The following is a 111571-nucleotide window of genomic DNA, read 5'->3' as shown; positions in this document are numbered from 1 at the left end:
GAGCACGAGCGTCTCGAGGATCACCCCGTCGGCGAACGGCGCCTCGACGGTCAGGATGGGCGAGCCGGGGAAGTACACTTCGCCCTCGCGGTAGCCCGTGATCGTGCCCGTGAAGCGGTAGTCGGCGAGCCAGTCGAGGGTTGCGGGGGAGACGACGTGCTCGGCTTGCAGCCACTCGAGCTCGGCGTCGCCGAAGCGGAAGCGCGAGATCAGCTCGAGCAGGCGGCCCGTGCCGGCCACGACCCCGTAGCGCCGGCCGAGGGGCAGCCGACGGCCGAACACCTCGAACACGGATTCCCGGGCGTAGGTCCCGTCAGCCAGCGATGCGTCGAGCATCGTCAATTCGTAACGGTCGGTCAGCAATGCCGTCGACGAGGTCATAGCTGACACGTTATCTAGACTCTTCCCTATGAGCGATGCGCCGATCGGGATCTTCGACTCGGGTGTCGGCGGGCTCACGGTGGCGCGGGCGGTGCGCGACCAGCTGCCGAACGAGAGCATCCTCTACATCGGCGACACTGCTCACTCGCCGTACGGCCCGAAGCCCATCGCCGAGGTGCGCCGCTACGCGCTCGAGGTGCTCGACTTCATGGTCGACCAGGGCGTCAAGATGCTCGTGATCGCCTGCAACACGGCCAGCTCGGCCATGCTGCGCGACGCGCGCGAGCGCTACGACGTGCCCGTCGTCGAGGTGATCCAGCCCGCAGTGCGGCGTGCCGTCGCCGCCACCCGCAACCGCCGGGTCGGCGTCATCGGCACGCTCGGCACGATCAATTCCAGGGCATACGAGGATGCCTTCGCCGCCGCCCCCGAGCTCAAGCTGTTCACCGCCGCCTGCCCGCGCTTCGTCGAGTTCGTCGAGGCGGGCGTCACCAGCGGGCCGGAGCTGCTCGCGCTGGCATCCGATTATCTGCGCCCCTTGAAAGACGCCGGGGTCGACACCCTCGTGCTGGGGTGCACGCACTATCCGTTCCTGAAAGGCGCGATCTCCTACGTGATGGGTGAGAGCGTCTCACTCGTGTCGAGCGACGTCGAGACCGCGAACGACGTCTACCGCGTACTGGTCGGGCAGGGGCTCGAGCGGCAGGCATCCGTCGCTCCTCTCATCCACTACGAGGCGACGGGCGCCGACACGCTCGCCTTCCAGAACCTGGCGAACCGGATGCTGGGGCTCGACGTGACCCGCGTCGATCTCGTGCAGACCGGTGTGATCGAACTTCCTTCCGTCTAGAGAGGCACGCAATGTCCGAAGAACTCCGCGCCGACGGGCGCACGCCCGCGCAGCTGCGCCCCGTGACCATCGAGCGCGGCTGGAGCAAGCAGGCCGAGGGCAGCGCGCTGATCAGCTTCGGCGACACGCGAGTGCTGTGCATCGCCTCGTTCACGAACGGCGTGCCGCGCTGGATGACCGGCAAGGGCCAGGGCTGGGTCACGGCGGAGTACTCGATGCTGCCGCGCGCCACCAACGACCGCAGCGACCGCGAGGCGGTGAAGGGCCGCATCGGCGGCCGCACTCACGAGATCAGCCGCCTGATCGGCCGATCTCTGCGCGCCGTCGTCGACTTCAAGGCGCTCGGCGAGAACACGATCGTCCTCGACTGCGACGTGCTGCAGGCCGACGGCGGCACCCGCACCGCGTCGATCACGGGCGCGTACGTCGCGCTTGCCGACGCGCTCGCCTGGGGCAAGGAGCGCGGATTCATCGGGAAGAAGGCGCAGCCGCTGAAGGACTCCGTGTCGGCGATCTCGGTGGGCATCGTCGCGGGGGAGCCCATGCTCGATCTGGCATATGTCGAGGACTCGCGTGCAGAGACCGACATGAATGTCGTCGTCACCGGCTCGGGGAAGTTCATCGAGGTGCAGGGCACGGCCGAGGGGGAGCCCTTCGATCGCGATGAGCTGAACGCGCTGCTCGATCTGGCGCTGCTCGGGAACCTCGAGCTCGCTGACATCCAGCGGGCCGTGCTGACCGCAGGGGCCGAGGCCTGATGCGCGTCGTCCTCGCGACGCACAACGCGCACAAAGCGCGGGAGTTCCAGACGATCCTGGCGCGGGGAGTGAGCGAGCTCGAGATCGTCACCTACGACGGGCCCGAGCCCGTCGAGGACGGCGCGACCTTCGCCGAGAACGCGCTCATCAAAGCGCGCTTCGCGGCGGCGCACACCGGGCTGCCGGCGCTCGCGGACGACTCGGGCATCTGCGTCGACATCATGGGCGGGGCGCCCGGCGTCTTTTCGGCTCGTTGGTCGGGTCGCCATGGAGACGACCAGGCCAATCTGCAGCTGCTGCTCGACCAGCTCGCCGACGTGCCCGATGCCCACCGGGGCGCGCACTTCTCGTGCACGATCGCGCTCGTCGCGGGCGGCGCCGAGGAAACCGTCGAGGGCGTGTGGTCAGGTCGGCTTGCGCGCGCGGCGCGCGGGGCGAACGGATTCGGCTACGATCCGATCTTCCTGCCCGATGGCGAGGGCGGGGCATCCGCCGCCGAGATCTCGCCTGAGCGGAAGAGCGCGGTCAGCCACCGCGCGCGTGCCTTCGCGGCGCTCACGCCTCTGCTGGCGGCTCTGCCCCGGTAGTCGCGCTCTGCGCTTCGGCTGCGGCGAGGCGCTGCGCCTTGCGCCGCGCGTTCAGCAGGTGCAGGCCCGTCGGGACGATCGCGACGACGACCGCGGCGATGAGGATGATGTCGATGTAGTCCTCGACGAAGTGCTGCACCGGCGGGATGAAGTGCAGCAGATAGCCGAGATAGACGATGCCGCCAGCCCACAGCACGGCACCGACTGCGTTGTAGAGGCTGTAGCGGCGGTACGGCATCTTGCCGACGCCGGCCGCGATGGGCGCGAAGGTGCGCACGACGGGAACGAAGCGGGCGACGATCACGGCGGCGGGGCCGAAGCGGGTGAAGAACTCGTTCGTGCGCTCGACGTTCTCGCGTGAGAACAGCCCGGATTCCCTGCGTTCGAAGATCGGCGGCCCGGCTTTCCGACCGATGTAGTAGCCGAGCTCGCCGCCGAGGAATGCGGCGACGGCGATGAAGAGCGCGACCCAGTAGACGTGCCAGTGGAACGCGAGGATCGTCGGCGCTGAGAGCACGCCGCTGATGAGCAGCAGGGTGTCGCCGGGAAGGACGAACCCGACCAGCAGGCCCGTTTCGGCGAAGATGATCGCGCACACGACGAGCAGAGCCCATGGGCCGGCGCTGTGAATGATCGTCTGCGGGTCTAGCCACGGGACGAGAGAGGCGTGAACCACGGTTCTCCTGCTGTGCTGTGTGCTGAAGTGAATACGAGATGTGTGCGAGAGAAGGGAATCGAACCCTCACGCCTTGCGGCACAGGAACCTAAATCCTGCGTGTCTGCCAGTTCCACCACTCTCGCGGGAGGCTGTCTGAAGTCTATCCGGGGGCTCATGGCGAGTCTTCCGGGTCAACCCTGAGAAACGACTCAGGGATGCGGGTGTGGATAACTTGCGCGGGCCGTGCCCGGTTCCCGGCATCCTGCTCTCCATGACCGATGCCGTGCGCCAGATCACCGATCGCGTGCGCGAGCGCGTGCGGCAGGACGGATTCATCCCGGGTGCCGCCTCCCGAGCGTCTCTGAGCGAGCTCGCGAAGGACGAGGTGCGGCGCTACTCCGAGCTCGCGCTCGGCGGCACGGTCCCGCTGCTCGCCGACGAGCGTGCGGCGGAGGCAGAGGTCGTCGCGGCCGTCTCGGGGCTCGGGCCGCTGCAGCAGTATCTCGATGACCCCTCCGTCGAGGAGATCTGGATCAACACCCCGACGCGGGTGTTCGTCGCGCGTGAGGGGAAGTCGGAGCTCACTCCGCTCGTGCTGACGGAGGGCGAGGTGCGCGACCTCGTCGAGCGGATGCTTGCGGATTCCGGTCGCCGCGTCGATCTCAGCCAGCCGTTCGTCGACGCCTCGCTCGCCGATGGCTCGCGACTGCACGTCGTGATCCCCGACGTCAGCAGGGCGTGGTCGGTGAATATCCGCAAGTTCTCCTCGCGCATCCGCGAGCTGCAGCAGCTCGTCGCGCTCGGCTCGCTCAGCCGCCAGGCGGCCGAGTTTCTGCGCATGTCGGTGCTCGCGGGCTGCAATGTGCTCGTCGCGGGCGCGACGCAGAGCGGGAAGACCACGATGCTCGGCGCGCTGATGTCTGCCGCCCGCCGCACCGATCGCGTCATCACCGTCGAGGAGACCTTCGAGCTCGACCTCGCCGTGCGCGACGTCGTCGCGATGCAGTGCCGCCAGCCCTCGCTCGAGGGCTCGGGGGAGATCACCCTGCGCAGGCTCATCAAAGAGGCGCTGCGCATGCGGCCCGATCGCATCGTCGTCGGCGAGGTGCGCGAGGCCGAGGCGCTCGATCTGCTGCTCGCGCTCAACGCGGGCGTTCCCGGGGCATGTTCGATCCACGCGAACTCGGCGCGAGACGCCTTGAGCAAATTGAGCACGCTTCCGCTGCTCGCCGGGCGCAACATCGACGCGGGGTTCATCGTGCCCACGGTGGCGAACTGCATCGATCTCGTCGTGTTCTGCGAGCTCGACCGCAGCGGGGCGCGCTATGTGAGCGAGATCCTGGCGCTCTCGGGCGGCGTGAACGCGGGCGTCATCGAGGCGAGCGCGCTGTTCGAGCGTTCGGGCGGCGAGCTCACGGCGACCGGCGGGCACCCCGCGAAGCTCGAGAAGTACCGCGCGGCCGGCTTCGATCCGGCGATCGTGCTGGGTCGGTCGGAGCAGTGGTGAGGCGCACATGCTGACGGATGCCTGGCTCGGCGCACTTCTCGGCGGCGTTCTCGCCGCCGGGGTGCTGCTGATCGTCTCCGCCGCCCGCCGGTCGGGGCAGGCGGCGGAGACCCGGGCGCGCACGCGGCCGCGCGACCGGGTGCGGCTGTGGCTGCTGCGCGCGGGTGTGCAGGGGCTCGCCCCGTCCGGCTTCGTCGTGCCCACGGTGATCACCGGCGTCATCGCGGCGGCTCTCGCCGAGGCTCTGCTCTCTGTGCCGGGTTTCGCGCTCGCCGTCGGCTGTGCGGGGGCGGCACTGCCGTGGGCGCTCGTCAACTGGCGGGTGAGCGCACGACGCAACGCCACCCGCGCCGCGTGGCCAGATGTCGTCGACCACCTGGTCGCCGCCGTGCGCAGCGGGGTCGCCCTGCCTGAGGCGGTGGCAGCGCTCGCGACGCTCGGCCCGGAGGCGACCCGCGACCAGTTCGCACGGTTCGGCCGCGACTACCACGCGACCGGCGCCTTCGCCCGCTGTGCGGACGCGCTCAAGGAGCAGCTGGGCGACCCCGTCGCCGACCGCATCATCGAGACGCTCAAGATGGCGCGCGAGGTTGGCGGCACCGAGCTCGTGGCGGTGCTGCGCGCCCTCGCCGCGTCGCTGCGCGAAGACGCCGCGACGCGGAACGAGCTGCAGGCGCGGCAGACCTGGGTGGTGAACGCCGCGCGCCTCGGCGTCGCCGCGCCGTGGCTCGTGCTCGCGCTGCTCGCCACCCGGCCGGAGGGGCGCGAGGCCTACGGCACAGCAGAGGGCACCGCGGTCATCGTGGTCGCGGCCGTTGTCAGCGTCGTCGCCTACCGGGTGATGGTGGCGATCGGCAGGCTGCCGGAGGAGCGGCGGTGGTTCCGATGAGCCTCATCGCATGGGGCGTGCTCGATGGGGTGCTCCTCGGCCTCGGGCTGTGGGTGATGCTCGCGGCCCTGCCCGCCCTGCGCCGGCCGCGACTCGAGGCCCGGCTCGCTCCCTACCTGCTCGATGTCTCCGCGGCAGCTCGTGACGAGGTCGAGCGCTCCGCGCGCGGCGGTGCCTCCACCGTCGGGGCGCTGTTCGGGCCTGCGGCCGCCACAGCGCGCGCCTCTCTGCTGCGTTGGATCGGCGGCGAGGCATCCGTCGCTCTCCGCCTCAGACAGGCGGGGTCGGCGCGCACCGTCGAGGGATTCCGGGCGCTCCAGTTCTCTGTCACCGGCGTCGGTGCGGCCGTGGGCCTCGCCGTCGCCGCTGCATTGACCGCGGTTCGCCCTGTGGCGCCGCTCGCATGGGTCGCGCTCGCGTTCGTCGTCGGCCTCGTGGGCTTCTCCGCCTGCGATCTGCTGCTCAGCCGTGCCGCGCGGCGACGGCTGGCCCGCATCACCGAGGAGTTCCCGACAGTGGCCGAGCTGCTGGCACTCAGCCTCTCCGCCGGTGAGGGCAGCTACGACGCGATCCGGCGCGTCGCGCGGGCGAGCAGCGGCGAGCTCGGCCATGAGTTGCGCGGCGTGGCCGCCGACGTGAGCGTCGGTGTGCCGCTCGCGGATGCGCTGCAGCGCATGGCGAAGGCGCTGCAGATTCCCCGACTGACGCTCTTCGTCGACGCCGTCATCGGCGCGATCGAGCGCGGCGCCCCGCTCGCCGAGGTGCTGCGCGCCCAGGCCGGCGACGCGCGCAGCGAGCGCAAGCGCGAACTGCTGGAAGTCGCGGGGCGCAAAGAGGTGCTGATGCTGGTGCCGCTGATCTTCGGGCTTTTGCCGCTGACCGTTCTGATCGCGGTCTTCCCCGGCGTGTTCATTCTGCGAGCGGGACTGTGACCGCACGCAGAGAAGGAGGAGGAAATGAAGAAGCTGATGTCGCGTCTGCGCGACGAGGAACGCGGCGACGTTCCCGGTTGGGTGCTGATCACCGCAATGACGGCAGGCCTGGTGATCGCGATCTGGGCTCTGGCCGGGAACGCGCTGACGCAGGTCTTCACCAACGCGGTGAACTCGGTGATGACCGGCCCGTGACCCTGCTCGGCGACGAGCGGGGCTCGGCGCCGGCCGAGTTCGCGATGGTGGGCGGCCTGCTCGTCATCCTGCTGCTCGCCGTCGTGCAGTTCACGCTCGTGCTGCTCGTGCGCAACACCGTGCAGGACGCTGCGGCGCAAGGCGCCCGCGTCGCGGCCTTCGCCGACGGCACGCTCGGCGACGGCGAGGCGCGCACCCGCCAGCTGCTCAGCGTCTCGCTCGGTGATCGTTACGCGGGTCACGTCAGCGCGGCGTATGCGCTCGACGACGGCATTCGAGTCGTCGAGGTGCGCGTCGACAGCCCGCTGCCGGTCGTCGGACTGATCGGCTTCAGCCGGTCGTTGGAGGTGACGGGGCATGCCGCTGTTGACGCGGGTTAGGCGGCTGCTGCGGCGCGATGACGGCAACGCCGCCCTCGAGTTCCTCGTCGCGGGAGTCGTGCTGCTCATCCCGCTCATCTATCTCGGACTGGCGCTTTCCGCGATCCAGGGCGGCTCGCTTGCGGTCGAGGGCGCGGCGCGTGAGGCGGCGCGGATCTACGTCTCGGCAACGACGGATGCCGCGGGCCGGGTCTCCGCGGATCGGGCGGTCACCGTCGCCCTCGCCGACCGCCGTCTGCCGCGGCGCAGCGGCGACCTCGAGCTGCGCTGCGACGTCTCCGCCGATGACTGCCTCGCGACGGGCGCGCGCATGACGACGACGGTGCACGCCGAGGTCGATCTGCCGTTCGTACCGCCGATCTTCGGGCTGGACAGGATTGCCCGGGTGCCGATCGAGGCGACCGCGACCGCGCCGATCTTCCGCCTCGGAGCGGCGCCGTGAATCGGCTGAAAGGGGATGACGGCAGCATCCTGCCGCTGGTGTTCGGTTTCTTCGCGATCGCCCTCGCGCTCGTCCTCGTCGTGACCGCGGCGACCTCTCTCTACCTCGAGCGCTCGCGGCTCTACACGCTGGCCGACGGCGCGGCGCTCGCCGGCGCCGACTCCTTCGCGCTCGACAACGCGGCCCTCGACGGGGACGGCGGGCTGCAACCGCACCTCGACGGTGCGAAGGTCGAGCAGGCGGCATCCGATTATCTGTCCGCTGCGACGCAGGGCAGGCGCGGGCGAGTCGTACTCGTCAGCGCGGGCTCGCCAGACGGTCGCAGCGCCCGGGTCCGCCTCGCCGAGGACTGGCGTCCTCCGCTCTTCTCGGTGTTCGTGCCGCACGGCGTGCACCTCGAGGTCGAGGGGAGCGCGCGGCCGCTGCTCTGGTAAACGCTGCGTGGCGCGCCGGTAGGCTGGGCGGGTAATGATCGAACTCGATTTGAGCGCCCAGATCGCCGAGGTGCGCTCGACCTTCTCAGACATCCGTGCTGTCGTCGACGTCGACAGGCTGAACGCGACCATCGCCGAGCTCAGCGAGCAGGCGGGCGCCCCTGACCTCTGGGACGACCCCGAGAAGGCGCAGAAGGTCACCAGCGCCCTGAGCCGTGCCCAAGCCGAGCTGAACAAGGTCACGGGCATCGAGCAGCGCCTCGACGACCTCGAGGTGCTCGTCGAGCTCGCCAACGACGAGGGCGATGACGAGGTCGCCGAAGAGGCGAAGAACGAGCTCGAAGAGCTGCAGAAGACGGTCGCCGACCTCGAGGTGCAGACCCTGCTCGACGGCGAGTACGACGCGCTGCCCGCCGTCGTGACGATCCGCTCGGGCGCCGGCGGGGTCGACGCCGCCGACTTCGCCGAGATGCTGCTGCGCATGTACCTGCGCTACTGCGAGCGGCAGGGCTGGCCGACGAAGGTGCTCGACACGTCCTATGCGGAAGAGGCCGGCATCAAGTCCGTGACCTTCCAGGTCGACGCGCCGTACGCCTTCGGCATCCTGAGCGTCGAAGCCGGCACCCACCGCCTCGCGCGCATCAGCCCGTTCGGCGGCGCCGACAAGCGCCAGACCAGCTTCGCCGCGGTCGAGGTCATCCCGCTGCTCGAAGAGACCGGGGAGATCGAGATCCCCGAGACCGACATCCGCGTCGACGTGTTCCGCTCGTCGGGCCCCGGTGGCCAGAGCGTCAACACGACCGACTCGGCCGTGCGCATCACCCATTTCCCGACAGGAATCGTCATCTCCATGCAGGACGAGAAGTCGCAGATCCAGAACCGCGCCGCCGCCATGGCGCTGCTCAAGAACCGCCTGCTGCTGCTCAAGCGCGAGGAGGAGGCCGCGAAGAAGAAGGAGCTCGCCGGCAACATCACGGCGAGCTGGGGCGACCAGATCCGCTCCTACTTCCTCTACGGTCAGCAGCTCGTCAAGGACCTGCGCACGGGCTTCGAGGTCGGGAACCCGCAGTCGGTGTTCGACGGCAATCTTGACGGGCTCATCGCCGCAGGCATCCGGTGGCGAAAGCAGCCCGCGGAAGACTAAACGCCCGTACCGCGAGTCGCTAGCGGCAAACACGGATGCCTCTGCCTAACCTGGCCGGGTCATGATCCGGTTTGATCACATCTCAAAGCAGTACCGCGGCACGAATCGCCCCGCATTGGGCGATGTGTCCTTCGAAGCGCAACGCGGCGAGTTCGTGTTCCTCGTCGGCGCCTCCGGGTCGGGCAAGTCGAGCTGCCTGCGCCTGATCCTCAAGGAGGAGAAGCCGACCAAGGGCAAGATCCACGTGCTCGGCCAGGACCTCGGGACGATCTCGACCCGCAAGGTCCCGTACTTCCGCCGCAACCTCGGCGTCGTCTTCCAGGATTTCCGCCTGCTGCCGAACAAGACGGTCTATCAGAACGTGGCGTTCACGCTGCAGGTGATCGGCAAGTCGCGCGGCTTCATTCAGGAGGCGGTGCCCGACGTTCTCAAGATGGTCGGGCTCGACGGCAAGGCGCAGCGGATGCCTCACGAGCTCTCCGGCGGCGAGCAGCAGCGCGTCGCCATCGCCCGGGCCGTGGTGAACAAGCCGCAGATCCTGCTGGCTGACGAGCCGACCGGAAACCTCGACCCCGCGACGAGTGCCGGCATCATGAGCGTGCTCGAGCGCATCAACGCGAGCGGCACGACCGTCATCATGGCCACGCACGAGGCGATGTTCGTCGATCAGATGAAGAAGCGCGTCATCGAGCTCTCGCAGGGCCAGATCGTGCGCGACGAGCGCCACGGCGGCTACGGCGTGACCGCCGCGATTCCGCTGACCAAGCCTGAGCCCGCCCCGGCGCAGCCGCAGACCGTGCAGCTCGCCACCGGCGTCGTCGTGCCCGTCGCGGCGCCGGCGGCCGAGCCCGACGAGGACGCGCAGCCTGCGGCATCCGTCGACAACGTGCGCCCGATCACCAGCGCGACGCCTGTTCAGCGCCCCGCTCAGCCTGCGCAGGCCGAGATCTCGCTCGCCGAGCGCCTCGGGCTGCGCGCCAACGGAACGGACGGCCAGGAGTACGACCAGAACGTGGGACCGGTGAAGTAATGCGATTCGCTCTCGTCTGGACGGAGGCCGCCAGCGGCCTTCGCCGCAATCTCTCGATGGTCGTCTCGGTCATCCTCGTCACGTTCATCTCGCTGACCTTCGTCGGCGCCGCGATCCTCATGCAGATGCAGATCGGGCAGATGAAGGGCTACTGGTACGACCGCGCGCAGGTCGCGGTCTACATGTGCACGGCGACGGATTCCTCGAAGACCTGCACCGGACAGGACGCGACGGCCGAGCAGATCAACGCGGTCAAGGCCGAGCTCGCCTCGCCCGCGCTCTCGAAGTTCATCAAGAAGTCGACCTTCGAGAACCACGACAAGGTCTACGCGGAGTTCAAGAAGCAGTTCAAGAACAACCCGGTCGCCGACTATGTGACGCCCGATCTGCTGAACCAGACCTTCTGGATCAACCTGAAAGACCCGAACCAGTCCGCGGTCATCGTCGAAAGCGTCTCGAGCCTGCCCGGCGTGCAATCGGTAACGGATCAGCGGCAGTACCTCGACCAGATCTTCTCGATGCTCAACGTCGCGAGCTTCACGGCGATCGCGATCGCGGTCGTCATGCTGGTCGCGGCGGCGCTGCTGATCGCCACGACCATCAGGCTCTCGGCCTTCTCGCGAAGGCGCGAGCTCGCCATCATGCGGCTCGTGGGTGCCTCGAACCGCTTCATCCAGACGCCGTTCGTGCTCGAGGGCGTCTTCGCCGCGGTCATCGGATCGGTGCTCGCCGGCGTCGCGACCTGGGGCATCGTCAAGTTCTTCGTGCAGGGGTACCTGCAGGCATCCGTGCCGTTCACGAACTTCGTCGGCACGGGCGACGCCCTCACGGTCGCGCCGATCCTGGTGGTCGCCGGCATCGTGGTCGCCGCGATCGCGAGCAACATCGCGATCAGCAGGTACCTGCGCGTTTAGGGCTCGACCCTGCTCGATAGGATGTCCTAATGCCACGCGAACGTGGTCAGAAGGTCGTCGCGACCAATCGCAAGGCGCGGCACGACTATCTGATCGAAGACACCTATGAGGCGGGCCTTGTGCTGACCGGCACCGAGGTCAAGAGCCTGCGCGAGGGACGGGCGTCCCTCGTCGACGGCTACGCCTTCGTCGACGGCGGCGAGGCGTGGCTCGACGCGGTGTACATCCCCGAGTACCTCGACGGCACCTGGAACAACCACGCCCCGCGACGCAAGCGGAAGCTGCTGCTGCACAAGCAGCAGATCCTCAAGCTGTCGAACAAGGTCAAAGAGGGCGGGTACACGATCATCCCGCTGCAGCTGTACTTCAGCGACGGCCGCGCGAAGGTCGAGATCGCGGTCGCGAAGGGCAAGCGCGACTACGACAAGCGCCAGGCGCTGCGCGAGCGGCAGGACAAGCGCGAGGCGGACCGCGCGATGCGGCAGCGCAACAACTTGGGGGAGTAGGGCTACAGGGCCCTGATCAGGCGCTCCTGCAGCTCGCCGAGCCACCAGTAGGCGGCCTTCGCCGGGGCGAGCTCGGGGTCGTCGGAGCCCTCGTCGTCGTCCGTCTCGATGCCGAGCCGGGTCGCGAGCGCGAGCCGCAGGTCGGTGATGCCGCGCAGCCAGGGCAGCACCTCGGCCTCGTCGAGGATCACGGCACCGGATGCCGCGGCCGCGCGCGCCAGCGCGAGGGCGTTCCCCGTCTTGAGAGCGACCAGGTCGTCCTCGGTGAAGCGGCGGAACTCGGCGGCGGATTCCGCGTCGTCGCGGTACGCGTCGGGCAGCAGCCGCTCGAGAGCCGGGTCGCGGGGGAGGCTCGGGTCGGCCGCGGCATCGGGTCCGGCATCCGCCTGCGTCAGGAGATCGATGAGCTCGTTCGTGAGCTGTGCGAGCATGTCGCGCTCGACGGTGTCGAACTCGGCACTCACCCTGCCGTCGCGCGTCGTCTTGATGCGTGCCACTAGAGCTCTGCCCGATCGAGCGTCGCCCACAGGCCGTACTCGTGCATCGCCTGCACGTGCCGCTCCATCTCCTCGCGGGTGCCCTGAGCGACGATCGCCTTGCCCTCGTGGTGCACGGCGAGCATGAGGCGGTTCGCCGTGTCCTCCTCGAAGCCGAAGTAGCTGCGGAAGACGTAGACCACGTAGGACATGAGGTTCACGGGGTCATTCCAGACGATGGTGCGCCAGGGCGTACCCAGCCGGTGCTGGTTCTGCAGAAGCTGCTCCAGCTCCTGATCGACGTCCGGCGAGCTGATCTGCGCCATGACTCCATGCTAGGGAATCTGCGCGCGGGGAATCCGTTATATTTAGTAGCCCGCCGTTCACGCGGCGGATGCATCTAGAAAACTCGACAGCGTGTGACAGCGCCCGCACGACCGGCTCCCACATGGGGATGATCGGTTTCGACATCGCCTGAGCGAGTCTGAGAAGCGGGCCGAGGATGCGGGGTTATCTCGTTAACGCCCCTCGCAAAATATAAGTGCCAATTCCAACAGCACTGTCGTCGCCAAGCGCGCTGACGTCGCTCTCGCGGCGTAAGTTCCCTTAGCGAACTAAAACGACCGTCAGCCCGGTTACTAGCCTTCCACCCGGGTCTGGCGTCAGCTAGAAGGCTTGCTCGACCGTTGCGCCTCAGGGCGGTCGGGGACTCTCACTGAGACTGGGCTCGTCGAGGTGGTGGCCGCAACCTAGCCTCGGAGCCGAGCAGAACGCCAAGAGCGGCTGCGCCCGGAGAATGCGGACGACCACAGCGATGGACGGGGGTTCAATTCCCCCCATCTCCACCACTTGGCGGGTTCGCGCGTGGCGCTGTCACACGCTACGAGTTCCGCGCGAGTCCTACGCGGCGCCGGTCGTGCCGAGCAGGGCGCCGATGCCGAAGGTGACCGCCAGCGCGATGGCGCCGCCGATGACGATGCGCAGGGTGCCGAGGCGCTTCGAGCTGCCGCCGATGCGGGCGCTGATCGTCCCGGTCAGGACGAGGGCGGCGAGCACGGCCACGAAAGTGACCGGGATCTTCCATGGTGCCGGCACGAGCAGGACGAAGAGGAACGGCAGGATTCCGCCGGTGAGGAACGCGACCATCGAGGCGAACGCGGCATGCCACGGGCTGACCACATCGTCAGGGTCGATGCCGAGTTCGACGGCGAGGTGTGCGCGCAGCGCGTCCTTCTGCGTCAGCTCGACAGCCACCTGGCGGGCGGTGGCATGCGAGATGCCCTGCGCTTCGTAGAGGGCGGTGAGCTCATCGAGCTCCTCGTCGGGCATCGTCGCGAGCTCCTCGCGCTCTTTCGCGATCAGCGCCTTCTCGCTGTCGCTCTGACTGCTGACGGAGACGTACTCGCCGACCGCCATCGACAACCCGCCGCCGACGAGCGCCGCGACCCCGGAGGCCAGCAGCGGGCCGGTGCCCGCGCCGGTGCCCGCGACGCCCACGACGACGGCCGCGACGGAGATGATGCCGTCGTTCGCGCCGAGCACTCCTGCGCGCAGCCAGTTGAGGCGCTGTGCAAGACCGCCGCGATGCGGCTCGTCAGGGTGCTGGGGCGTCGTCATGTCAGTCACGGCAAGAAGCGAAGCAGACCAAGAGGCCTCGAGTCCAGAGCCTGGTGCGCTCGAGCGCGGCGAACTCAGTGCCTCACGGCCGCCGTAGCCGCGCTCGTTTACCGACCGCGCTGATCACCATGGGCAGCACGGAGATGACGACGATGAGCACGGCGAGCAGGTCGATGTTCTTGGTGATGAACGGGATGCCGCCGAGCAGCACCCCGAGCACGACCATCACTGCCGCCCAGAGCGTGCCGCCGAGCGCGTTCCAGGCGAGGAACCGGCGGTAGGGCATGGCGACGATGCCGGCCGCCAACGGGACATAGGTGCGGATGACGGGCACGAACCGCCCGAGGACGAGGGATGCCCCGCCGTAGCGGGCGAAGAACCGCTCGGCGCGGTGCAGGTGATCGGTCTTGAGCACGCGTGCTTCCGGCGTGAACAGCCCACGGCCGAAGCGGCGCCCGATTCCGTAGCCGGCCTGGTCGCCGAGAAACGCGGCGACCGCGGCGGTTGCGATGATCGACCATGCGTGGATTCCGAGCGAGGGCGCGAGGATCGCGGCGGTGATCAGAAGCGAGTCGCCGGGCAGGAACGGGAAGAGCACGCCGGACTCGATGAACACGATGATGCCGATGCCGAGCAGTACCCACGGGCCGAAGGCGCTCAGCAGTCCGGACGGGTCCAAGAGGGGGATCGAGCTCAGGTGGGTCATGTCCCGAGCGTCGCCCACTCGTCACGAGGAATCCCTAAGAATCCCGCTGTGGCGTTTCTTAGCTCACGGCTCCGATGCTTCAGCTCTCGACGTGTCGGAGGTTACGGGTGAAGCGGTTTCGGCGACTGTTGCGGAAGGTGCATCGCGCTGTCCATTACGAGTTCGTGGCGTCGGCGCGGCGGGCGCCTGTGCGTCCGCGCACCGTTTTGTACGAGGCCTTCGCCGGCAGCGGGATGCTGGACAACCCCGAGGCGATCTTCCGTCAGCTGCGCCGAGACTCTGAGTTCTCCGACCTCGTGCACTGCTGGGTCATCGCCGACCCGGCGTTGCGCCGCCGGCTGGAGGCGGAGTGGCGCAGTGAGGCATCCGTTTGCTTCGTCGGGTATCGGGACTGGTCGTATTGGCGCGCCCTGGCGACGAGCGGTTATCTCGTCAACAACGCGACGTTTCCGAGTGAGTTCTCCAAGCGCGTCGGCCAGATCTATCTGAACACCTGGCACGGCACACCGCTGAAGACCATGGGCTATGACATGCCCGACGGGCCGCGCGAGTCGGCGAACACGCTCCGCAACTTCCTCGCCGCCGACTGGCTGCTGTCCCAGAACGCGGACATGACCGAGGTCATGTATCGCAAGGCGTACCGCCTGGACGGCCTCTTCGACGGCGGTGTCATCGAAGAGGGCTACCCGCGCACCGACGCGCAGCAGCTGGATGCGTCAGAGTCTGCGGCCGTCCGCGAACTGCTGACGGAGCGGGGCGTGGCGCTCGACGGCCGACCGATCCTGCTGTACGCGCCGACCTGGAAGGGCACACGGTTCAGCGAGGTCGCCGACGACGTCGCCGAGCTGGTCGCGACGGTCGCCCAGCTTCAGGCCCGCGTCGGCGAGAGCTACACGGTGCTGCTGAAGACGCACCAGAGCGTGTTCCGGTTCGCGCGGCGCGACCCGCTGCTGCGCGGGATGCTCGTGCCGAATGACATCCCCACGAACACGGTGCTCGCGGTCACCGAGCTGCTCGTCACCGACTACTCCTCGATCCAGTTCGACTATCTCGCCACGGGGCGCCCGATGGTGTACTACGTGCCGGACATGGACGCGTACCGCGGCGGCCGCGGTCTGTATCTGCACCCGAGTACCTGGCCGGGACCGCTCGCGCGCAACGCGGACGAGTTGGGCGACGCCGTCGCGGAGATCGCCCACGGGCGCGATGCGTGGCAGAGCGCGCGCAGGGAGTGGTCGGCGCGGTTCGCGCCGTACGACGACGGCGCGGCATCGAAGCGCGTGATCGACGTGGTCTTCCGGGGGCAGGGTGCCGGCCGGCGGGTCCGGGCGCTCGAGGACACGCGACGACCACGGGTGCTCATGTACATCGGCGGAATGCGGTCCAATGGGATCACGACATCCGGAGTCACCCTCGCGAACGCGCTCGCGCGAGACGGCCGGCTCGATGTCTCCGTGGTGTACGGGCGGTCCGAGTCAGCCTCGCGCATCCAGAACGCGCAGCGCCTCGATGCCGAGGTGCGTCAGTTTCTGCGCGTCGGCGCCATGAACGCGGGCCGTCTGGACCACCGCCGTCGCGGCCAAGGGCCCAGTGTCGAGCTGTGGAAGGACGAGTGGCGGCGGTGCTTCGGCGACGCGCGCTTCGACCACATCATCGACTTCAGCGGGTACAGCACGTTCTGGGCGCAGCTCCTGCTCGCGGGTGAGGGCAAGCACACCATCTGGCTGCACAACGACCTCGGGCGGGACGCGAACCGGACCGTGAATGGGCGCGCCCACCTGCGCGACGAGCTGCACGGCGTCTTCGAGCTGTATCCGCGATTCGAGACCCTGGTCTCGGTGTCCCGCGAGCTGAGTCGGATCAACAGCGCCGCGCTGACCGCGCACGCCGCGCGGGAGAAGTTCACGTGGGTGCCCAATCTGATCGATGCGGACGCCGTTCGGGCCAGTGCCGCAACGCCCCTCCGCAGCGTCGTCGAGCGCGCGATCGCGGACGGATCGGCCGACCTCGCCGCCGCAGCGACGCGGCTGGCCGCGGAACCGGACGCGATTTGGTTCGTCAGCATCGGACGGCTCTCGCCGGAGAAGAACCAACGCAGGTTGATCCACGCGTTCGCCGAGGTGGCGGCATCGCACCCCGAGCTGCGGCTGCTGATCGTCGGCGACGGGCCGCTTCGGGCGGCCCTCGAGCACGAGGCCGCCGGGAGGGGCGTCGGCGGCCAGGTCGTGTTCTCGGGCAATTCGCCGCAGCCGGAGGCACTGCTCGGAGCAGCGGATTGCTTCGTGCTCTCCAGCGATTACGAGGGCATGCCGATGGTCCTGCTGGAGGCCGCCGTCTTGGGCCTTGCCATCATCACGACCCGCTTCGGCTCCGTGAACGACGCGGTGCCCGGCGCGAAGCTGACGGTGGTCGAACAGAGCGAGGCGGCGTTGGCGGAGGGAATGCGCGCCTTCCTCAAGGGGGAAGTGGCGCGTGCCCGATTCGACTCTGACGCGCATAACCGCGCTGCGCTGGACCGATTCGTTCAGGTGCTCGGCGCACTGCCGGCTCGCGACTAGCGGAGCCTCGATGCCGAGGTCAGTCGTGCACCCAGACCTCGGTGCCCACCTGCGCGAACTTGTAGAGCGCCAGCGCGTCCGGAATCCGCATGTTCACGCAGCCGTGGCTCTTGCGCGCGCCGGGGCCGAAGTCGTTGTGCCAGTAGGTGCCGTGGAAGCCCTGGTCGCCGTCGAAGTACGAGATCCACGGCACGTTCTTCGTGCAGTAGTCATACTGGGGTGCCGTGCCGTCGCAGTTGCCCATGTTCTGGATGGGTAACTGCGCGTAGATCGTGAAGTGGCCATCGCGCGTCTCGTGGACCCCGCCCGTGCCGATCGCGATCGGGTAGGTGGCGACGAGCTTCTCCTGCCCGGACTTCGGACCCTCATAGAGGTAGGTCGCGCCGGCGCTCTTGTCGACCTCGATGCGGCGGAACGAGGTGGTCGTCGTGTACTTGACGACCTGGCCCTGCAGCGCGATCTTGAGGTCGCCGCCCTTGATCGACGAGGCGATCTGGGTGGCGACGCCATCGGTCGAGGCGAGTCCGAAGCCGTCCTGGCCCTTCTGGACCACGCGCAGCACCTTGCCCGCCGAGTTGATGACATCGGTCTCGTTCTGCGCCTGCTTGTTGATCTTGGCCGGCAGACCCGCGACCACGGAGTCGATCGCCGACTGGTTCGGGGTGACGGTGAAGTCACCCGTCGTCGGGTCGGCCTTCACGGTCATCCACGAGGCGACGGTCGCGAGCGGCACCGCTTCGGCGAGCTGGTCCTGCAGGTAGAAGCCCGCGCTGTCGGCCTGCTGGTTGAGCTTGTCGGCGAACGCCTGGGCCTTCGCGGTGGTCGCGGCCGCGTCGACGGTCGTCTGCTTCGGCTCGACCGTGATCGAGACGCCGCTCGAAGCGGCGACGCCCTGGCCGCCTGCAAGCGCGCTGGCGGTGGACGAGTCGGAGGCGAGCGCCGCGCTGATGCTCTTCGCGAGTGCGTTGACGTCGACGCCGCGGCCGGGCTTCGAGGGCGTGGTGGTGAACTTGCCCGAGGCCGCGTCGAAGACGACGCCGGCCTGGGTGGCCGGGGTGAACAGCTCAGGTGCCGCACGGCGCAGGGCGGGGAGGGCGACATCGGGATCGATCGTGACCGTGCCTTCGACGGCCTTCGGGTTCCACGCCGTGACCTTCCACAGCGGGTGGTCGCCGAACGCCTGGGAGGCGAGCTTCTTCGCGTCGATCGTCGCGCCGAGCTGCTTGGCGGTGAGGGTTGCGCTGCCGACGTGGATCTGCGCCGAGTCGAGGCGGTCCGTGATCGCCTGCTGTGCGTTGCCGGCGGTGATGAAGCCCACGGGAGCGCCCGAGACCGTGACGCCGGGGGCGATCAGCACGAGCGAGGCGACGACCGCGGCGGCCACGACGACGGCGCCGGGGATGCCCAGCCAGAGGCCGAGGTGCTTCTTGCGCGGCTCGCGCTCGGTCTCGACCCAGGTCGGCTGGGGCGCGCCGCCGGGCGCGGGATCGAGGACCGCAGTCGGCGCAGGGCCGTCGTCGAGCACAAGCCCGGCCGTGGTCGCTTTGTCGGTCATTCGTCTTCCCCCTGCCCGTGCCCGCATCACGATCGTCGACACGGGCTCAACAAATGCTACGACGCGCGTCTATATATCAGGTGCACCTTCGGACACGAAGCGGCAACGAATCGTCAGATGTGCTGTCCCTGATACGGTCCTTCGGCGATCTCCTCGATGAGCTTGGCCGCGAACGCCGGGATGTCGTCGGGCTTGCGGCTCGTCACGAACCCCTTGTCGACGTGCACTTCCTCGTCGACCCAGTTCGCTCCGGCGTTGCGCAGATCGGTCTGCAGGCTGGGCCACGAGGTCAGGGTGCGGCCGTCGACCACGCCCGCCTCGATCAGCGTCCACGGGGCGTGGCAGATCGCCCCGACCGGCTTGTGGGCGGCGAAGAACCCGCGCGCGAACTCGACGGCCGCGGCATCCGTTCGCAGCGCGTCGGCGTTCACGACGCCGCCGGGCAGCACCAGGGCGTCGAAATCGTCGACGGATGCCTGGCCGATCGGCAACTCGACCGAGAACTCGTCGCCCTTGTCGACGTGGTTGAAGCCCTGCACGACATCCGTCTTCGGCGAGACCAGCACGGCCGTCGCCCCGGCCTCTTCGACCGCCTGGCGCGGGCCGGTGTACTCTACCTGCTCGACGCCGTCGGTCATCAGGGGGCGATCTTCTTTCCGTTCAAATCCGTCATGGCGGGCACGTACCCGTCGTGGCGGGCCGCTAACCGCCCCGGCCTCAGAACCAGGTGCTGAGCCGCGGCGGGACCGCCGTGCGGAACAGCCGATCCAGACCGGCGACGTCGCCGCGGATGCGGCCCGCGAGCCCCAGGGAACGCGCGAGGTCGTGGCCGAGATAGACGCTGCCGAGAGCGGTGACGGGCAGGGTCACGTCGGCTCCGTCCTGCGTGGGGATGACGGTGGCGGCACCGCCCTCGACGTCGATGCGGAATCGCCCGGCCGCGAAGCCGAGCGCGTCTTCCACCTCGAGCACCAGCGAGCCGTCGGTCTCGTAGCGCCGCGCGGCGAGCGCCGCGGGCACGTCGAGGATGCGCACCCAGAGGTGATCCTCGACGCCGGTCACCCGCGCACCGCGTATGTCGGAGACGAGCGCGTGGAGCGGCTCATCGACGCCGCGCACGGAGACGCGTACCTCGGCGACCAGGTCGAGCTCGATGAGATAGCGCCACAGTGCCGTGAGCGCTTCGTCGGTCGCGGCGGCGAGGTAGGAGACCTCGACAAGGTGCTTCGTGAAGTCGCCCTGCTCCTTCACGGTGTAGCTGACGAAGCCCTCAGGCTCGCCGGCGGGGGAGTCGTAGCGCACCAGCCGGTACTCGTCTTTGTCGGGAGTGCCGGCGAGCGGCCCGATCAGCCGGTCGGCGAGTCGCGGCTCGAGGCCCACCTCGCCGGCCCGGCTCGCCATGACGCGTGCGATGACGGCGCGACCCGTTTCGCGGTAGTCCTCGGGCTCGGTGAACGAGAGCCGGCCGGCGGTCTCGGGGCCGGTCCAGCGCACGCGCTTGGTGTCGACGCTCCACGCGGTGGCGAAAGTCGCGGGACCGAAGCCCCAGCGGCCGTAGATCACCGACTCAGAGACGGTCAGGACCGCCAGCGAGTACCCGAGCGCATGGGCCGTGCGCAGCTCGCCGCCGAGCAGCGCGGTGGCCACGCCCTTGCGTCGATGGGTGGGCGCGACCGTGACCGAACTGATGAGCCATGCGGGAATCTCGGCAGGGCCAGGCACCGTCAACGGGGCCGGCCACGAGCTCACCGTGCCGACAGGGGAGCCCGACGGCAGGGAATCGTCGTAGACCCCCGTCGTACGGCGCGTGGTCAGGTAGCCGCGCTCTTCGGCGAGCGCTTCTCTCGACATGCGCGCCGTGAGGAACCCGCGCGCATCGGCCTGCAGCCACCCGTCGAAGGCTGCCGCATCGCTCGTGTCGACGAGGGCGAGCCGCAGGCCCGCGTCAGCCAGGGCACGCCGGGAGGTCTCGTCGATCGGGTGGGTCAGATGCTCAGTGCTCACCCGTTCACCGTATCGGCGCGCTCTGACACGCACTGTTTTCTTGACTGATTCAAGAATGAACGGAAAGCTGGGGGCGTGACGATCGCGGCGGACATCGAGCGGATGCTGCGCGACGCGGGTCTTCGTGTGACCCGCCCGCGGCTGGCCGTCTTCGGCGCCGTGCACCGCCACCCGCACTCCGACACCGACACGCTGATCGCCGCCGCTCGTTCCGAGCTGCCCGAGGTTTCGCACCAGGCGGTCTACGACACGCTGCACGCCCTGACCGACGCCGGCCTCGTGCGGCGCATCCAGCCGCAGGGCTCGCTCGCGCGCTACGAGGCGCGCGTCGGCGACAACCACCACCACGCGGTCTGCCGCTCCTGCGGCGCCGTCGAAGACGTCGAGTGCGCCGTCGGCGAGGCCCCGTGCCTCGAGCCCTCCGACGCGCACGGCTTCCAGATCGAGACGGCCGAGGTCGTCTACTGGGGGCTGTGCGCGGCGTGCGCGACCGCGGCGCAGGCATCCTGAACTCCCATCAATCCACTCCCGGAAGGAATCCCATGTCCGACCCTGAAGAGCACGGCGTCTTCACCACCGATGACGCCGAGCAGCCCACCGGGCCCGCGGCCGAGGCCGCCCAGGCTCTCGAGGCAGAGTGCCCGGTCCCGCACGGGCAGCGCGCGCCGCACCCGACCAGCGGATCGGCCAACCACGGCTGGTGGCCCGATCGGCTGAACCTCAAGCTGCTGGCGAAGAACCAGCCGGTCCTCAACCCCTATGGAGAGGAGTTCGACTACGCCGCGGCGTTCGCGACGCTCGACCTCTCCGCAGTGAAGGCCGACATCGCCGAAGCGCTCACCACCTCCCAGCCGTGGTGGCCCGCCGATTTCGGCAACTACGGCCCCCTCATCATCCGCATGGCGTGGCACAGCGCCGGCACCTACCGCGTGCAGGACGGCCGCGGCGGCGCCGGAACCGGCCAGCAGCGCTTCGCACCGCTCAACTCCTGGCCCGACAACGTCAGCCTCGACAAGGCGCGCCGCCTGCTCTGGCCCGTCAAGAAGAAGTACGGCAAGAGCCTCTCGTGGGCCGACCTGATGATCCTCGCGGGCAACGTCGCGCTCGAGACCATGGGCTTCACGACCTTCGGCTTCGCCGGGGGGCGCGTGGATGCCTGGGAGCCCGACGACGACGTGTACTGGGGCCCCGAGACGACGTGGCTCGACGACCAGCGCTACCACGGCGACCGCGAGCTCGAGGACCCGCTGGCCGCGGTGCAGATGGGCCTCATCTACGTGAACCCGGAGGGCCCGAACGGGAACCCCGACCCCGTGGCATCCGCTCGCGACATTCGCGAGACCTTCAAGCGGATGGCGATGAACGACGAGGAGACCGTCGCACTCATCGCCGGCGGCCACACCTTCGGCAAGACGCACGGCAACGCACCGGCCGACGCCCCCGGCCCGAACCCCGAGGCCGCGCCCTTCGAGCAGCAGGGCCTCGGCTGGAAGAGCGACTACAAGTCGGGCGTCGGCATCGACGCGATCACCTCGGGCCTTGAGGTGACGTGGACCTACCACCCGACGCGCTGGGACAACGAGTTCTTCCACATCCTGTTCGGCTACGAGTGGGAGCTCATGGAGTCGCCGGCCGGCGCGCACCAGTGGCGCCCCGTGCAGGGCGGCGGTGCAGGCCTCGTGCCCGAGTCGTTCGGCGACGGGCGCCGCGAGCCCCGCATGCTGACCTCCGACCTGGCGCTGCGCTTCGACCCCATCTACGAGCCGATCGCCCGCCGCTTCAAGGACGACCAGGATGCCTTCGCCGACGCCTTCGCTCGCGCGTGGTTCAAGCTGACCCACCGCGACATGGGGCCGATCGCCCGCTACCTCGGCCCCGAGGTGCCCGGCGAGGAGCTCATCTGGCAGGACCGCGTGCCTGCGGCGCCCGGCGTGCTGACGGACGCCGACATCGCGGCGCTCAAGGCCGCGATCGCGGAATCCGGGCTGTCGGTGTCACAGCTGGTGACGACGGCGTGGGCATCCGCCTCGACGTTCCGCGGCTCGGACAAGCGCGGCGGCGCCAACGGCGCCCGCATCGCGCTCGAGCCGCAGAAGTCGTGGAAGGTGAACAACCCCGAGCAGCTGGCGATCGTGCTGGCGAAGCTGCGCGAGATCAAGAACGCGTCGAGCGCTCCGGTCTCGCTCGCCGACCTGATCGTGCTCGCGGGCAATGTGGGCGTCGAGCAGGCTGCAGCGGCAGCCGGATTCCCGATCGAGGTGGGCTTCACGCAGGGCCGCGGCGACGCGACCCAGGAGCAGACCGACGTCGACTCGTTCCGCTATCTCGAGCCCAAGCAGGACGGCTTCCGGAACTACTTCGGCGTGCAGTCCGTGCTGCCCGAGGAGCACGTGTTCGTCGACAAGGCGAACCTGCTGACGCTCTCGGCGCCCGAGGCGACCGTGCTCGTCGGCGGCCTGCGCGCGCTCGGTGCCAACTGGGACGGATCTTCCACCGGCGTGTTCACCGACCGGCCGGGCGTGCTGACGAACGACTTCTTCGTCACGCTGCTCGACCTCGGCACCTCGTGGACGCCCCTGGACGAGGGCGGCCACGCCTACCGCGGCACCACCGCCGACGGGAAGACGATCATCGGCTCACGCATCGACCTGCTGTTCGGGGCGAACAGCGAGTTGCGCGCGGTCGCCGAGGCCTACGCGACGGATGACGCGGCCGAGCTCTTCGTGAAGGACTTCGCCGCCGCGTGGCAGAAGGTCATGGAGCTCGACCGCTACGACGTGAAGAAGTAGCGGGAGCAACTCGTTCCCGTTCCGGACACATGCGCCCGCGGCCGCGGGTGCGGACGTCCGGAACGGGAACGTGTTTCCAGTGCTACACGTACGGGTCGTCGCGGTGGTCGGTGGTGCTGCGCTGCACCCTCTCACCGGTGGCGGGGTCCGTGAAGCTGCGGCTCTCCGATACCGAGCGGGTCCGACGGGTGGCGATCAGGATGATCCCGAGGATGATCCCGACGGCGCCCGCGACCATCAGGATGTAGCCGACGACCTGGAGATTCACCCAGGCGACTTGCACGTGAACCGCGAACGCGAGGATCGCGCCGATCACGAAGAGGACGATTCCGGTTCCGAGACTCATGGGGGTGGGGTTCCCCGGCACGCCGGGAAGCATGCACCGCTTTCGAAGATGAGCAGTTCGTTACGAGTCCTGACGGATGTCGCACGCCGGGGTTAGCCTGCCGCAATGACGGACGCACCGACCATCGCGACCCTGGGCGAGCTGCGCGTGAGCGGCCACCGGCAGAAGCCTTTGCGCGCCGAGCTGCGCGACAATCTGATCGCGAAGCTGCAGGCCCACGAGAACCCGTGGCCGGGGCTGCACGGCTTCGAGACGACCGTGATCCCGCAGCTCGAGCGGGCGCTGATCGCCGGCCACGACATCGTGCTGCTCGGCGAGCGCGGCCAGGGCAAGACCCGCCTGCTGCGCACGATCGGCGGCCTGCTCGACGAGTGGACGCCCGTCATCGCGGGCTCCGAGCTCGGCGAGCATCCGTATGACCCCATCACCCACGAGTCGCGCCGACGCGCCGCCGAGCTCGGCGACAGCCTGCCGGTCGCGTGGCGGCACCGCGCCGAGCGCTACGTCGAGAAGCTGGCCACGCCAGACACGAGCGTGGCCGACCTGATCGGCGACGTCGACCCGATGAAGGTGGCAGAAGGGCGCTCCCTCGGCGATCCGGAGACGATCCACTTCGGGCTGATCCCGCGCAGCCACCGCGGCATCGTCGCGATCAACGAGCTGCCCGACCTCGCCGAGCGCATTCAGGTGTCGATGCTCAACGTGATGGAGGAGCGCGACATCCAGATCCGCGGCTACGTGCTGCGGCTGCCGCTCGATGTGCTCGTCGTGGCGTCGGCGAACCCCGAGGACTACACGAACCGCGGCCGCATCATCACACCGCTGAAGGACCGCTTCGGCGCCGAGATCCGCACACACTACCCGCAGCGGCTCGAGGCCGAGATGGCCGTCATCCGGCAGGAGGCCGAGCTCGTGGCATCCGTGCCCGATCATCTGATCGAGATCCTCGCGCGGTTCACCCGCGCCCTGCGCGAGTCGACGTCGGTCGACCAGCGCAGCGGCGTGAGCGCGCGGTTCGCGATCGCGGGCGCCGAGACGATCGCGGCTTCCGCACTGCATCGCGCGGCCGCGCAGGGAGAGACGGATGCCGGTTCGGAGCCGACGGCGCGCGTGGTCGACCTGCAGACCGCGGTCGACGTGCTCGGCGGCAAGATCGAGTTCGAGACGGGGGAGGAGGGCCGCGAGGCCGACGTGCTGACGCACCTGCTGCGCACAGCGACCGCCGACACCGTGCGCGAGCACTTCCGCGGCCTCGACTTCGGGGCACTCGTCGAGGCGATCGAGTCGGGGGCGATGGTTGTCACGGGCGAGGCCGTGACGGCGCGCGACTTCCTGGCGGGGCTGCCGCGGCTCGGGGAATCCGAGCTGTACGACGAGACGGCGGCGCGGCTCGGCGCGGTGAGCGAGGGAGAGCGGGCGGCCGCCATCGAGCTGGCGCTCGAGGGGCTGTACCTCGCGCGGAAGATCGGCAAGGACACCGACGGCAGCGAGACGGTCTATGGCTGAGGCATCCGATCACCGCGCCTTCGAAGCACATCACGCGCGCTTCCAGCGCTACTCGGGCGGCGACCCCCTCGCCCCGCCCGTCGACATCGCCGAGGCACTCGACAAGATCGGCGAGCAGGTCATGGCCGGGTACTCGGCCGAGCGGGCGATGCGCGAGTACCTGCGCCGGGGCGGCGAGGGCCGCGTCGGCCTCGACGACCTCGGCAGGCGGGTGTCGGAGCGGCGCCGCGAGCTGCTGCAGCGGCACAAGCTCGACGGCACCATGCAGGAGATCAAGGAACTGCTCGACCGCGCCGTGCTCGAAGAGCGCAAGCAGCTCGTGCGCGACGTCGACATGGACGAGCTGGACCGGTCGTTCGCCGAGACGCGCCTCGAGAACCTGCCCGCCTCGACGTCGGCGGCGGTCAACGAGCTCTCGGACTATCAGTGGCGCTCGAGCCAGGCGCGCTCCGACTACGAGAAGATCAAGGACCTGCTCGGCCGCGAGCTGCTCGACCAGCGCTTCGGCGGCATGAAGCAGGCGCTCGAGAACGTCACGGATGTCGACCGCGAGGCCGTCGCCGAGATGCTGCGCGACCTCAATGACCTGCTCGAGAAGCACGCGCGCGGCGAGGACACGCCCGAGGACTTCGACGACTTCATGGCGAAGCACGGCGGATTCTTCCCCGAAGGGCCGCAGAATGTCGACGAGCTCATCGACACGCTCGCGAAGCGATCGGCGGCCGCGCAGCGCATGCTCAACTCGATGACCGAGGAGCAGCGGCAGGAGCTCTTCGAGCTGTCGGCGCAGGCGTTCGGCTCGCCCGAGCTCATGCAGCAGCTCGGCCGGCTCGACCAGAGCCTGCAGGCGCTGCGGCCGGGGGAGGACTGGTCGGGCTCCGAGAGCTTCGACGGCGACCAGCCGCTCGGCCTCGGCGAGGGCGCCGGCGTGCTGCAGGACCTCGCCGATCTCGACGAGCTCGCGGAGCAGCTGTCGCAGTCGTACGACGGCGCCCGTATGGACGACGTCGACCTCGACAAGCTCGCGAAGCAGCTGGGCGAGCAGGCCGCCGTCGACGCCCACACGCTGCGCGAGCTTGAGAAGGCTCTGCGCCGCGACGGCACGCTGCGCCGTGACTCGACCGGGCGGCTGCAGCTGACTCCGAAGGCCATGCGTCAGCTCGGCACGACACTGCTCAAGGACATCGCGAAGCGCATGTCGGCCAGGCAGGGCCAGCGCGAGCTGCGGCAGGCGGGGGCAGCCGGTGACCTGTCGGGCGCCACGCGCGCGTGGGAGTTCGGGGACACGGAGCCGTGGGACATCCCGAAGACCGTGCTCAACGGCATCCGCCGCCGCGCAGGCTCGCCCGCGCAGCCGGGTGCGCGCCTCATCGGCATCGACGACATCGAGGTCTCCGAGACCGAGGCGCGCACGCAGGCCGCTGTCGCGCTGCTTGCCGACACCTCGTTCTCGATGGAGATCGACGGCCGCTGGGTGCCCATGAAGCGCACGGCGCTCGCGCTGCACACCCTCATCAAGAGTCGTTTCCGCGGTGATGATCTGCAGCTCATCGGCTTCGGTCGGCACGCCGAGGTGATGGACATCGAGGAGCTCACCGCCCTCGAGGCGAGTTGGGCGAAGGGCACCAATCTGCACCACGCGCTGCTGCTCGCGAACCGGCACTTCCGCAAGCATCCCAACGCGCAGCCTGTGCTGCTGATCGTCACCGACGGTGAGCCGACCTCGCACCTCGAGGCCGACGGCGAGGTGCGGTTCTCGTACCCACCGCACCCCGTGACGATCGCGTACACAGTGCGCGAGCTCGAGAACTCGATGCGGCTCGGCGCGCAGATCACCTTCTTCCGGCTCGGCGACGACCCGAGCCTCGCGCGCTTCGTCGACAACATGGCGAAGCGGGTCGAGGGCAAGGTCGTCGCACCCGAGAACGACGACCTGGGGGCGGCGGTCGTCGGTTCGTACCTCGGCTCGCGGTCGTGGCCGAGCGGCGGCGGGGACGACTGGTCGGGTTGGGGCGGCCGGGGGTTCTGGGCCGACTAGCCTGTAAGGAGTGATCCGACCGCAGCGCACCGCCCTGTTCGGCGCCGTGCTGCTGGCGCTGGGCGCGATCGCGCTGCTCACGGGCATGCTTCCGGTGACGGATGCCGCAGCGCTCGGCATCCGCGTCTGGCCGATCCTGCTCTTCGTGGTGGCCATCACGGTCGTCGCCGAGCTGGCCACGGCGGCCGGCCTGTTCGACTGGATCGCCGCGCTGGCCGCCCGCTGGGGGCGGCGCAGCGGCTGGCTGCTGTGGCTGCTCATCGCGCTGATCGCTGTGCTCAGCACGGTGTTCCTGTCGCTCGACACGACCGCCGTGCTGCTCACCCCGATCGTCGTCGTGCTCGCGCGCCGGGTCGGGCTCAACCCGCTGCCGTTCGCCCTGACGACCGTGTGGCTCGCCAACACGGCCTCGCTGCTGCTGCCCGTGTCGAACCTCACCAACCTGCTCGCTGAGCAGCACCTGGGGGGCATCGGGCCGGGAGCGTTCGCGGCCGCGGCGTGGCCGGCGCAGCTCGTCGGGGTGCTCGTGCCGCTCGCCCTCGTCGCCCTGGTGTTCCGGCGCGAGCTGGGGCGCAGCTACGACGATCCGGGGCCGGTGCGCCTCGCCGACGCCCGGTTGACGGTGATCTCGGCCGTCGTGCTCGTGCTGCTCGTGATCGGGCTCGTCTCGGGCGTCGCCGTGTGGATCCCCGCGTGCGCGGCTGCGGTCGTGCTGATCGCGGCCTTCCTGCTGCTGCGGCCGCGCGAGCTCAGCGTGCAGCTGCTGCCGTGGCCGACCGTCGTGCTCGTGTGCGGCCTGTTCCTCGTGGTCGCCACCCTCGACGCGGCGGGCCTGCGGGAGCTGCTGGAGCGGCTCGTGCCCAGCGGCTCTGGCCTGGGCGCGCTGCTCGGCGTGGCGGCGATCGGCGGCACCGCGGCGAACGTCATCAACAACCTGCCAGCCTATCTCGCCGTCGAGCCGGCGGTGCACGGCCTGCTGCCCGGGCTCGCGCTGCTCGTCGGCGTGAATGCGGGGCCGCTCATCACGCCGTGGGCGTCGCTCGCCACGCTGCTGTGGCACGAGCGGCTGCAGCGCCTCGGCGTCGGCATCCGCTGGTCGCGCTATGTGCTGTACGGATGCCTGCTGGCGCCGGTCACCGTCGTGCTGGGGGTTGTCGCGCTCTGGGCCGTGTGAACTGAAGCCGTCTCCTGCCGCCGAGGCGTGGTCGCAAATGGCCTGCTTCGGTGCGAAGAGCGGGCCGATTGCGACCACGGAGAGGGCCGATCGTGACCAGGGCGCGTGGTGGGCCGGTGAGGAGGTCCGCCTTCCGCGATGTCGGTGGCTGCTGCCACCATGTCGGCATGAAGATCTTGAAGCAGATCACCGTCTTCGACACCGCCGATCTCGACGCCGAGAGCGCGTTCTGGGCCGGCCTGCTCGGCGGCGAGGTGGCCGCGGAGTCCGACTGGCACACCGTCATGGTCGATGGCGAGCCGCGCGTTGCCTTCCAGCTCGCGCCGAACCACATCCAGCCCAACTGGCCCGATGGGCAGCCGCAGCAGCTGCACCTCGACGTCTACGTCGACGAGCCGCGCGAGGCGGCCGCACACGCCGAGTCGCTCGGCGCCCGCCTGCTGAAGGCGGCGCCCGATCTCGATGCGGAGGAGGGCTTCCAGGTCTACGCCGACCCGTCGGGGCATCCGTTCTGCATCTGCTGGGGCTGAGCGCAATGACCATCGAGGTGCTGCCGGCGACCGGGCGCTGGGAGGGCTTCGCCGAGTTCATGGTGCCGCGTGAGGGCGCGGGCGGCTGCGTCTGCATGTCGTATCGCGACACGCGGCTCGACATGGCCGGGCGCATCGATCACATGCGCAACGAGTGCTCGCGTGAGCCGGGTCCGGGTGTCCTGGTCTACGTCGACGGTCAGGCGGCCGGCTGGTGCTCGGTCGCGCCGAAGTCGACGTACCGGCGGCTGCTGAACTCGCGCACCATCCCGCACCTCGACGAAGAGCGCGACCCGTGGGCGATCGTGTGCTTCGTCGTGCGCGGCGGCTATCGCAGGCGCGGGCTCATGCACGAGCTGTTGGACGGGGCTGTGGAGCACGCGGCCGTGCACGGCGCGACCCTGGTCGAGGGGTATCCCGCCGAGGTCCAGGCCGGGCGCATCGACTCGACGAGCGGGTACGTCGGCACCACCACGCTGTTCGAGGCGCACGGCTTCGAACGGGTTCAGGCGACCAGCGCCCATTCCGGCGGCGCCCTGCGCTGGCTGATGCGCCGCGAGCTGGGCGGCTGAGCGCCAGGGCGCCCATCACCAGGCGCCGCGGTGCTCCGGCACGAGGAACACGGCGGGGATCACGGCGATCAGGGTCGCGGCGAGCACGAGGAACGACACTCCGAGGGAGAATCCCGGCGTGCTCGACTGGGCGATCACGGCGGTCACCACCGAGACCGCGATGATCGAGCCGGCCTGGCGGAACATGCCGCGCAACCCGGAGACCCCGGCGATCTGGCCCTTGGCGAACTGCAGCGTCGCGTTGTTGGCCGCCGGCACGGCGAGCCCCATGCCGAGGCCGGTCACGGCGGCGGCGATCGACAGCCACAGGTAGGCGCTCGTGCCCGACGGTGGAAGGAACATCATCACGAGCCCGGCGCTCACCAGCAGGAATCCCACGATCATGGGGAAGCGGTAGCCCGTGCGACGCAGCGCGGCCACCGCGAGCCCTGCGACGCAGATCATGCCGATCGCACGGGCGGTGAGCAGCGTGCCGCTCTCGAGCGCGGGGATGCCGAAGCGCTCCTGCGCGTACAGCGGAACGAGGGCGCCGAAGCCGATCGCGGCGGCTCCGTAGAGGAAGTTGATGACGTTCATTACGCCGAAGCCGCGGCCGATGAGCAGGTGAAGGGAGATGAACGGATGTGGCGCGCGGCGGGTGTGCCGCACGAACAGCCATCCGAAGGCGACGGCCAGCAGCTCGGGTACCAGCACGCCGGGGGAGTACCATGCCGAGCCGTCGCCGAGCACCGCGATGCCGATCATCGCCGAGAGGATCGTCGCCGCCATGGTGGCGCTGCCCACGAGGTCGAGCCGGCCGCCGCGATGGCCGACCGCGGCCGGGAAGAAGATCGCGCCCAGGATCAGCAGGGCCATGCCGATCGGCACGTTGACGAGGAAGATGCCGCGCCACGACCAGTACGTGACGAACACCCCGCCGAGGATCGGCCCGACGACGCCCCCGATCGGGAAGATGCTCGTGAACATGCCGAGGGCGCGGTCGCGGTTGCGCCCGAAGTGGTCGGAGACGATGCCGCTCGCGGCCGGCATGATCGAGCCGCCGCCAAGGGCCTGCACCGCTCGCAATGCCACGAGCATCTGGATGTTCTGCGCGAGCCCGCACAGCAGCGAGGTCAGCGTGAACAGCACGATGGCCGCGAGGAACACGCGCTTGCGCCCGTACATGTCGCTGATGCGCCCGGCGAGCGGCATCACCAGCACCTGGCCCAGGGAGTAGATGGTGATCGTCCAGGCGCCCCACTGCACGCCGGCGTGCAATTCGCGCTGCAGCGAGGTGAGTGCCGTGGCCACCACTGTGCCGTCGACCGACACCATGAACAGCCCCATCGACACGATGGCGAAGATCAGCCCGCGCCGCGGCAGCGGCTCGTCGTCGGCCGAGTCGGCAGAGACCTGGGCGGATGCCGCGGTCCTCGCTGCCTGGGTCACCTGCCCAGGCTACCATTTAGTTGCCTCGTGCTAACTAACTTGCGACGCTGACCTCGACGGTGTGCCAGCCGGTGGCGCCGTCGGGCAGCACATCCGAGACGCCCGAGGTCTGCTGCTCGCCCTGGGCGTTCGTGGCGCGCACGCGCAGCTGGTGGTCGCCCGGCGTGGCATCCCACGACCAGCGCCACTGCACCCACGTGTCGACGCTCAGCTCGCGGGCGAGCTCAGCCTCGTGCCACGCGCCGTTGTCGACCTGCACCTCGACCTTCGAGATGCCGACGTGCTGCTGCCAGGCGACGCCGGCGACCCACTGCTGACCGGCCTTCAGCGTGCGGCCCGGCCGTGGCACGTCGATGCGCGAGGACTGCTTCACGGGCGCCTTCTCCGCCCAGCCCTGCGTCACCCAGTAGCCCTTGTAGTCGGCGAAGCGGGTCACCCTGAGATCGACGACCCACTTGGTCGCGGAGACGTAGCCGTACAGGCCGGGCACAACGAGCCGCGCCGGGAAGCCGCGCGCGAAGGGCAGCGGCTCATCGTCCATGCCGATCGCGAGCAGGGACGCGCGGTTCGGGTCGGTCATCGCCGACAGCGGCGTCGCCGCCGTATAGCCGTCGAAGCTCTCGGAGTAGACCATGTCGGCGTCGCCCGTGACGCCCGCCCGCTCGAGCAGCAGTCGCACGGGGTAGCCGAGCCACTTCGCCGTGCTGATGAGCGGGCCGCCGACCTCGTTCGAGACGCAGGCGAGCGTGATGTAGTGCTCCTCCATCGGCAGCTCGTTCAGCTCTTTCCAGCTCAGCGTGAACGGATGCTTCACCATGCCGTGCACGCGCAGCGACCACTGCTCGGGGTCGAGCTGGGGCACCACGAGCTCGACATCGGTGCGGTAGAACTGCGGCAGCGGCGTGATGAGCGGCGTGATGCCCGGCACATCGAGCGACGCAGCGGCGGGCACGGCAGGGGCGGATGCCGCGGGCCGCGGCAGCTGGAACACGGAGCGCGCGTTCGCGGCTGCGCTCGCCGTGCGCGTGACCAGCTGGCCGCCGATCGTCGCGAGCACCCCGACGGCGGCGGCCCCGCCCGCCCACCACAGGAAGGTGCGCCGCGAGGGCGAGGTCTGCGCGCGGGCCGGCACCGCCGCAGGCATCCGTCTCATCAAGAAGGCGAGCGCCCATGCGCCCACGATGCCCGTGATGGCGGAGGGCACCGCCGCGACCACCGTGGCGTCGGCACGGCTCAGCGACGCCGCCACTCCGACGGCGGCCCCCGCGAGGATGATCACGCGGCCGAGCCAGGGGCGCCGCGCTTCGAGGACTCCCGCGGCTGCGGCAAGCACGGCGACGACGACCGCGAGGATGATGAACAGGAACGCCTTGTCGCCGTGGCCGAAGACCCTGATGACGGCTTCCTTCATCGGCCCCGGGGTCAGATCGATCACTGCGGACCCGACGACGACGAACGGGCTGAACGCGCGCGCAACGATCGCGGCGGCGATGCCGCCCGCTCCGAGCCCGAGCAGCGCCGCGGCGAGACCGGCCGCGGCGGGTCGCCACCACGTCATACTGCCCACAGGCACACGCTACGTCCGAAGGCTTTCGATGCGCTGATATGATGACTTCATCAATTCATCAAGGTGAAGGCATTCGATGCAGCATCGCCCGTCACTCAGCGACGTCAAGTCCGACTTGTTCAAAGGGCTGGCGCACCCGCTGCGCATCCGAGTCCTCGAGCTGCTGAGCGAAGCCGACGACGGCCCGCTCGGCGAGGTCGCCGTCGCAGAGCTGCTCGCGCAGACCGGCCTCGAGGCGAGTCATCTCTCGCAGCACCTCTCCGTACTGCGGAAGTACGGGCTGGTCGAGAGCGAGCGGCGCGGCAGTCAGGTCTACTACCGGCTCGCGTTCGCCTCCGTCGCGGGCCTGCTCGATGCCGCGCGCGCCCTGCTGGGGGAGCTGCTCGAAGCGCGTGGGGACGAGCTCGCCCAGCAGCTCGACGCCCATCACGCGGGGGCACGATGACCACCGCCACGCAGCTGCGCTCACTGCTGCCCGGCCGGATCGACTACGCGCAGCTGCGGCACAGCTGGCGAGCCGACCTGCTCTCCGGGCTGACCGTCGGAATCGTCGCCCTGCCGCTCGCGCTGGGCTTCGGGGTGAGCTCCGGTGCCGGCGCAGAGGCAGGCCTAGTCACCGCGATCATCGCGGGCGTCGTCGCGGCGGTGTTCGGCGGCTCGAACGTGCAGGTCTCCGGCCCGACCGGCGCGATGGTGGTCGTGCTCGCGCCGATCGTGAAGGAGTACGGCACCGGGGCCCTCGGTGCGGTGTGCGTACTGGCGGGCATCCTCGTCGTCCTCGCCGGTGCGCTGCGCCTGGGCCGCGCCGTCGGCCTCATCCCGTGGCCGGTGATCGAGGGCTTCACCCTCGGCATCGCCGCAACGATCTTCCTGCAGCAGGTGCCGCAGGCGGTGGGCACCTCGAGTGCGGGCCTGTCGAGCAACGCCGCCGTCGCGGCGGCGCAGGCGATCGGCCGGGCACACCTCCCGACGGTGCTCTGGGCGCTCGCCGTCGTCGCCGCGACCGCCGCGATCATGCTGCTGGCGCCGAAGGTGATCCCCGCAGTGCCCGGGTCCATCGTCGCGATCGTCGTCGTGTCTCTGCTGGCGGTGCTGCTGCATCTTCCGGTGGTCGAGCTGGGTGCGCTGCCTGCCGGGCTTCCCGCCCCGCGCCTGCCCGCCTTCGACCTCGCGACGGTGTCGCATCTCACGCTGCCCGCCGTCACGGTCGCAGCGCTCGCGGCCATCGAGTCGCTGCTGTCGGCTCGCGTCGCCGCATCCATCTCGGACACGGGGCCCTACAACTCCGATCGCGAGCTCGTCGGCCAGGGGCTCGCGTCGATCGTCGCCGGCTTCTTCGGCGGTATGCCCGCCACCGGGGCGATCGCCAGGACCGCCGTGAACGTGCGCAGCGGCGCGCGCACCCGGGTCGCCGCGATCGTCCACGCCGTCGTGCTCCTCATCATTGTGCTCGTCGCCTCCCGGATCGTCGCGTCGATCCCGCTCGCGGCGCTGGGTGGCGTCCTCATGGTCACGGCGGTGCGCATGGTCTCGCTGCGCACGGTGCGCTCAGTGATCGGCTCGTCCCGCGCCGACGCCGTGGTCTTCTGCATCACCGCCGTCATCACCGTGAGCGTCGACCTGATCTACGCCGTCGGCGCGGGTATCGTCATCGCGGGTGTCGTCGCGCTGCGGCAGCTCGCCAGGTCGGCCGACGCGCATCGCGAGGGGCTTCCCGGTTCGGCGGTCGCCGGCGACGAGCGCATCGCCCTGTTCCGCATCGACGGGGCGCTCTTCTTCGGCGCGGCCGAGCGGGTGCTCGATGAGATCTCGGCGATCAGCGACGTCGACGTCGTGATCCTGCGACTGTCGCAGATCCGCTACCTCGACGCGACCGGTGCGCAGTTCCTGACCGAGCTCGTTCAGCGGCTCGAGCGGCGCGGCGTCACGGTGCTCGTCAAGGGCATCCAGGCGCAGCACCTCGGGCTCGCTGAGCGCGTTGGGGTGATCGGCGCGCTGCGCCATCACCGGCATCTGTTCGACGAACTCTTGCCGGCCGTGGAGCACGCGCGCAGCCACGTCGCGCGCGCGATCGCGGCACCCTAGGGCGAGGTCTTCGTCGCGGCCCCTGCGGGCGCCTCCGCGGCTTCGTCGAGCTGCTTGTAGACGACCCGCTCGTGATACGTGTAGCGCAGCAGGAAGCCGATCACGAGCAGCACGGCCTGGGTCACCACCGTGTGGTTGTGCAGGTGCAGCAGCTCGACGGCGCCGAACAGCACGAAGGTGCGCACCGCGGACTCGACCGCGTTGAACCCGGCGGAATGCCCGAAACGCGACCACAGCCGCCGGGCGCCGGCGCGCAGGTCGTGGTACAGGAAGTGCTCCTGCGCGATGAAGTTGCCGATGATCGTGATGACGGCCGCGGCGATGGCGGCCTCGATGTAGGTCCAGCCGACCTGCTGCAGGGCCCCCATGATGACGAGGTTGGCGATGCCGCCGATGAATCCGATGAGCGCGAAGCCGGGCATCCGCCCGATCCGCAGCTCGACGATCTGCCGCGTGAGGCGCCCGACCTGCTTGATGTCGGCCTTCGACTCGCCGCCGCCGCGCGGCGCGAGGGTCGCGGGCACCTCGGCGACGTTCATCTGCTTGCGGCAGAGGATCTCGAGCAGGATCTTGAAGCCGCGCGGCTTGAGCACGTCGAGGTCGATCGCGTCGAGGCGCACCGCGAAAAAACCCGACATGGGGTCGGTCGACTTCGCGAGCTTGCGCGGGAAGAGCAGCTTGGCGATGCCGTTGCCGAAGTGCGAGAAGAACACGCGCACCCCGTCGGAGAGCCCCTCGGCCGATCCGCCCTCGACAAAACGCGAGCCCGCCACCAGGTTCACGCTGCCGTCCGCCTCGCCGGCGAGCGCCGTGTCGATCAGCCGGGGCAGCATCTCGGGCGGGTGCTGCAGGTCGCCGTCCATCACGACCGCCCAGCGGCCGTTCGCCACCCGGAAGCCCTCGAGCACGGCGCCGCCCAGTCCGTCGACGGGCACCTCGCGGTGGATCAGCCGCACCGGGATCGCGTGCCGGGCGGCGACCTCGCGGATCACCTCCGGAGTGTCGTCGGTCGAGTCGTCGACGAAGACGATCTCGACGGAGCGCTGCCCGACGGCGGCCTGCGTACGAGTGACAAGTTCATCGACGTTCAACGATTCGTTGAAGGTCGGCACGATGATGGTGACGTCCATGATTGCTGAATAGACGTTATCCCGCACTGCACTGAGAATGCGCACAGGGGAGGCTGCAGATGACCAATGACCCAGAGGCGCTCACCCTGCCCGACGGCCGCGAGCTGCGCTATTTCGACACGGGCCCCACCGCCGAGCGGGTGCTGGTGTGGCACTCCGGCACGCCGCACACCGGGCGCATCATCGCCCCCGTGCAGGCCGCGGCGCCCGGCGCGCGCATCATCTCGGTCGCGCGGCCCGGCTTCGGCGGCTCGACGCGGCTGGTCGGGCGGAGCGTGGCGGATGCCGCGCGCGATGTGCTCGCCGTGCTCGACCGGCTCGGCGTCGGCGAGTTCGCGACCGTCGGCTCATCGGGCGGCGGCCCCCACGCGCTCGCCCTCGCGGCGCTCGCCGGCCCGCGCGCCCTCGGCGTGGCGACCTTCGCCTCGGTCGCGCCGTACTACGCCGACGACGCGGGCTGGTTCGACGGCATGGCCGATCCGCGGGCGCTGCGCGCCGCCACCAATGGACTCTCGGCGCGTGCCGCCTATCAGGAGACCGCCGAGTTCGATCCCGCCGTGTTCGGCGCGGCCGACTGGGCGGCGCTCGACGGCGACTGGGCAGAGCTCGGGCAGGACGCCGGCGCCGCGGCCGAGCAGGCCGACGGCGGTGAGATCGACGACGACTGCGCGTTCGTCACGGGCTGGGGCGTCGATCTCGCGGGCATCCGCTCGCCCGTCCTGATCGTGCAGGGCGAGCAGGATCGCATGGTGCCGGCCGGGCACGCGACCCGTCTGCTGCGCGCCCTGCCGGATGCCACGTCATGGTGGCTCGCGGAGGATGGCCACGTCTCGGCGCTGCGTGCGCTGCCGCGCGCGATCGAGTGGCTGCGCGAGCACGGCCTGTAGCCTGGCGGGGTGGGGTATCTGGTTTACGGAGCAGACGCGGAGTACGAGATCGACGACCGTGCGCTCGCGCATCTCAAGATCGCGATCGTCGCGAAGCTGCGGCTGCAGGAGTCGTTCCTGCTGAACTGGACCATCCCCGCGGGGCAGGGTTCCGGGCGCGTCAGCCTCTGGGTCTCGCCCGCCGTTCCCCTGCAGTTCCGCTTCTCGGGCAGCAAGCCGCCCGAGCTCAACCGAGTCTGGATCGACGCGATGTCGCGCTCGTCGCACGGCGTGCGCGGCATGGTGCTCATGGGCGAGCAGGAGGCGGGCGAGTACCTCAAGGCCGCCGGCTCGCCCAGCGCTATCTAGGCCTGCTCTGACCGGCGTCAGACGCGCCGTGGCAGGGTGAGCGCGATCGCGCCGGCCAGGACCGCGAGCCCGCCGATCAGCAGCGCGGCGGCCGGCCACCCGCCGCCCACGAAGGCGAAGCCGCCGAGCCAGCCGAACAGGCTCGACCCCGCGTAGTACGCGAGGTTGTACAGCGCCGCCGCCTGGCCGCGGCCGAATGCGGCGTCGTGGCCCGTCCAGCCCGAGGCGATCGCGTGTGCGCCGAAGAAGCCGGCCGTGGCGACGACGAGTCCGACGAGCACCACCCAGAGCACGTCGACGAGCGTGATCGCGACCCCCGCCGCCATCACCGCGACGGACCCCAGCAGAACGGCCCTGCGGCCGAGCCGGGTCGCCAGGGCGCCCGCCTGCGCGGAGGACCAGGTGCCCGCGAGATAGGCGAGGAAGACGAGCGCGATGAGCGAGGCGGGGAGGGAGAACGGATGCCGCTCCAGCCGGAATCCGAGGTAGTTGTACATCGCGACGAAGCCGCCCATCAGCAGGAACGCCTGCGCGTAGAGCGCGAGCTGCCGGGGTGAGCGCAGGTGCACCGCGAGAGTGCGGCCCAGGCCGGCATCCGTCGCCCCCGTCCGCATCAGCCGAGGCGCGTGTGTCGGGCGCGGCGCCAGTGCGATGAACCCCGCCGTCGCGCACGCGCAGATGGCGATGACGACGAGCACGCCGGTGCGCCACCCGGCGAGGTCGGCGAGCGGCCCCGCGACGATGCGCCCGAGCAGGCCGCCGATCGTGGTGCCGGCGACGTAGGTTCCGGCGGCGCGGGCGCTGTGCGCGGCCGAGATCTCCTCGCTGAGGTACGCGATCGCGAGCGCGGGGACCCCGCCGAGGAAGAGCCCCTCGAGGACGCGGCCGGCGAGGAAGAGCGGGAAGGCCGGCGTGAGCGGGGCCAGCACGCCGAGCACGGTCGCCGCGACCAGGGCAATGGACATGGCGCGGGCGCGGCCGATGCGGTCGCCCGCGAGAGACCACGGGATCACCCCGATCGCGAGGCCGACCGTCGCCGCAGAGATGGACAGCGCCGACGCCGTGGCGTCGACGCGGAACGACCGAGCGATGAGTGGCAGCACCGCCTGCGGGGCGTACAGCTGGGCGAAGGTGGCGATGCCGGCGAGGAACAGCGCGCCCAGCATCCGTCGATATCCGCGGCTGCCGCGCTCGAAACCCGCCATCGGATTCCAGCGTAATCAGCCCGCGGCGGGGGAGTGTCCGCTCTGCCCATCGTGCGGCGCATGCGCCTCCAAGAACTCGTACACCGCCACGCGGTCGACACCCGTGAAGGTGCCGGTCGGCATCGCGGCGAGCAGCGAGGAGTTGAGGCGCGCGCTCGGCCAGGCGTTGTCGCTCCAGCGGGCGGCGAGCGCCGCGTCCGGCGTGCGGCAGCAGGCGGGGTCGGGGCAGGTCGAGGTGAGCCGCACGGTCGTGTCGCGGCCGCGGAACCACTTCGAGTCGGCGAACCGGGTGCCGACCGACACCGAGAAGTCGCCGTTCGCCGCCGATTCGATCTTCGAGGTGCACCAGTACGAGCCGACCGGCTTGTCGGTGTACTGGTGGTACGGCGAGAGCCGGTCGTCGCGCTCGAACACCTGGCGCGCGCTCCAGTAGCGGCACACCTGCTGGCCCTCGACGGAGCCCAGGGCATCCGTCGGGAAGAGCACGTCGTCGTTCTCGTACGCCTTCGAGATCGCACCGGAGGAGTGCACCTTGATGAAGTGCACCGGGATGCCGAGGTGCTCGGTGGCGAGGTTCGTGAAGCGGTGGGCGGCCGTCTCGTACGAGACCGCGAAGGCGTCGCGCAGGTCCTCGACCGAGAGCTCGCGCGCCTTCTTCGCGCTCTGGAGGAACTCGACGGCGCTGTCCTCCGGCACGAGCAGCGCCCCCGCCAGGTAGTTCGTCTCGACGCGCTGCCGCAGCAGCTCGCCGTAGTCCTTCGGCTCGGGGCGGCCGAGCACGTGGGCGGCGAGCGCCTGCAGCAGCGCCGTGCGCGGGTCGGTGCCCGACTGCTTGATCGGCAGGTAGATGCGGCCGTGCTCGCGGTCCGTGACACTGCGCGTCGACGCGGGCAGGTCGTGCACGTAGTGCAGCGAGAAACCGAGGTGCGTCGCGAGCTCGCCCGCCGCGCGCTGCGAGAGCGGGCCGCCGCGGTGGCCGATCGCGGTGAGCAGCTCGCGGGCCGCCTGCTCGAGCACCGGGTAGTAGTTGTTCCTGGCCCGCTGCTCGCGCCTCAGCTCCGTGTTCGCGCGCCGCGCCTCCTCGGGGGTCGCCGCCCGCTCGGTGTGCAGCCGCTCCAGCTCGCCGTGCAGCGCGAGGATCGTCTCGATCGCCTCGTCGGACAGGCTCTTCCGCAGCGGCAGCGGGGCGAGCCCGAGCGAGGCGAACAGCGGCCCGCGCTGCGCCCGTTCGAGCGCGATCTCGAGGCCGGCGCGCTTCGACGGCGGCTCGCTCGACAGCAGCGCGTCGACCTCGACGCCGAGCGCCTCGGCGAGCCGGTTCACCTCGCTGAGCTTGAGCTCGCGGCGGCCGTTCTCGATGACGGAGAGCTGACTCGGCGCGCGGTCGATCGCCGAGGCGAGCGACTCGAGGGTGAGGCCGCGCTCGCCGCGGAGCTGGCGGATGCGGCGGCCGATCGTAAGCGAGTCCATGTCATTCATCATGAGCGCCGCTGCGGCATCCGTCAGCCTTCTGATCGGTAGAAAAAACGCAGAATTTCTGCAAATGGATTCCTTCACGGGCGGTTTTCCGCGGGTGATGGTGGTTCCAGGCATCAAAACCGAGTCGAAGGAGACGACATGTTCAATGGCATCCGACCTGGCGACCAGACCCAGACCGCGATCGACCTCGAGGCGGAGTGGGCCACAGATCCGCGCTGGTCCAACACCACCCGCGACTACACCGCGGAGGACGTCATCGCGCTGCGCGGCCCCGTCCGCGAGGACGCGACGCTCGCCCGCCGCGGCGCCGAGCGCCTCTGGGAGCTCATCCAGAAGAGCGGCGAGGACCCGTCGTACTGGGTCGCCGCCCTCGGCGCCCTCACGGGCAATCAGGCCGTGCAGCAGGTCAAGGCCGGCCTCGACGCCATCTACCTCTCGGGCTGGCAGGTCGCGGCCGACGCGAACCTCGCGGGCCAGACCTACCCCGATCAGAGCCTCTACCCCGCGAACTCGGTGCCCGCCGTCGTGCGCCGTATCAACAACGCGCTGCTGCGCTCGGCGCAGATCGAGTTCAGCGAGACAGGGCAGGCGAGCCGCGAGTGGACCGTGCCGATCGTCGCGGATGCCGAGGCCGGCTTCGGCGGGCCGCTGAACGCCTACGAGCTGATGCAGGCGATGATCCAGGCGGGTGCAGGGGGAGTGCACTGGGAGGACCAGCTCGCGAGCGAGAAGAAGTGCGGCCACATGGGCGGCAAGGTGCTCGTGCCGACGTCGCAGCACATCCGCACCCTGAACGCGGCGCGGCTCGCGGCGGACGTCGCGGGAGTGCCGTCGGTCATCATCGCGCGCACGGATGCCCTGGCGGCGACGCTGCTCACGAGCGACGTCGACGAGCGGGATCGCGAGTTCCTCACGGGCGAGCGCACCGCGGAGGGCTTCTACGAGGTCGAGAACGGCATCCGCCCCGTCATCGGCCGCGGCCTCGCCTACGCGCCCTACGCCGACCTGCTCTGGGTCGAGTCGAGCAAGCCCGACCTCGAGCTCGCGCGCACCTTCGCCGAGGCGATCCACGACATCTACCCCGAGCAGCAGCTCGCCTACAACTGCTCGCCGAGCTTCAACTGGCGCGCGCACCTCGACGACGACCAGATCGCGTCGTTCCAGCGCGAGCTGTCGGCGATGGGCTACGCGTTCCAGTTCATCACCCTCGCCGGCTTCCACGCCCTGAACCACTCGATGTTCGACCTCGCGCACGGCTACAAGGACCGCCAGATGTCGGCCTACGTCGAGCTGCAGGAGGCGGAGTTCGCCTCAGAGGCGCGCGGCTACACCGCCACCAAGCACCAGGCCGAAGTGGGCACCGGCTACTTCGACCGCATCGCGACGGCGCTCAACCCGACCGCCTCGACCCTCGCTCTCGTCGGCTCCACCGAGTCAGAGCAGTTCCACTGAACCGCCCCGAATGAACAGGGAGCACATCATGACCAAGCACATGGAATTCGCCGGTGAGCCCGCCCCGCGGCAGGAGGAGATCCTGACGCCGGAGGCGCTCGCCTTCCTCGCCCAGCTGCACAGCGTGTTCGCGGGGCGCCGCTCCGAGCGGATCCGCGAGCGCCGCATCCGCGTCGACGACATCGGCCGCGGCATCGACCCCGAGTTCCCGCCGGAGACACGGCGGATTCGCGAGGACACGAGCTGGCGCGTCGCCGGCGCAGGCCCCGGGCTGGAGGACCGCCGGGTCGAGATCACCGGACCAGCATCCGATCGCAAGATGACCGTCAACGCGCTCAATTCGGGCGCCAAGGTGTGGCTCGCCGACGCCGAGGACGCGTCGTCGCCCACCTGGGCCAACGTGATCGCCGTGCAGACGAACCTGTTCGACGCGATCCGCCGGCAGGTCGACTTCACGAGCCCGGAGGGGAAGGAGTATCGGCTCGGCGAGACGACGCCGACGATCGTGTTCCGGCCGCGCGGCTGGCACCTCAAGGAGAACCACCTGAAGTACGTCGACGGTCCGGGCACCGCCGCCCCGGCATCCGCCTCGCTCGTCGACTTCGGGCTCTACATGTTCCACAACGCGCACGAGCTGATCGCACGCGGCACCGGGCCGTACCTGTACCTGCCGAAGATCGAGAACCGCTTCGAGGCCAGGCTGTGGGACGACGTGTTCACCTTCACCGAGAACGCGCTGGGGCTCGAGCACGGCACCATTCGCGCGACCGTGCTGATCGAGACGATCACGGCGGCGTTCGAGCTCGACGAGATCCTGTACGAGCTGCGCGAGCACTGCTCCGGCCTCAACGCCGGCCGCTGGGACTACATCTTCAGCGTCATCAAGAACTTCCGCGACCGCGGCCCCGCCTTCGTGCTGCCCGACCGCGCGCAGGTCACGATGACGGTGCCGTTCATGCGGGCGTACACCGAGCTGCTCGTCGCCACCTGCCACAAGCGGGGTGCATATGCCATCGGCGGCATGAGCGCCTTCATCCCCAACCGGCGGGACCCGGAGGCGAACGCGCGGGCGTTCGAGCAGGTCTCGAACGACAAAGGCCGGGAGGCCGACGACGGCTTCGACGGCTCCTGGGTCGCGCACCCCGACCTCGTGCCGGTGGCGCGCGCCCAGTTCGACCGGGTGCTCGGCGACAGGCCGAACCAGCTCGACCGGTTGCGCGAGGACGTGCACGTCGAGGCATCCCAGCTCATCGACCTGCGGATTCCTGGTAGCACGGTCACCGACGCAGGAGTGCGCACCAACGTGTCCGTCGGGCTGCGCTACATCGAGAGCTGGCTGCGCGGCAACGGCGCCGCCGCGATCGACAACCTCATGGAGGACGCGGCGACGGCCGAGATCAGCCGTTCGCAGCTGTGGCAGTGGATCCGCCAGGGCGTCGTGACCGCCGAGGGGACGCCCGTGACGGCGGAGCTCGTCGAGAGCGTGCTCGACGACGTGCTCGCCGAGCTGCCGGCCTTCGAGGGCGACCGCTACCTCGACGCGGCGCGCGTGTTCGCCGACGTGACACTCGGCTCCGAGTTCCCGCTGTTCCTCACGACGGGGGCATACGCGGACTACCTGTCGGAGGACCTCCGCTCGGCATCCGTCAAGGTCGCCGCGTGAGCACGGCCGCTACGCCGTCTTCATCACGTTGCCGGTGAAGCTCCTGACCCGCTGCAGCAGATCGGCCCCACGACGGGCGATCAGCTGCGGCGGGTTCAGGTGCGGCGGCTGCCGGCGGATCAGCAGCGAGCACGCCAGGTCCTCGCAGATGTAGGTCCCGAGGGTGTCGCCGTTGCGGCCGGCCTCGCCGGCGCGCGGCGTCGAGAACAGGCGCACCTGCGTCGCGGGCTGCGGCGAGTGGCAGAACGAGCACATCGCGGCGATGCCGGCGCGCATCGAGCCGCTCGCGGCGCGCACCACGATGCCGACAGGGCGCTCCTCGCTCTGGTCCCAGTGCACGAGGTAGCCGAGCTGCGCCGCCTGCCCGTCGCGCCAGCCGAGGAACTCGCGGTCATTCCAGATGGTCTCGTGCAGTCCCGGCATGGGCAGGCGCTCGAGTTGATCTTCTGTCGCGTTCACGAACGCGCTGCGGATGTCTTCCTCGGTCAGAGGCCTCATGATGTGCCAGCCTAACCACATGGCTGACATTGCAGAGGGCACCAGGGATGCCGCACCCGCGCGCCTCAACGTCGAACTCAACGCCCTCAACCCCATTCCGGAGTCGGAGCGCAGGGGGCGCCCCGCGAGCCTGTTCTGGCCCTGGTTCGGCGCGAACGTCTCGGTGCTCGGGCTGAGCTACGGCGCCTTCCTGCTCGGCTTCGGCGTCTCGTTCTGGCAGGCGACGATCGTCGGCATCCTCGGCATCGTCGTCTCCTTCTTGTTCTGCGGCTTCATCTCGCTGGCGGGCAAGCGCGGCTCGGCGCCGACGATGGTGCTCTCGCGCGCGGCCTTCGGCATCGACGGCAACCGTCTCTCGGCCGTGCTGTCGTGGGTGCTCACCGTGGGGTGGGAGACGATCCTCGTCGCGACGGCGGTGTTCTCGACGAGCGAGGTGTTCAAGCTGCTCGGCTGGGGTGGCGGCACGGCTACCGAGGTCGTGGCACTGGTCGTCGTCGTGCTGCTCGTCATCGCCGCCGGCGTCTACGGCTTCGACTTGATCATGCGCCTGCAGGTGTGGATCACGGTCATCACCGGCGTGCTCACGATCGTCTACTTCGTGCTCGTGCTGCCGCACATCGACCTGCGTGCCGTCGCAGCGCTTCCCTCGGGCAGCGCCGCTGCCGTCATCGGCGGTTTCGTGTTCATGATGACGGGCTTCGGCCTCGGCTGGGTGAATGCGGCGGCGGACTACTCGCGGTACCTGCCGCGGAGGGCATCCGGCCCCGGCATCGTGTTCTGGACCACCTTCGGCGGCGCGCTCGCCCCCGTCGTGCTGCTGGTGTTCGGCGTGCTGCTGGCCGGCTCGTCGCCCAAGCTCAACGAGGCCGTCGGCGCATACTCGGTCGGCGGGCTCGCGACCATCGCGCCGACCTGGTTCTTGATCCCGTTCCTCATCGTCGCCGCGCTCGGTCTGATCGGCGGTGCGGCGCTCGACATCTATTCGTCGGGGCTCGCGCTGCTCGCGGTCGGCGTGCGCATCCCCCGCTACGCCGCCGCCCTCGTCGACGGCGTCATCATGACGCTCGGCGCGATCTACATCGTCTTCTTCGCGCAGGACTTCAGCGGCCCGTTCCAGAACTTCCTGATCACCCTCGGCGTGCCGATCGCCGCGTGGGCGGGGGTGATGCTCGCCGACATCCTGCTGCGTCGCCGTGACTACGCGCAGAACGAGCTCTACCTTCCTCGCGGCCGCTACGGCCGCGTGAACTGGGTCGCGATCGGACTCGTCGTCGTCGGCACGGCGGTCGGCTGGGGCCTCGTCGTCACCTTCCCCTGGATGGGCTACCTGCTCGGCGGCGCCAAGGGCACGTGGGGCGGCGCCAACCTCGGCGTGCTCGCTGCCCTGGTGATCGGATTCGTGGGCACCATTGCGAACCCGCGCCGGGTCGCGAAGCAAGAGGCACGCTGATGCGAACGGATGCCTGGCTCGTCGTCGTCGACATGCAGAACGTCTTCGCGCAGGGCTCGCCGTGGGCGTCACCCGACTACGCGACCGCGAGTGCGGGCATCCGCCGCCTCCTGCCCGCCTTCGGCCACCGCGTCGTGTTCACGCGCTACGTCGCACCGGCCGAGCCGCGCGGTGCCTGGGTGCCGTATTTCGAGCAGTGGCCCTTCGCGCTCGTGCCTCCGACCGACGCGCTCTATGCCTTCACGCCCGAGATCGAGGGGCTCGCGGTGGGGCGCCCGGTCGTCACGCGCGAAACCTTCGGCAAGTGGGGCCTCGAGCTGAAGGCGGCCCTGAACGGCGCCGACGAGATCGTGCTCACCGGCGTCTCGACGGACTGCTGCGTGATCTCGACCGCGCTGCCCGCGGCCGACGACGGGGTGCACGTGATTGTGCCGACGGATGCCTGCGCCGGGGCATCCGCCGCCGATCACCAGCGGGCGCTCGACGCGATGGCGCTCTATGCGCCGCTGATCGAGCTGACCGACGTCGACGCCCTTCTCGGCTGAGCCATCAGCCACGGCTTCAGCCAGCCGGTGACGAGCGGCAGCACGAACGGCACCATGATCGGGCAGAGCACGGCCGTCGAGATGAGGCAGCGCAGCCAGATCGGCAGCAGCCCGAAGCTCGGCCACAGCCACGAGATCACGTAGGTGAACGCGGTGTTCACGGGGAAGAAGCCGCACCAGATCGCGATCGTCTGCTTCCACGGCGGGGGAGCGGCGGGAGCGGTGAGCGCGAGCGCGCCGGTCCCGTCCTGCGGCGCGTCGAACCAGCCCTCGATGCCGGTGCGGCGCTCCGTGCGCTGGTGGGTGACGAGTTCGCGGCCCCGCTCGAGCCACTCGGCGCGCTCGGCCGAGTTCTCCCATGCGTCGAGCCGCGCGCGGTCGGCGAAGCGGTAGAGCATGTGCCAGTCCTCGCCGTCGGCGGTGCCGCGCACCCAGCCGGAGCCGAGGAATCCGTCATAGCGGTTGGCGAGGTTGACGCCGGCCTGGACCCAGCGCGTCGCCTCGGGGATCTTCTCGGGCTTGACGAGCCGGGTGATGCTGACGGTGATGGGCAGGGAATCGGCATGGAGCTCTTTTGGAGACATGGATTGAGCCTAGGCTCGGCTCGTGGACTTCCGGATCTTCATCGAGCCCCAGCAGGGCGCTACTTATGAGACTCAGCTCGCCGTCGCGCAGAAGGGGGAGGCGCTCGGCTACGACGCGCTGTTCCGCAGCGACCACTTCCTCGCGATGGCCGGCGACGGGCTGCCCGGCCCGACCGACTCGTGGGTGACGCTCGGCGCCATCGCGCGCGAGACCTCCCGCATCCGCCTCGGCACGCTGGTCACCTCTGCGACCTTCCGCCACCCCGGCCTGCTCGCCGTGCAGGTCGCGCAGGTCGACGACATGTCCGGCGGCCGCGTCGAGCTGGGCCTCGGCGCCGGCTGGTTCCAGCGCGAGCACGAGGCCTACGGCGTGCCGTTCCCCGCCAAGAAGTTCGGCCCGTTCGAGGAGCAGCTGGCGGTCATCACCGGCCTGTGGGGCACGCCGGTCGGTGAGCGGTTCTCGTTCTCGGGGGAGCACTACACGATCGTCGACTCGCCCGCCCTGCCGAAGCCCGTGCAGAGCCCCGTGCCGATCATCATCGGCGGCAGCGGGGCTGCGAAGACCCCGGCGCTCGCGGTGAAGTACGCCGCCGAGTACAACACCAACTTCACGGCGGATGCCGCGCTGAAGACCAACGTCGAGCGCGTGCGCGCCACCGCTGAAGCCGCGGGGCGCGACCCCGAGTCGCTGGTCTACTCGGTCGCGCGCACACTCGCCGTGGGGACGACCGAGGCCGAGGCATCCGCTCTCGCACAGCGCGTCGGCCGCGACCCGAAGGAGCTCGCGGAGTCCGGCTGGTACGGCAGCCCGCAGCAGCTCGTCGACCAGATCGGCCGCCTCACGGAGTTCGGCATCAGCCGCGTCTACCTCCAGCTCTGGGACATCAGGGAGCTCGAGCAGCTCGACCTCGTCGCGAGCGAGGTCATGCCGCACTTCGCGTGATCAGAGACCGACGTCGCACACGGGCGAAGATTCCTGACGACACGCCGCCTTCATCGCGATAAGACGGTCTACGAGCCAAGGATCTCCGCCTGTGTGCGCGGCAGGCGTCACATCGAAACCGAGGATTGGCCCATGGGCGTTGCTGACACACTCTCTGACCTTCTGCGGAAGGTTCGCGCCGAGCCAAGTGTCCTCGGAGTTTTGCTCACAGGGTCGCAAGCCCGAGATGGGATGGCGACGGCGCATTCCGACGTGGACGTTCTGGTGGTCACGGAGGACCCGGGCCGGGTTTCCCTCCTGCGAACAGGCGGCGTCGATATCGGCGTGTACACCAAGGAGCAGGTTGCGGCCCCGGCCCTGCCGTGGACGGATTTCGAGAGCTGGTACAACCGCTATGCGTTCGCGCACGCGCAGATCCTCTTTGATCGCAGCCAGGGAGAGCTTGAGGAGTGGGTGCACGGTCAGGCCACGTTGAGCCCAGACGAAGCGATAAGGGTCGCCGAGGATCAGCTTGACGGGTACCTGAACCTCGCGGTTCGCGCGGCGAAAAGCGACCGCGATCGACGCCCGTGGGCGGCATTGATGGATGCCAGCGAGAGCCTCGCATTCGGGCTGACTGCGGCCTTTGCATTGGAGGCCCGCATCCGGCCGTTCAACAAGTGCCTCGCCTGGGAACTCGAGAGGTTTCCGCTCATCGCCGGCACCAGCGAGTATCCGTTGAACCTGTTCGAGGCGGTTGCACGCGGCGACCTCTCCGCCAGCGCGGAACTCGGCCGTCGACTTGTCGGTCATGCGCGCTCACGCGGGCACGACCATGTGGTCAGCTCCTGGGGTGAAGATCTCCGCATCCTGGTTCCGAGTACGCGCGGCTAGGGCACGGAACGCACGATCTGGCACATCTGGTTGGCGCTGAGGGGTGACCAATCGTGCGTCGGGTGACAAATCGTGCGGCGCGCGGAGGCGCCTCACTCGGCGACGAGCTCTGCCGTCTGCAGGCGGGTGGCGTCCTCGGAGGGCGGCGCGCCGAACATGCGCTTGTACTCCCGGCTGAACTGCGAGAGGGACTGGTAGCCGACGGCGTGGCCGACGCGCGCGACGTCGCCGGGCACCGCGAGCAGCGAGAGGCGGGCCTGCTGCAGGCGCAGCGTCTTCTGATACTGCAGGGGACTCATCGAGGTGACCGCGCGGAAGTAGCGGTTGAGTGACGAGACGCTCAGCCCGACGAGGGCGGCGAGCTCGTCGGCGCGCAGCGGCGCGTCGAGGTTCGCGCGCAGCCAGGCAACCGCCTTGCCGACGAGGCTGAGCCGGGAATCCGGCAGCCCGAACTGGCGCACGAGCGCGCCCTGCGGGCCGGTGAGAAGCCGCCAATGGATCTCCCGCTTGATGCCCGCCGCGAGAACCCGGTAGTCGAGCGGTCGGTCCGCGAGCCGCAACAGCCGCTCGATCGCGCCGAGCAGCTCGTCGTCGGCGTCGCTCACGGCGAGGCCGGGCAGTTCGGCCTCCGCTCGCACGCGCGGGTCGGTGCCCTGCGCCTCGAGCAGCAGCGAGGAAATGAGCTCCGGCTGCAGCGGCATGCCGAGGGCGACGAACGGATGCCCGACCGAGGCCTCCACGATCTGGGAGGACAGCGGCAGATCCACCGTGACGATCAGGAACTGGCCAGCACGGTAGTCGTAGACCCGCTCGCCCAGCGAGGAGCGCTTCGCCCCGCCCAGCACGAGGGCGAGGTTCGCGCGGCTGATGCCGCCGAGCGGTTGGGTCGGCGTGGTGGTGCGGAACAGCGACATGCCGTCGACCCACGTCGGCGTCGCGGGCTGCGCGGCGCGAGCGGCGACGAGTTCGCGCAGGCTCTCGAGTGCCGTCATGGTTCGAGTGAAGCACGCGGATGCCTGCTTTGGGCGCTCTTGAGCGGATCAGGCAAGAGGCTGCGCCGATCGGTCTAGGGTGGCGAGGCGGCTCGGCGGAGGCTGAACGCATGACCGAATTGACTGACGCCGCGTTGACGAACTACACCACCCTGGGCCGTTCCGGCCTGCACCTCAGCCCGGCGACGCTGGGCACGATGACCTTCGGCGAGGACAACGGCTGGGGCGCCTCGGTCGAGGCATCCCTCGCGATGCTCGACCGCTACGTCGACGCCGGCGGGAACTCCATCGACACGGCGAACATCTACACGAACGGGCACAGTGAGGCGATCGTCGGCCAGTGGCTCGACGCGCACCGCGCCCACCGCGACCGGCTCGTCGTCGGCACCAAGTTCTTCGCCAATCTGCACACCGGTGACCCGAACGGCGGCGGTGCGAGCCGGAAGGCGATCATGCACCAGCTCGAGGACTCGCTGCGCCGTCTGCGCACGGACTACGTCGACCTCTACTGGCTGCACAATTTCGACACGACGACCCCGCGCGAGGAGACGCTGCGCGCTCTCGACGACCTCGTGACGGCGGGGAAGGTCAGGTACCTAGGATTCTCCGATGTGCCGGCCTGGTCGACGGCGGCCGCCGCGATCACGGCGCAGTTCCGCGGCTGGGCACCGATCGTCGGGCTGCAGCTCGAGTACTCCCTGCTCGAGCGCACGCCCGAGGCCGAGCTGCTTCCGATGGCTCGCGACCTCGGCATGGGCGCGCTCGCCTGGGGGCCGCTCAAGAGCGGGTGGCTGAGCGGCAAGTTCTCGTCGGCGACCGCCGGACAGCGGGTCGACACGGCCCGCGGCGATCTCGTCGGGGCGCCGCGTGCCGGGGACTACGTGGTGATCGACGCGCTGAACGAGGTCGCGGCCGACTTGGGACGCAGCGCCGCCGAGGTCGCGCTGGCCTGGGTGCGCGACAGCGCGGGCATCACCTCGACGCTGCTCGGCGCCCGCACGATGCACCAGCTCGAGGCGAACCTCGCCTCGTTCTCGTTCGAGCTGCCGGCCGATGCGCGGCGCGCTCTGGATGAGGCATCCGCACCCCACCTCCCGTTCCCGATCGAGAACAACCGCCACCTCGCGCCGGTGCTGCAGTACAACGGCGCGACGGTCGACGGCGTCGCGCACCCGCGCTTCCCGATGCTGGAGCAGAGCGCGACCCGCTACTGAGCCTCTGGGTAGGGGCGGCGCGCCGCCCGCGTCAGCTGTCGAAGCCGAGGCCGACCGCGTCGAGCGTGCGCAGCAGCAGGTTGCGGCGCCCCTCGTGGTGGTCGGCGCGGTCCATCGCCCACTTCGTGGCCGCGATGCCGGCCGCGGCGAACGGCTCAGGCGGGAACGGCAGCGGCTTGCGGCGCACCATCTCGAGCTCGGTGCGCTCGGTGGTGAGGCCCGCGAGCCGGTCGAGCAGCACCTCCGCGGCGAAGTGCGTCGCGCCGACGCCGAGGCCGGTGAACCCGGCGGCGCTCACGACCCGACCGCCGAGATCGAGGCCGAAGAACGCGCAGAACTGGCTCGAGGTATCGATCGCCCCCGCCCAGCGATGCGTGAACCGCAGCCCCTCGAGCTGCGGGAACGTCGTGAAGAAGTGCGAGGCGAGGGTGCGGAAGGTCTCGGTGCGGTCCTCGTACGAGGCGCGCACCTCGCGGCCGAAGTGGTAGACGGCGTCGTAGCCGCCGAACAGCACCCGGTTGTCGGCGGTGAGCCGGTAGTAGTGGAACTGGTTCGCGAGGTCCGCCATGCCCTCGCGCCCCTGCCAGCCGATCGAAGCGAGCTGCGCTGCAGACAGCGGCTCGGTCATGAGCACATAGTCGTACACCGGCACGGTGTAGAGCCGGTAGCGCTTCAGCAGCGACGGGAACGCATTCGTCGCGAGCACCACGTGCGCGGCGCGCACCCCGGCCCGCGCCGTCGTGAGCGTGACCGCCCCGTTTTCCTCGGAGAGGCCGTTGACCTGCGAGTTCTCGAACACCTCGACACCGAGTTCGGCCGCAGCCCGGGCGAGCTCCTTCGCGAGCCGGGCGGGGTGCACGAGCGCCGTGTCGTGGTGGTAGCGCCCGCCGAGATAGGTGGGGGAGCCGACCTTCCCCTGCACGGCGGCCCGATCGAGGAATCCGTCTTTGTCCGGCTCGAGCCACTCGAGCTGGTGCTCCTCCAGCGCGACGTCGATCGATCCGTTGTGCTCCCACTGGCAGTCGAGGCCGAGCTCGGCGACCTGCCGCTCCATCGTGGCGAGGTTCTCGAGGCCGAGGCGGGTGAGCGTCTCCATCTCGGCGGGCCAGCGGCTCTCGCCGTTGCCCTCGCCGTGGGTCAGGCTCGCCTCGACGAATCCGCCGTTGCGCCCCGAGGCCGCCCAGCCGATGGTCTGGCCCTCGAGCAGCACGACGCGCGCGTCGGGGTTGCGCTGCTTCGCCATGATGGCCGACCACAGGCCGAGATAACCGCCGCCGACGACGGCGAGGTCGACGTCGAGCCACGCGGACAGCGCCGGGTAAGCGGCGGCGTCGCCCGCATCATCGAGCCAGAACACCCGGTGTTCGGTGCGCTCGAGGGCGTGCGCAATCACGGCCGGTTCGGGGGCCTGACGCTCGAAGACGATGTCGTTTCCGCGCCCGAACAATGGATTCCGCATGCCTCACGACACTATTTGTCACGATTCCGTTGTCAAGTTCGGCTTCCCGTATTGGAACCGAAACAATCGCATGATTAGGATGCCGTCACCATGACGACAACCGACGCAGCTGCCGCCCCCGCCGCGGCGCAGTCCGCCATCACGCTCGACGGTGTCAGCCGGCGCTTCGGCGATGCCGTCGCGGTCGAGCGCATCGATCTGGAACTCGCGGCGGGCGAGTTCTTCGCCCTGCTGGGGCCATCCGGCTGCGGCAAGACCACGACCCTGCGCATGATCGGCGGCTTCGAGCTGCCGACGACAGGCCGCATCCGCCTCGAGGGCAAAGACGTCACCCTGCTGCCGCCGCACCGACGCGACGTCAACACGGTGTTCCAGAGCTACGCGCTGTTCCCGCACCTGACCGTGCTCGACAACGTCACCTTCGGCCTGCGCCGCAAGGGCGTGGCGAAGGCCGACGCCGAGAAACGGGCACTCGAGTACCTCGACCTCGTCGGCCTCTCCGGTTTCGGCACGCGCCGCCCGCTGCAGCTCTCCGGCGGCCAGCAGCAGCGCGTCGCCCTCGCCCGCGCGCTCGTCAACCACCCCAAGGTGCTGCTGCTCGACGAGCCGATGGGCGCGCTCGACGCGAAGATCCGCAAGAGCATGCAGCTCGAGCTGAAACGCATCCAGCGCGAGGTCGGCATCACCTTCCTCTACGTCACGCACGACCAGGGCGAGGCCATGTCGATGGCCGACCGCCTGGCCGTCATGAACAAGGGACTGATCGAGGACATGGGCGCGCCGCACCGTGTCTACGACCGGCCGGCGACCCAGTTCGTGGCCGAATTCCTCGGCACGTGCAACGTGCTTCCGGTGACGACGGATGCCTCAGGCGCCCGCCTCCCCGACGGCAACGCCGTCTCGGTCGCGGGGGCGAGCACTCCGACGGGGGCCGGCTGGAAGGTCGGCATCCGCCCCGAGAAGCTCGAGCTCACGCCCCTGCCCGCCGGTGCCGCCACCGCGGGCGGCCCGAACCGCACGACCGCCACCGTCACCGACGTGACCTTCCTCGGCGCGAGCACCGAGGCGACCCTTCAGGCACCGTGGGGAACCGTGCTGCACGCGTTCAAGCAGAACATCGGCACCGAGACCACGATCCGCCCGGGCGACACGGTCGAGGTGTCGTGGGATGCCACGCAGAGCTTCTTCCTTCCCCCGTCAGACCCCGCAAACCCGAATCCGGCCCCAGACGCCGAGCCCGAAGCACAGGAGGTGGCCGCATGACCGGCAGCCCGATCGACCCCTCGAAGAGCCCCGCGCTGATGCGCGGCCTCACCCAATCGCGCATGAGCCGCCGAGCGCTGCTGCGCGGCGCGGGCATGGGCGCCGGAGCCATCGCGCTGAGCTCGCTGCTCGCGGCATGCGGCATCCAGGGCACGCAGAAAGCCGGCGGGTCGACGGGCGGCGCCGTCACCGACTGGACCAAGTACTGGGCCGACCACAAGAAGACCGGCACGCTGAACTTCGCCAACTGGCCGCTCTACATCGACCAGGACGACAGCGGCAAGAGCGCCTCGCTCGCGGCCTTCACCAAGAAGACCGGCATCAAGGTCAACTACAAAGAGGTCATCCAGGACAACCCGTCCTTCTACGCCAAGATCTCGCCGCTGCTCAAGGGCGACCAGTCGATCGGCTACGACCTCATGGTCATCACGAACGGGTGGGAGTTCACCGAACTGCTGAACAACGGCTGGCTCGTGCAGCTCGACCAGACGAAGATCCCGAACTTCAAGGCCAACGCCGATCGCACCGTGCTGTCGCCCGCCTATGACCCGGGTGCGGCGCACTCCATGGTGTGGCAGACGGGCTTCACGGGCCTCGCATACAACGAGAAGCTCACCGGCGGGCCGATCACGAGCTTCGCCGATCTCGCCGACCCGAAGTTCAAGGGCAAGATCGGCATGTTCTCCGACACGAGCGAGCTCGGCAACGCCGCCCTGCTCGCGGTCGGCGTCGAGCCGACGAACGCCACGCAGGCGGACTTCCAGAAGGCGCGGGACTGGCTCGAGAAGGTCAAGCCGAACATCGCCAAGTTCTACGACCAGGGATACACGGATGCCCTGCAGAACGGCGACATCTGGATCAGCCAGGCCTGGTCGGGCGACATCTACCAGGTGCAGGCCGGCGGCCACGAGGAGATCAAGTACGTGACGCCGAAGGAGGGGCAGATGATGTGGCACGACAACATGTGCATCCCCATCACGGCCGAGCACCCCGTCGACGCCCTCACCTGGATGGACTACTACTACCAGCCCGACGTCGCGGGGGTCATCGAGGACTACGTCAACTACGTCTGCCCCGTTCCCGCCGCGAAGGACTACATCCTGAACACGATCAAGGACCCCGACGTGGCGAACAGCCCGCTGGTGTTCCCGTCGACGGAGGAGCTCGGCCAGTCGCACGAGTTCTACGTCTACAAGGGCCGCTCGGACTACGACAAGTGGCAGGACGTGTTCAACCCGATCGTCCAGTCGTGACCGCCCGATGACCGCCGTCGACACCTCCGCGATGACGCTGCCGCCCGCCCCGGTGCGCGGCCGCCGCTTCGCGCGCTATGCGACGCCGTACCTGCTCGGCGGGGTCGGTTCGCTGTGGCTGATCGTGCTGTTCCTCATCCCGCTGATCAGCCAGCTGCTCGTCTCGCTCATGACGGGGAACATCGACCAGGGCTACCAGCTCACCTGGAACTGGAGTGTCTACCGCGACATCTTCGTCGGCGCCGACGTCAACTATCTGCTGTTCCTCGGGCGGTCTCTGCTGTTCGGCGCCACGGCGACGATCATCACGATCGTCGTCGCGTACCCCGTCGCGTATTTCCTCGCGTTCCGGGCGAGCGCGCGGTGGAAGAACGGCCTGCTGCTGCTCATCATGCTGTCGTTCTTCGTCTCGTTCATCATCCGCACGAACATGTGGGTGTTCCTGCTCGGCGGGCAGGGCCCCGTGCTCTCGTTCCTGCGGAACCTGCACCTCGTCGGCGCAGACGCGCATGTGCTCGGCACGGCGGGCGCAGTGATCGGCGGCATGGCCTACAACGATCTCGCCTTCATGGTGCTGCCGATCTACGTCGCGCTCGAGCGCATCGACCCGCGGCTGTTCGAGGCTGCGCAGGACCTCTATGGCAACCAGCGGGCCGTGTTCTTCCGGACGACGCTGCCCCTGTCGCGCTCGGGCATCTTCGCGGGCATCCTGCTCGTCTTCATCGACACCGTCGGCGACCCGGTCAACCCGTCCCTGCTCGGCGGGCAGTCGACCTACACGCTCGGCCAGGCGATCCAGAACGTCTACCTGACCCAGCAGGAGTACAACGTGGCGGCGGCGCTGTCGACGATCATGATGATCGCGCTCGGCATCATCCTGTTCGCGTATGCCCGGGTGTTCGGCACCGACAACATCGAGGACCTCGTATGACCGCCGCGAACCAGCTCGTGAGCGAGCTGCCCCTGAACCCGCGAGCGCGCCGCCGCCCGCTGCTGCCGATCATCTACTGGGTGGTCGTCGCGATCACGCTCGTGCCGATCGCGGTCATGGTGGTCTACAGCTTCAATACGGCGCCGAACCACCGCATCACCTACGTGTGGCACGGCTTCACGCTGAACTACTACGCGCACCTCGCCGACCTGTCGGGGCTGTGGCAGGCGTTCGTGCTGTCGATCGTCATCGCGATCGCCTCCGGCCTCATCTCGGTCATCGTCGGCACTCCGCTGGCGCTCGCGCTCGAGCGGCACCGGTTCTGGGGCAAGCGGCTGCTCACCGGCATCCTGTTCGTCGACATCGCCGCCCCCTCGATCGTGGTGGGCGCCGCCGCGCTGTCGTTCTTCCTGTCGATCGGGCTGCACACGGGTGTCACGACGATCCTGCTCGTGCACGTCACCTTCAACATCGCCTACGTCGTCGTGACGCTGCGCGCCCGGCTCTCCGGCGTCGGCACGGCGCTCGAGCAGGCCGCCGCCGACCTCGGCGCGTCGCCCGTGAACGCGTTCTTCCGCATCACGCTGCCGATCATGATGCCCGGCATCGTGGCATCCTTCATGCTCGCGCTCGCCATGTCGATCGACGACTACGTCATCACGTCATTCGTCGCGGGGTCCGCGACCACGTTCCCGCTGTTCGTCTACGGCGTGAAGACGGGCCTGCCGCCGCAGGTGCTGTGCATGGGCACGATCATCTTCGCGGTCGGGCTGCTGCTCGCGCTGCTGAACGGCGCGCTCAACCGGCGGCGCCCCGTCGGCTGAGCTGCCCATTGCGCAGCTCCTCGACGAGCTCGGGCTGCGAGCGCAGGTAGCGCACGCCTGACTGCGTTCCCCAGAAGTACAGGGCCGCGGACAGCGCGGCGACGACGACCGAGTCCCACGGCTCGGCGATCAGCTTCAGACCGCCGTAGTCGCCGATGAACGACATGCCGTACATCACCGCGAGGTAGGCGACGAGCCACACGCCGCCCTTCACCTCGCCCCAGCCGTGCCGCTGCGTGGCATAGGTGACGGCGTACCAGATGAGGCCGACCGCCACGATCGGCATGGTGAGCAGCAGCTCGGACCACGGCACCCAGTAGATGACCAGCCCGCTCACGATGAACGCGAACGGTGCGATGACGATCATGCCGGGAATCCGATCGGCCGCGTCCGCGATCCTGGCGCGCCGGAACGCGACGAGCGAGACCGAGCCGATCGAGAAGGTGAAGGCGATCAGCGTTCCCGTGACGCCGATGATCTGATGCCAGCTCGGCAGCGGCAGCAGAAACAGGATGCCGACCACGAAGTTCACGAGCAGTGCGCGCCGCGGCACGCCGGAGCCCTGGTGCACCTTCGACAGCCAGCCGGGGAAGAAGCGGTTCTTCGACAGCCCGAAGACGTTGCGGGCGTTGGAGGCGGTGAACACGATCCCCGAGCCGGAAGGGGAGATCATCGAGTCGGCGATCAGGATCCAGTACAGCCACGTCATGCCGAGCAGCATCGCGAGCTGCGCGAACGGCGAGTCGAAGTTCACGCCGCTCCAGCCGTGGCCGAGCAGATGCTGCGGCACACCGAAGATGAACGCGATCTGCAGCAGCAGATACAGCACGATCGCGGCGAGGATCGTCGTGACGAGGGAGGCCGGGATGTTGCGGCGCGGGTTCTTCACCTCGCCCGACAGCTCGACGATGTTGCGGAATCCCGTGTACGCGAACACCATGCCGGCCGTCGCGATCGTGCCGAGCGCGGCGCCGATGCCGTACGGCGCGAAGCCGCCGCCCGCGGCGAAGTTGTGCGGGCCGCCGGCGTGGCCGTTGCCGGTGAAGCCGCTCGCGATGAGCATCACGATCGTGAGCACCGGGATGAAGATCTTCACCGAGGTGACGATGTTGTTGCTGCGCGCGAAGAACTGCACGCCGAAGTAGTTGACGACGACGAACACGGCCATCAGGCCGACGGCGATGAGGATGCCGAGGAAAGTCAGCTGGCTGTGCCGGAACAGGCCGGGGATGTACGAGCTCGCGTACTGCACCACGCCGGCCGCCTCGGTCGGCGGGTTCGCGACGTAGGTCACCCACATGCTCCAGCCGACGATGCTCGCCGCGAACCGGCCGTTCGAATACAGGGGGTAGCGCACCAGGCCGCCGGACTCCGGGTGCACCATGCCCAGCTCGGCGAAGACGAGGGCGACCGCGAGCATCACGGCGCCGCCGATCACCCAGGCGATCAGCGCAGAGGGGCCGGCGGTCTGCGCCGCGTACATCGCCGAGAACAGCCACCCCGAGCCGATGACGCTGCCGATGCCGGTCGCCACGAGCGACCAGTAGCCGAGTCGCTGCTTGAGATGGCTGTCTTCCGTCTGGACGGATTCCCGTACCGCACTCGCCGTTTCCATGCCGAGGCGGTACCCGCCCCGCTAGCGCCGGATTCGCTCGAGCACTTCGTCGTGCAGCACGCCGTTGCTGGCGAGCGCCGAGCCGTGCCACGGTCCGGGCTCGCCGTTCGCGCTCGTGAACCGCCCACCCGCCTCTTCGACGAGGAGGGCGAGCGGGGCCACGTCGTAGGCCTTCACGCCGAACTCGCCGACCATGTCGATGAGCCCTTCGGCGAGCAGTGTGTAGGACCACAGATCGCCGTAGGCGCGGTCGCGCCAGACGTCGTTCAATAGGGCGAGCAGCTGGTCGAGGTAGCCCGCGTCACGCCATTGGTGGATCGATTGAAAGCTGACGGATGCCTCGTCGAGGCGGCTCGTCGCCGAGACGTGCAGCCGCTCGGGTTCGCTGCCCCGGCCGCTGCGCTTCCAGGCGCCCTCGCCCTTCGCCGCCCACCAGCGCTGGCCTCCCAGGGCCGGCATGCTTGCGACCCCGGCGACGACCTCGCCGTCGACCGCGAGGGCGATGAGGGTGCCCCACAGTGGCACCCCGCGCAGATAGTTGGCGGTGCCGTCGATCGGGTCGATGATCCACTGCCGGTTCGAGTCGCCCTCGACGCCGTACTCCTCGCCGAAGATCGCATCACCCGGCCGCTCGGCCGCGATGAGCTCGCGGATCGCGCGCTCGACCGCCTGATCGGCATCCGTCACGTGCGTGCGATCCGCCTTGGTCGCGATGCGCAGGTCGTTGGCGCGGAATCGTGCGGAGGAGATGGCGTCGGCCGCGTCGGCCAATCGGTGGGCGAAGTCGAGGTCGGCGGTCACCCTGCCAGGGTATCGGCCATCAGCTCGGCCAGCGCGAGGGCGTCGTACGGCGCGCGACCGTCGGCGTCGTTGTCGAAATAGACGTAGGCGTCGCGGGCGGTCGCGCGGCCGCCGCGGGTCGCGAGATCGCGGATGACGGATGCCCACTGCGCGAGCTCCTTGGCGGAGTAGCCGCCGTGGTAGAGCTCGTGCGGACCGTGCAGCCGGACGTAGACCAGGCCGGCTGTGGCATCCGTTGCCGCGTCCATGAAAAGCGTCGGCCATTCGCCCGCTCCGTCGGAAGCGGCCAGTGCGATGCGGTGCCTGTTCATGATCTGCGCACACCGTGGGTCGGCGAAGCTGTCGTGCCGCGGCTCGATGGCGTGCTGCAGCCGTTTGCCGTCCCGGCTGCGGGGGAGCGCGGCGCAGAACGTCTCGAGATGGTCGGGGTCGAAGCGGCGTCGGGCCGGGAACTGCCACAGGATCGGTCCGAGGCGGTCGCCGAGGCGCGTCACTCCGGACGCGAAGAAGCGCTCGAGCGCGGCCTGCAGCTTGTCGGGACCGACCATGTGCGTGATGTACCGGCCGCCCTTGACCGCGAAGCGGAAGCCGGGCGGGGTCTGCTCGCGCCAGTTGTCGTAGGACTCGGGGCGCTGCAGCGAATAGAAGGATCCATTGAGCTCGAGCGAGTTGACCTGGCGCGAGAGATATTCGAGCTCGCGGCGCTGGACGAGCCCTTTCGGATAGAAATCACCGCGCCAGGACGCGTAGCGCCAGCCCGAGGTGCCGATGAACAGCCGTCCGCCGGTGGTGCTGTCGCGCAGGGGAGTCTCGATTTTGGCCCGCCTTTCCGGTTTGCTAAGGTTGATGTTCGTGCGGTTCCCCGGTTCGGGGGAATTCACAGTGTTGAAAAACACACTGCGCCTCTAGCTCAATCGGCAGAGCAACTGACTCTTAATCAGTGGGTTCAGGGTTCAAGTCCCTGGGGGCGCACTCAACACCGGCGCTGATCCATTCGAGATCGGCGCCGGTTTCGTTTACCCACCGCACGACCTGCGAGAACGACGGTTCGGTATGCCCGTTCTCCCAGCTGCTTATCGTGGCGATTCGCACGTTCAGCAGCTGCGCCATGTGTGTCTGATCGAGGCCGGCCAGGGTGCGTGCCGCCTTGAGTCGCGCCGGCAGCGACTTCGTGACGTTGTCGAGGAGTGTCATGGCTCCAAAGTATCGCCATTCACTTACGGATTTCCAGACACGCCGTGCGGAATGTCGGAACTTTGGGGAATTTGCGGATGAAGTGAAGCCGCTTACGCAAAAGCGTATGTGAGTTTCGAGTGAAGGTCACCGTGAGCCTCAACGCATTCATCTGGGCAGCCAGCCTGCCAATGGACGTAGCTCCATCCTCCGCCTACCGCGTGCTGATCAAGCTCGCCGACCACGCCGACCAATGGGGAAAGAGTGCGTGGCGCGACAATGCACAGCTCGCCGTCGAGCTCGGCACGAGCAAGCGCACCATCGAACGCGCGATCCGCGATCTCAAAGTGCTTGGCCTGATCAAGCCCGGCGATCAGCGTCTCGTTGACCATATCCGTCCTGATCGGCGCCCGACGGTCTACGACCTCAACCTGCAGTTCGCACGCGTCGAGACGGTTGCGCAGCAGCTTCCGGTCCCTGTGGATAAGTCCGCGAGCGGGCCGACAGATTTGTCGCTGAGCGGGCCGACAGATTTGTCGCTGAGCGGGCCGACAGATTTGTCGCGGGCCGACGAAACCAGGTCGAGCGGGCCGACAACTGTTGTCGCTCATAGAACCGTACAAGAACCAGTTAACTCACCTTCCAGAGGTAACCACACGACGCGCGATCGCGAGGCTGTGGACAGCTGGCCCTACGTCGAGCACATCGGCGACATGAGCAACCGCGTCTGCCGCGACCTGCCCGACCCCGTCAACCCGCACTACTGCACCCTCGGCCACCTGCTCAAAGGCCACGCGCTCAGCAAGGAGCCCATCGAGTACACCGTGCGCCTCGAGGCGTGGGAGCACCGACGCGACGACGAGAACAACGCCGAGCGCGCAGCACGACGAGCGGCCCGCGCATGAGCCCCGACGAGATCACCACGCCCGCCGGCGCGCTCGTCGCCCTCGGCATCGCCGCCGCGCTGTGGCTCACGTGGGTCGTCATTATCTACCGCGAGCAGAGGAAGCGGCGGTGAGTGCCGTGTTCGCTGCCGCCGTCCAGCGCTGGAAGCAGCTGCGCATGCAGTTCGAGGACCTCCGCATCGCGGCCTACGTGCGAGCCCTCGAGGAGTGCAACGGCCAGCTGCTCAACGCTCGCGGCGTCAAGGCCGGCGTCGACGCCTTCGACCTGTTCATCGGCAACGACGCACGCGCCTACGCCTACGCCAGCCCCGAGCTCATCAACCACTGGCTCGTCTACCCGCGCCCAAAGTTCAGCGACTTCGAGCGCCAGATGCTCGAGGTGCACGAGTGAACCGCGGGCCGGGCGCGGTCGAGCTCGTGACGCCGGCGCCGCGATGGGGTGGGCGCAAGGCACAGGAGTACGTGCAGCTCACGCTGCAGACGTACGGCACCGTGTGCTGGCTGTGCGGTCTGCCGGGAGCGACGAGCGCGGACCACGTCATCCCTCGATCGAAGGGCGGCGCGGTCTACAACCTCGACAACCTCGGCCCGGCGCACGAGCGATGCAACGAGAGCCGAGGCAACCGGCCGGCCGACACATATCAGCTGATCGAGGACGGGCTCGCATGGTTCTCCGTCGCATGAGCGTTCGACTCTCGACGTCGCCCGGTTTTTTGAGGCTCGGATGCCGGACACCCGCGCGCAGCCTTGTCCATTTTTTTACAGCCCAGCCAGGAAAAAAGAAGTTCGAACGGAATGGAGATGAACGATGACGAGTGCATCCGAAAACGCCACGTTCGACTTCGAGCTTGAGCCGCCGCCTGTGCAGCCGGCCATCCCCGGCGGACTCGCCGACGCGCTCGAGCGGACCATCACGGCGCTCGAGGAGCGCGGCTATCTCGGCGCCTCGACGGCCGCTCTCGTCGAGAACGCCCGGGCGCTCGCGCAGCGCCTCGACCACATCGGCGGCGGACCCAAGCAGGCTTACGCGGCGGCATCGCTGCACAGCGAGTACCTCAAGGCGCTCGACGCGCTGCCGAAGCCTGCAGGCGACAACGTCGCCGGCGGCACCGACCCGCTCGCCGCGCTGCTGCGCCACGGCGTCGACGGGGAGGCGCTGTGAGCCGCTGGACGCACGCGCCGGCCCCGCGCTTCGCCACCCGCCGCGACCCCGACTTCCAGAGTGAAGGCGCCGCGATCGCGCGCGTCGCCGCGATGCTCGGCAAGCCGCTCATGCCCTGGCAGCGCCTCGTGGTCGACGTCGCGACCGAGCGCGACGACGCCGGCCGCTACCGGTACCCGAAGGTGCTCGTAACCGTGCCGAGGCAGTCGGGCAAGACGACGCTCATGCTGCCGCTGAACCTCCACCGCATCATCGACCGGCCCGGCATCCTCGCTCTGTTCAGCGCGCAGACCGGCAAGGAGGCCGCCGATCGCATGCTCGAGATGCAGCTGCTGCTGCGCAACTCTCCGCTCATGCGCGCCTACCGCGACCGTTTCGAGCTCAAGCGCGGCGCCGGCAAAGTGTCGATCACGTACCACGGCCGCGACGCCGACGGGAACGAGCTGCCCGAGTCGCGCATGCAGATGTTCTCGACGCCCGACAACGTCCACGGCACGCACCCGCACCTTGTGTCCCTAGACGAGATCTGGAAGCACAGCGAGCTCGCCGGCATCGAGCTCGCCGGCGCGATCACGCCCGCGCAGGCCACCCTCGACGGCGACTCGCAGTGGTGGAACGTCTCGACGATGGGCACCGCGAACAGCGCCTACATGAATGGCCTGATCGAGGACGGCCGCGCCGGCGCGCCCGGCCTCGCGTACTTCGAGTGGTCGCTGCCTGACGGGCTCGACGCCTACGACCCGGCGAGCTGGGACTTCCATCCGGCCCTCGGCAACACGATCACGATCGACTTCCTCGAGCACGAGGCATCCGCCGGCCTCGGCCTCAAGCAGCCCGGCGAGTGGATGCGCGCGTTCATGAACCGGCTGACGATCGCCGAAGACCCCGTGATCGACCCGGCTGACGTCGAGGCGACCGAAGCCGAGCCCGCCGAGGTGCCCAGCCGCCGCAAGCTCACCGTCGTCTACGAGGTTGCGCCCGGCTCGGAATCGGCTTGGGTCGGCGCGGTCTGGCGCGACTCGACCGGCAAGGCGTGCGTGCGCACACTGCACGCCGCGCCCGGCATCGCATGGCTGCAGCCGCTGCTCACCTCGATCAGCTCGCAGTGGATGCCGGCGCAGATCGCCTGCGACGACGGCGGCGAGAACCGGCACGTTACCGCCGATCTCGAGCGCGCCGGCGTCGAGGTGACGACGGTCGGCTACCGCGACTACTCGACGAGCTGCGCCGGCCTGCTCTCGCTCTTCCGCAGCCACGAGCTCGCGCACGACGGCAGCCGCTCGATCGTCGACGCAGCTGCCCGCCTCGTGCTCGACACCGCCGGCACCGACGGCATCAAGTTCAGCCGCAAGCGCTCGCCCGGATCGGTCGCCGGCCTCATCGGCACGGCCGTCGGCATCTGGGCGCACGACCACCAAGACAAGCCCATCGGCGCCCCCGTTATCAGGTTCTAGGAGACCCCATGATCAAGCTCGACTCGACCCAGATCAGCACCGTCGTGCTGTGCACGGAGTGCCCGTGGTGGCACGGATTCGCGGACACGAAAGACGAAGGCTGGAAGGTCGGCGCACGCCACGAGCAGGCCATCCACGGCCGCATGGGCAACACCGGCAGCACCACGCGAGTGCAGCGATTCCGCCAGCGACGCGCCGAGAAGCGCAACTGATTTTCGGGTGTAACGGTCGCTCCGCATGGTTGAAAACGTGGGAGCAGTCACCAGCATCGCCGATCGACTCGGCTACGGCCTCGCCGCTCGCGCCGTGGCGCTCGGCGATGCTGGCCCCGCCATTCAGGACGCCGCCGACCTCGCATCGCCGTGGTCGCCCGACCCGCTCGGCGAGCTCACCTTCGAGAACCTCTTCCACTCCATCGCCCCGTTCGTGCACGTCAGCCGGCAGCGGGCGCTCAAGATCTCGACCGTCGCGAAGGCGCAGCAGTATATCGCCATGATCGGCCGGATGCCGCTGCGCGCCCGCATGGTCGCCGATGGCACGCTCGCCCCGCTGCAGCCGAGCCTCCTGCGCCAGCCCGAGCGCGGCCGGCCGCGCTCGCTCACCCTCACCTGGACCGCCGACGCGCTGCTCTTCCACCCGGCCACCTGGTGGATCGTCCGCGAGCGGGACTTCTACCAGTGGCCCACCTTCGTCGAGTGGGTGCCGCAGCACGAGGCACAGCTCGACTCCGACGGCCGCCTCGTCCGGGCGTTCGGCCAGCGGGTCGACGCACGCGACATCATCGAGTTCACGGCCCCCGACGGCGGGCTGCTGTCGCACGCCAACGAGTCCCTCAAGCGGATGATCATCCTGCAGCGCGCCGTCGCCCGCGCCGAGGCCAACCCGGTTCCCTCGATCGACCTCCACAACGACGGCGACGCGCTCGACGACGACCAGATCGACAAGCTCATCGATCGGTGGACGCAGGCCCGCGCCGAAGGCAAGGGCGTCGGCTACACCTCCAAGGCCATCACCGCCAAGGTGCTCGGCCAGGCCGCAGAGCAGCTGCTCATCGACGGCCGCAAGCAACTCGACCTCGAGATCACCCGGCACACCGGATTCCCCGCATGGGCGCTCGACGTCGAGGTGAACGCCGGCGGCAGCCTCACCTACAGCAACCCGGCAAGTCGCTGGCGCGACCTGCTCAACGTCGGCATGGACCCGATCATGACCGCGATCGCCGACCGCCTCGGCATGCCCGACGTCACACCCGGCACGCAGTACGTCGAGTTCGACACCGACCGCTTCACCCGCGACGACATGAAGACCCGCTTCGAGGCGTACAAGGTCGGCATCGACGGCGGATTCATCACCACGGACCAGATCAAGCAATGGGAGGGCTGGGCATGAACCGGCACCAGATCGAGAGGCTGCACCGCCTCGGCCTCATCGGCGACGTCCAGTACACCGCCGCGCTCGCGCAGATCGGCGGCAACGGCGAAGCACCCCGCCCGCGCCTGAACGTGCGCAGCGCCTTCGCCGGCCGTCTCGCCGTCGATGACAGCTCGCGCACCATCAGCGGAACCGCGAGCGTCTACGGCGAGCTCATCCCGAGCCACTACATGGTTCTCGAGCCCGGCAGCCTGCAGACCCGGCAGCCGCTCACCCGCAACAAGATGCTCGTCGACCACGACCAGCGCCAGCCCGTCGGCTACGCCGCCTCCATCGACGAGGGAACGCTCGAGGTCACCTACGCGATCCCCGAGGGCGAGGACGGCGACAAGGCCCTCGCATCCGCGCAGGCCGGCCTCCGCGACGGGCTCTCCGTCGGATTCACCGCCACCGACTACTTCATCGACGAGGACTACAACATCCACGTCACCGCCGCCGACTGGTACGAGACCAGCCTCGTGGCCATCCCCGCCGTCGCCGATGCAGGCGTCACAAGCGTTGCGGCATCCGTCGCAGCCGCCACCAACACACAGGAGGAAACCCCCGTGAACCGCGCACAGCTGGCGGCAGCACTCGCCGCCGGCACCATCACCCAGGAACAGCACGACGCCGCCCTCGCGGCGCTCACGGCCATCGGCCCGGCCCCCGAGCCCGCCGCGCCGGCCACCCCAGAGCAGGCGCTCGCCGCCGGCCCCGACCAGCAGCCCGCCCCGCGCGGCAACCTGCACACCCGCAGCCGTGGCCACAACTTCCAGTCCGTCGTCATGGCCATCACGGACGCGGCACGGAACATGCGCCTGCGCAGCGTCGAGGACTTCAACCTCGCCATCGGCGAGTTCACCGGCGACTCCGACGCGGCCGACGCGTTCGGCCAGCCCGAGTGGCAGGGCGAGGTCATGCAGCTCGCGAACGTCGACCAGCCCTACGTCACCGCGATCGGCGCGCCCGGCACCATGAACGCGCTCAAGTCTAAGGGCTGGTCATGGGACGAGGAGCCCGACGTCGTCGACGCCGACCTCAGCTCGCTCGCCGAGATCGACAGCAACGACCCGACCACCAAGGCCTTCGAGTCCACCGGCTGGGCCGTCGCCGCCGTGCACCGCGTGGCGCGCTCGTTCGTCGACTTCGCGGACCCCGAGTTCACAAGCTCGTTCCTGCAGGCCCGCGCCCGGCAGTACGCCATCAAGTACAACGCCAAGGCGCGCGCCGCCGTGCAGGCAGCCGCCACGACCGTGCCCGCGTTCGCGGCCGGCTCCGACATTGTCTCCGTGCTCAAGGGCATCATCAAGCAGCCGCGCAGCATCGGCGGGAAGATCAACCGCATCTTCCTCGACGACACGCTCTGGGCCGAGCTCGAGGACCTGCCCGCCGGCCCGTCTGCCGAGCTGCCGCTGTGGCTGCAGAACGCCAACATCGTTCTCAACATCGCCGACGCGTCCGCCGAGTCGCAGGGCGGCCTCACGATCACGAACGAGTCGACCCTCGCCGCCGGCACCTACAACGCGTTCGACAACCGCGTGCTGACCCTCAAGGAGAAGCAGCTGCCCGGCATCCAGGCCGTCGCGGTCAGCGTCGGAGGCATCGACCTCGGATTCTACGGCTACGGACGCCTCGACCCGTTCGACCCGCGCGCCATCCTCAAGGGCTCGCGCGCCGCGTAACAGACCGGGCGCCGCCGTCGAGGGGTCGCGGCGGCGCCCACCACACCACAAGGAGAACCATGGCCACCTGGTACACGCAGCGCGGCGAGCTCGTCCCCGTGTGGCCCGACGCGCCCACCGGCGAGGACCTGACCGAAGTGCTGACCGCCGCTAAGGAGCAGTGCCTCGACTACCTCGGCGACCTCGCCCTCGACGAGGACGGCGAGCCGATCTCCGACATCTCCTACCGGTGGCGGCGGGCGCAGCTCCTGCAGGCCCGCTCGCTCGTCAACTTCCAGAGCGCCGGCGACGGCGACGTGCTCGGCGGCGGCACCCAGACCGTGCGCGTCTACCCGATGGACGCCACGATCCGCAACCTGCTCGTGCCCCGCCGCCTCACCCCCGGAGTCGGATGATGCCAGACCCGATCACGCAACTCGTCACCGCCCTGCGAGGCGTCCTGCCGCAGCCGACCGACGACCCACAGACGCCCGACGAGCTCGGCGGCTACGAGGTCCGCGGCTACGTCAACGCACTGCCCGGCCCGATCCGCCCCGACCTCGACGCGCTGCTCATGGTCGACGCGCCGACCTACACCCCGGCCGTCGTCGGCGGCGCCGGCTACATGCTCAGCTTCCCCGTCCACATCCTCGTCCCCGAGACGAACCCGGCCGACGTCGCCCAGGCCTTCGCCGACGCGCTCGACATCATCCTCGACGCGCTCGCCCCGATCCCCGGCCTGACTTGGACGCAGATCGCGCCCGACCAGTTCGACGACGCCCACCCGTCCAACGTCCTCACCATCGTCGCCGTTGGCGGCATCGACACCACGATCAACTAGGAGAGCCACCATGGCGAACACCGTCGCGCCGCTGCAGATGAAGGCGCAGAAGAACCTCATCGTCCGCATCCCCGTCGACCCGGCCGCGCCCGCCGGCGACACCAAGGACTACCAGAAGCACGTCTCGTCGATGTCGATCACCGACAACGACCCGACCACCATCAGCTGGAAGGGCGGCACAGACGACGCGCGCGTGACCGACAACGTACCGCCAGACGTGCCTGCCCAGTGCGTCATGAACGTCGCGCAGGACACCGACAACCCCGATTCACTCTGGCGCTTCATGCGCGCGCACAAGGGCGAGCAGGTCACCGTCATCTACAAGCCCAACGCCGCCGGCACGTTCGGCACCAAGGCGACGATCATCCTCAAGGCCCCTGCCCTCGGCGGCCCGACCAACCAGTACAACGAGGCGACCGTCACGATGGACTGCCTCGAGTACGAGGACTTCGACGACGCCGACGGCGACGGCAACCCCGACGACGAGCCCGAGGCGTAGCACGTGCTGAGCGTCCGCGGATCACGCGAGCTGCAGGCTGTGCTGCTCGCGCTCCGCGGCGCCCAGCGCGAGGTCCGCAACGACATCAACAAGACCGCCCGCCAGAAGGCCCGCCCCATGTGGACCGAGGCGCTCGCAGCGCACATCGAGAACGTGCACGACGAGCCGATGATCGTCCGCGGCGCATCCGTCGCCGTCGGCGTACGGCAGGTGCGACTCAAGGCGGCGCAATCCCGCAAGCCGCTGCGCGGCGGCCTCGACCCCGCCACCAACTGGGCCGCCGACGAGTTCGGCACGCGCAACCGCCAGAAGACCTACACCCGCACCAGCACACGAGGAAGGAGATACGAGGTGACCGCATGGGTTGGCCGCTCCCTCCCCGGCCGGCAGAAGCACGGCCGCGTCGCCATGGCCGCCGCCTCAATCGTCGGAACCAAAATCGTCGGCCTGTGGGTGCGCGTCGTCGTCGACACCTTCCGCGCTGCGGCGCAGGACGACAGGAGCTGAGATGGCACGCGGCATCCAGATCGACTTCCTCGCCGAGGTCAACGCCTTCCTCAAGGGCGCCGACCGTGTCGGCACCACGCTCGACGACGTCGGCGACAGCCTCGACGACGTCGTGCACGACAGTCAGCGCGCCGCGCAGAAACAGGGCGACGCCTTCCAAGACTCAGCCAAGGAGATCAAGGCGAGCAACGACCGGCTCGAGCAGTCGTTCGCCGACCTCGCCCGCGCCAGCGAGGACACCTCGAAACGCGGCAGCAACTCAAGCCGCAGCTGGTCGAACGACACCGACGAGGCGACCAGGAAGGCCGGCCAGTCGACCGAGGAATTCGCCAGCGAGGCGCGGCAGAACATCGGGGAGACGTTCAGCTCGTTCCGCGGCGACGTCACCGACTTCGCGCAGATCGCGCAGGACACCCTCGGCGGACTCGCGTCGAGCTTCGAGGGGCTGCCGGCCATCGCTGCCACGGCAGCCGGCGCCGCCGGTATCGGCCTCGTCATCAACGCCATCACGATCGCGCAGCAGAAAGCGCAGGCAACCCAGCAGGCAATCGGCCAGATGGCCGGCCAGCTGATCGAGCAGGGCTCGAGCCTGCAGAATGCGCAGATCGCTCAGACGCTGCAGGACATCTACTCGGGTCAATTCCAGCTCGCCGACGGCACGGCGAAGAACCTCAAGCAGATCAAGACCGAGGCGAAGGAGGCCGGCGTCTCCACCAAGACGCTCGCGCAGGCCTACGCCGGCATCCCCGACGCCGTCGAGAAGGTCCGCAGGTCCGTCGCTCAACAGTCCAAAGAACAAGCCAAGGCCAGCACCGACCAGAGCGACTTCCTCACCTCGCAGATCGGCTCCTACAACGCCATCGCCGGTGCAGCCGACCTCGCCGGGCAGAAAGTCCTCAAGAGCCTCAACGCGCAGCAGAGCGCCATCCAGGGTGCCAAGGACGCCTACGCCGACTACGCCGACACCAGCGCCAACGCGATCGCCGCGCAGCAGGCCGCCGTCGACGGCTACCAGTCCGCGCTTCAGGACGCCGCCAGCGACACGGACGACTTCTACAACCAGAGCACGAAAGCCTTCGACACCGCCGGCTACATCAAGCAGTGGACCGACCTCGCCAACGAGATCAAGAACGCCGCCGCCGACATCACCACCAGCGACCTCTCCGACTCGGCCAAGCAGTTCCTGCAGAACCAGGCACCCGAGGCGCAGGCCGAATTCATCAATGCCTACAAGAAGGCCAACCCCGTGCAGAAGGCCAGCCTGAACCAGATTTGGTCCGACATGGCCACCGGAAACGCCGCCACCTACGCGGCGCAGCTACAGAGCTCGATCCCGTCGACGATCGACGGCCCTTCCGTCCAGCTCGACACCACCGCCGCACAACGACAGCTCGCGGACCTCAGGGCGCAGGCCTCAAAGAAAGTGCAGCTCGACGTGATCGTCAACTCGCGCCGGGGGAGGGAAATCCAGTAATGACCACGATCACCGATGGCAGCACCACCGTCACCCCCGACCTCGTGCTGCAGGTCACGAGTTCACAGGACGGCGGCTCGATCGTGCACGACATCATCGGCGGCGGCACCGTGATGACGCAGCGCCCCGCCCTGGCCCGCACGGGCACACTCACCCTGTTTTTTCTCACCGAAGAGCAGGCGGAAGCGTGCCGCGCCCTGCACGCGACTGGCGCGCAGCTGCAGTACGACGAGCCCGAGCACCCCTCGCGCGCACTCAGCTACACAGCGACGAGCATCGGACCGGCGCTCGACGACGCGACCCGCAAGCGCTGGACTGTCGACGTCGGATTCCGCGAGGTGACCGGATGACGCCAGCACGAATCCGCACCGACGAGCAGATCACCGCGCAGCTCGTCGCGGGCGAGGGTACCTATCCGCTCAAGCTCAAGGGCGGAACCGCGAAGCTCGACAGCAGCTGGTCGCCATACGGTCAAGCCGACCTCACGATCGCCATGCCCGACGCCGAGACCTGGGCCGCGCTCGATCCTCGCACCGACGTTGCGCCTCGCCTGCAGCTGCACCATCAGGTTGACGGGGCGCAGCGTGACTACGACCTCGCCCTGCGTGTCCGACAGCTTGACTACCTCGGGGACGTTCAGATCAGCGCCGACACGGATGAGTGCTTGTTGCAGGACCTGACGAATGTGACGGCGGTTGTGGATGTTGGGGCGCGTGCTCATCAGGGGAGTCTTCGGGGTCTGGTCGGTGAGTGGTTGCTGCCGAAGATCGGCGCAACGCTGGAGCCGGGCTCGGCCGACGCGGATGTGACGACGACGACTGAGGTCACGAATCTTCTGATCAATGGCGGCGTCGAGGGTACGGACTTGTCGACGTTCGTGGCGTCTGCGTGCACGATCAGCCGTGTCTCTGGCATCCACACGGGTCCGTACAGTGCGTTCGCGCTGGGGATGCAGGCGCCGACGTCGACCTCGTCGCAGTTGCGTTTCACGGGTGATGCCGCATCGGGCACGTTCCAGTTCGGGATGCAGGCCGGCAGCACCTACACGTTCAGGGCGGACCTGCTGCCGCAGTCCCCGAGCGGCAGCGCGAGTTCTTCTGACAACCTACAGGTCGCGATCTATTACATGAACGCGGCCGGCAGCTATGTGACCGTGCGTGGCAACCGTGTCTCAGCTTCCGGCTCGTGGCAGGAGTCCCGTGTCACTGCGGCTATCCCGGTTGATGCCAGAGCGGCGTTCGTGCGCGTCCTGTTCGGGTATAGCGGCGGGACGCTCGGGGTGGACAACATGATGCTCGTCGAGGGTGACGGGCTGGAGACCAGCGGGCAGCCGTTGGCGTTCTTCGACGGCAACTTCCCCTCTGATGCGCATTACAGCTACACGTGGTCCGGCGCCGCCAACGCTTCGACGGCGACCCGTGACCCGCTGGTGGACCGTGACCCGGAGTCGCTGGCGTGGATGCCGGGGCGCAGTTTGTGGGACCTGATCAGCCCGGTCGTCGCGGCGGCGGGCATGCGCCTGTTCTGCGACGAGCAGCGCAGGTGGCGGCTGATCGGCTCGGATTACATCGAGCCGGGAACCGTGATCGTCTCGCGGGGCGTGAACCTGAAGTCCGGTACGGACTCGATCGATCTTGCCGACGCTGATGGCTGGTTCGATGCCGTGGTCGTCGCGTATATCTGGACGGACGCGGCCGGGGTGCAGCAGACCAGGTACGACGTGGCCGGCGCGCCGGGCAGCTCGCGGGCGCTGTACCGCGAGGAGACGAGCCCGTATCCGGGTCCTGGGCTGGCGGCGTATGTCCTGAAGCGGCAGCAGGCGAAGGGGCACCAGCTCTCGCCGACCGTGGTCAGCGACCCGAGTGTGCAGCCCTACAACCCGGTCGTCGTCATCGCCCCGGACACGCCCCTGCTGACCGGGCTCGTGTCTGCGGTGAGCTTCGACCTCGCCGGCGACGAGATGACCGTCACCACGGCCGGCCTCGCCGACACCCCCGTGAACGCGATCGTGATCGGCCCGGACGGGCACCCGATCGCGGACATCCCCGCAGGACACCCGATCGATACCGCAGAATGGAGCGCCCTCTGATGGCTGATGGAGACGCAACCGCAGGAACCGAGGCCGCTGAGGCGGGCCTGGACGTGATGACCGGCCTGGAAGAGCTGAACGTCGTGCACCGGTTCATAAACTCGACCCGCGACATGATCGCCCGCTATGGCGTCGCGATCCGCACTATCGCCAGCGGCGGCACGGGCGCCAGCGATGCCGCCGGGGCGCGCACCAACTTGGATGTGTACTCCAAAGCGGAGACCGACGCGAAGACGTGGGACGCCTCCGACATCACGACCGGGACGCTGGCTGCCGCCCGGATCCCCGCCGCGCGTCTGATACAGGCCGTCCGAAACCGCGCCTACGGCGCCAACGACATCAGCCTCTCGTGGGAGAACGGCGTGTTCGTCGCGCGGGTGGATGACACGGTGATCTTCACCGCGGCATCCGGCAACGACAGCATTGTGAAGTCCGCCGCGCTGGCCGCCAAGCGCGACGAGGACGACGGGAACTTCGGCAGCACGCCGATCTACACGCCCAATGGTCGCTCGACGCCGGTCACGTCCGGGTACGTGGCCGCGTACCTCAACAGCGACGGCCGCATCGGCGCGAGCGCGTCATCCGAGAGGTTCAAGACCGACATCGCGGACTGGAGACCGGACCTGGCCGCCGCGTACGCGCTGCGCCTCGTGCAGTTCCGATACACAGCCGCCGTCGACCTCGACGGCGAGAACGCGCCCATCGAGTACGGCGTCATCGCCGAGGAACTCATCGCCGCAGGCCTCGACTGGCTCGTGTTCTACGACGAGCTCGGCCGCCCGCAAGGCGTGCACTACGACAAGCTCGCCCTCCTCGCGATCGCCGCCTACCAGGACCTCAACGCCCGCGTGACGCGACTCGAACAGGGGGAAGCACAGTGATCGACCCGGCCAAGCTGATCGCCTACGTCACCGCGCATCCCACGAACCGGCGCTCCTACTGCCTGTCCTACTGGTACGACGCCGCCAAAGCCGCCGGCATGCCGGCCTATCCGGCCAACCTCCCCACCGCGCAAGCCGCCATGGACGCCACCCCCGGAATCACCCAGACGCCCGTGCGCAACGGCTTCGCATGGTTCACCGAGAAGAACGGCGCCGGCGACATCGTGGCCGTCATCGACGGCCAGGTCTACGCCACCGACGCGCCCACCTGGGAGCACGTGGGCGCGACCACCATCGCCGCCCGCCTCGCCTCCCTTCAAGGCCTGCACGGCGCCGGCAACGTCACCTTCGCCGGATACTCCGCCAACCTGCTCGGCACGCCCGTAGACAACCAAACCGCAACCCAGGAGGACGACATGCCCACCATCGATGAACTCGCCAGCAGCGACAAGCTACTCACCGCGATCGCGACCGCCGTGCAAGCGCACAAGGTCAACGACTCGGCAGGGTCCGAGGCCAACATCCTCGCGTTCCTGTTCCGTTCGCAGCAGCAGCAATCAGCCCAGCTCGCCGGGCTCACCGCCGCCGTGGCGCAGCTCGCGAAGGGCCAAGGCGGCGACCCTGCCACCATCCAGAAAGCCGTGGAAGACGGCGTGCAAGGCGCGCTCGACAACCTCAAAGTCACCGTCAGCCAGTGACCGAAGCCGAGATCATCGCCGCGATCGTCGCCGTCCAGGCCGTCATCGTGGCCGGCGTCGGCACCCTCACCAGCTCGCACGTCCGCTTGCGCCGACGCCTCACCCACCTCGAGACCCGCGACCGGCTCTGGTGGATCTGGACCCGCAAGCTCATCGACCACATCTACCGAGGCAAGCAACCGCCACCACCAGACCCGCCCTACGGCCTATTCCCAGAACAAGACGAGGAGACACCCACATGACCAACACCGCCCCGGCCCCGACTCCCGAACCGATCACGCTCAAGCGCGCCAGCCGCACCCGCATCTACCTGATCGCGGCCCCGGTCGGCACGACGCTGCTCACCCTCGCGGCACAGCGCGACCTCACCGACCCGCACGCGTGGCTCGCCGCCGCAGCGGCTGGCGTTGGCACTCTCGTCGCCGCCACCGCAGCCGCACACATCAGCGGCAGCTAGCCGGCCATCAACGATCCGACCCCGACGACGATCACGAAGAGCACGAAGAGCACGCCCACCGAGAGCACGAGCTTGGGGTTGTCCATGTGATGACCATAGGCCCTATTTGTGACGTGGCGAAGAGCGCCCCGGCAACACCTCGTTCGGATGCCGGGGCACTCGTTAATTCAGCGTCCGGTTCACCCGGACACCTTGCGCGCGTAGCGCTCGTGAGCGGCCGACCGGTTCACGCCGAGCCCCGCCGCGATTCCGCGCCAGGAGACGCCGCGCTCGTGCTGTCCGTCGACGGCCGACGCGATCGCCTGCTCGAGCTCGGCCCGCAGCGCTACGAGCTCGGCGAGTTCGACCTCGTCGGCATCCGCCACCCGCTTGCCGGCAGCGCGCAGCATGCGCCGCACCATCGCGAGGTACTCGCTCGTCTCGACGGTCATGATGCCAGCGCCACCCCTGGCCGCACGACGGCTGCCGCAGCGGCGCGGCGCTTCGCGGCGTCGCCGACGTGCACGTAGATCTGTGTTGTGACGAGGGACGAGTGCCCGAGCAGTTCCTGCACGGCGCGCAGGTCCTTGCCGCCCTCGTCGTAGGTGACCGTGCCGAACCGGTGCCGCAGCTGGTGCCCGGTCGCCTTGCTCATCGCGCGCGAGAGCAGCTTCGAGATGTACTTCGCGGACAGGTGCCCGTCGATCTGGCCGGGGAACAGCCAGCCCTGGCAGCGTGCGATGATCAGCGCGAGGTCGGGCTCGATCGGGACGATGCGCCGCTTGCCGCCCTTGCCGTGCACGACCAGCGAGTAGCCGACGAGGTCCTCGAACACGTCGCCGGAGTTTACGAGCGCGATCTCGCAGCAGCGCAGGCCGACCTCGGCACCGAGCCGCACCATCAGCCGCACGCGCCTGTCGACGCTCGCGAGCCCCTCGGCGATGGACGCCTCGGATGCCGGCGGGCGCACGCGCGCGTTGTGCTTGAGCGGGCGCAGGAGGCGCGTCGGATCGTCGTCGAGGCGTCCGACCGCGCACCCCCACCGGTAGAAGCCACGCAGCGCCGCGCGCACGCTGCGCACGGTCGCGCCCGACCACTTGCGCCCCTCGAAGTAGTCGATCACGTCATCGAGGCGCACCTCGGAAGCGGGCTTGTCGATCTCGAGGGCGAAGCGCTCGAGCTGGTAGCGGCGCAGCTTGAGGGTGCCGGCGGCGATGCCGCCGGATGCGAGCCATCCGAGGTAGCTGTTGATGAGGTCGAGCCATGAGTGTGGTGTGGTGTTGCTGTGCATTTCGCAACCTTGCGTCGTGGGGATGTCGAGTTCATTCCCGACTTCGGGTGTCGGAGCATGAGGGGACAGAACGAGCGGTCTACGCCGCAGCTCGGCAGGGTAGGTCGACGAGCGCATCCATGCAGTCGCTGATCAGGTGCCCGCACGTCCACGCGCCACACGAGTCGCACCAGGCTTCGAAATCGTCGCCGTCGGGAACGAGGTGAATCGCCGGATGCGTCATCGCTCCGACTCCTGTTCGAGTGGTTCGGTGGCCCAGATCGTGACGCGCTGACCGTTGCGCACCATCACTGCGACGACGATCTCGACGCACGACTCGCAGCGCATGGTCTCGGTCGTCATCAGGTAACGGTCGCGCTCGGTCGGCGCGTCCGCGGGCGCGATCTCGATGTGCCGCGTTGCTGGCACCTTCGCGCCGTCGTGGTCGGGGCTGGGGCAGTAGGTGGTCATCGTTCGACCGCCTCGTAGCGGCCGTGCAGGATCGGGCAGTAGCGCGACGAGTGCTTCGACGAGCCGCACCAGGTGCAGCCGGCGGATGCCTCGAGCTCGAGCGCCCAGAGCAGGAAGTCGATCTCGACGGCAAGCGGATAATCAGTGGTTCAGGGTTCAAGTCCCTGGGGGCGCACCAACAAGGCCCGGAGCTTCGGCTCCGGGCCTTCGTCGTGGGGGGCCGGTGTTGTCGGCTGCCGGGCTACCGTCTATTTGCGGTCGAGCGCGTCCAGCAGCTCCTGGTAGGCCTTCTCGATCGATGGATGCTTGTACTGTCCCGCACGGCTCTCGCCGGAGATCACCGCGCAGCGGTGCAGTTTCTTGAAGTCGCCGTACGGGAACTCGTATCGGCCCTTCGTGCCCTCCGTCGCGTCGGTGTCCTCGCCGAGGAACCACTTCGCGTATTCCTTCATGCCGTGCTTGTCGATGAAGGCGTTGCCGTCGTCGGCGCTGGGCGCGTCTTCGCTCCAGTCGTCGCGCTCGTCCGCGACGAAGTCGCCGGTGCGCAGTAGGCCTCGCGCGTGAGAGAGTGCGGCTTCGTTCAGTCGGATCGTCATCTCGATGGTCTCCTTTCCGTAGCCCGTGCCGATATTCCACGTCGCGATCAGCGGCGGGTCAACGGGCTTGCGCGACGGTCCGCGGCGGCTCGCGACGGCCCGCGGCGGCCGACCGTCGAATGGCGCGTGGATATGCCCGAAGCCTGAGGCGGGTACCGCCTTACCGGGAGGGGGAGGTGCCTCGATGGTCGATCGAGAGAAGCGGGCGGCGCGGCCCGAGCATCGGTGGCCGGTCGCGATCGCGATCCTGGTCGCACTCGGCCTGTACACCTTCCTGCCGAGCGGGCTGTTCGAGGTTCAGCGCTATGTCGTCGTCGGCCTGGGCCTCGTGCTGCTGATACCGCTTGTCGTCCTGAATCCTCATCGCTACACGAAGGAGACTCGGTTCTCGCGCTGGGCGGAGGTCGGCCTCGCGCTCGTCCTCGTCGCAGCCAACCAGCTGACTCTTGCGCTGTTGATCATGCAGCTGACGCGGAAATCCAACGGCGGCGGTGCGCTTCTGCTCGCCTCGCTGCAGGTCTGGGTGACGAACGTGATCGCGTTCGCGCTGCTGTACTGGTGCCTCGACCGGGGCGGACCCGTCGCACGGGTGACGCAGCCGCGGGCCGAGCTGAGGCTCGCCGATTTCCGCTTCCCGCAGGATGAGGACGACGACACGGTGGCAGAGGTGGCCGCCGGCTCGTCGACGAAGAGCGACTGGGTCGCGACCTTCGTCGACTACCTGTATTTCTCGCTGACCAACGCTATGGCGTTCAGCCCGACGGACACCATGCCGCTCACGACCCGAGCGAAGGCCCTCATGGGGCTTGAATCCTTCGCGGGGTTCGTCATGCTCGCGCTCGTGATCGCGCGCGCCGTGTCGCAGCTCGGCTAGTCCGCGCAGTTCCTGAAATAGGCGGAGGGCTCTCCGCATAGCCGCATCGCCGCTATTCTGATTGCTACGCATCAACAAAACGACGAGGTGCTGGGCGGTGAGCCCGACTCCCGACCGACGGAGACTGACGTGGCCCAGAGCGCTGCACGCACCGGAATGTTCAACAAGGACCACCCGCATTACAAGTGGGTCGCGCTCAGCAACACCACGCTCGGCATGCTGATGGCCACGATCAATGGATCGATCGTGCTGATCTCGCTGCCGGCGATCTTCACCGGCATCAAGCTCAACCCGCTCGAGGCGGGCAACGTCAGCTACCTGCTGTGGATGCTGATGGGCTACATCCTCGTCACCGCCGTGCTCGTGATGAGCTTCGGGCGCCTCGGCGACATCTACGGCCGCGTGCGCATCTACAACCTCGGCTTCGTCGTGTTCACGATCGCCGCGATCCTGCTCGTGTTCGACCCGTTCAGCGGGGGCGCCGGCGCGATCTGGCTGATCGGCTGGCGCGTCGTGCAGGCGGTCGGCGGCTCGATGATCTTCGCCAACTCCACGGCGATCCTGACGGATGCCTTCCCCGTGAACCGCCGTGGCATGGCCCTCGGCATCAACCAGATCGCGGCGATCGCGGGCACCTTCCTCGGCCTGATCGTCGGCGGCCTGCTGGCGTCGCTCGACTGGCACGCGATCTTCGCGGTCAGCGTGCCGTTCGGCGTGCTCGGCACCATCTGGTCGTACAAGTCGCTGCACGAGGTCGGCGCCAAGGGCACGGGTCGCGTCGACTGGTGGGGCAACATCCTGTTCGGCGTGGGGCTCACCGCCCTGCTGACGGGCATCACCTACGGCATCCAGCCCTACGGCGACAGCTCGACCGGCTGGCTCAACCCCTGGGTGCTCGGCGCGATCATCGGCGGCGTCGTGGTGCTCGTCGTCTTCGTGATCGTCGAGCAGCGCATCGCCGACCCGATGTTCAACCTGCGCCTGTTCGGCATCAAGGCCTTCGTGTGGGGCAACCTCGCCGGCCTGCTCGCCTCCGTCGGCCGCGGCGGTCTGCAGTTCATGCTGATCATCTGGCTGCAGGGAATCTGGCTGCCGCTGCACGGCTACAGCTACGAGTCGACGCCGTTCTGGGCGGGCATCTACCTGTTGCCGTTGACGATCGGATTCCTCGTCTCGGGTCCGCTGTCGGGCACGCTCTCCGACCGGATCGGCGCGCGTGCCCTCGCCACGGGCGGCCTGCTGCTGGTCGCGGTGACGTTCATCGCGCTGCTGCTCATCCCGGTGAACTTCAACTACCTCGTGTTCGCCCTGATCACCTTCCTGAACGGCGTGGGTTCCGGCATGTTCGCCGCCCCCAACAGGACGGCGATCATGAACTCGGTCCCCGCGAACCAGCGCGGTGCGGCATCCGGAATGACCGGCACGTTCCAGAACGCGGGCAACTCGCTGTCGATCGGCATCTTCTTCTCTCTGATGATCGCGGGCCTTGCCGACACGCTGCCGAAGGCGATGACCACCGGCCTCACCTCGCACGGCGTGCCCGCGGCGGTGGCGGACCAGATCGCTGCGACGCCTCCGGTGGGCAGTCTGTTCGCCGCCTTCCTCGGCTACAACCCGATCGCCTCGCTGCTCGGGCCGACGGGACTGCTCGACAAGCTGCCGCACGCCGACGCCGCGGCGCTCACGGGCAAGACCTTCTTCCCGCAGCTGATCTCGGACCCGTTCCACTCCGGCCTCATCATCGTGTTCATCGCCGCCGCGATCATGTCGGTCATCGGGGCAGCGGCGTCGCTGCTGATGGGCGGCAGGTACGTGCACGCCGAGGACGACGCGCCGGCCGCGCAGCCGGCCGAGGAGCTCAGCGACGTCTGAAGCCGCTGTCGTGCCGAGGTGTCGGCGGCCCCTCATCGGGGAACGGTTCTTGTGACCGATCCACGAGAAGGGAACGCAGATGGCCAGGGCAAGCGGCACAGCGACGAGGAAGCCGAGCACGCGGACGGGTGCGGCGCGTGCGCGCAGGGAGAACGCGGAGAAGGGCTTCGTCGCCTCCGCGCAGCTCACGGGTGACCTGCAGCGCGTGCTCGTCGACCTGATCGAGCTCAGCCTGCAGGGCAAGCAGGCGCACTGGAACGTCGTCGGCAAGAACTTCCGCGACCTGCATCTGCAGCTCGATGAGATCGTCGACAGTGCGCGCGAGTTCTCCGACGTGATCGCCGAGCGCCTGCGCTCGCTGCACGCGGCCCCGGACGGCCGCAGCGGGACGGTCAGCGGCGACACCTCACTGCCGCCCTATCCGAACGGCGAGGTCGACACCGCGGAGACCGTCGACCTCATCACGGTGCGCCTCGAGGCGGTCGTCGGCACCATGCGCGAGGTGCACGACGAGGTCGATGACGAGGACCCCACGACCGCCGACATCCTGCACGAGATCATCGCGACCCTCGAGCAGTACGCCTGGATGGTCAGCGCCGAGAACCGAACCCCCTCGGTGTGAGCGCCGAGCTCGACGAGAGAGTCCAGCGCGCGCTCGCCGACCTCGCGCAGGTACACGGCCGGGTCGACGACGCGCTGCGCTGGGCGACGGATGCCGGAACCTGGCTGCCTGCGCCGGGAACCGGCCACACCCGTGTTCTGTGGGCGTTCTTCGCCGCAGCGGCCGCGATCGACGTGGCCGCCGCGCGGGTGCTGGAGCCGCACCTCGATGCGCTCGCGATCCTCAGCCAAGCCCCGCAGCCGGTCGACCTCGCCGCGGTCGGCGCGGGCGACGGCAGTAGCTGGGGAGTGTTCGCCGCCGAGGGCGCGGGCCTCGCGCTCGAGGCCCGCGAGGACGGCGGCCGGTGGCGGCTCGACGGCACGAAGCCGTGGTGCTCGCTCGCCGGGGCGCTGAGCCACGCGCTCGTGACGGCGACGGTGGAGGGCGGCGCCCGCCGCCTGTTCGCGGTGTCGTTGCGCGAGTCCGGCGTCACCGCGGACGACGGGCCGTGGGCGCCGCGCGGTCTCACCCAGGTCGTGAGCGCGCCCGTGCGCTTCGAGGGAGTTCCGTCCGTGCCGGTTGGCGAGCCCGGCTGGTACCTCGAGCGGCCCGGCTTCTTCTGGGGAGGCATCGGCGTCGCCGCGTGCTGGCTCGGCGGCGCGACAGGTATCGCCCGAGCGCTGCTCGTCGCCTCAGGGAAGCGCGAGCCCGACCAGCTGGCGCTCGCGCACCTCGGCGCGGTCGACAGGGCGATCGCCGCGGCTCGGGCGGCGCTCGACGCGGCCGCGAACATCGTCGACGACCCGCCTGCCGACGTGGACTGGCCGACGCTGATGCTGCGCACCCGGGGCGCCGTGGCGGATGCCGCGGAGCGCGTCATCACGCGCGTCGGTCACGCCCTCGGCCCCGCACCCCTCGCGCTCGACGCCGACCACGCCGCCCGCGTCGCCGACCTGCAGCTGTACCTGCGGCAGCACCATGCCGAGCGCGACGACGCGGCGCTGGGCCGGGCCCTTCTCGATCGGCTCGCCGACTCCGGGCGGCGGCCGTGGTGAGCTTCACCCACCTCGACGAGAGCACGGCGGAGGACGCCTGGCGCTCTGCGCCCCAGTGGGAGCGGATGCGCGAGCTCGAGCTGCCATCGACGGCGCGGCTCGTCGTGCTGGCCGCCCACCCCGACGACGAGAGCCTCGGCGCCGGGGCGCTCATCGCCCGAGCGAGCCGCCTCGGGTGGCCGATCGACGTGGTGGTCGCGACCGACGGCGAGGCATCCCACCCCTCCTCACCGACGCACAAACCCGAGCAGCTGCGCGCGCGTCGCCAAGCCGAACTGAGCGCAGCGGTGACCGCGCTCGCCCCAGAGGCGCGTATCACCGCCCTCGGGCTGCCGGACGGCGGCCTGCCCGACGAACGCCGTCGGCTGCGCGCCGGCATCGAGGCGGCGATCGCGGCCGGTGAGCCGCCCCTCCTCGTGGCCCCATGGTGCCGTGACGGGCACGGTGACCACGAGGCCATCGGCGAGCTCGCCCACGAGCTCGCGGCGGCGCACGGTCTGCGGCTCATCGAGTACCCGATCTGGCTGTGGCACTGGGCGGAGCCGGATTCCGCCGAGGTGCCGTGGCCGCAGCTGCGCGTGCTGCGCGCCGACGACGCCGAACTCGTCGCGAAGCGCACCGCGACCGGCGGGTACGTGAGCCAGACGCAGCCGCTCTCGGAGCTGCCCGGCGACGAGGCGATGCTCGGGCCGGGCATCCAGCGGCACTTCGACCGCAGCGAGGAGGTCTACGTGGAGCATCGCGGCGCACTGCCCGCACGGTTCTTCGATGAGTTCTATGACGCCAACCCCGATCCGTGGGGCTTCGAGACGCGCTGGTACGAGCAGCGCAAGCGCGCGGCGACGCTCGCCGCGCTGCCCAGGCCACGGTTCGCGCATGGCCTCGAGGTGGGCTGCGCGACCGGCGTGCTCACCGCCGAGCTCGCGACGCGAGTCGATGATCTGCTCGGCATCGACATCGCCGATGACCCTCTCGACCGCGCCAGCCGCCGCGTGACGGCGGGCAACGTCGCTTTCCAGCGCTTCGCGACCCCGCAGGAGTGGCCCGATGGCGAGTTCGACCTCGTCGTGCTCTCCGAGGTGGGCTACTACTGGGGCGACGAGCTCGAGCTCGGCATCGACCGGGTGCTCGCCTCCCTCGCCCCGCGCGGGGTGCTCGTGGCCTGCCACTGGCGGCATCCGGTCGCCGAATACCCGCTCTCGGGCGACGAGGTGCATGACGCGCTGCGTCGCCGCCCCGAGCTGGTGCGCACCGTGTCCCACGTCGAAGAGGATTTCCTGCTCGAGGTGTTCCAGCGGCCGCCCGCCGCGTCCGTCGCCCGCGAGACGGGACTCGTGTGAGCGCCGCGCCGATCGCCGCGGTGGCGGTCGTCGTGCCGGTGCGCGATGAAGAGGAGCGGCTCGAGCGCTGCCTCTGCGGCGTCCAGACCACGCTTGCCGCGCTTGCAGGCCGGGTCTCGGTGCGGGTGGTGATCGCGCTCGACGGCAGCACGGACGGCTCGGCGCAGATCGCCGCGCGCTGGCCGTTCGACCGTATCGAGCTGGGCGGATCGGGCGTCGGGCGGGCGCGCGCGGCCGGCGTCGACGCGGCGCTCGCGGGGCTGGGCGCCGCGTCACGCGACCGTGTCTGGATCGCGAACACGGATGCCGACTCGCACGTTCCCCGCGACTGGCTGACCCGCCAGCTCGAGCTCGCCGATGACGGCTGGGACGCGGTGCTCGGCACGGTGAGGCCCGACCCGCTCGATCTGCCGCCCGGGTTGCGGGGTACGGCGCTCGCCGAGCCGGCACGCTCCGGCAGTCCGGTCTACGGCGCGAACCTCGGCGTACGCGCGAGCAGTTACGAGCTGGTCGGGGGTTTCGCACCTGTTCGCGAGCACGAGGATGCTCGGCTGGTGGCGTCTCTGCGTGCGGCCGGCGCCCGAGTGACCTCGGACTACGACCTCCCCGTGCTCACCTCGGGGCGCTCGGTCGGGCGCGCACCGGGCGGCTATGCCGGCTACCTCAACCGCATGGCTATGCTGGCCGCGTGGCCCGACGAGGATCCCCCGATCGACGAGGTCTGCGCGGCGACAGCGTCGACCTGAATCCGCTGTTCGCGCGCCCCGGCGAGGCGGTCGAGCTGCCGCTGTTCAGCTTCCCGGGCGACGAGATGCTGCCGGAGACGGCGTACCAGATCGTGCACGACGAGGCGATGCTCGACGGCAACGCTCGGCTCAACCTCGCCACCTTCGTCGGCACGTGGATGGAGCGTGAGGCCGATCGCCTCTATGCCGAGACCGTCGACAAGAACATGATCGACAAGGACGAGTACCCCCAGACGGCGGCGATCGAGGAGCGCTGCTGGCGGATGCTCGCCGAGCTGTGGCACGCGCCCGACCCGGACCGCGCGATCGGCACCTCGACGGTCGGCTCGTCGGAAGCCTGCATGCTCGGCGGCCTGGCGCTCAAGCGCCGCTGGCAGCATGCTCGCCGCGCAGCGGGAAAGCCGGCCGACCGCCCGAACCTCGTCATGAGCTCGGCCGTGCAGGTCTGCTGGGAGAAGTTCTGCAACTACTTCGAGGTCGAGCCGCGGTACGTTCCCGTGAGCGATGAGCACCTGGTGCTCGACGGCTATCGGCTCGAGGACTACGTCGATGAGAACACGATCGGGGTGGTCGCCATCATGGGCGTCACCTACACCGGCAGCTACGAGCCGGTCGCGCAGATCAGCTCGGCGCTCGATGCCATCCAGGCGAGCACGGGGCTCGACATCCGTATTCATGTCGACGGCGCATCGGGGGCGATGATCGCGCCGTTCCTGCAGCCCGAGCTCGAGTGGGACTTCCGGCTGCCGCGGGTCGCGTCGATCAACACCTCTGCGCACAAGTACGGGTTGGTCTACCCGGGACTCGGGTGGGTGCTCTGGCGCTCGACCGACGAGCTGCCGGACGATCTCGTTTTCCGCGTCAGCTACCTCGGCGGCGACATGCCGACCTTCGCGCTCAACTTCTCGCGGCCCGGCGCCCAGGTGTTGCTGCAGTACTACACGTTCCTGCGCCTCGGGCGCGCCGGGTACACGGCGGTGCAGGCCGCGACGCGCGACGTCGCCGTGTACCTCTCGGGCGAGATCGCGAGGCTCGGGCCGTTCGAGCTGGTCAGCGACGGCAGCGACATCCCCGTGTTCGCGTGGAAGCTGAGAGCGGATGCCGCGCGCAACTGGACCCTCGACGACCTGTCGTCGCTGCTGCGCACGCACGGCTGGCTCGTTCCCGCCTATCCGATGCCGGCCGACCTCGAGACGGTGACCGTGCAGCGCATCGTCGTGCGCAACGGCCTGGGGCGCAACCTCGCGCGGGACCTGCTGCAGGACATCCGCACGAGCGTCGCATACCTCGATGCGCTGGAGACGCCGCCGCCCGCGCCGCCGACGGCGACGGCGTTCCACCACTAGCCGGGTTCGGCTCGGCCAGGCTCGGCGACGTCAGGCGGTTCTTCGGGCGGGGCGGTGAACGATGCGGGTCCAGCCGATCCCGAGCGCGGCGAGTACGACGGCCGAGCCGAAGGCGGCGATGAGCCAGCCCCACAGCGTGGTGCGCATGGGGGCGGCGAGCGCGTCGAAGACCGCGGCGGCGGCCGGCGCGGAGACGGTCTGCGGCAGCTCGGCGAGGTATCGCGCGCGCACGACAGCGAGCGCGATGGCGAGCAGGCCCATGCCCAGCGCGACGCAGAGCGCGGCGATCGTCGCGGTGCGCAGCCGGGACCGAGCGATCGCGATCGCCGCCGCGAGCAACAGGGCGGTGATGAACGGCAAGAGGCCCCAGGTCCGGTCGAGAAGGCGGAAGCCCCGCTGCAGGGTCACGATGTGCTCCGACTCGAAGATCGTGAACGACACGTCGATGATCGGGATCAGAGATGCGCCGGGAACGCCGCGCTCATCGAGGGACTGTCTGACCGCCTCGCCCAGGCCGGCGAGGCTCAGGCTGACCGTGCCGTCCTCGACTGTCACCTCACGAGTTCCTTCACCCGTGACAACCCCGACGAACTGTCGGTGGGCCTCGCGGTTCGCGGCTTTCCACACATCAGGGAAGGCGTCGCTCTGCACGAACCGTTGCAGCTGGCTGCGCACGAGCGCGCCGAGCCCAGGCAGATCGACGCGGGCGGTGATCGCCGTGGTCGCCTGCTCGGTGATCGCGGACTGCACGGCCGCGTTCTCGGCGAGCGGTGTCACGAGGGCCAGATAGCCGTCGGTGTCGCTCACGTGCGTGTGCGTCCAGCGGGCGACCACGGAAAGCGGCGCGAGCATCACGACGAGGGCCAGGAGGACCACGGCGACGGCCGGGCGCCACCAGGCGCGAGTCATATCCGCGCTCCCGACGCAGCGGCCGCGCTGCGGGACGCGAACACGTTGAGGCCGAGCGCCCGCGAGAGCTGCGCGGCTGCGCGCTGGCCCCGCACGCTGTTCCCGGCCTCGTCGAGCCGAGGCGAGAACGCGCCGATTGCGCCCTTGCCCGGTGCGATCGCGACGATTCCGCCCGAGACGCCGGACTTGCCCGGAACGCCGATCTCGAACAGCCATTCGCCGCTGTGCTCGTAGAGCCCGGAGGCGGCCAGCACCGCCAGGGTGTCCCTGCACACCTCGGGCGAGACCACCTGCTCTCCGCTCACCGGGTTGACGCCGCCGTCGGCGAGAGTGGCTCCCATGACCGCGAGGTCGTGCGCACTCACGAGCAGGGCGCACTGCCGTGTATAGAGATCGACCGTTTCGGCGGGATCGGCGTCGAGCCTGCCGTAGCTGCGCAGCAGCTGACCAAGAGCGCGGTTGCGGTCGTTGCTCGCCGACTCCGAGGCGTACACCTGCTCGTCGATCGACAGCCGGTGACCGGCGAACGCCGAGAGCGCGGCGACCAGCCTGCTCCACTTCTCATCGGGGCTCGCACCGGGGAGGAGGGCCGTCGTCGCGATCGCCCCCGCATTGACCATGGGATTCATCGGATGCCCGTCGTTCAGCTCGATCGCCACGACGGAGTCGAACGGCAGGCCCGTGTTGTTGACACCGATGCGCTCGCCGACGACCTCGTGACCGAGCACCTCGGCCACGAGCGCGTAGACGAACGCCTTCGAGATCGACTGGATGGTGAACGGAGCCCACGCGTCGCCGACATCGTGTGTGCCGCCCGCGACGTCGGCGACCGCGATGCCGAACTGATCCGGCTCTGCTGCGGCGAGCTTCGGGATGTAGTCGGCGACGGTGCCGTCGCGGTCGTCCCGCAGGCGGTCGTACGTGGCAGAGACCAGAGCGTCGACGTCGTCCCAGCCGGGCAGCGATCCCGTCGATGCCTGCTGTTCGATGTCAGCCGTGCGGGTGTTCAGCATGGGGAAGCGGCGCCGGCTCAGGCATCCGTGCCCCGGCGTGCGCCGCGCCGGTTCCAGGTGATCGCACGCACGATCTGGATGATGCCCAGCACGAGAAGGGCGATGCCGAGCCACAGCCAGAGCACGACCGAGTACAGCGGCGAGAAGAGCAGGATGATGCCGACGACGATGCTGAGCAGCGCGAAGAGGAGCGTCGGCAACTTGAACCGCGCGGCCCCGAGGGTGATGAGGGCGGCGACGCCTTCGATGATCCACAGGATGCCGATCAGGACCCCGACGAAGACGAACAGCGCCGCCGTGGTGGCACCCAGGCGGGTGAAGGCGACGACGCCGCCCGCGACGAAGAGGACGCCGAGGATGAGGTGCCCGACGCGCGCCCAGCCTCCGAGCGCCGTGGCGAAGACGCCGAGCGCGACGTAGACGAGGCCGGCGACGATCGCGTACGCGGCGATGATCGCGGTGACGACCACCGCGGTGTGACCGGGCCAGATCAGGATGAGGAGGCCGATCACGGCGGACACGGCGCCGCTGACGGCGAGTCCCGTACGGATCGCGGTGGACAGCGGCCGGATCGGCTCTGCGGTGGTGGACATGGGCGGTGTTCCTTTCGATGGTGGGGGTGAGGTTCAGAACGAGTCGAGATACGCGTCGATCTCGTCGAATCGGGCGACGGCGGGCTGCTCGATGACGGACCCGCTGACGACGACGAGTTCGAGTTCGGCGAAGGCGCGGAAGTCCTCCAGCGGATTCGCCGGCAGCACGACGAGGTCAGCGGACCTCCCCGGCTCGATCGATCCGGTGCGGTCGGCGATGCCGAGGATCCGCGCGTTCTCCTGCGTCGCGGAGTTGAGGGCGCGGGCCGGTGTGAGGCCGCCGAAGCGGGTCGCGAAGTCGAGCTCGCGCCACATGTTGTAGTGGGTGACATAGGTGAGCGCCGAGTCAGAGCCGCTGCCGAGGGCGACGCCGCCGGCCAGGGCATCCCGGGTTCCCTGGATCATGCGCTCGAGGATCAGCTCGCCGTTCGCGCGCACCACGTCGTCGACGCCGGTGACGCTTTGGCTGAGCTTCACGATCGGCAGCGCCGCGCTGAACGTCGGGACCATCGCCGACGTGCCGAACAGCGAACGCGGATTGTCGTTGAACAGCGCGACGAGCTCATCGTCGAGGTCGCAGCCGTGCTCGATCGTGTCGACGCCCGCCCGCAGCGCGCGCAGGGTCCCCTCGCGGCTCTGCGCATGGGCGGCGACCACGATCTCGGCGTTGTGCGCCTCGTCGCAGATGGCGGCCATCTCGGCCTCGGTCATCTGGGGGCGGCCGGCTTCGCCGATCGCGCGGGCGTCCGTGACGCCGCCGGTCGCTGAGATCTTGATGGCGCCGACGCCCTTGCGCAGGTTGAGCCGCACATTGCGCCGCGCCTCCCACGGGTCGTCTCCGACGAGCGCGATGAGCGGGGCGCCGTGGCCGCCGCTCACGGCGAGCAGGGGGCCGGATGGCAGCAGGCGCGGCCCCACCAGCTCGCCGGCGTCGATGCGGTCGCGCAGGGTGACCACCTCGTAGCCGACGTCGCCGACGCTGCGGATGGTCGTGACGCCGCTGTGCAGCTGAGTGAGCGCGTTCTCGCGGGTGCGGCGGCGCAGCAGCGCCTTCCCGGCCGGGCTGCGGAAGAACAGCGTGACCGCGCCCTCGAGCGATTCCTTGGCGAACACGGAGGGCAGCGGCCTGCCGTCGGAGAAGAGGTGGGCGTGCGCGTTGATGAGGCCGGGCACCAGGTACTTCCCGGTGAGGTCGATCTGACGCTGGGGGAGTGCGACGGGGTTTGCCGGCGACGGCTCCACCGCGGCGATCGTGCCGTCGGCCGCGACCGTGACGGTGTGGTCGGGAAGGACCGTGCCGTCGCGATCGCCCGTGACGATCGTGGCGTGCGTCAGTGCGAATGGCGCTGCAGTCGTGCCGACCATCTCTCGCCCCCTCGGCTGAGTCGGAATCTGGCCTCAGCCTGTCGGGGCAGGCAGTGCGCGGGTCAGAACTTCACCCGGCGAATCACCCGGCCTTCACCCGCCGTGCTGTGATGACAGCATCCGGCTGCCCACCGCCACGGCGTCCGCCCGAGTCGTGGCGCCGATCTTGCGGTACAGCGACCTCAGCTGCGTCTTCACCGTGTTGGGAGAGACGTGCAGAGCCGCCGCGATGTCGGCCACTGTCTCGTGCAGGACCAGCGCGTCGAGCACGCGCCGCTCGCTCTCGGTGAGGGCGCGGGTGATGCTGCCCGCGGAGTCGGCGAAGGCGAGGTCAGCGGTCGCGGCGTCGAATGCGGTCTCCGTAGCCGGGCTGAGCCGCGAGCGGATCAGTGGCACAACGGTCGCCGGCATCGTCGTTGCCAGCCGACGGTAGCCTTGGCGGGTCACGGCGGCGGCGAACTCCTCGGCGAGGTGCGACGACACCTGGCCGCCCCTGAGCGCGTCGAGCCGCACGGTGAACACCGCGAGCTGCGCCCGTTGCAATGGCGAGAGAGTCGGCCGGGTTCCGAGATAGCGCAGGTCCTCCTGAGCCTGGGTCAGCTCACCGCGGTGAATGGATGCCTGCACCGCCGCGATCCGAGTCAGCGGTCCGCGTGCGCTGCTGGACGCCGCCACGCGGTCGGCGCCACTCAGGTCGCCGAGCGCGAGCAGCGCCTCGATTGTGAGGGAGTCGAGCACGTCGGCGGCGAACGACCCTGCCTGCACGCGGTGCGTCGCAGCTGAGATGGTGGCGAGCTCGAGAGCCTCCGACGGCTGCTGCCTGCCGAGGGCGAGCCGCGCCTTCGCGAGCAGCTCGAACGGCCAGATGATCTCGAAGTTGTCGATCGCGTCGAGCTCGGCGATGCGGTCGTCTGCGTCGGGCGCGAGCCGCTCGACGCTGATCAGCGCTGCGGCCGCACGCTCGGTGCCGTAGGCCGCGCTCGCGTAAGCCGCCGCCGAGCCCGGCAGTGCGAGCGCCTCCGCCAGCGACTTCTCTGCGACGGCGAGCGAGCCGCGAACCGCGTGGGCGATGGCGATGCGGCCCGCGGCGCCCCGTTGGGCGTCGACCGAGCCCGAGGCCACGCCGATCTGTCGGGAGACCCCGAGCTGCCGCAGCGCGTTCAGGGTGTCGCCGGCGACGAGGTAGGTCGACCCGATCTGGTGATGGAACAGCCACAACGGACCGTCGTGCTGCGCGCTCGCGGCGAACTCGGTCTGCCTGATCCAGTCCTCGAGCCGGCGCGCAGAGCGCACAGCGGCCGCGGTGTCGCCGTTCGCGCGCGATGCGAGTCCCTGGATCATCAGGAACAGGCCGACGGTCGTCGGATCGTCCGAGGCGAGCAGCTCGTCGAACTCCGACGGGTCGATCGGCCGCCCGGTGCGCGCGAGCACACCGCCGAGCGGGTGCGCGAGCCGGAGGACGGGGTGGCGCTCGAGCATCTCGTCCGAGAGGGTCGCCGCCGCCTGCTGCAGCGCCCGGTAGTCATGGGTGAAGAAGTACCAGACGTTGCCCATGAGGATCTCGACGATGCGCTCGGCATCGCCTGCTGCGATCGCCGCGGCGAGCTGCTCACCCGGATCCGGCGCTGCGCTTTCGACCACCATTCACCCGCCCGCCCGAGTGGAGGTAGGGCCGCTCGGTTACGACAAAATATAGACATAATCGGGCGTTCGGGCGCCTGCGCCCGATGGTGCGAGCGCTGTGCTGCGGGAAGGTCAGGCGGCTTCGGCCTGCGCCTCGCGGTACCCGGCGGAGACCAGGATCGGCTTGTGGTCCGAGACGCCGGCCGGCAGCGTCGTCACACCGTTGATGTCGAGGCCGGTCGAGGTCGCGAAGTCGAAGTGCCCGCGGAAGTACTTGTAGCGGGCATACGTGCTGGTGTCGCTCTTGTTCAGCTCGAAGCCCGACTCGACCATGCGAGCACGCAGGTTCTTGTGGAACCAGGGGTAGTTGAAGTCGCCGACCATGAGAGCGGGCAGCCCCGGGCCGAGCTCGCGCAGCTTCTCGTGCGCGGCGTCGATCTGCGCCCGGCGCAGCGAGTTGACGGCGGTCAGCGGCGAGGCGTGGAACGAGGCGATGACGACCTCGCGGTCCTCCTCGGTGTCCTCGAGGCGGGTGCCCACGACGCGCTCGTCGGCGGGAGCGAGCAGATGGTCGTGCAGCGACTTCTTGAGGGCGAAGTTCTCGGTCGCGACCAGCGAGAAGCGGTGCTCGCGGTAGTAGAGGGCGAGCCCGAGCCGGTTGCGCAGCGTCGCCCCGGCGAGCCTGAGCTCGCCGATGCGCTCGGGCAGCCCCGTGGCGCCGCATTCCTGCAGGCACAGCACGTCGGGGTCGAAGTGGTCGACCAGGGGCACCAGTTCGCCGCTGGCGTGGTTCTCGCGCAGGTTGTAGCTGATCACCTTCATCGCCGACACCTTACGGCGTGCGGCCGAGGATCGCTCGGGGTTGCGCTGGGCATGTCGGGTGCACAAGCCATGAACAGCGGGTGATCGGATGCCTGAGCAGCCGTCGCCCGGGCCTTTAGGCCCAGACGTCTGCAGCGATCTGCACGACCTCACGGACCTTCGCCCACTGCTGCGCCTCGGTGAGCGCGTGGCCGTCCTGGGTGGAGGCGAAGCCGCACTGGGTGCTGAGCGCGAGCTGGTCGAGCCCGACGTGGCGGGCGGCCTCGTCGATGCGGGCGGTGACGACGCCGGGATTCTCGAGCGCGCCGTCCTTCGAGGTGAGCAGCCCGAGCACGATCTGCTTGTTCCCGGCGGGCACGTGCCGCAGCGGCCCGAAGCCGCCGGCCCGCTCGCTGTCGTATTCGAGGAAGTAGCCGTCGTAGTCCGTGCCCGCGAGCAACTGCTCGGCGACCGGCTCGTAATCGCCGGTCGAGATCCACGCGGAGCGGAAGTTGCCGCCGCACACGTGCGTCGTGACCGTCAGGTCTTCCGGCTTCCCGGAGAGCGCGTCGTTGATGAGCTGCGCGTAGCGCTCGGCGAGTCCGTCGATCCGGATGCCGCGCGCCTGCGCCTTCTCGCGCTCGGCGCGCGAGCACAGGTAGGTCCAGGTGGTGTCGTCGAACTGCAGGTAGCGGCAGCCCGCGTCGTAGAACGCTCGCACCGCGTCGCGGTAGGCAGCGGCCAGATCGCCCATCAGCTCGTCGTGGTCGACGTAGTCGCTGCCCGCGAGCCCCTCCCGGTCGAGCCGGAAGTGCAGCACCGCAGGGGAGGGGATCGTCATCTTGGGTGTCACACCGGCCGGTGCGTTCTCGCGCAGGAAGCGGAAGTGCTCGAGCATCGGGTGCTCCCGGGAGAAGCCGAGCCGACCTGTGACGAACAGCGCCTGGTTCGTGGTGCGCACCCCGCCGATATCGACGGCACCCTCGGCTCCCGTCACCGAGAGGCCGGTGAGGCCTGCGAAGAAGTCGTACTGCCACGAGTTGCGACGGAACTCCCCGTCGGTGGCGAGGCGCAGTCCGGCATCCGTCTGCCGCGCGATCACGTCGCGCACGGCGCCGTCCTCGATCTCGCGCACCGCGGCGGCGTCGATCGCGCCCGCCGCATGCTGCGCGTGCGCGCGCCGCACGGTCGGGGGCCGCAGGAAGCTGCCGACGATCTCGGCGCGGAACGGGGGAGTGCTGCGGCTGCCGCCGGGCGACCGGGTCGGAGTTCGAGTTGCCGGCGCGAGCGCGGCGGCCTGCGTGCGCAGCGCTTCGAGCACCGCCCGCACCCCGCGGCGGTGCAGCGTGTCGGGGCGCGCGAGCACGTCGACGCGGCGGGTCGCGGCGATGCCGGCGGCGAGCGGGCGCACGCGCACGCCGAAGTCGAGATAGGCGGCGCCCGTGTGCCGGGGCAGCAGGGTGAGGCAATCGGATGCCTGCAGCATGGCCGCCGCCACCGCGAAGTCGCTCACCCGGTGGGCGATGACGGGCTCGACGCCGGCGGCTGCCCCGATCGCATGCACGGCGGCGCCCAACGCGAGGTCGTCGCCAGCGGCGATCCAGGCGGCGCCGCGCAGCTCGGCGGCGGTGAGCGGCTGGCTCGCTTCGCCGGCGTCGAGGCGGTGCCCGACGCGGAACGCCACGTCGAGCGGCTCGGAGAGCAGCGGCACGACGGCGAGCTGCGCGGGCCATTCGTCGCCGCCGACGAGACGCTCGGCGATCACGAGGTCGAGGTCGGCGACGAGGCCGGTGTAGTCGACCGGCTTCGCCGTGAGGTCGCGCAGCACGAGCTGCGGGCGCCCCGCGATCGACGCGGCCATGAGGCCGGGGAACAGCGAGACGGCGGCCGAAGGGAAGGCGCCGATCGAGACAGGTGCCGCTGAGTCGTCGTGGAACTCGGTGATCGAGTTCGCGGCGTCGATGAGGGCGGATTCCACGGCGACGGCCGCGTCGGCGAGAGCGGCACCGGCGGCGGTCAGCACGGTGCGGCGGCCCTCGAGCTGCGTGAGCGGTACACCGACCGAACGCTGCAGCCCGGCGAGCTGCTGCGACACCGCAGACGGCGTGACCCGGAAAGCGGCGGCCACGGCGGCGATGCTGCCGCGGTCGCGGAGCTCGCGCAGGGCGCGGAGTTGAGCAAGTTCCATCACGGCATCCGATCCATTAGGTCAATCTAATGGTTGAGCAAAGCAAGTGGGGCCTTTTCTTTGCTGTCTGAGGAACGCAGGGTGGAATCCGTGAGCATTCCCGCATTCCCGACCGGAACGATCCTCGGCTACCCGCGCATCGGGCGCCGCCGTGAACTGAAGCGCGCCGTCGAGGCGTTCTGGCGCGGCGACATCGACGTGACCGAGCTCGAATCGCGCGCGCGGGAACTGCGCCGCGCCACCCGCGAGCGCCTCGCCGAGCTCGGCCTCGGCCGCACCGACTCGTCGATCCCCGAGTCGTTCAGCTTCTACGATCAGGTGCTCGACGCCGCCGTGACCGTGGGCGCGGTGTCCGCGGCGGACCTCGACGCGTATTTCGCCTTCGCCCGCGGCGACGCGAGCCGCGCGCCGCTCGAGATGACCAAGTGGTTCGACTCGAACTACCACTACCTCGTGCCCGAGATCGGGCCGGAGACCGAGTTCCGGCTCACCGGCGATCGCATCGTCGCGGAGTTCCTTGAGGCGAAGGCCGACGGATTCCTCACCAGGCCGGTCATCGTCGGGCCCGTCACCCTGCTCGCGCTGGCGAAGCCCTCCGCAGAGGCCCCCGACGGGTTCGCCCCGCTCTCGAGGCTGGAGGACGTGCTGCCCGTCTACGCCGAGCTGCTCGGCCGGCTGCGGGCGGCCGGAGCCGAGTGGGTGCAGCTCGACGAGCCCGCGCTCGTCAGCGAGAGCCTGCCCGACACCGCTGACACGCTGCGCGCGGCTGCCGCGGCCGCCTACGGCAGGCTCGGCCGCGTCGAGGACCGCCCGCAGCTCTTCGTCGCCGCGCCGTACGCCGAACTCGGGGCCGCCCTGGCGACGCTCGCGGGCACCGAGGTCGAGGCCATCGGGCTCGACCTCGTGCGCGGAAACATCCCCGCCGATCTCTTCGACTGCACGAGGGACGCGCTGAAGACGAAGACGCTCGTCGGCGGCGTCATCGACGGCCACAACATCTGGCGCGGCGACCTCGCCGCCGCCTTCGCCAAGCTCGAACTGCTGCGCGAGCTCAGCCCGCGCGTCGCGGTCTCGACCTCGACCTCGCTGCTGCACGTGCCGCACGACACGGCGGATGAACCGCAGCTGGAGGCGCGGCTTCTGTCGTGGCTCGCCTTCGCCGACCAGAAAGTCGCCCAGGTGGCGACGCTCGCCGCGGGGCTCGAGCGGGGCGCCGCCGCGATCCGGGGCGCGCTGGCCGAGGCATCCGCCGCCCTCGCTGATCGCCTCAGCGCACCGGGCGTGCGCGTGCCTGCGGTGCGCGAGCGCCTCGCCGGTCTCGCGTCCGCCGATTTCGAACGCGCGCCGTATCGGCAGCGCGTCGCCGAGCAGGATGCCGCACTGAGCCTGCCCGCCCTGCCGACGACGACGATCGGCTCGTTCCCGCAGACGGCCGAGATCCGCCGGGCGCGGGCCGCGCTCGCCGCCGGCAGGCTCGATGCGGCGGGGTACGAGGCGGAGATGCGCGAGGAGATCCGCCGAGTCGTCGCCCTGCAGGAGGAGCTCGGCCTCGATGTGCTCGTGCACGGCGAGCCCGAGCGCAACGACATGGTGCAGTACTTCGCGGAACAGCTCGACGGCTTCGCGGTCACGGTGAACGGCTGGGTGCAGTCGTACGGTTCGCGGTGTACCCGGCCGTCGATCCTATGGGGCGATGTCTCGCGGCCCGCGCCGATGACGGTCGAGTGGTCGCGCTTCGCGCAGTCGCTCACCGCGAAGCCGATGAAGGGCATGCTGACGGGGCCCGTGACGATCCTCGCGTGGTCGTTCGTGCGCGACGATCAGCCGCTCGCCGACACTGCGAACCAGGTCGCGCTCGCGCTGCGCGACGAGATCGCGGACCTCGAGGATGCCGGCATCCGTATCGTGCAGGTCGATGAGCCGGCGCTGCGCGAGCTGCTGCCGCTGAAGCGGGCGGCTCAGGCCGCGTACCTGGATTGGTCGGTCGCGTCGTTCCGGCTTGCGACCGGTGGGGCGGATGCGGCGACTCAGGTGCACACCCACCTCTGCTACTCGGAGTTCGGTGTCGTGATCGACGCGATCCGCGCGCTCGACGCCGACGTGACGTCGATCGAGGCGGCGCGCAGTCGCATGGAGGTGGTCGACGATCTCTCGCGCTCGCGGTTCGACCATGGCATCGGGCCCGGCGTGTATGACATCCACTCGCCGCGCGTGCCGGGCGTCGGCGAGCTCACCGAGCTGCTCACGCTCGCCGCCGCGCGTATTCCCGAGCGGCAGCTGTGGGTGAACCCCGACTGCGGGCTCAAGACCCGCGGCTACGACGAGACGGTCGCCTCGCTGCGGCACGTGGTCGCTGCCGCGCGGGCGGTGCGGGAGCATGTCGGTGCTGGAACGGTCGGGGCTTGAGCCGAGTTTGCGTCTTCAGCGCGCGGCGGTCGTGAGCGCGTTGTCGCGATAGAAGTCGCGCAGGCGGCGGCGGTTCGGCAGGAACGTCTTCGGGCCCGCGAAGCCCTCGAACACGGCTCGGTAGCGGTGGCGATTCTGCCGGGTCGGCCCGAGGATGAATCCGATCATGTCCATCCTGATCCTGTCCCTGGTGCCCTGCAGGGCGCCTGCGCGGTCGGCTCGACCCCACGTGCGACGGATGTAGCGGAGGATGCTGGCGGCCGTCGAGGCATCCAGCACCACGAGACCCGTGGCCCGCTTCAACCGCTCGGGCAGCCAGCGCGAATAGTTGCCCTCCATGACCCAGCGCTCGCCCGCGATCGCGGCGTCGTGCAGGGCTTCGAACTCGACGTCTGGGCGCTGCAGCCATTGCGTGCCGGGCTGGTGGCGGTACTGGTCGAGGTGCACGACCGGAAGCTCGCGCCGAACGCCGATGGCCACCGCGAGTGTCGACTTGCCGCTGTTCGACGGCCCCAGGATGCAGATCCGCTCGCCGAGGTCTTCAAGGTCCACCTAGCCATCCTCGCAAGAGGCCGCCGGTGTCGGGGGTCTGTGGGAAACTCGGGGTGCCGGCGGGGTTGTGAACAAGTCTACGAATCTTATGCTTGCAATATAAGGGGGTTGGGGTAGGCTCGGGAGTATGTCGAAGGTCGGTTCCGCAGCTTGTGAGGCGCTGTCGCGTCTGGGTGCGGTGCTGCCGGTGGATCCGTCGGCGCTGACGGATGGGCAGCTTCTCGATTTCGTCTCCCGGGTGGAGGCGGCTTCCCGGCAGGTGGAGGCGCTGAAGCTCGCGGCTGCGCGGGCGGTGAGCGAACGCTCGGAGCGGGATGACCCGGACTCGCTGGCCAGGAGATTGGGGTTCAGGACCGCGGCGGGTGCGATCCAGGGGATGACGAAGTCCTCCGGGAAGGAGGCGGCGAAGCTGATCCGCGATGTCGAGGATCTCGCCAAGCTGCCTCAGGTCGAGGCTGCGGTGCTGGACGGGAGGATCGGACGCGAGAGCGCGGCAGCGATCAGCGGGGAGTTGAAGAAGGTCGCGGGGAAAGACTTCGACAGGGCCGAGGTTCGCCAGATCGCGGCCGTCGAGGCCGAACTCGTCGAGCTGGCCACCTCGGTCGGCGCCGACGAGGTGAAGGCCCGTGCGGCCGAGAAAGCCGCCGCGTTGAACGTCCGGGCCGTGGAGGATCAAGCGAAGACGGCCATGGATGGGCGGTTCTTCTGGATCGGACCCACCGTCGACGGGGCTGCGAAAGTGTCCGGGCTGCTGCCGGCGGGGCATGCTGCCGTGGTGCGGGGTGTGTTGGACGGGCTCTCGAACCCGAAGGGGAAGAAGACGGTGAGCTTCGCCCCGGACCCGGATGCTGCGCCGGCGGATGTGCGTACCCGGGGGCAGAAGGCCGCCGACCACCTCAGGGACGTGTTCGCCACCGCCGCGAGGTCGGCGGAAATGCCGGATATGGGCGGGGATCACCCCACCGTGTGGATCTCCACCACCGCAGCCGAGCTGGAGTCCGGGAAAGGGCTCGCGTTCTATGCGGGCACGCCGGAACCTGTCCCCGTGCAGGAGGCCCGGCAGGCGGCGTGTGCGGGTGGGATCCAGACCGTGATCTTCGGCAAAGACGGCGACGCCCTCAACCTCGGCCTGGAAGTCCGCGGGTTCACGAAAAGGCAGCGCCGCGCCATCGCCCTCCGCGACGGCGGCACCTGCATCATCCCGGGATGCGACGTGCCCGCCCAGTGGTGCGAAGTCCACCACGTGACCCCGTACCAGGAGGGCGGACCCACCGACGTGTGCAACGGCGTCCTCGTGTGCTGGTTTCATCACCACGAGATCGACTCGGGGCCCTGGCACCTCAGAATGACCCACGGTACCCCGGAAGTGCGGTACACCCACGGCAGCACCGACACCGGATGGAAACCCACCGGCAACGGCACCGCCGCCAGAATCCGAGCCGCAGCACCACCCGGACGTGATGCGGGGGAGTAGTCCGCCTCCTGCGCGGTCTTCCGTGCGATCTCGAGCGTGATCGTGATCGTGATCGTGATCTGTTGCCGTTGAGCCTCGCCCGCGTAACACGCCGCTGACATGATGAGCGTGTGACCGACCCGAATCTCGCCCAGCTCGCCTCCGCCTACGGCGTCCAGACGGAGTACTGGGACTGGCAGGGGCAGCACGTCGAGGTCGCCGAGGAGACGCTGCGGGCGATCCTGACCGCGCTCGGCGCTGACGTTGCCGACCCGCAAGCCGCGATCGCGGACCGCGCGTTGGCGCCGTGGCGACGGATGCTTCCGCCCGCGGTCGTCGTGACCCAGGGCACAGCCGGACAAGTCGCCGTGCACGTGCCGGATGGGGCGCCCGTCGAGGTGTGGGTCGAACTCGAAGGCAGCGCCGAGCGCACGCCGCTGCGCCAGGTCGACAACTGGAACGAGCCGCGCGACGTCGACGGCGTGCGCACCGGTGAGGCATCCTTCGAGATCCCCGGCGATCTGCCGCTCGGCTACCACCTGCTGCACGCGAGCTCCGACGGGCGCACGGCCGAGACCCGGCTCGCCGTCGCGCCGGCGCGGCTCGAACTGCCCGGCCGCATCAACGCACGACCGGGGTGGGGGCTCGCCGTGCAGCTGTACAGCGTGCACTCCGCCGGCTCGTGGGCCACCGGCGACCTCACCGACCTCAGCGATTTGAGCGTGTGGGCTGCGACGCAGCACGACGCCGATTTCGTGCTCGTCAACCCCATGCACGCCGTCGCGCCGCTCACTCCGATGGCCCCATCGCCGTACCTGCCGGTGACCCGCCGCTTCACCAACCCCATGTACCTGCGGCCCGAGCGCGTGCCCGAGTGGCTCGGACTCAAGCGCGGGGTGCGCAAGCAGTACGAGGAGGCGCGCAAGCAGCTCGCGAAATCGCTCAAGAAGTCGGACACCGTCGAACGGGACGCGGGCTGGGAGCTCAAGCGGTCCGCGCTCGAAGCCGTGCACGCGGTGACGCGCACTCCGGGGCGCGAGGCGTCCTACCAGTGGTTCGTGAAGCAGAACGGCCGCAGCCTCGAGGACTATGCCCGCTGGTGCGCCCTCGCCGCGGAGTACGGCGGCGACTGGCGGCAGTGGCCGGCCGAGCTGCAGGACCCCGACTCGCCAGCCGTCGCCGACTTCGCCCGCGAGCACGAGTGGCAGGTCGACTTCCACCGCTGGCTGCAGTGGCTCACCAGCGAGCAGCTCGACGAGGCGCAGGCCGCCGCCCGCCGGCACAGCATGGCGCTCGGCATCATGCACGACTTGGCCGTCGGCGTGGATTCTGGGGGAGTCGACGCCTGGCGGCTGCAGCAGGTCTACGCCCAGGGCATGATCGTCGGCGCCCCGCCGGACGCGTACAGCCAGACCGGCCAGGGCTGGGGGCAGCCGCCATGGCGGCCCGACGCGCTCGCCGAGGCGGGCTACGAGCCGTTCCGCGAGATCGTCGCCGGCGTGCTCACGCACTCGGGCGGGGTGCGCATGGACCACGTCGCCGGGCTGTTCCGGCTGTGGTGGGTGCCGGAGGGGCGGCCCGCCACCGAGGGCACCTACGTGCGCTACGACCACGAGGCCCTCGTCGGCATCCTCTGCCTCGAGGCGCACCGCGCCGGCGCCGTCGTCGTCGGCGAGGATGTCGGCGTCGTCGAGCCGTGGACCCGCGAGTACCTCGCCGGCCGCGGCATCTTCGGCACCTCCATCCTGTGGTTCGAGCGCGACTACTTCGGCGACGGCCGGCCGCTCGCTCCCGAGCGCTGGCGCGAGCTGTGCCTGGCATCCGTCACCACTCACGACCTTCCGCCGTCGCTCAGCTATCTCGCCGGCGACCACGTGCTGCTGCGCGAGAAGCTCGGGCTGCTCACCCGCTCCGTCGCGGACGAGCTCGCCGACACGCGCGCCGAGCGCGAGGTGTGGCTCGCGACGCTGCGCGAGCGCGGTCTGCTGTCGGCCGACCTCGAGCCGAGCGACGACGACATCGTGCTCGCCGTGCACCGCTTCCTCGCCCAGACGCCCGCGCGGCTGCGAGCGCTCTCGCTGCCCGATGCGGTCGGCGACCGGCGCACGCAGAACCAGCCGGGCTCGGTCGACGAGTACCCGAACTGGCGCGTGCCGTTGACGGATTCCACGGGCAAGCCCGTTCCGCTTGAGAAGGTGTTCACCTCCGAGCGCGCGGCGCAGCTGATCGGAGCCGTGCGCGGGCGGTGAACCCCCAGCTGCTGATCGTCCTGGCGCTACTGGTCGCCGCCATCGCGATGTTCGCGATCGGCCGGCCTCGCATGGACGTGGTGGCGGTGATCATGATCGTCGGCCTGCCGCTGACGGGCGTGCTCACCGTGCCCGAGACGCTCGCCGGCTTCGCCGACCCGAACGTCGTGCTCATCGGGGCGCTCTTCGTCGTCGGCGAGGCGCTGTCGCGCACGGGCATCACCTACCGGCTCGGCGATCGGCTCGCCCGGGCCGCCGGCACGAGCAGCACCCGCCTGCTCGTGCTGCTCATGGTGTGCGTCGGCGTGCTCGGGGCGGTGATGAGCTCGACGGGCGTCGTCGCGATCTTCATCCCTGTCGTGCTCAGCATCGCGAAACGGCTCGGCGTCTCGCCGCGCCGGCTCATGATGCCGCTCAGCTTCGCCGCGCTCATCAGCGGCATGCTCACCCTCATCGCCACCGCGCCGAACCTGGTGGTCGACGCCGAGCTGCGCCGCGCCGGCCACGCCGGGTTCGGATTCCTCACGATCACGCCCTTCGGCCTCGTGATCCTCGCCCTGGGCATCGCCTACATGCTGTTCGCGCGGCGGTTCCTGGGCGGTGCCGCCGACGCGGCGGACTCCGGCGAGCGCACGACCTTCCCCGCGCTCGTCGAGAAGTACGGCCTCGCCGCCCGCGAGCGCCGCCTGCGCGTCGGCCGGCGCTCGCCGCTGATCGGCACGGAGGCGGACAGCGCGGCGGTGCGCCGGCAGCACGGCATCCGTGTCCTTGCCGTCGAGCGCAGCAGGTGGGGCCAGAGGCGGCTCGCACTCGGCACCGAGCCGCAGGGGTTCACGATCAAGGCGGGCGACGTGCTGCTCGTGGACGTCGAGGATGCCGCAGACCCCGCGGCGCTCGCGCGTCGGCTCGGCGCGGAGGAGCTGCCGCTCGGCGAGGGGCTGCTCGTGCAGAGCGCGCGCGAGCTGGGGCTGGCCGAGATCATCCTGCCGCCGAACTCCGCGGCGCTCGGCCGCACCGTCGCCGAGCTCAGGATGCACGATGATCACGACGTCGATGTGATCGGCATCCGTCACGGCGTCGAGAACGTCGAGCACGCCGTCTCGCACGAGCGGCTGCGCCTCGGCGACACGCTGCTCGTCGTCGGCAGCTGGGATGCGATCAGGCGCCTGGCCGCCCCGGGGGGCGACTTCATCGCCCTCGAGCTGCCCGTCGAGGTCGAGGAGCGCGTGCCGGCCGGCAGCCGTGCGCCGCTCGCGCTGCTCAGCCTCGCCGTGATGATCGTGCTCATGGTGACCGGCCTCGTGCCGAACGTCATCGCCGCGCTGATCGCGTGCTTGCTGATGGGCGTCTTCGGCTGCATCGACCTGCCCTCGGCGTATCGCGCGATCCACTGGCCGACGCTGCTGCTGATCGTCGGCATGCTGCCGTTCGCGCTCGCCCTCGACAAGACCGGGGGCATCGACCTGGTCGCCTCGGGGCTCGCCGACGCGCTCGGCCACGCCGCGCCGCTCGTGATCCTCGCAGGGCTCTTCGTCGTGACGGCGGTGATCGGCCTGTTCGTCAGCAACACGGCCACCGCGGTGCTGATGGCGCCCGTCGCGATCGGTATCGCGGGGCACCTGCACGCGTCGCCGTATCCGTTCGCGATGGTCGTCGCGCTCGCGGCATCCGCCGCCTTCATCACACCCGTCTCGTCACCGGTGAACACACTCGTGCTCGACCCGGGCCGCTACCGCTTCGGCGACTTCGTGAAGGTGGGCGCGCCGTTCACCGTGATCGTGCTGCTGGTCGCGGTGTTCCTCGTGCCGGTGATGTTGCCGCTGCACCCGTAGAGCAGCGCTGCGCCGCTCAAAGCCGGTCAGGATCCAGGTTCAGCGTGGTGTCCGCGTAGAGGTACTGCTGGTCGCCGAACACCTGCAGGTTCTTGTTGAGCCAGATGAGGTCGGTGACCGTGATGCCGAAGCGGGCCGCCACGACCGAGGTGACATCGCCCGCGGCGACGCGGTAGCTGCGCGGCGCGCCGGTCGAGGTCTTTGCCGTCACCGTGCCGGTCGCGAACTGCCGTGGGCCGCCGTCGACCGGGTGCACGTTCGACTGCCGCACCGGGATCGACCAGTGCAGCGTGTTCACGGCGAGCACCTTGTTCGGCCCGAGCTCGACCGGCACGCCGTCGGCCGACGCGACGGAGGAGTAGGTCACGAGCGTCGTCAGGTACGACGGCTGGCCGATCGCGCCGAGCGAGGCCGACGACGCCGAGGCAGCCGAGGTGGTCGGTCCGCCGAGCACGTGGTCGGCGACCCCGTGCCAGGTGAGCCCGTCGCCGACCCTGGGCGGGATGTCGATCAGCGTCACGGACACGGGCACCGGCACGGTCGACGTGAACCCCGAGTACTGCACGGCGTAGCTGTTGTCGCCGTTCGCGACCACCCGATAGTGGAAGTGGATGCTGCCCTTCGGCGAGGCGACGTCGCCCTGCGCCACGACCGTTCCGGCCGGAACGGGAGTGAGTGTGGGGCTCGGCTCGGGTGTGGAGACCGGCTCGGGCGTCGCGAGGTGCGACATCGCCGGATTCGGCGCCTCGGTGGGCGTCGGCGGCGCGGTCAGGGTGGGCGTCATGCTCGGGCTCGCGCTCGGCGAGGCGGACAGCGCGTGGGCGTGCTTCGGCTTCGCCGGGGTCGTGCCAGCCGCGAAGCAGCCGCTGAGGGTGAGCAGCATCATCGCCGCGACGCCGATCGCGGCGAAGTTGCGTTTTCTCACATCGGCGATCCTGTCATGCCCGGGGTGCGGCATCTGTCACCCGAACGAGCCACATCGCGGCCCGGCCGAGCAGTTCGCGGTGCTCGGGGCTGTCGTACGACGCAGCGTCGTGACCGAGCGCGTCATACACGACAGGGGCATCGCCGAAGCGGTGGGTCCACACGAGCGGGTGGGCCGTGCCGTCCAGCCTGTGCTGCGCGAGCACGTGCGCGCCGGCGCCGACCCGGAGCTGCGTGTAGAGCTCGTCGTGCAGCTCGAAATCGGTGAGGCCGGCGGTGATCGGATGCCCGTCATCGACGATCTCGACGTGGGCGTTGCCGTACGGCGGGTGGTACGTCGTGCCGCGCACCCAGAGCCCGCCGAGCACGGATTCCCACTCGGGGACCGCCGGCAACGAGGTCGACGACACGTGCGAGACGAGCAGCGGGCGGCCTGCGGAGACGTACTCGAGCAGGCCGGCCCTGGTCGCGGCATCCGCCGCCTCGTCCCGCGAGTCGCCCGGGTTCCCGACGTTCAGCACGAGCAGCTCGACGTCGCCGGGGGAGGCGAGCCGGGCATCCACGTTCTCGTCCACCTCGACCTCGAAGCCGACGCCGTGCAGCACGCTTGCGATGCGTGCCGAGGTCTCAGGGAACGGATGCCACGGGTCGGCGTACCTGCCGGAACCCGAGACGACGACGGCGCGAGAGCTCACACTGTCGAGTTAACCATCGGTTGAGACGCCGTTCACCGACGAGGGACAGGTTCGGATTCATGAGCAGAACCCCCACCTCGCGCCGGCGCACCCGAGTCCTTCTCGCGCTCGGCGCCACCGCAGCCCTCGCCTGCACAGGCGCCGTCGCAGCCAACGCCAACGGCTGGAACTCCGTCCCGTCGCACGACTTCAGTGCGGCATCCGATGCGTTCTCCGGCTCTGCCCGCGTGAACGGGGGCGTCGTGACCGGCAACGTCCTGCGCAACGATCGCGGCGCCACCGCCGTCGTGCGCAACACGAACCCCGCGAACGGCACCGTCACCGTGAACGCGGACGGCAGCTTCAGCTACACGCCCAAGGCCGGCTTCACCGGCACCGACACCTTCACCTATACGGCGACGGATGCCGTGCAGCTGTTCCGCGACGCCACGGCGAAGGGCACGGCGATCCCGCCGCTTGCGACCGTCGCCGGGCCGAACGGCACGACCACCTCGATCTCGGGTGAGGGCTACGGCTCGTCGCTCGCGCCGGTGCCCGGTCACGACGGCTGGTTCTACGGACTCACCGACCGCGGCCCCAACGCCGACGACCCGCTCGGCAACAAGTCGGAGCCGCTGCCGTCGTTCACGCCGCAGATCGGGGAGTTCAAGCTTGTCGGCGGGAAGGCCGAGCTGCAGAAGACCATCACGCTGAAGGGGCCGAAGAACGTCACGGGCCCGGCGGGCGTCACGGGCCAGCCGTACAGCGGCCGGCCGCCGCAGCCCGACACCAAGGAGACGATCGACGACGTCGCGAAGAGCAGCGGAACGACTGGCGTTCCCGTTGCACCGGACCCCGACGGATACGACTCTGAGGGTCTCGTCGCCCTGCCCGACGGCACCTTCTGGGTGTCGGACGAGTACGGCCCCTACGTCACCCACTTCGACGCGAACGGCTACGAGATCGGGCGCCTCACGCCCTATCAGAGCAGCCCGAACAACCGGTTCCACAAGATCGTCGGATACCTGCCCGCCGAGCTCGCCGACCGCCTGAACAACAAGGGCATGGAGGGGCTGACGGTCACTCCGGACGGCTCGACCCTCGTCGGCGCGATGCAGTCGGCGCTGCAGCTGCCCGATCTCGGCTCGACCAAGGCATCGAAGGTGGCGGCCACGCGCATCGTCACGATCAACCTCCGCACCTACACGACGCACCAGTACCTCTATCTGCTCGACAACCCCGGCACGACCGGCGATGCGATCAGCGAGATCACGGCGCTGTCGGCCACGAAGTTCCTCGTCGACGAGCGCGACGGCAACTTCGAGCCGTTCGCGAACAAGAACCTCTACGAGATCGACCTGAATGGCGCGACCGACGTGAGCGGACTCACCGTCGGCGGGAAGTCGCCGGAGGCGCTCGTGGGGGCATCCGACACCAACACCGCCCTCGCCACCCTGACCGCCGCGGGCGTGCAGGTCGCGCAGAAGCAGCCGTACGTGCAGGTGGGCACGCTGCTCAGCCAGCTCGACCCGACGGGCAAGCTGTTCGGCCACGACAAGGTCGAGGGCGTGGCGACGACGGATGCCGGCAAGACGCTGTACCTCTCGAACGACGACGACTTCGGCATCGACTACATCGGGAACAACGGCGACGCGAGCCCGCAGCCCGACGCCGACGGCACCTGGGGTGTGCACCAGAAGGTGCTCCCGGCCACCGGCGCAGAGGACAACGGCGAGATCCTCAAGATCGACACGACGAAGCTGCCGGCGGTGCTGAAGACCGTCACGGTGACGATCCGGGTGCGCTGACCCGAGTGGGGCTCGCGGCTACGCTCTCGCGACCGCGAGCTCCACGACGGCCCACGACAGGGCAGGCAGCGTGACGCGCACCTCGCCGCCCTCGTCGATCGCGACCGCGTCGAGGCGCCTCAGGCCGACGGCATCCTGCGCCTGCTCCGTGTTCGCGGTGAAGCGGTCGCCGCCCTCTGGAACGGTGAGCACCTCGGCGCGCGTGATCGCGCTGGCCGCGAGGCCGCGCAGCGACACGGTGACGTCGGATGCCTCGTCGAGCCCGCGGTTCGCGAGGAAGAGCGCCACCCGACCGCGCTCCTCGTCGTAGGTCGAGCTCGCGTCGACGACGGGAGCGTCGCCGTAGCGGGCCGAGTCGAAGCGGTCGCCCATGGCAGCTGTGCGCAGGATCTGACCGCTCGCCAGCTCTGCCATGCGCGCGAACGGCCAGAAGATCGTCTGCCGCCACGCCGGCCCGCCCGCCTCGCTGCGGATCGGCGCGATGACGTTGACGAGCTGCGCCTGGTTGGCGATCGTGACGCGGTCGCCGTGGCGCAGCAGCGAGTTGAGGAAGCTGCCGACGACCACGGCATCCGTCACGTTGTAGGTGTCCTCGATGAGGCGCGGGTGCTCGCGCCAGACGCCGCGCTCCTCGACGACGTGCGGCTGGTCCTCCGTGTCGAGGCCGACCTGGTACCAGACGTTCCACTCGTCGAAGGAGAGGTTCACGGTCTTCGCCGACTTGCGCTTGGCCTTCACGGCGTCGACCGTCGCGACGACCTCGTCGATGAACGCGTCCATGTCGTTCGAGCTCGCGAGGAACGACAGTGCGTCGCCCTCGTGCTCCTGGTAGTAGGCGTGCATCGAGACGTAGTCGACCTCGTCGTAGGCGTGCGAGAGCACCGTGTGCTCCCACTCGCCGAAGGTCGGCATGTTGCGGCCGGACGAGCCGACCGCGACGACCTCGATCGACGGGTCGACGAGCTTCATGGCCTTGGCGGATTCCTGCGCGAGCCTGCCGTACTCGTCGGCCGTCTTGTGCCCGATCTGCCATGGGCCGTCGAGCTCGTTGCCGAGGTTCCAGACCTTGATGCCGAAGGGGTCCTTCGCGCCGTTCTTCACCCTGAGGTCGGACCAGTAGGTGCCGCCGGGGTGGTTCGCGTACTCGACGAGCGCCCGCGCCTCCTCAACGCCGCGGGTGCCGAGGTTGATCGCCTCCATCACCTCGACGCCGGCCTCCTTGGCCCAGCCGGCGAACTCGTGCAGGCCGAAGGCGTTGGTCTCGACCGTGTGCCAGGCGCCGTCGAGGCGCCGCGGGCGCTCCTCGACGGGCCCGATGCCGTCCTCCCAGCGGTAGCCCGAGACGAAGTTGCCGCCCGGGTAGCGCACGATCGACACGCCCAGCTCACGGGTGAGGTCGAGCACGTCACGGCGGTATCCGCGCTCGTCGGCCGCGGGGTGGCCTGGCTCGAAGATGCCCGTGTACACGCACCGCCCCATGTGCTCGACGAACGAGCCGAACAGCCGCCTGGGCACCGGCCCTACGGTGAAATCGCGGTCGACAATGATGCGCGCAGAAGTCATGCGCCGATTTTTACATCGTTGTAATGGCGAGGGCAAGTCCGGCGCCTACTCGCGCTGCGCAACGCTGTCCCGGTGCACCAGCCGATGCGGGATCACGATGTCGGACGCCGGTGCGTGCGAGTCGGCGATGCGGCGCGCGAGGGCGCTGAGCGCGGCATCGGCGATGGCGCGCTTGTCGAAGCCGACGGTCGTCAGGGCGGGGATCGCGAACGCGGCCTCGTCAATGTCGTCGAAGCCGGCGACCGACATGTCCCGCGGCACGCGGATGCCGCGCTTCGCGAGCACGTGCAGCACGCCGAGCGCCATCGCGTCGGTGAAGCAGAACACCGCATCGGGCAGCGCGCCGCCGGTGCGGTCGAGGCGATCGAGAAAAGCGGAGAGCTCGGATGCCGCGGCCGCGGGCGTCCACTGCGTGGCGACGAGGTTCAGCGCAGGATCGACAGCGAGGCCCGCCGCCTCGAGCGCCTCGCGGTGCCCCTGCATGCGCAGCAGGCTCGTCGCCGAGCGCCAGCGCTCGTCCGAGCCGCCCATGATCGCGATGTGCCGGTGACCGGTCGCGAGAAGGTGTTCGGTCATCTCGCGCGCCGCCCCCTGGCTGTCGACGTGCACCTGGTCGACGCCGTACGGCTCGACCTCGCCGATGACGACGGTGGGCGGCAGCTCGGCCGTGCCGGCGACGACGCTCTTCGACAGCAGAGTGGGGTTGAGGATCAGCCCGTCGATGAGGTGCGTCCGGGCCCGCGAGACGAGCTCGACCTCGCGGTGCGGGTCGTTTCCGCTCTGCTCCAGCTGGATCGCCCAGCCCCGCTCGTGGGCGAGCTCGACGAAGCTGCGCGCGAGCTCAGCGGAGTAGGCGGTGCTGAGGTCGGGAAGGGCGAGCGCGATGTTGCCCGAGCGGCCGTTGCGCAGGCCACGGGCCGACATGTTGGGCACGTAGTCGAGCTCGGCGAGTGCGGATTCCACGCGCTCGCGCGTCTCGGCGCGCACGGGAACGACGCCGTTGATCACGTTCGAGACCGTCTTGGGCGACACCCCGGCGAGGGCGGCCACGTCCCGTACCGTTGCACGCATCCTGGCACGAGCATATCGGGGCGGATCAGGCTCTTGCGCTCCGATTCCAACGATGTAATGCTCGCTGCACTGCCACATGACAAGGAGGTCGAGATGGCGACATCACCGGGACTCTCACGGCGGAGCTTCCTCGCCGCGGGTCTCGCCGGGCTCACCCTCCCGGCACTCGCCGCGTGCGCCGGGCCCCTCTCCGCCGGCCTCGCCGGCGCCCAGCTCGACCCGCGCACGCTGGTCTACTGGAACCTGTTCGGCGGCGGCGACGGCAGCCGCATGCAGGCGATGGAGGCGGGCTACCAGAAGGCGCACGGCGGGGCGAGCTCGCTCCAGTCGACGGTCTTCACCTGGGGGAATCCGTACTACTCGAAGGTGACGCTCTCGACGGTGGGCCACAAGCCGCCGGACGTGGCGGTCGCCCACCTGACGCGGGCGAAGCCGCTCTGGGAGGGCGGCATCCTCGATCCCATCACCGACGACGACCTGGCGCTCGTCGGGCTCAGCCCCGACGACTTCAGCCCGGCGCCGTGGAAGGCGCAGAAGACCGACGGGCACACCATCGCGATCCCGCTCGACACGCACCCGCTCGTGATGTTCTACAACCTCGACGTGGTGCAGAAGGCGGGCCTGCTCGGCGGCGACGGCCAGATCGTCGCCCTCGACTCCATGGAGACATTCGAGGCCGCCCTCGCCGCGATCAGCAAGGTGACCAAGGGGCCGGCGATCACCGTCGCCAACGTCGCGGGCGAGACCGCGACACCCTGGCGCGTCTTCACGACGCTCTACAACCAGCACACGGACGCCACGCCGTTCCTCTCCGACAACGGGTCGAAGCTCACCGTGAACTGGGATGTCTTCGAGGACGTCACCTCGCGCATCCAGAGCTGGGTCAAGAAGGGGTGGCTCAACAGCGGCCTCGACTACGGCACGGCGCAGTCGTACATGTTCACCGGCAAGGCGGGCATGTACCTCGAGGGGGAGTGGGAGATCACGACGGCACAGCTCGTGAAGGGCCTCAAGTTCGACATGGCGCCCGTGCCGACGCTGTACGACAAGCCCGCGTCGCAGGCCGACTCGCACACCTTCGTCCTGCCGAAGAAGGACAGGACGCCCGAGCAGAAGAAGCAGGTGATGGGATTCATCAAGTCGATGCTCGACCAGAGCATGACCTGGGCCCAGGGCGGTCACGTGCCCGCCTATCTGCCGATCGCCGACAGCGCCGCGTACAAGAAGCTCGAGCCGCAGGCGCACTATGCGTCGGCGGCGAGCCACGCGGTCTACGACGACCCCGCCTGGTACGGCGGCTCCGGCTCGACCTTCGAGGGCATCGTCGGCGCCGAGCTCGGGCTCGTGCAGCAGGGCGTCGCCTCACCCGCCCAGGCCCGCCAGTCGATCACGAGCCAGCTGGCGATCTACCTGAACACCCCGAGTCCCCTTTAGACCCCCCGGAGGTACAACGACGTGACCACCGCCCAAGCGCCTGCGGCCGCGCTCATCAAGCCGCGTGCGACCCGCTCGGCATCCGCCCCTCGCTCCATCTCGCCCCTGCGTCGCGGCGACGGCCGCAGCGGGTGGCTCTTCCTGGCGCCGTTCGGTGTCTTCTACCTGGTGTTCCTCATCGGCCCGACGATCTACATGATCGTCGCGAGCTTCTTCAACACCTCCCTGGTGCACACCGACCTTGGCTCGTTCGCCGGGTTCGCGAACTACGCCGAGATGCTCACCAGGCCCGACTTCTGGAGCGCCATGTGGCATACGCTCCAGTTCACGATCTACACGACGCCGCCGCTCGTGATCTTCGCGTTCGTCTTCGCCGTGCTGACCAACCGACTGCGCCACGGGCAGTGGTTCTTCCGGCTGGCGTTCTTCCTGCCGTTCATCCTGCCGAGTGCGACCATCTCGCTCATCTGGGTGTTCGTGTTCACTCCGGCGACGGGCCTGTGGGCGTATCTGCAGCAGCTGCTCGGCATGACGCCGGGGAACGGCATCCTCGCGAATCCGAACACGGCGATGATCGGCATCGCCATCGCCACCGTGTGGTGGACGCTCGGATTCAACTTCGTGCTCTACCTCGCCGGTCTGCAGGACATCCCGCGCGAGCTGTACGAGGCCGCCGCCGTCGACGGCGCGTCGAACTGGGCGCAGATCCGGCACATCACACTGCCGCTGCTCGGCCGCACGACGACGCTCGTCATCCTGCTGCAGATCATCGCGAGCCTGAAGATCTTCGACCAGGTGTACCTGATGACGAGCGGCGGGCCGGGCATCTCGACCCAGGTGGCCCTCGGGCTCGTTACAGGAACAGCCTTCACCGACAACCGCGTCGGTGCGGCATCCGCCGCCTCTGTCCTGCTCTTCATCGTCATCGTGGCTGTCGCCGTCATCCGGCAGCTGTTCGACCGCTCTGCGGCACGAAGGGAGGCGTGAGATGACCACGACCACAGCAACCGGCCGCCGGCGCTCCTACGTCTCTGGGGCGGCGCCGCACTCCACAGGAGCACGCATCGGCACAAGCGGGAAGACCTTCCAGGTCGTCTCGGTGATCGTGCTGGTCGTGTTCGCGATCATCTGGCTGATCCCCAGCCTGTTCGCCCTGAAGACCTCGCTCACCGACAACGGCGTCGCGGCGCTCGGCGCGCAGGCGATCCTGCAGCACTGGAATCCGACGCTGCACTCCTTCGCCTCGTTCTTCCAAGCCGGGGACATCTGGAACTGGTACCTCGCGAGCGGCATCACCTCGGTGATCACGGCGTTCCTGACCGTGCTCTTCGCCTCCATGGCGGCATATGCGCTGTCGCGCCTCCGCTTCCGGGGGCGGAACGTGACGTTCCTGCTCGTGATCCTCGGCATCATGATCCCGACCCAGGTGCTGATCGTTCCGATCTTCCAGATGCTGAACTGGATGTCGCTGCTGAACACCTACTGGTCGGTGATCTTCCCGCAGGTGCCGGCCGTGATCGCGGTGTTCATCTTCAAGCAGTTCTTCGACGGCATCCCCGCCGAGATGGAGGAGGCGGCGCGCATCGACGGCGCCAACCGCTGGCAGGTGTTCTGGTCGCTCGTCCTGCCGCTGTCGCGGCCGGTCATCGCGGCCGTGTCGATCCTCACCTTCGTCGGGGTGTGGAACAACCTGCTGCTGCCGCTGTTCGTGCTCTCGAACCCGAACCTGATGACGATCCCGGTCGGCCTCGCGACGGTGCAGTCGAGCTTCGGCCAGCGCTACGCCGACATCCAGGCCGGTGCGATCCTCGCGGCGCTGCCGCTCATCATCCTGTACTTGATCTTCCAACGGCAGATCGTGGAGGGCGTCACGGGCAGCGGGCTCAAGGGCTGAGCCCGCGTCAGGGCTCGACGAGCACCTTGCCGATCGCGCCGGCGTCGACCGCGTCGTGCGCGGCGGCGGTCTCGGCGAGCGGGAAGCGGATGAGCGGCAGGCCGTACTCCTCGCCGACGCGCAGCGCCCCCGCGGCGACGGCGGCGCTCACGTCGGCGACCGCCGCCTCGAGCAGCTCACCGGGCAGCGTGTAGAGCAGCAGGCCCTGGTAGCGCAGCCCGAGCGAGAACGTGGGGCGGATGTCGAGGATGAGCTGCTCGCCGCCGTTGTTCGCATAGAACGCGATCGTCGCGCCGGTCTTCGCGACCTGCTGGTCGAGCGCGTTGTTCACAGCCGGGGCCACCTCGACGATTAGGTCGACGCCGTCCGGCGCGGCGGCGCGGATGCCTGCGGCGGCATCCGTGTGCCGGTAATCCACCACGTGGTGCGCGCCTGCCGCACGCGCGAGCTCCGCCTTCTCCTCGCTGCTGACCGTGGCGATGACGGATGCCCCGGCCCAGCGCGCCAGCTGGATCGCGGCGTTCCCCACCGCCCCTGCGCCGCCCTGCACGAGCACGTGCAGCCCCGTGAGGGAGCCGGGGGACAGGCGCGCGACGGGCCCGGAGGTGAGCGCGCGGTGCGCCGTGATCGCCGGCACGCCGAGGGCGGCGCCGAGCTCGAGGCTGGCGGTCTCGGGCAGGCGCACCGCTCGGCTCGCCGGCACGGTGACGTACTCGGCCGAGGTTCCGTATGGCTGCCCGTGCTGGGCGAGGAAGAGCCACACCCGGTCACCGACCTCGAGCCCGTCCACCCCGAGGCCGACGGCGTCGACGACGCCCGCGCCGTCCTGCCCCGGCGTGACCTCGGCGAAGTTGCCGCGCGAGGCCCCACCCGAGCGGCTCTTCACGTCCGTCGGGTTCACCCCGCTCACGACGACCTTCACCCGCGCCTCGCCGACGCCCGGCTCGGGAACCGGCCGGTCGACGAGCCTCAGAACGCTGGACGGCCCCTTCTCGGTGTAGACGATCGCGCGCACAATCAGACGTCCGTGTAGCGGACGAGCTTTCGGCCGGCCGTGATCTCGCCGAGCTGGTTCGCGCCCTCTGGCGTCGCGCGGAAGGCGCGGTAGGCGTCGTCGGCCTCGAGCGACTCCCAGCGCTCGACGACGACGTAGTGCGTCGGGTCCTCGGCGTCGACCGCGACGGTGCAGCCGAGGTTGCCGGGGAACGCCCGCGTCGCGACGAGGGTCTCGTCGATGATGCGCTCGGCGTCTGCCAGGCGCTCGGGTGTGATGGTCAGTTCGAGCAGAGAGGTGACAGTCATGACCTCACGCTACGCCGCGGCGTGGCGCCCGTGGCCGCTCGCCAGCCTCCCGTCGTGCAGCTGCAGCACCCGGTCGGCGTACTCGGCCATGCGCGGGTCGTGCGTCGAGACGATCGCGGCGACGCCCTCCTCGTGCACGAGCGCCGCGATGAGCGCCATCATCTGCGCCGCCGTCCCCGAGTCGAGCTGGCCGGTCGGCTCGTCGGCGATGAGCACGCGCGGCTGGTTGGCGAGGGCACGCGCGATGCCGACGCGCTGCTGCTGCCCGCCCGACAGCTCGTAGGGCCGCTGATTCGCATGGTCGGCGAGCCCCACGGCGGCGAGCAGCTCGACGACGCGCGCCCCGCGCTCGGCGGCGGGCGTGCGCACGATGCGCATCGGCACCTCGATGTTCTCGGCGGCCGACAACACGGGCAGCAGGGCGAAGGACTGGAACACGAATCCGATCTCTCGCTGACGGATGCCGGCGAGCGCGTCCTCCGACGCGGCGGTGAGCTCGACCCCGCCCAGCATCACCGTGCCGGCCGTCGGCTTGTCGAGGCCGCCGAGCAGGTTGAGGAGCGTCGTCTTCCCGCTGCCGGAGGGGCCG

General features: G+C 69.6%; 112 protein-coding genes, 2 tRNA genes, 1 other RNA gene and 1 pseudogene (2 of these 116 running past the window's edge). 73 read left to right on the top strand and 43 right to left on the bottom strand.

The features are described 5' to 3' along the window. On the bottom strand, positions 1–381 hold the 5' portion of the coding sequence (locus tag ABD708_RS15525) for a nicotinate phosphoribosyltransferase (protein WP_344756073.1). 921 nt of this gene lie to the left of the window's left edge; 381 of the gene's 1302 nt are visible here — the first part of the coding sequence; its start codon is at positions 379–381; its stop codon lies beyond the left edge, outside the window. A gap of 28 nt (positions 382–409) precedes the next feature. On the opposite strand from ABD708_RS15525, the gene murI reads away from it, so the two are divergent. Genes murI through rdgB form a run of 3 tightly spaced genes read left to right on the top strand, consistent with a single transcriptional unit; the run spans position 410 to position 2576 of the window. Beyond that, the gene (gene murI, locus ABD708_RS15520) at positions 410–1231 is read left to right on the top strand and encodes a glutamate racemase (RefSeq protein ID WP_344756071.1); all 822 of its coding nucleotides are present in this window, start codon (positions 410–412) and stop codon (positions 1229–1231) included. An 11-nt stretch (positions 1232–1242) separates the two neighbouring features. Further along, positions 1243–1989 (top strand): ribonuclease PH, encoded by a 747-nt coding sequence (rph, locus tag ABD708_RS15515; protein WP_344756069.1) that lies wholly within the window; start codon positions 1243–1245, stop codon positions 1987–1989. Further along, positions 1986–2576 (top strand): RdgB/HAM1 family non-canonical purine NTP pyrophosphatase, encoded by a 591-nt coding sequence (rdgB, locus tag ABD708_RS15510; RefSeq protein WP_344756716.1) that lies wholly within the window; start codon positions 1986–1988, stop codon positions 2574–2576. Before rph ends, rdgB begins: the two co-directional genes overlap by 4 nt. Here rdgB and ABD708_RS15505 read toward each other — a convergent pair. Beyond that, positions 2545–3252 (bottom strand): DedA family protein, encoded by a 708-nt coding sequence (locus ABD708_RS15505; RefSeq protein WP_344756067.1) that lies wholly within the window; start codon positions 3250–3252, stop codon positions 2545–2547. The two genes, rdgB and ABD708_RS15505, sit on opposite strands and share 32 nt — an antisense overlap. A 43-nt stretch (positions 3253–3295) precedes the next feature. After that, positions 3296–3377: transfer RNA gene (locus tag ABD708_RS15500), tRNA-Leu, on the bottom strand. 128 nt (positions 3378–3505) lie between these two features. On the opposite strand from ABD708_RS15500, the gene ABD708_RS15495 reads away from it, so the two are divergent. From ABD708_RS15495 to smpB, 11 genes are all read left to right on the top strand, one after another. Next, a complete protein-coding gene (locus tag ABD708_RS15495) occupies positions 3506–4741 on the top strand; it encodes a TadA family conjugal transfer-associated ATPase (protein ID WP_344756065.1) in 1236 nt (411 codons plus the stop codon). Positions 4742–4748: 7 nt separating this feature from the next. Next, complete coding sequence (locus ABD708_RS15490) at positions 4749–5630, top strand: type II secretion system F family protein (protein ID WP_344756063.1); 882 nt, start codon at positions 4749–4751, stop codon at positions 5628–5630. Further along, positions 5627–6562 (top strand): type II secretion system F family protein, encoded by a 936-nt coding sequence (locus ABD708_RS15485; protein WP_344756061.1) that lies wholly within the window; start codon positions 5627–5629, stop codon positions 6560–6562. Before ABD708_RS15490 ends, ABD708_RS15485 begins: the two co-directional genes overlap by 4 nt. A gap of 24 nt (positions 6563–6586) precedes the next feature. Then, a complete protein-coding gene (locus tag ABD708_RS15480; protein WP_344756059.1) occupies positions 6587–6757 on the top strand; it encodes a hypothetical protein in 171 nt (56 codons plus the stop codon). Then, positions 6754–7137, top strand: coding sequence for a TadE/TadG family type IV pilus assembly protein (locus ABD708_RS15475; protein WP_344756057.1), 384 nt, complete (start codon positions 6754–6756; stop codon positions 7135–7137). The genes ABD708_RS15480 and ABD708_RS15475 overlap by 4 nt, the downstream gene beginning before the upstream one ends. Next, a complete protein-coding gene (locus ABD708_RS15470) occupies positions 7115–7579 on the top strand; it encodes a hypothetical protein (RefSeq protein WP_344756055.1) in 465 nt (154 codons plus the stop codon). Before ABD708_RS15475 ends, ABD708_RS15470 begins: the two co-directional genes overlap by 23 nt. Beyond that, a complete protein-coding gene (locus ABD708_RS15465; protein ID WP_344756053.1) occupies positions 7576–8013 on the top strand; it encodes a pilus assembly protein TadG-related protein in 438 nt (145 codons plus the stop codon). The genes ABD708_RS15470 and ABD708_RS15465 overlap by 4 nt, the downstream gene beginning before the upstream one ends. Before the next feature lie 34 nt (positions 8014–8047). Then, positions 8048–9157, top strand: a complete 1110-nt coding sequence (gene prfB / locus ABD708_RS15460) for a peptide chain release factor 2 (RefSeq protein WP_344756051.1) — start codon at positions 8048–8050, stop codon at positions 9155–9157. Between the two features lie 61 nt (positions 9158–9218). Next, positions 9219–10187 (top strand): cell division ATP-binding protein FtsE, encoded by a 969-nt coding sequence (gene ftsE, locus ABD708_RS15455; protein ID WP_344756049.1) that lies wholly within the window; start codon positions 9219–9221, stop codon positions 10185–10187. Then, on the top strand, positions 10187–11101 hold the full coding sequence (gene ftsX / locus ABD708_RS15450; protein ID WP_344756047.1) for a permease-like cell division protein FtsX: 915 nt from the start codon (positions 10187–10189) through the stop codon (positions 11099–11101). Before ftsE ends, ftsX begins: the two co-directional genes overlap by 1 nt. 29 nt (positions 11102–11130) lie before the next feature. Continuing rightward, positions 11131–11607, top strand: a complete 477-nt coding sequence (smpB, locus tag ABD708_RS15445) for an SsrA-binding protein SmpB (RefSeq protein ID WP_344756045.1) — start codon at positions 11131–11133, stop codon at positions 11605–11607. Positions 11608–11609: 2 nt separating this feature from the next. Here smpB and ABD708_RS15440 read toward each other — a convergent pair whose 3' ends face one another. Both ABD708_RS15440 and clpS read right to left on the bottom strand, forming a co-directional pair. Then, entirely contained in the window at positions 11610–12104 is a 495-nt protein-coding gene (locus ABD708_RS15440) for a DUF2017 family protein (RefSeq protein WP_344756043.1), read from the bottom strand. After that, positions 12104–12409, bottom strand: a complete 306-nt coding sequence (gene clpS / locus ABD708_RS15435) for an ATP-dependent Clp protease adapter ClpS (protein ID WP_344756041.1) — start codon at positions 12407–12409, stop codon at positions 12104–12106. Before clpS ends, ABD708_RS15440 begins: the two co-directional genes overlap by 1 nt. Before the next feature lie 124 nt (positions 12410–12533). Between clpS and ssrA the strand changes: the two genes are divergently transcribed. Beyond that, positions 12534–12931: a transfer-messenger RNA gene (gene ssrA, locus ABD708_RS15430) on the top strand. A 52-nt stretch (positions 12932–12983) separates the two neighbouring features. Here ssrA and ABD708_RS15425 read toward each other — a convergent pair. Further along, positions 12984–13700, bottom strand: coding sequence for a VIT1/CCC1 transporter family protein (locus ABD708_RS15425; protein WP_344756714.1), 717 nt, complete (start codon positions 13698–13700; stop codon positions 12984–12986). An 82-nt stretch (positions 13701–13782) separates the two neighbouring features. Further along, positions 13783–14406, bottom strand: coding sequence for a DedA family protein (locus ABD708_RS15420; protein ID WP_344756039.1), 624 nt, complete (start codon positions 14404–14406; stop codon positions 13783–13785). A gap of 74 nt (positions 14407–14480) precedes the next feature. Here ABD708_RS15420 and ABD708_RS15415 point away from each other — a divergent pair, with 74 nt between their 5' ends. Continuing rightward, a complete protein-coding gene (locus ABD708_RS15415) occupies positions 14481–16964 on the top strand; it encodes a CDP-glycerol glycerophosphotransferase family protein (RefSeq protein WP_344756037.1) in 2484 nt (827 codons plus the stop codon). A 19-nt stretch (positions 16965–16983) separates the two neighbouring features. Here the strand turns inward: ABD708_RS15415 and ABD708_RS15410 are convergent, their stop codons facing one another. From ABD708_RS15410 to ABD708_RS15400, 3 genes and pseudogenes are all read right to left on the bottom strand, one after another. Then, positions 16984–18519, bottom strand: a complete 1536-nt coding sequence (locus ABD708_RS15410) for a L,D-transpeptidase family protein (protein ID WP_344756035.1) — start codon at positions 18517–18519, stop codon at positions 16984–16986. Positions 18520–18632: 113 nt separating this feature from the next. Beyond that, a pseudogene (locus tag ABD708_RS15405) lies at positions 18633–19192 on the bottom strand (type 1 glutamine amidotransferase domain-containing protein). 44 nt (positions 19193–19236) lie between these two features. Next, complete coding sequence (locus tag ABD708_RS15400) at positions 19237–20523, bottom strand: GNAT family N-acetyltransferase (RefSeq protein WP_344756031.1); 1287 nt, start codon at positions 20521–20523, stop codon at positions 19237–19239. 102 nt (positions 20524–20625) lie between these two features. On the opposite strand from ABD708_RS15400, the gene ABD708_RS15395 reads away from it, so the two are divergent. Together ABD708_RS15395 and katG are read left to right on the top strand one after the other, a co-directional pair. Continuing rightward, the gene (locus tag ABD708_RS15395) at positions 20626–21033 is read left to right on the top strand and encodes a Fur family transcriptional regulator (protein ID WP_344756712.1); all 408 of its coding nucleotides are present in this window, start codon (positions 20626–20628) and stop codon (positions 21031–21033) included. 32 nt (positions 21034–21065) lie between these two features. Then, the gene (gene katG, locus ABD708_RS15390) at positions 21066–23312 is read left to right on the top strand and encodes a catalase/peroxidase HPI (RefSeq protein WP_344756029.1); all 2247 of its coding nucleotides are present in this window, start codon (positions 21066–21068) and stop codon (positions 23310–23312) included. Between the two features lie 82 nt (positions 23313–23394). On the opposite strand, the gene ABD708_RS15385 is transcribed toward katG, so the two are convergent. Then, positions 23395–23658, bottom strand: a complete 264-nt coding sequence (locus tag ABD708_RS15385; RefSeq protein WP_344756027.1) for a DUF6458 family protein — start codon at positions 23656–23658, stop codon at positions 23395–23397. Between the two features lie 105 nt (positions 23659–23763). On the opposite strand from ABD708_RS15385, the gene ABD708_RS15380 reads away from it, so the two are divergent. From ABD708_RS15380 to ABD708_RS15360, 5 genes are all read left to right on the top strand, one after another. After that, the gene (locus ABD708_RS15380; RefSeq protein WP_344756025.1) at positions 23764–25164 is read left to right on the top strand and encodes a magnesium chelatase ATPase subunit I; all 1401 of its coding nucleotides are present in this window, start codon (positions 23764–23766) and stop codon (positions 25162–25164) included. Beyond that, positions 25157–27202 carry a VWA domain-containing protein gene (locus tag ABD708_RS15375; RefSeq protein ID WP_344756023.1) on the top strand — a complete coding sequence of 682 codons (2046 nt, stop codon included), beginning with the start codon at positions 25157–25159 and terminating at the stop codon, positions 27200–27202. The genes ABD708_RS15380 and ABD708_RS15375 overlap by 8 nt, the downstream gene beginning before the upstream one ends. Positions 27203–27212: 10 nt before the next feature. Next, positions 27213–28376 carry an SLC13 family permease gene (locus ABD708_RS15370; RefSeq protein ID WP_344756021.1) on the top strand — a complete coding sequence of 388 codons (1164 nt, stop codon included), beginning with the start codon at positions 27213–27215 and terminating at the stop codon, positions 28374–28376. A gap of 167 nt (positions 28377–28543) precedes the next feature. Then, positions 28544–28906, top strand: coding sequence for a VOC family protein (locus tag ABD708_RS15365; protein ID WP_344756019.1), 363 nt, complete (start codon positions 28544–28546; stop codon positions 28904–28906). Positions 28907–28911: 5 nt separating this feature from the next. Continuing rightward, positions 28912–29478: a GNAT family N-acetyltransferase gene (locus ABD708_RS15360; protein ID WP_344756017.1), complete on the top strand. Its 567-nt coding sequence runs from the start codon at positions 28912–28914 to the stop codon at positions 29476–29478. 15 nt (positions 29479–29493) lie between these two features. Here ABD708_RS15360 and ABD708_RS15355 read toward each other — a convergent pair whose 3' ends face one another. Further along, the gene (locus tag ABD708_RS15355; RefSeq protein WP_344756015.1) at positions 29494–30906 is read right to left on the bottom strand and encodes an MFS transporter; all 1413 of its coding nucleotides are present in this window, start codon (positions 30904–30906) and stop codon (positions 29494–29496) included. Between the two features lie 34 nt (positions 30907–30940). Further along, a complete protein-coding gene (locus tag ABD708_RS15350; protein ID WP_344756711.1) occupies positions 30941–32464 on the bottom strand; it encodes a molybdopterin-dependent oxidoreductase in 1524 nt (507 codons plus the stop codon). An 85-nt stretch (positions 32465–32549) separates the two neighbouring features. Between ABD708_RS15350 and ABD708_RS15345 the strand changes: the two genes are divergently transcribed. Next, entirely contained in the window at positions 32550–32918 is a 369-nt protein-coding gene (locus ABD708_RS15345; protein WP_344756013.1) for an ArsR/SmtB family transcription factor, read from the top strand. Next, a complete protein-coding gene (locus tag ABD708_RS15340; RefSeq protein ID WP_344756011.1) occupies positions 32915–34558 on the top strand; it encodes a SulP family inorganic anion transporter in 1644 nt (547 codons plus the stop codon). Before ABD708_RS15345 ends, ABD708_RS15340 begins: the two co-directional genes overlap by 4 nt. Here the strand turns inward: ABD708_RS15340 and ABD708_RS15335 are convergent. After that, on the bottom strand, positions 34555–35688 hold the full coding sequence (locus tag ABD708_RS15335; RefSeq protein ID WP_344756010.1) for a glycosyltransferase: 1134 nt from the start codon (positions 35686–35688) through the stop codon (positions 34555–34557). The two genes, ABD708_RS15340 and ABD708_RS15335, sit on opposite strands and share 4 nt — an antisense overlap. A 59-nt stretch (positions 35689–35747) precedes the next feature. Between ABD708_RS15335 and ABD708_RS15330 the strand changes: the two genes are divergently transcribed. Both ABD708_RS15330 and ABD708_RS15325 read left to right on the top strand, forming a co-directional pair. Then, positions 35748–36575, top strand: coding sequence for an alpha/beta fold hydrolase (locus tag ABD708_RS15330; protein ID WP_344756008.1), 828 nt, complete (start codon positions 35748–35750; stop codon positions 36573–36575). A gap of 9 nt (positions 36576–36584) precedes the next feature. Beyond that, positions 36585–36923 (top strand): DUF7882 family protein, encoded by a 339-nt coding sequence (locus ABD708_RS15325; protein WP_344756006.1) that lies wholly within the window; start codon positions 36585–36587, stop codon positions 36921–36923. A gap of 17 nt (positions 36924–36940) precedes the next feature. Here ABD708_RS15325 and ABD708_RS15320 read toward each other — a convergent pair whose 3' ends face one another. Together ABD708_RS15320 and ABD708_RS15315 are read right to left on the bottom strand one after the other, a co-directional pair. Further along, positions 36941–38128, bottom strand: coding sequence for an MFS transporter (locus tag ABD708_RS15320; protein ID WP_344756004.1), 1188 nt, complete (start codon positions 38126–38128; stop codon positions 36941–36943). Positions 38129–38143: 15 nt separating this feature from the next. After that, a complete protein-coding gene (locus ABD708_RS15315) occupies positions 38144–39598 on the bottom strand; it encodes a helix-turn-helix domain-containing protein (protein ID WP_425553308.1) in 1455 nt (484 codons plus the stop codon). Positions 39599–39745: 147 nt separating this feature from the next. Between ABD708_RS15315 and aceA the strand changes: the two genes are divergently transcribed. Continuing rightward, positions 39746–41059, top strand: coding sequence for an isocitrate lyase (gene aceA, locus ABD708_RS15310; RefSeq protein WP_344756000.1), 1314 nt, complete (start codon positions 39746–39748; stop codon positions 41057–41059). A 28-nt stretch (positions 41060–41087) separates the two neighbouring features. Next, positions 41088–42722, top strand: coding sequence for a malate synthase A (aceB, locus tag ABD708_RS15305; RefSeq protein ID WP_344755998.1), 1635 nt, complete (start codon positions 41088–41090; stop codon positions 42720–42722). Positions 42723–42731: 9 nt separating this feature from the next. Here aceB and ABD708_RS15300 read toward each other — a convergent pair whose 3' ends face one another. Further along, a complete protein-coding gene (locus ABD708_RS15300) occupies positions 42732–43220 on the bottom strand; it encodes an FBP domain-containing protein (protein ID WP_344755996.1) in 489 nt (162 codons plus the stop codon). 19 nt (positions 43221–43239) lie between these two features. On the opposite strand from ABD708_RS15300, the gene ABD708_RS15295 reads away from it, so the two are divergent. Both ABD708_RS15295 and ABD708_RS15290 read left to right on the top strand, forming a co-directional pair. Then, positions 43240–44670 (top strand): purine-cytosine permease family protein, encoded by a 1431-nt coding sequence (locus ABD708_RS15295; protein WP_344755994.1) that lies wholly within the window; start codon positions 43240–43242, stop codon positions 44668–44670. Further along, entirely contained in the window at positions 44670–45215 is a 546-nt protein-coding gene (locus ABD708_RS15290; RefSeq protein ID WP_344755992.1) for a cysteine hydrolase family protein, read from the top strand. Before ABD708_RS15295 ends, ABD708_RS15290 begins: the two co-directional genes overlap by 1 nt. Here the strand turns inward: ABD708_RS15290 and ABD708_RS15285 are convergent. Next, the gene (locus ABD708_RS15285) at positions 45167–45799 is read right to left on the bottom strand and encodes an antibiotic biosynthesis monooxygenase (RefSeq protein WP_344755990.1); all 633 of its coding nucleotides are present in this window, start codon (positions 45797–45799) and stop codon (positions 45167–45169) included. The genes ABD708_RS15290 and ABD708_RS15285 overlap by 49 nt on opposite strands. Positions 45800–45821: 22 nt before the next feature. Between ABD708_RS15285 and ABD708_RS15280 the strand changes: the two genes are divergently transcribed. Beyond that, on the top strand, positions 45822–46742 hold the full coding sequence (locus ABD708_RS15280) for an LLM class F420-dependent oxidoreductase (protein ID WP_344755988.1): 921 nt from the start codon (positions 45822–45824) through the stop codon (positions 46740–46742). Positions 46743–46874: 132 nt separating this feature from the next. Then, entirely contained in the window at positions 46875–47615 is a 741-nt protein-coding gene (locus ABD708_RS15275; protein WP_344755986.1) for a nucleotidyltransferase domain-containing protein, read from the top strand. 92 nt (positions 47616–47707) lie between these two features. Here ABD708_RS15275 and ABD708_RS15270 read toward each other — a convergent pair whose 3' ends face one another. Next, entirely contained in the window at positions 47708–48607 is a 900-nt protein-coding gene (locus ABD708_RS15270) for an AraC family transcriptional regulator (protein ID WP_344755984.1), read from the bottom strand. Positions 48608–48717: 110 nt separating this feature from the next. Here ABD708_RS15270 and ABD708_RS15265 point away from each other — a divergent pair, with 110 nt between their 5' ends. Further along, a complete protein-coding gene (locus tag ABD708_RS15265) occupies positions 48718–49821 on the top strand; it encodes an aldo/keto reductase (protein WP_344755982.1) in 1104 nt (367 codons plus the stop codon). 31 nt (positions 49822–49852) lie between these two features. Here the strand turns inward: ABD708_RS15265 and ABD708_RS15260 are convergent, their stop codons facing one another. Beyond that, positions 49853–51280, bottom strand: coding sequence for an NAD(P)/FAD-dependent oxidoreductase (locus ABD708_RS15260; RefSeq protein WP_344755980.1), 1428 nt, complete (start codon positions 51278–51280; stop codon positions 49853–49855). Positions 51281–51370: 90 nt separating this feature from the next. Between ABD708_RS15260 and ABD708_RS15255 the strand changes: the two genes are divergently transcribed. The 4 genes from ABD708_RS15255 to ABD708_RS15240 are packed head-to-tail and all read left to right on the top strand — an operon-like array spanning position 51371 to position 55551. Continuing rightward, entirely contained in the window at positions 51371–52543 is a 1173-nt protein-coding gene (locus ABD708_RS15255) for an ABC transporter ATP-binding protein (protein WP_344755978.1), read from the top strand. After that, a complete protein-coding gene (locus tag ABD708_RS15250) occupies positions 52540–53796 on the top strand; it encodes a polyamine ABC transporter substrate-binding protein (protein WP_344755976.1) in 1257 nt (418 codons plus the stop codon). The genes ABD708_RS15255 and ABD708_RS15250 overlap by 4 nt, the downstream gene beginning before the upstream one ends. Positions 53797–53803: 7 nt before the next feature. After that, complete coding sequence (locus ABD708_RS15245; protein WP_344755974.1) at positions 53804–54727, top strand: ABC transporter permease; 924 nt, start codon at positions 53804–53806, stop codon at positions 54725–54727. Next, on the top strand, positions 54724–55551 hold the full coding sequence (locus tag ABD708_RS15240; protein ID WP_344755972.1) for an ABC transporter permease: 828 nt from the start codon (positions 54724–54726) through the stop codon (positions 55549–55551). Before ABD708_RS15245 ends, ABD708_RS15240 begins: the two co-directional genes overlap by 4 nt. Here the strand turns inward: ABD708_RS15240 and ABD708_RS15235 are convergent. From ABD708_RS15235 to ABD708_RS15225, 3 genes are read right to left on the bottom strand one after another with little or no spacing between them, the layout of a single operon-like run. After that, a complete protein-coding gene (locus tag ABD708_RS15235) occupies positions 55526–57166 on the bottom strand; it encodes an APC family permease (RefSeq protein ID WP_344755970.1) in 1641 nt (546 codons plus the stop codon). The two genes, ABD708_RS15240 and ABD708_RS15235, sit on opposite strands and share 26 nt — an antisense overlap. Positions 57167–57187: 21 nt before the next feature. After that, positions 57188–57967, bottom strand: coding sequence for an inositol monophosphatase family protein (locus ABD708_RS15230; RefSeq protein ID WP_344755968.1), 780 nt, complete (start codon positions 57965–57967; stop codon positions 57188–57190). Then, positions 57964–58848, bottom strand: a complete 885-nt coding sequence (locus tag ABD708_RS15225) for a DUF72 domain-containing protein (RefSeq protein ID WP_344755966.1) — start codon at positions 58846–58848, stop codon at positions 57964–57966. The genes ABD708_RS15230 and ABD708_RS15225 overlap by 4 nt, the downstream gene beginning before the upstream one ends. Before the next feature lie 18 nt (positions 58849–58866). Here ABD708_RS15225 and ABD708_RS15220 point away from each other — a divergent pair. Continuing rightward, positions 58867–58939: transfer RNA gene (locus ABD708_RS15220), tRNA-Lys, on the top strand. On the opposite strand, the gene ABD708_RS19505 is transcribed toward ABD708_RS15220, so the two are convergent. Further along, positions 58901–59161 (bottom strand): helix-turn-helix domain-containing protein, encoded by a 261-nt coding sequence (locus tag ABD708_RS19505; RefSeq protein WP_425553317.1) that lies wholly within the window; start codon positions 59159–59161, stop codon positions 58901–58903. The two genes, ABD708_RS15220 and ABD708_RS19505, sit on opposite strands and share 39 nt — an antisense overlap. A 119-nt stretch (positions 59162–59280) precedes the next feature. Between ABD708_RS19505 and ABD708_RS15215 the strand changes: the two genes are divergently transcribed. From ABD708_RS15215 to ABD708_RS15125, 19 genes are all read left to right on the top strand, one after another. Further along, entirely contained in the window at positions 59281–60045 is a 765-nt protein-coding gene (locus tag ABD708_RS15215) for a helix-turn-helix domain-containing protein (RefSeq protein WP_344755964.1), read from the top strand. Positions 60046–60154: 109 nt separating this feature from the next. After that, a complete protein-coding gene (locus tag ABD708_RS15210; protein WP_344755962.1) occupies positions 60155–60436 on the top strand; it encodes a hypothetical protein in 282 nt (93 codons plus the stop codon). Then, positions 60433–60729, top strand: coding sequence for an HNH endonuclease (locus ABD708_RS15205; RefSeq protein WP_344755960.1), 297 nt, complete (start codon positions 60433–60435; stop codon positions 60727–60729). The genes ABD708_RS15210 and ABD708_RS15205 overlap by 4 nt, the downstream gene beginning before the upstream one ends. Before the next feature lie 124 nt (positions 60730–60853). Continuing rightward, positions 60854–61207 (top strand): hypothetical protein, encoded by a 354-nt coding sequence (locus ABD708_RS15200; protein ID WP_344755958.1) that lies wholly within the window; start codon positions 60854–60856, stop codon positions 61205–61207. Beyond that, positions 61204–62661 (top strand): hypothetical protein, encoded by a 1458-nt coding sequence (locus ABD708_RS15195; RefSeq protein ID WP_344755956.1) that lies wholly within the window; start codon positions 61204–61206, stop codon positions 62659–62661. Before ABD708_RS15200 ends, ABD708_RS15195 begins: the two co-directional genes overlap by 4 nt. An 8-nt stretch (positions 62662–62669) precedes the next feature. Continuing rightward, on the top strand, positions 62670–62873 hold the full coding sequence (locus tag ABD708_RS15190) for a hypothetical protein (protein ID WP_344755954.1): 204 nt from the start codon (positions 62670–62672) through the stop codon (positions 62871–62873). Between the two features lie 37 nt (positions 62874–62910). Beyond that, on the top strand, positions 62911–64050 hold the full coding sequence (locus ABD708_RS15185) for a phage portal protein (protein WP_344755952.1): 1140 nt from the start codon (positions 62911–62913) through the stop codon (positions 64048–64050). Beyond that, entirely contained in the window at positions 64047–65753 is a 1707-nt protein-coding gene (locus ABD708_RS15180; RefSeq protein ID WP_344755950.1) for an HK97 family phage prohead protease, read from the top strand. Before ABD708_RS15185 ends, ABD708_RS15180 begins: the two co-directional genes overlap by 4 nt. Before the next feature lie 59 nt (positions 65754–65812). Continuing rightward, a complete protein-coding gene (locus tag ABD708_RS15175; protein ID WP_344755948.1) occupies positions 65813–66148 on the top strand; it encodes a hypothetical protein in 336 nt (111 codons plus the stop codon). After that, positions 66148–66573, top strand: a complete 426-nt coding sequence (locus ABD708_RS15170) for a hypothetical protein (RefSeq protein ID WP_344755946.1) — start codon at positions 66148–66150, stop codon at positions 66571–66573. Before ABD708_RS15175 ends, ABD708_RS15170 begins: the two co-directional genes overlap by 1 nt. Before the next feature lie 10 nt (positions 66574–66583). After that, positions 66584–67072, top strand: a complete 489-nt coding sequence (locus tag ABD708_RS15165) for a hypothetical protein (protein WP_344755944.1) — start codon at positions 66584–66586, stop codon at positions 67070–67072. A 3-nt stretch (positions 67073–67075) separates the two neighbouring features. Beyond that, positions 67076–67579 (top strand): hypothetical protein, encoded by a 504-nt coding sequence (locus ABD708_RS15160; RefSeq protein WP_344755942.1) that lies wholly within the window; start codon positions 67076–67078, stop codon positions 67577–67579. 1 nt (position 67580) lies between these two features. Next, entirely contained in the window at positions 67581–69053 is a 1473-nt protein-coding gene (locus ABD708_RS15155) for a hypothetical protein (protein WP_344755940.1), read from the top strand. Beyond that, the gene (locus ABD708_RS15150; protein WP_344755938.1) at positions 69053–69403 is read left to right on the top strand and encodes a hypothetical protein; all 351 of its coding nucleotides are present in this window, start codon (positions 69053–69055) and stop codon (positions 69401–69403) included. Before ABD708_RS15155 ends, ABD708_RS15150 begins: the two co-directional genes overlap by 1 nt. Continuing rightward, on the top strand, positions 69400–71142 hold the full coding sequence (locus ABD708_RS15145) for a carbohydrate binding domain-containing protein (protein ID WP_344755936.1): 1743 nt from the start codon (positions 69400–69402) through the stop codon (positions 71140–71142). Before ABD708_RS15150 ends, ABD708_RS15145 begins: the two co-directional genes overlap by 4 nt. Then, positions 71142–72023 (top strand): tail fiber domain-containing protein, encoded by an 882-nt coding sequence (locus ABD708_RS15140; RefSeq protein WP_344755934.1) that lies wholly within the window; start codon positions 71142–71144, stop codon positions 72021–72023. Before ABD708_RS15145 ends, ABD708_RS15140 begins: the two co-directional genes overlap by 1 nt. Continuing rightward, on the top strand, positions 72020–72721 hold the full coding sequence (locus tag ABD708_RS15135; RefSeq protein ID WP_344755932.1) for a hypothetical protein: 702 nt from the start codon (positions 72020–72022) through the stop codon (positions 72719–72721). Before ABD708_RS15140 ends, ABD708_RS15135 begins: the two co-directional genes overlap by 4 nt. After that, positions 72718–72963: a hypothetical protein gene (locus ABD708_RS15130; RefSeq protein ID WP_344755931.1), complete on the top strand. Its 246-nt coding sequence runs from the start codon at positions 72718–72720 to the stop codon at positions 72961–72963. The genes ABD708_RS15135 and ABD708_RS15130 overlap by 4 nt, the downstream gene beginning before the upstream one ends. Beyond that, positions 72960–73178: a hypothetical protein gene (locus ABD708_RS15125; RefSeq protein WP_344755929.1), complete on the top strand. Its 219-nt coding sequence runs from the start codon at positions 72960–72962 to the stop codon at positions 73176–73178. The genes ABD708_RS15130 and ABD708_RS15125 overlap by 4 nt, the downstream gene beginning before the upstream one ends. A 179-nt stretch (positions 73179–73357) precedes the next feature. Here the strand turns inward: ABD708_RS15125 and ABD708_RS15120 are convergent, their stop codons facing one another. The 4 genes from ABD708_RS15120 to ABD708_RS15105 all read right to left on the bottom strand — a co-directional run bounded on the left by ABD708_RS15120 (position 73358) and on the right by ABD708_RS15105 (position 75494). Next, positions 73358–73609, bottom strand: coding sequence for a helix-turn-helix domain-containing protein (locus ABD708_RS15120; RefSeq protein WP_344755927.1), 252 nt, complete (start codon positions 73607–73609; stop codon positions 73358–73360). Further along, entirely contained in the window at positions 73606–74448 is an 843-nt protein-coding gene (locus ABD708_RS15115; protein WP_344755925.1) for a tyrosine-type recombinase/integrase, read from the bottom strand. Before ABD708_RS15115 ends, ABD708_RS15120 begins: the two co-directional genes overlap by 4 nt. Before the next feature lie 219 nt (positions 74449–74667). Continuing rightward, positions 74668–74898 carry a hypothetical protein gene (locus ABD708_RS15110; protein WP_344755923.1) on the bottom strand — a complete coding sequence of 77 codons (231 nt, stop codon included), beginning with the start codon at positions 74896–74898 and terminating at the stop codon, positions 74668–74670. 248 nt (positions 74899–75146) lie between these two features. After that, positions 75147–75494, bottom strand: a complete 348-nt coding sequence (locus ABD708_RS15105) for a hypothetical protein (protein ID WP_344755921.1) — start codon at positions 75492–75494, stop codon at positions 75147–75149. A 184-nt stretch (positions 75495–75678) separates the two neighbouring features. On the opposite strand from ABD708_RS15105, the gene ABD708_RS15100 reads away from it, so the two are divergent. From ABD708_RS15100 to gad, 7 genes are all read left to right on the top strand, one after another. Further along, the gene (locus ABD708_RS15100) at positions 75679–76368 is read left to right on the top strand and encodes a hypothetical protein (RefSeq protein WP_344755920.1); all 690 of its coding nucleotides are present in this window, start codon (positions 75679–75681) and stop codon (positions 76366–76368) included. A gap of 129 nt (positions 76369–76497) precedes the next feature. Then, the gene (locus tag ABD708_RS15095) at positions 76498–78240 is read left to right on the top strand and encodes an MFS transporter (RefSeq protein WP_344755918.1); all 1743 of its coding nucleotides are present in this window, start codon (positions 76498–76500) and stop codon (positions 78238–78240) included. A 79-nt stretch (positions 78241–78319) separates the two neighbouring features. Next, positions 78320–78862: a Dps family protein gene (locus ABD708_RS15090; RefSeq protein ID WP_344755916.1), complete on the top strand. Its 543-nt coding sequence runs from the start codon at positions 78320–78322 to the stop codon at positions 78860–78862. Beyond that, entirely contained in the window at positions 78859–79896 is a 1038-nt protein-coding gene (locus ABD708_RS15085) for an acyl-CoA dehydrogenase (protein ID WP_344755914.1), read from the top strand. Before ABD708_RS15090 ends, ABD708_RS15085 begins: the two co-directional genes overlap by 4 nt. Next, positions 79893–81236, top strand: a complete 1344-nt coding sequence (locus tag ABD708_RS15080) for a PIG-L family deacetylase (protein ID WP_344755912.1) — start codon at positions 79893–79895, stop codon at positions 81234–81236. Before ABD708_RS15085 ends, ABD708_RS15080 begins: the two co-directional genes overlap by 4 nt. Further along, complete coding sequence (locus ABD708_RS15075; protein ID WP_344755910.1) at positions 81233–81982, top strand: glycosyltransferase family 2 protein; 750 nt, start codon at positions 81233–81235, stop codon at positions 81980–81982. Before ABD708_RS15080 ends, ABD708_RS15075 begins: the two co-directional genes overlap by 4 nt. Continuing rightward, positions 81925–83328 (top strand): glutamate decarboxylase, encoded by a 1404-nt coding sequence (gene gad / locus ABD708_RS15070; RefSeq protein ID WP_344755908.1) that lies wholly within the window; start codon positions 81925–81927, stop codon positions 83326–83328. The genes ABD708_RS15075 and gad overlap by 58 nt, the downstream gene beginning before the upstream one ends. Before the next feature lie 30 nt (positions 83329–83358). Here gad and ABD708_RS15065 read toward each other — a convergent pair whose 3' ends face one another. The 7 genes from ABD708_RS15065 to ABD708_RS15035 form a co-directional block, all read right to left on the bottom strand. After that, complete coding sequence (locus ABD708_RS15065) at positions 83359–84237, bottom strand: hypothetical protein (protein WP_344755906.1); 879 nt, start codon at positions 84235–84237, stop codon at positions 83359–83361. Beyond that, positions 84234–85250, bottom strand: a complete 1017-nt coding sequence (gene glsA, locus ABD708_RS15060; protein WP_344755904.1) for a glutaminase A — start codon at positions 85248–85250, stop codon at positions 84234–84236. Before glsA ends, ABD708_RS15065 begins: the two co-directional genes overlap by 4 nt. Positions 85251–85267: 17 nt before the next feature. Next, the gene (locus ABD708_RS15055; RefSeq protein WP_344755902.1) at positions 85268–85843 is read right to left on the bottom strand and encodes an HdeD family acid-resistance protein; all 576 of its coding nucleotides are present in this window, start codon (positions 85841–85843) and stop codon (positions 85268–85270) included. 33 nt (positions 85844–85876) lie between these two features. Beyond that, positions 85877–87208 carry an amidohydrolase family protein gene (locus ABD708_RS15050; protein WP_344755901.1) on the bottom strand — a complete coding sequence of 444 codons (1332 nt, stop codon included), beginning with the start codon at positions 87206–87208 and terminating at the stop codon, positions 85877–85879. A gap of 93 nt (positions 87209–87301) precedes the next feature. Further along, positions 87302–88849 (bottom strand): response regulator transcription factor, encoded by a 1548-nt coding sequence (locus tag ABD708_RS15045; RefSeq protein ID WP_344755900.1) that lies wholly within the window; start codon positions 88847–88849, stop codon positions 87302–87304. Between the two features lie 114 nt (positions 88850–88963). Beyond that, a complete protein-coding gene (locus ABD708_RS15040) occupies positions 88964–89653 on the bottom strand; it encodes an endonuclease/exonuclease/phosphatase family protein (protein WP_344755899.1) in 690 nt (229 codons plus the stop codon). A gap of 115 nt (positions 89654–89768) precedes the next feature. Beyond that, positions 89769–91820: a 5-methyltetrahydropteroyltriglutamate--homocysteine S-methyltransferase gene (locus tag ABD708_RS15035; RefSeq protein WP_344755897.1), complete on the bottom strand. Its 2052-nt coding sequence runs from the start codon at positions 91818–91820 to the stop codon at positions 89769–89771. 81 nt (positions 91821–91901) lie between these two features. Between ABD708_RS15035 and metE the strand changes: the two genes are divergently transcribed. After that, positions 91902–94226, top strand: a complete 2325-nt coding sequence (gene metE / locus ABD708_RS15030; protein ID WP_425553306.1) for a 5-methyltetrahydropteroyltriglutamate--homocysteine S-methyltransferase — start codon at positions 91902–91904, stop codon at positions 94224–94226. A 15-nt stretch (positions 94227–94241) separates the two neighbouring features. Here metE and ABD708_RS15025 read toward each other — a convergent pair whose 3' ends face one another. Further along, positions 94242–94778 (bottom strand): P-loop NTPase family protein, encoded by a 537-nt coding sequence (locus tag ABD708_RS15025; RefSeq protein ID WP_344755893.1) that lies wholly within the window; start codon positions 94776–94778, stop codon positions 94242–94244. A 127-nt stretch (positions 94779–94905) separates the two neighbouring features. Between ABD708_RS15025 and ABD708_RS15020 the strand changes: the two genes are divergently transcribed. The 3 genes from ABD708_RS15020 (at position 94906) to ABD708_RS15010 (ending at position 100312) form a co-directional block, all read left to right on the top strand. Beyond that, on the top strand, positions 94906–96252 hold the full coding sequence (locus ABD708_RS15020) for an HNH endonuclease signature motif containing protein (RefSeq protein WP_344755891.1): 1347 nt from the start codon (positions 94906–94908) through the stop codon (positions 96250–96252). Positions 96253–96362: 110 nt separating this feature from the next. Beyond that, the gene (malQ, locus tag ABD708_RS15015; protein ID WP_344755889.1) at positions 96363–98480 is read left to right on the top strand and encodes a 4-alpha-glucanotransferase; all 2118 of its coding nucleotides are present in this window, start codon (positions 96363–96365) and stop codon (positions 98478–98480) included. Continuing rightward, a complete protein-coding gene (locus tag ABD708_RS15010) occupies positions 98477–100312 on the top strand; it encodes an SLC13 family permease (protein WP_344755887.1) in 1836 nt (611 codons plus the stop codon). Before malQ ends, ABD708_RS15010 begins: the two co-directional genes overlap by 4 nt. Before the next feature lie 16 nt (positions 100313–100328). Here the strand turns inward: ABD708_RS15010 and ABD708_RS15005 are convergent, their stop codons facing one another. After that, positions 100329–101237 (bottom strand): LysM domain-containing protein, encoded by a 909-nt coding sequence (locus ABD708_RS15005; RefSeq protein ID WP_344755885.1) that lies wholly within the window; start codon positions 101235–101237, stop codon positions 100329–100331. 13 nt (positions 101238–101250) lie between these two features. Continuing rightward, positions 101251–101931: a ThuA domain-containing protein gene (locus tag ABD708_RS15000; protein ID WP_344755884.1), complete on the bottom strand. Its 681-nt coding sequence runs from the start codon at positions 101929–101931 to the stop codon at positions 101251–101253. A 59-nt stretch (positions 101932–101990) separates the two neighbouring features. On the opposite strand from ABD708_RS15000, the gene ABD708_RS14995 reads away from it, so the two are divergent. Next, positions 101991–103718 (top strand): esterase-like activity of phytase family protein, encoded by a 1728-nt coding sequence (locus ABD708_RS14995; RefSeq protein WP_344755882.1) that lies wholly within the window; start codon positions 101991–101993, stop codon positions 103716–103718. A gap of 18 nt (positions 103719–103736) precedes the next feature. On the opposite strand, the gene arfA is transcribed toward ABD708_RS14995, so the two are convergent. Continuing rightward, positions 103737–105281, bottom strand: coding sequence for an arabinosylfuranosidase ArfA (arfA, locus tag ABD708_RS14990; RefSeq protein ID WP_344755880.1), 1545 nt, complete (start codon positions 105279–105281; stop codon positions 103737–103739). A 45-nt stretch (positions 105282–105326) separates the two neighbouring features. Further along, complete coding sequence (locus tag ABD708_RS14985) at positions 105327–106331, bottom strand: LacI family DNA-binding transcriptional regulator (RefSeq protein WP_344755878.1); 1005 nt, start codon at positions 106329–106331, stop codon at positions 105327–105329. 114 nt (positions 106332–106445) lie between these two features. On the opposite strand from ABD708_RS14985, the gene ABD708_RS14980 reads away from it, so the two are divergent. The 3 genes from ABD708_RS14980 to ABD708_RS14970 are packed head-to-tail and all read left to right on the top strand — an operon-like array spanning position 106446 to position 109680. After that, the gene (locus ABD708_RS14980) at positions 106446–107786 is read left to right on the top strand and encodes an extracellular solute-binding protein (RefSeq protein ID WP_344755876.1); all 1341 of its coding nucleotides are present in this window, start codon (positions 106446–106448) and stop codon (positions 107784–107786) included. A 21-nt stretch (positions 107787–107807) separates the two neighbouring features. Next, positions 107808–108773: a carbohydrate ABC transporter permease gene (locus ABD708_RS14975; protein ID WP_344755874.1), complete on the top strand. Its 966-nt coding sequence runs from the start codon at positions 107808–107810 to the stop codon at positions 108771–108773. Position 108774: 1 nt separating this feature from the next. After that, the gene (locus ABD708_RS14970) at positions 108775–109680 is read left to right on the top strand and encodes a carbohydrate ABC transporter permease (protein ID WP_344755872.1); all 906 of its coding nucleotides are present in this window, start codon (positions 108775–108777) and stop codon (positions 109678–109680) included. 7 nt (positions 109681–109687) lie between these two features. Here ABD708_RS14970 and ABD708_RS14965 read toward each other — a convergent pair whose 3' ends face one another. The 3 genes in view from ABD708_RS14965 to ABD708_RS14955 are tightly spaced (at most 9 nt apart) and all read right to left on the bottom strand, a layout consistent with a single transcriptional unit that may run on beyond the window. Then, the gene (locus ABD708_RS14965; protein WP_344755870.1) at positions 109688–110695 is read right to left on the bottom strand and encodes an NADPH:quinone reductase; all 1008 of its coding nucleotides are present in this window, start codon (positions 110693–110695) and stop codon (positions 109688–109690) included. A 2-nt stretch (positions 110696–110697) separates the two neighbouring features. Beyond that, a complete protein-coding gene (locus ABD708_RS14960) occupies positions 110698–110982 on the bottom strand; it encodes a putative quinol monooxygenase (RefSeq protein WP_344755869.1) in 285 nt (94 codons plus the stop codon). Positions 110983–110991: 9 nt separating this feature from the next. Continuing rightward, positions 110992–111571: the 3' portion of an ABC transporter ATP-binding protein gene (locus tag ABD708_RS14955; RefSeq protein WP_344755867.1), read on the bottom strand. 143 nt of this gene lie beyond the right edge of the window; the window shows 580 of its 723 coding nt (coding positions 144–723); its start codon lies off the right edge, out of view; its stop codon occupies positions 110992–110994.

Origin of the sequence: Gryllotalpicola koreensis (assembly GCF_039538185.1) — a bacterium.
GTDB classification, from domain to species: domain Bacteria; phylum Actinomycetota; class Actinomycetes; order Actinomycetales; family Microbacteriaceae; genus Gryllotalpicola; species Gryllotalpicola koreensis.
Note: the sequence above shows the minus strand (reverse complement) of the source record. Positions and strands in the feature narration are given on the sequence as shown.

What these genes read in the sequence shown, in the direction of transcription:
- ABD708_RS14970 (WP_344755872.1), top strand. Translation starts at nt 108,775, where the DNA reads ATGACCACGACCACAGCAACCGGCCGCCGGCGCTCCTACGTCTCTGGG.
- ABD708_RS15490 (WP_344756063.1), top strand. Translation starts at nt 4,749, where the DNA reads ATGCTGACGGATGCCTGGCTCGGCGCACTTCTCGGCGGCGTTCTCGCC.
- ABD708_RS15255 (WP_344755978.1), top strand. Translation starts at nt 51,371, where the DNA reads ATGACGACAACCGACGCAGCTGCCGCCCCCGCCGCGGCGCAGTCCGCC.
- murI (WP_344756071.1), top strand. Translation starts at nt 410, where the DNA reads ATGAGCGATGCGCCGATCGGGATCTTCGACTCGGGTGTCGGCGGGCTC.
- ABD708_RS15385 (WP_344756027.1), bottom strand. Translation starts at nt 23,658, where the DNA reads ATGAGTCTCGGAACCGGAATCGTCCTCTTCGTGATCGGCGCGATCCTC.
- aceA (WP_344756000.1), top strand. Translation starts at nt 39,746, where the DNA reads ATGTTCAATGGCATCCGACCTGGCGACCAGACCCAGACCGCGATCGAC.
- ABD708_RS15375 (WP_344756023.1), top strand. Translation starts at nt 25,157, where the DNA reads ATGGCTGAGGCATCCGATCACCGCGCCTTCGAAGCACATCACGCGCGC.
- ABD708_RS15470 (WP_344756055.1), top strand. Translation starts at nt 7,115, where the DNA reads ATGCCGCTGTTGACGCGGGTTAGGCGGCTGCTGCGGCGCGATGACGGC.
- ABD708_RS15330 (WP_344756008.1), top strand. Translation starts at nt 35,748, where the DNA reads ATGACCAATGACCCAGAGGCGCTCACCCTGCCCGACGGCCGCGAGCTG.
- ABD708_RS15360 (WP_344756017.1), top strand. Translation starts at nt 28,912, where the DNA reads ATGACCATCGAGGTGCTGCCGGCGACCGGGCGCTGGGAGGGCTTCGCC.
- ABD708_RS15295 (WP_344755994.1), top strand. Translation starts at nt 43,240, where the DNA reads ATGGCTGACATTGCAGAGGGCACCAGGGATGCCGCACCCGCGCGCCTC.
- ABD708_RS15265 (WP_344755982.1), top strand. Translation starts at nt 48,718, where the DNA reads ATGACCGAATTGACTGACGCCGCGTTGACGAACTACACCACCCTGGGC.
- ABD708_RS15190 (WP_344755954.1), top strand. Translation starts at nt 62,670, where the DNA reads ATGATCAAGCTCGACTCGACCCAGATCAGCACCGTCGTGCTGTGCACG.
- ABD708_RS15395 (WP_344756712.1), top strand. Translation starts at nt 20,626, where the DNA reads ATGCTGCGCGACGCGGGTCTTCGTGTGACCCGCCCGCGGCTGGCCGTC.
- ABD708_RS15340 (WP_344756011.1), top strand. Translation starts at nt 32,915, where the DNA reads ATGACCACCGCCACGCAGCTGCGCTCACTGCTGCCCGGCCGGATCGAC.
- ABD708_RS15100 (WP_344755920.1), top strand. Translation starts at nt 75,679, where the DNA reads ATGGTCGATCGAGAGAAGCGGGCGGCGCGGCCCGAGCATCGGTGGCCG.
- ABD708_RS15290 (WP_344755992.1), top strand. Translation starts at nt 44,670, where the DNA reads ATGCGAACGGATGCCTGGCTCGTCGTCGTCGACATGCAGAACGTCTTC.
- ABD708_RS15170 (WP_344755946.1), top strand. Translation starts at nt 66,148, where the DNA reads ATGCCAGACCCGATCACGCAACTCGTCACCGCCCTGCGAGGCGTCCTG.
- rph (WP_344756069.1), top strand. Translation starts at nt 1,243, where the DNA reads ATGTCCGAAGAACTCCGCGCCGACGGGCGCACGCCCGCGCAGCTGCGC.
- clpS (WP_344756041.1), bottom strand. Translation starts at nt 12,409, where the DNA reads ATGGCGCAGATCAGCTCGCCGGACGTCGATCAGGAGCTGGAGCAGCTT.
- ABD708_RS15150 (WP_344755938.1), top strand. Translation starts at nt 69,053, where the DNA reads ATGACCACGATCACCGATGGCAGCACCACCGTCACCCCCGACCTCGTG.
- ABD708_RS15480 (WP_344756059.1), top strand. Translation starts at nt 6,587, where the DNA reads ATGAAGAAGCTGATGTCGCGTCTGCGCGACGAGGAACGCGGCGACGTT.
- prfB (WP_344756051.1), top strand. Translation starts at nt 8,048, where the DNA reads ATGATCGAACTCGATTTGAGCGCCCAGATCGCCGAGGTGCGCTCGACC.
- ABD708_RS15105 (WP_344755921.1), bottom strand. Translation starts at nt 75,494, where the DNA reads ATGACGATCCGACTGAACGAAGCCGCACTCTCTCACGCGCGAGGCCTA.
- smpB (WP_344756045.1), top strand. Translation starts at nt 11,131, where the DNA reads ATGCCACGCGAACGTGGTCAGAAGGTCGTCGCGACCAATCGCAAGGCG.
- ABD708_RS15315 (WP_425553308.1), bottom strand. Translation starts at nt 39,598, where the DNA reads ATGGACTCGCTTACGATCGGCCGCCGCATCCGCCAGCTCCGCGGCGAG.
- ABD708_RS15120 (WP_344755927.1), bottom strand. Translation starts at nt 73,609, where the DNA reads ATGACCGTCGAGACGAGCGAGTACCTCGCGATGGTGCGGCGCATGCTG.
- ABD708_RS15115 (WP_344755925.1), bottom strand. Translation starts at nt 74,448, where the DNA reads ATGCACAGCAACACCACACCACACTCATGGCTCGACCTCATCAACAGC.
- aceB (WP_344755998.1), top strand. Translation starts at nt 41,088, where the DNA reads ATGACCAAGCACATGGAATTCGCCGGTGAGCCCGCCCCGCGGCAGGAG.
- ABD708_RS15320 (WP_344756004.1), bottom strand. Translation starts at nt 38,128, where the DNA reads ATGGCGGGTTTCGAGCGCGGCAGCCGCGGATATCGACGGATGCTGGGC.
- ABD708_RS15275 (WP_344755986.1), top strand. Translation starts at nt 46,875, where the DNA reads ATGGGCGTTGCTGACACACTCTCTGACCTTCTGCGGAAGGTTCGCGCC.
- ABD708_RS19505 (WP_425553317.1), bottom strand. Translation starts at nt 59,161, where the DNA reads ATGACACTCCTCGACAACGTCACGAAGTCGCTGCCGGCGCGACTCAAG.
- ABD708_RS15365 (WP_344756019.1), top strand. Translation starts at nt 28,544, where the DNA reads ATGAAGATCTTGAAGCAGATCACCGTCTTCGACACCGCCGATCTCGAC.
- ABD708_RS15425 (WP_344756714.1), bottom strand. Translation starts at nt 13,700, where the DNA reads ATGACGACGCCCCAGCACCCTGACGAGCCGCATCGCGGCGGTCTTGCA.
- ABD708_RS15270 (WP_344755984.1), bottom strand. Translation starts at nt 48,607, where the DNA reads ATGACGGCACTCGAGAGCCTGCGCGAACTCGTCGCCGCTCGCGCCGCG.
- ABD708_RS14980 (WP_344755876.1), top strand. Translation starts at nt 106,446, where the DNA reads ATGGCGACATCACCGGGACTCTCACGGCGGAGCTTCCTCGCCGCGGGT.
- ABD708_RS15410 (WP_344756035.1), bottom strand. Translation starts at nt 18,519, where the DNA reads ATGACCGACAAAGCGACCACGGCCGGGCTTGTGCTCGACGACGGCCCT.
- ABD708_RS14995 (WP_344755882.1), top strand. Translation starts at nt 101,991, where the DNA reads ATGAGCAGAACCCCCACCTCGCGCCGGCGCACCCGAGTCCTTCTCGCG.
- ABD708_RS15350 (WP_344756711.1), bottom strand. Translation starts at nt 32,464, where the DNA reads ATGACGTGGTGGCGACCCGCCGCGGCCGGTCTCGCCGCGGCGCTGCTC.
- ABD708_RS15420 (WP_344756039.1), bottom strand. Translation starts at nt 14,406, where the DNA reads ATGACCCACCTGAGCTCGATCCCCCTCTTGGACCCGTCCGGACTGCTG.
- ABD708_RS15235 (WP_344755970.1), bottom strand. Translation starts at nt 57,166, where the DNA reads ATGGAAACGGCGAGTGCGGTACGGGAATCCGTCCAGACGGAAGACAGC.
- katG (WP_344756029.1), top strand. Translation starts at nt 21,066, where the DNA reads ATGTCCGACCCTGAAGAGCACGGCGTCTTCACCACCGATGACGCCGAG.
- ABD708_RS15260 (WP_344755980.1), bottom strand. Translation starts at nt 51,280, where the DNA reads ATGCGGAATCCATTGTTCGGGCGCGGAAACGACATCGTCTTCGAGCGT.
- glsA (WP_344755904.1), bottom strand. Translation starts at nt 85,250, where the DNA reads ATGCTGAACACCCGCACGGCTGACATCGAACAGCAGGCATCGACGGGA.
- ABD708_RS15155 (WP_344755940.1), top strand. Translation starts at nt 67,581, where the DNA reads ATGGCACGCGGCATCCAGATCGACTTCCTCGCCGAGGTCAACGCCTTC.
- ABD708_RS15345 (WP_344756013.1), top strand. Translation starts at nt 32,550, where the DNA reads ATGCAGCATCGCCCGTCACTCAGCGACGTCAAGTCCGACTTGTTCAAA.
- ABD708_RS15020 (WP_344755891.1), top strand. Translation starts at nt 94,906, where the DNA reads ATGTCGAAGGTCGGTTCCGCAGCTTGTGAGGCGCTGTCGCGTCTGGGT.
- ABD708_RS15240 (WP_344755972.1), top strand. Translation starts at nt 54,724, where the DNA reads ATGACCGCCGCGAACCAGCTCGTGAGCGAGCTGCCCCTGAACCCGCGA.
- ABD708_RS15090 (WP_344755916.1), top strand. Translation starts at nt 78,320, where the DNA reads ATGGCCAGGGCAAGCGGCACAGCGACGAGGAAGCCGAGCACGCGGACG.
- ABD708_RS15415 (WP_344756037.1), top strand. Translation starts at nt 14,481, where the DNA reads ATGCTTCAGCTCTCGACGTGTCGGAGGTTACGGGTGAAGCGGTTTCGG.
- ABD708_RS15180 (WP_344755950.1), top strand. Translation starts at nt 64,047, where the DNA reads ATGAACCGGCACCAGATCGAGAGGCTGCACCGCCTCGGCCTCATCGGC.
- ABD708_RS14960 (WP_344755869.1), bottom strand. Translation starts at nt 110,982, where the DNA reads ATGACTGTCACCTCTCTGCTCGAACTGACCATCACACCCGAGCGCCTG.
- ABD708_RS15380 (WP_344756025.1), top strand. Translation starts at nt 23,764, where the DNA reads ATGACGGACGCACCGACCATCGCGACCCTGGGCGAGCTGCGCGTGAGC.
- ABD708_RS15165 (WP_344755944.1), top strand. Translation starts at nt 66,584, where the DNA reads ATGGCGAACACCGTCGCGCCGCTGCAGATGAAGGCGCAGAAGAACCTC.
- ftsE (WP_344756049.1), top strand. Translation starts at nt 9,219, where the DNA reads ATGATCCGGTTTGATCACATCTCAAAGCAGTACCGCGGCACGAATCGC.
- ABD708_RS15110 (WP_344755923.1), bottom strand. Translation starts at nt 74,898, where the DNA reads ATGACCACCTACTGCCCCAGCCCCGACCACGACGGCGCGAAGGTGCCA.
- ABD708_RS15055 (WP_344755902.1), bottom strand. Translation starts at nt 85,843, where the DNA reads ATGTCCACCACCGCAGAGCCGATCCGGCCGCTGTCCACCGCGATCCGT.
- ABD708_RS15300 (WP_344755996.1), bottom strand. Translation starts at nt 43,220, where the DNA reads ATGAGGCCTCTGACCGAGGAAGACATCCGCAGCGCGTTCGTGAACGCG.
- ABD708_RS15040 (WP_344755899.1), bottom strand. Translation starts at nt 89,653, where the DNA reads ATGAAGGTGATCAGCTACAACCTGCGCGAGAACCACGCCAGCGGCGAA.
- ABD708_RS15175 (WP_344755948.1), top strand. Translation starts at nt 65,813, where the DNA reads ATGGCCACCTGGTACACGCAGCGCGGCGAGCTCGTCCCCGTGTGGCCC.
- ABD708_RS15035 (WP_344755897.1), bottom strand. Translation starts at nt 91,820, where the DNA reads ATGGAACTTGCTCAACTCCGCGCCCTGCGCGAGCTCCGCGACCGCGGC.
- ABD708_RS15250 (WP_344755976.1), top strand. Translation starts at nt 52,540, where the DNA reads ATGACCGGCAGCCCGATCGACCCCTCGAAGAGCCCCGCGCTGATGCGC.
- ftsX (WP_344756047.1), top strand. Translation starts at nt 10,187, where the DNA reads ATGCGATTCGCTCTCGTCTGGACGGAGGCCGCCAGCGGCCTTCGCCGC.
- ABD708_RS15485 (WP_344756061.1), top strand. Translation starts at nt 5,627, where the DNA reads ATGAGCCTCATCGCATGGGGCGTGCTCGATGGGGTGCTCCTCGGCCTC.
- ABD708_RS15495 (WP_344756065.1), top strand. Translation starts at nt 3,506, where the DNA reads ATGACCGATGCCGTGCGCCAGATCACCGATCGCGTGCGCGAGCGCGTG.
- ABD708_RS15145 (WP_344755936.1), top strand. Translation starts at nt 69,400, where the DNA reads ATGACGCCAGCACGAATCCGCACCGACGAGCAGATCACCGCGCAGCTC.
- ABD708_RS15335 (WP_344756010.1), bottom strand. Translation starts at nt 35,688, where the DNA reads ATGGACGTCACCATCATCGTGCCGACCTTCAACGAATCGTTGAACGTC.
- arfA (WP_344755880.1), bottom strand. Translation starts at nt 105,281, where the DNA reads ATGACTTCTGCGCGCATCATTGTCGACCGCGATTTCACCGTAGGGCCG.
- ABD708_RS15125 (WP_344755929.1), top strand. Translation starts at nt 72,960, where the DNA reads ATGACCAACACCGCCCCGGCCCCGACTCCCGAACCGATCACGCTCAAG.
- ABD708_RS15050 (WP_344755901.1), bottom strand. Translation starts at nt 87,208, where the DNA reads ATGGTCGGCACGACTGCAGCGCCATTCGCACTGACGCACGCCACGATC.
- ABD708_RS15245 (WP_344755974.1), top strand. Translation starts at nt 53,804, where the DNA reads ATGACCGCCGTCGACACCTCCGCGATGACGCTGCCGCCCGCCCCGGTG.
- ABD708_RS15065 (WP_344755906.1), bottom strand. Translation starts at nt 84,237, where the DNA reads ATGACTCGCGCCTGGTGGCGCCCGGCCGTCGCCGTGGTCCTCCTGGCC.
- ABD708_RS15200 (WP_344755958.1), top strand. Translation starts at nt 60,854, where the DNA reads ATGACGAGTGCATCCGAAAACGCCACGTTCGACTTCGAGCTTGAGCCG.
- ABD708_RS15140 (WP_344755934.1), top strand. Translation starts at nt 71,142, where the DNA reads ATGGCTGATGGAGACGCAACCGCAGGAACCGAGGCCGCTGAGGCGGGC.
- ABD708_RS15285 (WP_344755990.1), bottom strand. Translation starts at nt 45,799, where the DNA reads ATGTCTCCAAAAGAGCTCCATGCCGATTCCCTGCCCATCACCGTCAGC.